Annotated in this window: 105 protein-coding genes, 1 tRNA gene and 2 pseudogenes (1 of these 108 running past the window's edge); 61 read left to right on the forward strand and 47 right to left on the reverse strand. The window is 70.5% G+C overall.

The window, feature by feature from the left end:
* Nucleotides 1–78: 78 nt before the first annotated feature.
* On the forward strand, nucleotides 79–882 hold the full coding sequence (locus IE258_RS04195; RefSeq protein WP_189739003.1) for a nuclease-related domain-containing protein: 804 nt from the start codon (nucleotides 79–81) through the stop codon (nucleotides 880–882).
* A gap of 70 nt (nucleotides 883–952) precedes the next feature.
* On the opposite strand, the gene ligD is transcribed toward IE258_RS04195, so the two are convergent.
* On the reverse strand, nucleotides 953–1834 hold the full coding sequence (ligD, locus tag IE258_RS04200) for a non-homologous end-joining DNA ligase (protein WP_189739006.1): 882 nt from the start codon (nucleotides 1832–1834) through the stop codon (nucleotides 953–955).
* A gap of 55 nt (nucleotides 1835–1889) precedes the next feature.
* Here ligD and ku point away from each other — a divergent pair, with 55 nt between their 5' ends.
* Nucleotides 1890–2969 (forward strand): non-homologous end joining protein Ku, encoded by a 1080-nt coding sequence (ku, locus tag IE258_RS04205; protein WP_189739009.1) that lies wholly within the window; start codon nucleotides 1890–1892, stop codon nucleotides 2967–2969.
* A 55-nt stretch (nucleotides 2970–3024) separates the two neighbouring features.
* Here ku and IE258_RS04210 read toward each other — a convergent pair whose 3' ends face one another.
* From IE258_RS04210 to IE258_RS04260, 11 genes are all read right to left on the reverse strand, one after another.
* On the reverse strand, nucleotides 3025–3645 hold the full coding sequence (locus IE258_RS04210; RefSeq protein WP_189739012.1) for a hypothetical protein: 621 nt from the start codon (nucleotides 3643–3645) through the stop codon (nucleotides 3025–3027).
* 203 nt (nucleotides 3646–3848) lie between these two features.
* Entirely contained in the window at nucleotides 3849–4595 is a 747-nt protein-coding gene (locus IE258_RS04215; protein ID WP_189739015.1) for a DUF4142 domain-containing protein, read from the reverse strand.
* A 154-nt stretch (nucleotides 4596–4749) separates the two neighbouring features.
* On the reverse strand, nucleotides 4750–5184 hold the full coding sequence (locus IE258_RS04220) for a PPOX class F420-dependent oxidoreductase (protein WP_189739018.1): 435 nt from the start codon (nucleotides 5182–5184) through the stop codon (nucleotides 4750–4752).
* 133 nt (nucleotides 5185–5317) lie between these two features.
* Entirely contained in the window at nucleotides 5318–6241 is a 924-nt protein-coding gene (locus IE258_RS04225; RefSeq protein WP_189739020.1) for a DUF3152 domain-containing protein, read from the reverse strand.
* 231 nt (nucleotides 6242–6472) lie between these two features.
* Nucleotides 6473–6808: a TcmI family type II polyketide cyclase gene (locus IE258_RS04230; RefSeq protein WP_011030169.1), complete on the reverse strand. Its 336-nt coding sequence runs from the start codon at nucleotides 6806–6808 to the stop codon at nucleotides 6473–6475.
* A gap of 56 nt (nucleotides 6809–6864) precedes the next feature.
* Nucleotides 6865–7344: an SRPBCC family protein gene (locus IE258_RS04235; protein ID WP_159328473.1), complete on the reverse strand. Its 480-nt coding sequence runs from the start codon at nucleotides 7342–7344 to the stop codon at nucleotides 6865–6867.
* 2 nt (nucleotides 7345–7346) lie between these two features.
* Nucleotides 7347–7619, reverse strand: a complete 273-nt coding sequence (locus IE258_RS04240) for an acyl carrier protein (RefSeq protein ID WP_159328472.1) — start codon at nucleotides 7617–7619, stop codon at nucleotides 7347–7349.
* A gap of 69 nt (nucleotides 7620–7688) precedes the next feature.
* A complete protein-coding gene (locus IE258_RS04245) occupies nucleotides 7689–8963 on the reverse strand; it encodes a ketosynthase chain-length factor (protein ID WP_189739023.1) in 1275 nt (424 codons plus the stop codon).
* The gene (locus IE258_RS04250) at nucleotides 8960–10231 is read right to left on the reverse strand and encodes a beta-ketoacyl-[acyl-carrier-protein] synthase family protein (protein WP_189739026.1); all 1272 of its coding nucleotides are present in this window, start codon (nucleotides 10229–10231) and stop codon (nucleotides 8960–8962) included. Before IE258_RS04250 ends, IE258_RS04245 begins: the two co-directional genes overlap by 4 nt.
* The gene (locus tag IE258_RS04255) at nucleotides 10228–10698 is read right to left on the reverse strand and encodes a cupin domain-containing protein (RefSeq protein WP_087807239.1); all 471 of its coding nucleotides are present in this window, start codon (nucleotides 10696–10698) and stop codon (nucleotides 10228–10230) included. The genes IE258_RS04250 and IE258_RS04255 overlap by 4 nt, the downstream gene beginning before the upstream one ends.
* A gap of 125 nt (nucleotides 10699–10823) precedes the next feature.
* Nucleotides 10824–12017 (reverse strand): SchA/CurD-like domain-containing protein, encoded by a 1194-nt coding sequence (locus tag IE258_RS04260; RefSeq protein ID WP_189739029.1) that lies wholly within the window; start codon nucleotides 12015–12017, stop codon nucleotides 10824–10826.
* 328 nt (nucleotides 12018–12345) lie between these two features.
* On the opposite strand from IE258_RS04260, the gene IE258_RS04265 reads away from it, so the two are divergent.
* Together IE258_RS04265 and IE258_RS04270 are read left to right on the forward strand one after the other, a co-directional pair.
* Entirely contained in the window at nucleotides 12346–14241 is a 1896-nt protein-coding gene (locus tag IE258_RS04265) for an FAD-dependent oxidoreductase (RefSeq protein ID WP_189739032.1), read from the forward strand.
* 100 nt (nucleotides 14242–14341) lie between these two features.
* Entirely contained in the window at nucleotides 14342–15181 is an 840-nt protein-coding gene (locus tag IE258_RS04270) for a patatin-like phospholipase family protein (RefSeq protein ID WP_189739035.1), read from the forward strand.
* A gap of 8 nt (nucleotides 15182–15189) precedes the next feature.
* On the opposite strand, the gene IE258_RS04275 is transcribed toward IE258_RS04270, so the two are convergent.
* Nucleotides 15190–15681 (reverse strand): Lrp/AsnC family transcriptional regulator, encoded by a 492-nt coding sequence (locus tag IE258_RS04275; RefSeq protein ID WP_189739038.1) that lies wholly within the window; start codon nucleotides 15679–15681, stop codon nucleotides 15190–15192.
* Between the two features lie 134 nt (nucleotides 15682–15815).
* Between IE258_RS04275 and IE258_RS04280 the strand changes: the two genes are divergently transcribed.
* Nucleotides 15816–16496: a nitroreductase family protein gene (locus tag IE258_RS04280; protein WP_189739041.1), complete on the forward strand. Its 681-nt coding sequence runs from the start codon at nucleotides 15816–15818 to the stop codon at nucleotides 16494–16496.
* Between the two features lie 167 nt (nucleotides 16497–16663).
* Here IE258_RS04280 and IE258_RS04285 read toward each other — a convergent pair whose 3' ends face one another.
* A complete protein-coding gene (locus IE258_RS04285; RefSeq protein ID WP_229891921.1) occupies nucleotides 16664–16990 on the reverse strand; it encodes a YybH family protein in 327 nt (108 codons plus the stop codon).
* A gap of 108 nt (nucleotides 16991–17098) precedes the next feature.
* Here IE258_RS04285 and IE258_RS41980 point away from each other — a divergent pair, with 108 nt between their 5' ends.
* Both IE258_RS41980 and IE258_RS04295 read left to right on the forward strand, forming a co-directional pair.
* Nucleotides 17099–17365, forward strand: a complete 267-nt coding sequence (locus tag IE258_RS41980; protein WP_373309715.1) for a winged helix-turn-helix transcriptional regulator — start codon at nucleotides 17099–17101, stop codon at nucleotides 17363–17365.
* A gap of 685 nt (nucleotides 17366–18050) precedes the next feature.
* Nucleotides 18051–18863 (forward strand): hypothetical protein, encoded by an 813-nt coding sequence (locus tag IE258_RS04295; RefSeq protein ID WP_189739044.1) that lies wholly within the window; start codon nucleotides 18051–18053, stop codon nucleotides 18861–18863.
* On the opposite strand, the gene IE258_RS04300 is transcribed toward IE258_RS04295, so the two are convergent.
* The 3 genes from IE258_RS04300 to IE258_RS04310 all read right to left on the reverse strand — a co-directional run bounded on the left by IE258_RS04300 (nucleotide 18829) and on the right by IE258_RS04310 (nucleotide 23581).
* Complete coding sequence (locus IE258_RS04300) at nucleotides 18829–21015, reverse strand: DNA methyltransferase (protein WP_189739047.1); 2187 nt, start codon at nucleotides 21013–21015, stop codon at nucleotides 18829–18831. The genes IE258_RS04295 and IE258_RS04300 overlap by 35 nt on opposite strands.
* A 253-nt stretch (nucleotides 21016–21268) precedes the next feature.
* Entirely contained in the window at nucleotides 21269–22246 is a 978-nt protein-coding gene (locus IE258_RS04305) for a HEPN domain-containing protein (protein WP_189739050.1), read from the reverse strand.
* A gap of 60 nt (nucleotides 22247–22306) precedes the next feature.
* Complete coding sequence (locus IE258_RS04310; protein WP_189739053.1) at nucleotides 22307–23581, reverse strand: DUF262 domain-containing protein; 1275 nt, start codon at nucleotides 23579–23581, stop codon at nucleotides 22307–22309.
* A 1128-nt stretch (nucleotides 23582–24709) separates the two neighbouring features.
* On the opposite strand from IE258_RS04310, the pseudogene IE258_RS41870 reads away from it, so the two are divergent.
* The 4 genes and pseudogenes from IE258_RS41870 to IE258_RS41990 all read left to right on the forward strand — a co-directional run.
* Nucleotides 24710–24790 (forward strand): annotated as a pseudogene (locus tag IE258_RS41870) (excisionase); the annotation flags it as partial.
* Nucleotides 24787–26160: pseudogene (locus IE258_RS04315) on the forward strand (tyrosine-type recombinase/integrase). The pseudogenes IE258_RS41870 and IE258_RS04315, both read left to right, overlap by 4 nt.
* Nucleotides 26161–26442: 282 nt before the next feature.
* Complete coding sequence (locus IE258_RS41985) at nucleotides 26443–26997, forward strand: nuclease-related domain-containing protein (RefSeq protein WP_373309716.1); 555 nt, start codon at nucleotides 26443–26445, stop codon at nucleotides 26995–26997.
* Nucleotides 26918–27208: a hypothetical protein gene (locus tag IE258_RS41990; protein WP_373309717.1), complete on the forward strand. Its 291-nt coding sequence runs from the start codon at nucleotides 26918–26920 to the stop codon at nucleotides 27206–27208. Before IE258_RS41985 ends, IE258_RS41990 begins: the two co-directional genes overlap by 80 nt.
* A 225-nt stretch (nucleotides 27209–27433) precedes the next feature.
* Here the strand turns inward: IE258_RS41990 and IE258_RS04325 are convergent.
* Nucleotides 27434–27508, reverse strand: a tRNA-Arg gene (locus IE258_RS04325).
* Nucleotides 27509–27688: 180 nt separating this feature from the next.
* Between IE258_RS04325 and IE258_RS04330 the strand changes: the two genes are divergently transcribed.
* The 26 genes from IE258_RS04330 to IE258_RS04455 all read left to right on the forward strand — a co-directional run bounded on the left by IE258_RS04330 (nucleotide 27689) and on the right by IE258_RS04455 (nucleotide 56070).
* Nucleotides 27689–28174, forward strand: a complete 486-nt coding sequence (locus tag IE258_RS04330; RefSeq protein ID WP_189739055.1) for a response regulator — start codon at nucleotides 27689–27691, stop codon at nucleotides 28172–28174.
* 180 nt (nucleotides 28175–28354) lie between these two features.
* Nucleotides 28355–29458 (forward strand): ArgS-related anticodon-binding protein NrtL, encoded by a 1104-nt coding sequence (gene nrtL, locus IE258_RS04335; protein ID WP_189739057.1) that lies wholly within the window; start codon nucleotides 28355–28357, stop codon nucleotides 29456–29458.
* 18 nt (nucleotides 29459–29476) lie between these two features.
* On the forward strand, nucleotides 29477–30868 hold the full coding sequence (gene lysA / locus IE258_RS04340) for a diaminopimelate decarboxylase (protein WP_189739059.1): 1392 nt from the start codon (nucleotides 29477–29479) through the stop codon (nucleotides 30866–30868).
* 195 nt (nucleotides 30869–31063) lie between these two features.
* Nucleotides 31064–32356 carry a homoserine dehydrogenase gene (locus IE258_RS04345; RefSeq protein ID WP_031043233.1) on the forward strand — a complete coding sequence of 431 codons (1293 nt, stop codon included), beginning with the start codon at nucleotides 31064–31066 and terminating at the stop codon, nucleotides 32354–32356.
* 6 nt (nucleotides 32357–32362) lie between these two features.
* On the forward strand, nucleotides 32363–33421 hold the full coding sequence (gene thrC, locus IE258_RS04350; RefSeq protein WP_159328455.1) for a threonine synthase: 1059 nt from the start codon (nucleotides 32363–32365) through the stop codon (nucleotides 33419–33421).
* A 343-nt stretch (nucleotides 33422–33764) separates the two neighbouring features.
* Nucleotides 33765–34694 (forward strand): homoserine kinase, encoded by a 930-nt coding sequence (gene thrB, locus IE258_RS04355; protein ID WP_087807228.1) that lies wholly within the window; start codon nucleotides 33765–33767, stop codon nucleotides 34692–34694.
* 429 nt (nucleotides 34695–35123) lie between these two features.
* The gene (gene rho, locus IE258_RS04360) at nucleotides 35124–37232 is read left to right on the forward strand and encodes a transcription termination factor Rho (RefSeq protein WP_189739062.1); all 2109 of its coding nucleotides are present in this window, start codon (nucleotides 35124–35126) and stop codon (nucleotides 37230–37232) included.
* 231 nt (nucleotides 37233–37463) lie between these two features.
* A complete protein-coding gene (locus IE258_RS04365; RefSeq protein ID WP_189739065.1) occupies nucleotides 37464–39254 on the forward strand; it encodes a trypsin-like serine protease in 1791 nt (596 codons plus the stop codon).
* Between the two features lie 345 nt (nucleotides 39255–39599).
* Nucleotides 39600–40748: an LCP family protein gene (locus IE258_RS04370; RefSeq protein WP_189739068.1), complete on the forward strand. Its 1149-nt coding sequence runs from the start codon at nucleotides 39600–39602 to the stop codon at nucleotides 40746–40748.
* A 124-nt stretch (nucleotides 40749–40872) separates the two neighbouring features.
* Nucleotides 40873–41097 (forward strand): 50S ribosomal protein L31, encoded by a 225-nt coding sequence (gene rpmE, locus IE258_RS04375; protein ID WP_030672379.1) that lies wholly within the window; start codon nucleotides 40873–40875, stop codon nucleotides 41095–41097.
* A gap of 109 nt (nucleotides 41098–41206) precedes the next feature.
* Complete coding sequence (gene prfA, locus IE258_RS04380) at nucleotides 41207–42283, forward strand: peptide chain release factor 1 (RefSeq protein ID WP_189739071.1); 1077 nt, start codon at nucleotides 41207–41209, stop codon at nucleotides 42281–42283.
* Between the two features lie 51 nt (nucleotides 42284–42334).
* Nucleotides 42335–43180 (forward strand): peptide chain release factor N(5)-glutamine methyltransferase, encoded by an 846-nt coding sequence (prmC, locus tag IE258_RS04385; RefSeq protein WP_159328450.1) that lies wholly within the window; start codon nucleotides 42335–42337, stop codon nucleotides 43178–43180.
* Between the two features lie 50 nt (nucleotides 43181–43230).
* On the forward strand, nucleotides 43231–43878 hold the full coding sequence (locus tag IE258_RS04390; RefSeq protein ID WP_159328449.1) for an L-threonylcarbamoyladenylate synthase: 648 nt from the start codon (nucleotides 43231–43233) through the stop codon (nucleotides 43876–43878).
* Nucleotides 43875–44555, forward strand: coding sequence for an arsenate reductase/protein-tyrosine-phosphatase family protein (locus IE258_RS04395; RefSeq protein WP_189739074.1), 681 nt, complete (start codon nucleotides 43875–43877; stop codon nucleotides 44553–44555). Before IE258_RS04390 ends, IE258_RS04395 begins: the two co-directional genes overlap by 4 nt.
* Nucleotides 44556–44621: 66 nt before the next feature.
* Nucleotides 44622–45878, forward strand: coding sequence for a serine hydroxymethyltransferase (glyA, locus tag IE258_RS04400; protein ID WP_159328448.1), 1257 nt, complete (start codon nucleotides 44622–44624; stop codon nucleotides 45876–45878).
* A 153-nt stretch (nucleotides 45879–46031) separates the two neighbouring features.
* Nucleotides 46032–47336, forward strand: coding sequence for an MraY family glycosyltransferase (locus IE258_RS04405; protein ID WP_189739077.1), 1305 nt, complete (start codon nucleotides 46032–46034; stop codon nucleotides 47334–47336).
* A 272-nt stretch (nucleotides 47337–47608) separates the two neighbouring features.
* Nucleotides 47609–48043 (forward strand): Cg1360 family ATP-synthase-associated protein, encoded by a 435-nt coding sequence (locus IE258_RS04410; protein WP_030187255.1) that lies wholly within the window; start codon nucleotides 47609–47611, stop codon nucleotides 48041–48043.
* Nucleotides 48044–48253: 210 nt separating this feature from the next.
* Nucleotides 48254–49093 (forward strand): F0F1 ATP synthase subunit A, encoded by an 840-nt coding sequence (gene atpB, locus IE258_RS04415; RefSeq protein WP_059301460.1) that lies wholly within the window; start codon nucleotides 48254–48256, stop codon nucleotides 49091–49093.
* 72 nt (nucleotides 49094–49165) lie between these two features.
* Nucleotides 49166–49390, forward strand: a complete 225-nt coding sequence (gene atpE, locus IE258_RS04420) for an ATP synthase F0 subunit C (RefSeq protein WP_007387656.1) — start codon at nucleotides 49166–49168, stop codon at nucleotides 49388–49390.
* 42 nt (nucleotides 49391–49432) lie between these two features.
* Nucleotides 49433–49993 carry a F0F1 ATP synthase subunit B gene (locus IE258_RS04425; RefSeq protein ID WP_174256484.1) on the forward strand — a complete coding sequence of 187 codons (561 nt, stop codon included), beginning with the start codon at nucleotides 49433–49435 and terminating at the stop codon, nucleotides 49991–49993.
* Between the two features lie 5 nt (nucleotides 49994–49998).
* A complete protein-coding gene (locus tag IE258_RS04430) occupies nucleotides 49999–50814 on the forward strand; it encodes a F0F1 ATP synthase subunit delta (RefSeq protein ID WP_189739314.1) in 816 nt (271 codons plus the stop codon).
* Nucleotides 50815–51007: 193 nt separating this feature from the next.
* Nucleotides 51008–52597 (forward strand): F0F1 ATP synthase subunit alpha, encoded by a 1590-nt coding sequence (gene atpA, locus IE258_RS04435; RefSeq protein ID WP_159328445.1) that lies wholly within the window; start codon nucleotides 51008–51010, stop codon nucleotides 52595–52597.
* Nucleotides 52598–52618: 21 nt separating this feature from the next.
* Nucleotides 52619–53536, forward strand: coding sequence for a F0F1 ATP synthase subunit gamma (locus tag IE258_RS04440; protein ID WP_189739078.1), 918 nt, complete (start codon nucleotides 52619–52621; stop codon nucleotides 53534–53536).
* On the forward strand, nucleotides 53536–54972 hold the full coding sequence (gene atpD / locus IE258_RS04445; protein ID WP_159328443.1) for a F0F1 ATP synthase subunit beta: 1437 nt from the start codon (nucleotides 53536–53538) through the stop codon (nucleotides 54970–54972). Before IE258_RS04440 ends, atpD begins: the two co-directional genes overlap by 1 nt.
* A 131-nt stretch (nucleotides 54973–55103) precedes the next feature.
* Nucleotides 55104–55478 carry a F0F1 ATP synthase subunit epsilon gene (locus tag IE258_RS04450; protein ID WP_159328442.1) on the forward strand — a complete coding sequence of 125 codons (375 nt, stop codon included), beginning with the start codon at nucleotides 55104–55106 and terminating at the stop codon, nucleotides 55476–55478.
* Between the two features lie 142 nt (nucleotides 55479–55620).
* Nucleotides 55621–56070, forward strand: a complete 450-nt coding sequence (locus tag IE258_RS04455) for a DUF2550 domain-containing protein (protein ID WP_087807213.1) — start codon at nucleotides 55621–55623, stop codon at nucleotides 56068–56070.
* An 18-nt stretch (nucleotides 56071–56088) separates the two neighbouring features.
* Here IE258_RS04455 and IE258_RS04460 read toward each other — a convergent pair whose 3' ends face one another.
* The 3 genes from IE258_RS04460 to IE258_RS04470 all read right to left on the reverse strand — a co-directional run bounded on the left by IE258_RS04460 (nucleotide 56089) and on the right by IE258_RS04470 (nucleotide 59900).
* Nucleotides 56089–57918, reverse strand: a complete 1830-nt coding sequence (locus IE258_RS04460; RefSeq protein ID WP_161377855.1) for a glycoside hydrolase family 18 chitinase — start codon at nucleotides 57916–57918, stop codon at nucleotides 56089–56091.
* Nucleotides 57919–58065: 147 nt separating this feature from the next.
* Nucleotides 58066–58707 (reverse strand): response regulator, encoded by a 642-nt coding sequence (locus IE258_RS04465; RefSeq protein ID WP_109033452.1) that lies wholly within the window; start codon nucleotides 58705–58707, stop codon nucleotides 58066–58068.
* Entirely contained in the window at nucleotides 58704–59900 is a 1197-nt protein-coding gene (locus IE258_RS04470) for a sensor histidine kinase (RefSeq protein WP_189739082.1), read from the reverse strand. Before IE258_RS04470 ends, IE258_RS04465 begins: the two co-directional genes overlap by 4 nt.
* Before the next feature lie 152 nt (nucleotides 59901–60052).
* Between IE258_RS04470 and IE258_RS04475 the strand changes: the two genes are divergently transcribed.
* The gene (locus tag IE258_RS04475) at nucleotides 60053–60634 is read left to right on the forward strand and encodes a hypothetical protein (RefSeq protein ID WP_189739085.1); all 582 of its coding nucleotides are present in this window, start codon (nucleotides 60053–60055) and stop codon (nucleotides 60632–60634) included.
* A gap of 45 nt (nucleotides 60635–60679) precedes the next feature.
* Here the strand turns inward: IE258_RS04475 and IE258_RS04480 are convergent, their stop codons facing one another.
* From IE258_RS04480 to IE258_RS04490, 3 genes are read right to left on the reverse strand one after another with little or no spacing between them, the layout of a single operon-like run.
* Nucleotides 60680–61252, reverse strand: coding sequence for a cob(I)yrinic acid a,c-diamide adenosyltransferase (locus IE258_RS04480; protein ID WP_109033455.1), 573 nt, complete (start codon nucleotides 61250–61252; stop codon nucleotides 60680–60682).
* A gap of 13 nt (nucleotides 61253–61265) precedes the next feature.
* Nucleotides 61266–62015, reverse strand: coding sequence for an ABC transporter permease (locus IE258_RS04485; protein ID WP_159328433.1), 750 nt, complete (start codon nucleotides 62013–62015; stop codon nucleotides 61266–61268).
* A 17-nt stretch (nucleotides 62016–62032) separates the two neighbouring features.
* Complete coding sequence (locus IE258_RS04490) at nucleotides 62033–62815, reverse strand: ABC transporter ATP-binding protein (RefSeq protein ID WP_189739088.1); 783 nt, start codon at nucleotides 62813–62815, stop codon at nucleotides 62033–62035.
* 80 nt (nucleotides 62816–62895) lie between these two features.
* Between IE258_RS04490 and IE258_RS04495 the strand changes: the two genes are divergently transcribed.
* From IE258_RS04495 to IE258_RS04510, 4 genes are all read left to right on the forward strand, one after another.
* A complete protein-coding gene (locus tag IE258_RS04495; RefSeq protein ID WP_189739091.1) occupies nucleotides 62896–63537 on the forward strand; it encodes a TetR/AcrR family transcriptional regulator in 642 nt (213 codons plus the stop codon).
* Between the two features lie 136 nt (nucleotides 63538–63673).
* The gene (locus IE258_RS04500; protein WP_189739094.1) at nucleotides 63674–64522 is read left to right on the forward strand and encodes a 3-hydroxyacyl-CoA dehydrogenase family protein; all 849 of its coding nucleotides are present in this window, start codon (nucleotides 63674–63676) and stop codon (nucleotides 64520–64522) included.
* 191 nt (nucleotides 64523–64713) lie between these two features.
* Nucleotides 64714–65037 carry an STAS domain-containing protein gene (locus IE258_RS04505; protein WP_003973611.1) on the forward strand — a complete coding sequence of 108 codons (324 nt, stop codon included), beginning with the start codon at nucleotides 64714–64716 and terminating at the stop codon, nucleotides 65035–65037.
* A gap of 235 nt (nucleotides 65038–65272) precedes the next feature.
* Complete coding sequence (locus IE258_RS04510) at nucleotides 65273–67885, forward strand: ATP-binding protein (RefSeq protein ID WP_189739097.1); 2613 nt, start codon at nucleotides 65273–65275, stop codon at nucleotides 67883–67885.
* A 99-nt stretch (nucleotides 67886–67984) separates the two neighbouring features.
* On the opposite strand, the gene nucS is transcribed toward IE258_RS04510, so the two are convergent.
* A complete protein-coding gene (nucS, locus tag IE258_RS04515; RefSeq protein WP_052840652.1) occupies nucleotides 67985–68656 on the reverse strand; it encodes an endonuclease NucS in 672 nt (223 codons plus the stop codon).
* Between the two features lie 280 nt (nucleotides 68657–68936).
* Between nucS and IE258_RS04520 the strand changes: the two genes are divergently transcribed.
* Nucleotides 68937–69329, forward strand: a complete 393-nt coding sequence (locus tag IE258_RS04520; protein WP_003973607.1) for an SCO5389 family protein — start codon at nucleotides 68937–68939, stop codon at nucleotides 69327–69329.
* Nucleotides 69330–69412: 83 nt separating this feature from the next.
* Here the strand turns inward: IE258_RS04520 and IE258_RS04525 are convergent, their stop codons facing one another.
* A complete protein-coding gene (locus tag IE258_RS04525; protein WP_189739100.1) occupies nucleotides 69413–70441 on the reverse strand; it encodes an LLM class flavin-dependent oxidoreductase in 1029 nt (342 codons plus the stop codon).
* A gap of 255 nt (nucleotides 70442–70696) precedes the next feature.
* Between IE258_RS04525 and IE258_RS04530 the strand changes: the two genes are divergently transcribed.
* The gene (locus IE258_RS04530; protein ID WP_159328426.1) at nucleotides 70697–71029 is read left to right on the forward strand and encodes an Rv1322 family protein; all 333 of its coding nucleotides are present in this window, start codon (nucleotides 70697–70699) and stop codon (nucleotides 71027–71029) included.
* Between the two features lie 17 nt (nucleotides 71030–71046).
* Here IE258_RS04530 and IE258_RS04535 read toward each other — a convergent pair whose 3' ends face one another.
* The 7 genes from IE258_RS04535 to mce form a co-directional block, all read right to left on the reverse strand.
* On the reverse strand, nucleotides 71047–71916 hold the full coding sequence (locus IE258_RS04535; protein WP_189739102.1) for an ABC transporter permease: 870 nt from the start codon (nucleotides 71914–71916) through the stop codon (nucleotides 71047–71049).
* Nucleotides 71913–73172, reverse strand: a complete 1260-nt coding sequence (locus tag IE258_RS04540) for an ABC transporter ATP-binding protein (protein WP_189739107.1) — start codon at nucleotides 73170–73172, stop codon at nucleotides 71913–71915. Before IE258_RS04540 ends, IE258_RS04535 begins: the two co-directional genes overlap by 4 nt.
* Nucleotides 73173–73306: 134 nt before the next feature.
* Nucleotides 73307–74077 carry an ABC transporter permease gene (locus IE258_RS04545; protein WP_189739110.1) on the reverse strand — a complete coding sequence of 257 codons (771 nt, stop codon included), beginning with the start codon at nucleotides 74075–74077 and terminating at the stop codon, nucleotides 73307–73309.
* A gap of 2 nt (nucleotides 74078–74079) precedes the next feature.
* Nucleotides 74080–75075 carry an ABC transporter ATP-binding protein gene (locus IE258_RS04550; protein WP_189739113.1) on the reverse strand — a complete coding sequence of 332 codons (996 nt, stop codon included), beginning with the start codon at nucleotides 75073–75075 and terminating at the stop codon, nucleotides 74080–74082.
* 110 nt (nucleotides 75076–75185) lie between these two features.
* On the reverse strand, nucleotides 75186–76118 hold the full coding sequence (locus IE258_RS04555) for a coiled-coil domain-containing protein (RefSeq protein ID WP_189739115.1): 933 nt from the start codon (nucleotides 76116–76118) through the stop codon (nucleotides 75186–75188).
* Nucleotides 76119–76325: 207 nt separating this feature from the next.
* Nucleotides 76326–80306, reverse strand: coding sequence for a polarized growth protein Scy (gene scy, locus IE258_RS04560; RefSeq protein ID WP_189739118.1), 3981 nt, complete (start codon nucleotides 80304–80306; stop codon nucleotides 76326–76328).
* 233 nt (nucleotides 80307–80539) lie between these two features.
* Nucleotides 80540–80980 carry a methylmalonyl-CoA epimerase gene (gene mce, locus IE258_RS04565; RefSeq protein WP_059301486.1) on the reverse strand — a complete coding sequence of 147 codons (441 nt, stop codon included), beginning with the start codon at nucleotides 80978–80980 and terminating at the stop codon, nucleotides 80540–80542.
* Between the two features lie 149 nt (nucleotides 80981–81129).
* Here mce and IE258_RS04570 point away from each other — a divergent pair, with 149 nt between their 5' ends.
* The 3 genes from IE258_RS04570 to IE258_RS04580 all read left to right on the forward strand — a co-directional run bounded on the left by IE258_RS04570 (nucleotide 81130) and on the right by IE258_RS04580 (nucleotide 85010).
* Nucleotides 81130–82362, forward strand: coding sequence for an acetyl-CoA C-acetyltransferase (locus IE258_RS04570; RefSeq protein WP_189739121.1), 1233 nt, complete (start codon nucleotides 81130–81132; stop codon nucleotides 82360–82362).
* A 37-nt stretch (nucleotides 82363–82399) separates the two neighbouring features.
* Nucleotides 82400–83356, forward strand: a complete 957-nt coding sequence (gene meaB / locus IE258_RS04575; RefSeq protein WP_159328420.1) for a methylmalonyl Co-A mutase-associated GTPase MeaB — start codon at nucleotides 82400–82402, stop codon at nucleotides 83354–83356.
* Between the two features lie 358 nt (nucleotides 83357–83714).
* Complete coding sequence (locus IE258_RS04580) at nucleotides 83715–85010, forward strand: MFS transporter (RefSeq protein ID WP_189739124.1); 1296 nt, start codon at nucleotides 83715–83717, stop codon at nucleotides 85008–85010.
* Here IE258_RS04580 and IE258_RS04585 read toward each other — a convergent pair.
* Complete coding sequence (locus IE258_RS04585; RefSeq protein WP_189739127.1) at nucleotides 84944–85705, reverse strand: PepSY domain-containing protein; 762 nt, start codon at nucleotides 85703–85705, stop codon at nucleotides 84944–84946. The genes IE258_RS04580 and IE258_RS04585 overlap by 67 nt on opposite strands.
* Before the next feature lie 124 nt (nucleotides 85706–85829).
* On the opposite strand from IE258_RS04585, the gene IE258_RS04590 reads away from it, so the two are divergent.
* Nucleotides 85830–86552, forward strand: a complete 723-nt coding sequence (locus tag IE258_RS04590) for a response regulator transcription factor (protein WP_373309709.1) — start codon at nucleotides 85830–85832, stop codon at nucleotides 86550–86552.
* A complete protein-coding gene (locus tag IE258_RS04595; protein WP_189739133.1) occupies nucleotides 86549–87997 on the forward strand; it encodes an ATP-binding protein in 1449 nt (482 codons plus the stop codon). Before IE258_RS04590 ends, IE258_RS04595 begins: the two co-directional genes overlap by 4 nt.
* An 8-nt stretch (nucleotides 87998–88005) precedes the next feature.
* Here the strand turns inward: IE258_RS04595 and IE258_RS04600 are convergent, their stop codons facing one another.
* The 4 genes from IE258_RS04600 to IE258_RS04615 form a co-directional block, all read right to left on the reverse strand.
* The gene (locus IE258_RS04600; protein ID WP_087807185.1) at nucleotides 88006–88482 is read right to left on the reverse strand and encodes a MarR family winged helix-turn-helix transcriptional regulator; all 477 of its coding nucleotides are present in this window, start codon (nucleotides 88480–88482) and stop codon (nucleotides 88006–88008) included.
* A gap of 101 nt (nucleotides 88483–88583) precedes the next feature.
* Nucleotides 88584–89360: an AIM24 family protein gene (locus tag IE258_RS04605; protein ID WP_189739136.1), complete on the reverse strand. Its 777-nt coding sequence runs from the start codon at nucleotides 89358–89360 to the stop codon at nucleotides 88584–88586.
* Nucleotides 89357–90007 (reverse strand): AIM24 family protein, encoded by a 651-nt coding sequence (locus IE258_RS04610; protein ID WP_059301495.1) that lies wholly within the window; start codon nucleotides 90005–90007, stop codon nucleotides 89357–89359. The genes IE258_RS04605 and IE258_RS04610 overlap by 4 nt, the downstream gene beginning before the upstream one ends.
* A 2-nt stretch (nucleotides 90008–90009) precedes the next feature.
* Nucleotides 90010–90642, reverse strand: coding sequence for an AIM24 family protein (locus tag IE258_RS04615; protein ID WP_189739317.1), 633 nt, complete (start codon nucleotides 90640–90642; stop codon nucleotides 90010–90012).
* A 183-nt stretch (nucleotides 90643–90825) separates the two neighbouring features.
* Here IE258_RS04615 and IE258_RS04620 point away from each other — a divergent pair, with 183 nt between their 5' ends.
* The 5 genes from IE258_RS04620 (at nucleotide 90826) to icmA (ending at nucleotide 94272) form a co-directional block, all read left to right on the forward strand.
* On the forward strand, nucleotides 90826–91170 hold the full coding sequence (locus IE258_RS04620; protein ID WP_003973588.1) for a DUF3817 domain-containing protein: 345 nt from the start codon (nucleotides 90826–90828) through the stop codon (nucleotides 91168–91170).
* Nucleotides 91167–91460, forward strand: a complete 294-nt coding sequence (locus tag IE258_RS04625; RefSeq protein ID WP_189739141.1) for an MTH1187 family thiamine-binding protein — start codon at nucleotides 91167–91169, stop codon at nucleotides 91458–91460. The genes IE258_RS04620 and IE258_RS04625 overlap by 4 nt, the downstream gene beginning before the upstream one ends.
* Before the next feature lie 89 nt (nucleotides 91461–91549).
* A complete protein-coding gene (locus tag IE258_RS04630; protein WP_087807181.1) occupies nucleotides 91550–92059 on the forward strand; it encodes a MarR family winged helix-turn-helix transcriptional regulator in 510 nt (169 codons plus the stop codon).
* Between the two features lie 77 nt (nucleotides 92060–92136).
* Nucleotides 92137–92478, forward strand: coding sequence for a DUF3817 domain-containing protein (locus IE258_RS04635; protein WP_161381253.1), 342 nt, complete (start codon nucleotides 92137–92139; stop codon nucleotides 92476–92478).
* Between the two features lie 93 nt (nucleotides 92479–92571).
* Entirely contained in the window at nucleotides 92572–94272 is a 1701-nt protein-coding gene (gene icmA, locus IE258_RS04640) for a coenzyme B12-dependent isobutyryl-CoA mutase large subunit (protein ID WP_159328412.1), read from the forward strand.
* A 140-nt stretch (nucleotides 94273–94412) separates the two neighbouring features.
* Here the strand turns inward: icmA and IE258_RS04645 are convergent, their stop codons facing one another.
* Complete coding sequence (locus IE258_RS04645; protein WP_189739144.1) at nucleotides 94413–95048, reverse strand: TetR/AcrR family transcriptional regulator; 636 nt, start codon at nucleotides 95046–95048, stop codon at nucleotides 94413–94415.
* 269 nt (nucleotides 95049–95317) lie between these two features.
* Between IE258_RS04645 and IE258_RS04650 the strand changes: the two genes are divergently transcribed.
* The 4 genes from IE258_RS04650 to IE258_RS04665 all read left to right on the forward strand — a co-directional run bounded on the left by IE258_RS04650 (nucleotide 95318) and on the right by IE258_RS04665 (nucleotide 99749).
* Nucleotides 95318–96295 carry a tetratricopeptide repeat protein gene (locus tag IE258_RS04650; RefSeq protein ID WP_189739147.1) on the forward strand — a complete coding sequence of 326 codons (978 nt, stop codon included), beginning with the start codon at nucleotides 95318–95320 and terminating at the stop codon, nucleotides 96293–96295.
* A gap of 651 nt (nucleotides 96296–96946) precedes the next feature.
* On the forward strand, nucleotides 96947–97579 hold the full coding sequence (locus IE258_RS04655; RefSeq protein WP_161381249.1) for a DUF6230 family protein: 633 nt from the start codon (nucleotides 96947–96949) through the stop codon (nucleotides 97577–97579).
* Nucleotides 97580–97696: 117 nt separating this feature from the next.
* Nucleotides 97697–98347, forward strand: a complete 651-nt coding sequence (locus tag IE258_RS04660; protein ID WP_189739150.1) for a DUF6114 domain-containing protein — start codon at nucleotides 97697–97699, stop codon at nucleotides 98345–98347.
* Nucleotides 98337–99749, forward strand: coding sequence for a prolipoprotein diacylglyceryl transferase (locus IE258_RS04665; protein WP_189739153.1), 1413 nt, complete (start codon nucleotides 98337–98339; stop codon nucleotides 99747–99749). The genes IE258_RS04660 and IE258_RS04665 overlap by 11 nt, the downstream gene beginning before the upstream one ends.
* 76 nt (nucleotides 99750–99825) lie before the next feature.
* On the opposite strand, the gene pyk is transcribed toward IE258_RS04665, so the two are convergent.
* The 3 genes from pyk to pta all read right to left on the reverse strand — a co-directional run bounded on the left by pyk (nucleotide 99826) and on the right by pta (nucleotide 104644).
* Complete coding sequence (gene pyk / locus IE258_RS04670) at nucleotides 99826–101256, reverse strand: pyruvate kinase (protein ID WP_159328407.1); 1431 nt, start codon at nucleotides 101254–101256, stop codon at nucleotides 99826–99828.
* Between the two features lie 74 nt (nucleotides 101257–101330).
* Nucleotides 101331–102554, reverse strand: coding sequence for an acetate kinase (locus tag IE258_RS04675; protein ID WP_189739156.1), 1224 nt, complete (start codon nucleotides 102552–102554; stop codon nucleotides 101331–101333).
* A complete protein-coding gene (pta, locus tag IE258_RS04680) occupies nucleotides 102551–104644 on the reverse strand; it encodes a phosphate acetyltransferase (protein WP_189739159.1) in 2094 nt (697 codons plus the stop codon). The genes IE258_RS04675 and pta overlap by 4 nt, the downstream gene beginning before the upstream one ends.
* A 211-nt stretch (nucleotides 104645–104855) precedes the next feature.
* Between pta and IE258_RS04685 the strand changes: the two genes are divergently transcribed.
* Complete coding sequence (locus IE258_RS04685) at nucleotides 104856–105881, forward strand: ATP-dependent 6-phosphofructokinase (RefSeq protein WP_189739162.1); 1026 nt, start codon at nucleotides 104856–104858, stop codon at nucleotides 105879–105881.
* A gap of 28 nt (nucleotides 105882–105909) precedes the next feature.
* On the opposite strand, the gene IE258_RS04690 is transcribed toward IE258_RS04685, so the two are convergent.
* The 5 genes from IE258_RS04690 to IE258_RS04710 all read right to left on the reverse strand — a co-directional run bounded on the left by IE258_RS04690 (nucleotide 105910) and on the right by IE258_RS04710 (nucleotide 110904).
* On the reverse strand, nucleotides 105910–106623 hold the full coding sequence (locus IE258_RS04690) for a helix-turn-helix domain-containing protein (RefSeq protein ID WP_189739165.1): 714 nt from the start codon (nucleotides 106621–106623) through the stop codon (nucleotides 105910–105912).
* Between the two features lie 130 nt (nucleotides 106624–106753).
* Nucleotides 106754–107647, reverse strand: coding sequence for a carbohydrate ABC transporter permease (locus tag IE258_RS04695; RefSeq protein WP_189739168.1), 894 nt, complete (start codon nucleotides 107645–107647; stop codon nucleotides 106754–106756).
* A 1-nt stretch (nucleotide 107648) separates the two neighbouring features.
* A complete protein-coding gene (locus IE258_RS04700; protein WP_189739171.1) occupies nucleotides 107649–108590 on the reverse strand; it encodes a carbohydrate ABC transporter permease in 942 nt (313 codons plus the stop codon).
* On the reverse strand, nucleotides 108587–109963 hold the full coding sequence (locus IE258_RS04705) for an extracellular solute-binding protein (RefSeq protein WP_189739174.1): 1377 nt from the start codon (nucleotides 109961–109963) through the stop codon (nucleotides 108587–108589). The genes IE258_RS04700 and IE258_RS04705 overlap by 4 nt, the downstream gene beginning before the upstream one ends.
* Before the next feature lie 68 nt (nucleotides 109964–110031).
* A complete protein-coding gene (locus IE258_RS04710) occupies nucleotides 110032–110904 on the reverse strand; it encodes a 5'-methylthioadenosine/S-adenosylhomocysteine nucleosidase family protein (RefSeq protein WP_373309711.1) in 873 nt (290 codons plus the stop codon).
* 33 nt (nucleotides 110905–110937) lie between these two features.
* On the opposite strand from IE258_RS04710, the gene IE258_RS04715 reads away from it, so the two are divergent.
* Nucleotides 110938–111477: a hypothetical protein gene (locus tag IE258_RS04715; protein WP_159328399.1), complete on the forward strand. Its 540-nt coding sequence runs from the start codon at nucleotides 110938–110940 to the stop codon at nucleotides 111475–111477.
* Between the two features lie 208 nt (nucleotides 111478–111685).
* Nucleotides 111686–112964, forward strand: partial view of a tetratricopeptide repeat protein gene (locus tag IE258_RS04720; protein WP_189739320.1) — the 5' portion only. It continues 1007 nt past the right edge of the window; the window shows 1279 of its 2286 coding nt (coding positions 1–1279); the start codon lies at nucleotides 111686–111688; its stop codon lies off the right edge, out of view.

Genomic DNA, 112964 nt, shown 5'->3' on the forward strand with positions numbered 1-112964 from the left:
CCCAACTCCTCCCCAAGGTAACCGGGTTCTTGCCCCGGCAGCACCCTGCCTGGTCCCATGGACGGGGGTGGTGATGGCATGGACGGACTGCGCGTCGTGCCGACCCGGCGCCACGGCCGGGAGCGGCTCTACGTCTGCCTTCCGGACGGCGGGAACGTCGCCTGGTACGACCGCGAGGCGGCCCGCGTCAACCTGCTGAGCGACGACCGCAGGGACGAGGTCCTCCAGGCCCTCGGCCCGTTCGTCACCGGCCCGGTCACGGTCGGCCCACCCCCGGTGCCGACCCCCGCCGAGCTGGCCCGGCTCAGCCTCCACCCGGACGACGACCTCGCCCCCAACCGGCCCGGCGAGGCCCTCCTCGTCGCCCTGGAGCGCGAGCCCGCACCGGCGCACCGGCTGCGCGCCGACCCGCGCCGCCGGGCGCTGGCCGCCGAGCAGACGACGGGGGCCGCCCTCGACCGGCTCGACGGGGCCGGCTGGCACACCCTGCACTCCCTCCCGCTGCCCGGCGGCGACCGCGTCCACCACCTGCTGATCGGGCCCGGCGGCCTCTTCGCCCTGCACGTGCTGCCCGCCCGCCGACAGCGGGTGCGGGTCGGCGACCCGCTGGTGGCCCTGGGCCGCCGCACGCCGCTGCCCCTGCTGCGCCGGGTCCGCGCGGACGCCGACCGGGCCTCCTACGCCCTGACCGCGGAGGTCCGCCCGGTGCTCGTCCTCGTGGAGCCGGCGCACGTGTCCGTCACCGCCCCGCCCCGCTCGGTGCGCGTCCTCACGGACCGGGAGCTGCCCGACCTGGCCGGCACGGGCGGGGTGCTGAAACCGGCGGACGTGGAGGCCCTGCACGCCATGGCCCGGGACCGGGCCACCTGGAAGCGCGTCTGAGGACGGCGGCGGACCGGCGGCGGACCGCGGCGGGACACCGCGGCCGCGGGCCGTCCGGGGGCGTCGCCGCTCAGGGCAGTGCCGCCGCCCGGCGCCGCTCGAACAGGGGTGCCAGCAGGTCGCCGTAGTCCTGCACCCGGGGCCCGACGTCCGGCGCCAGGAAGACGAACTGCTCCGCCCGCCCGCACCCGGCGACCTCGTCCCACGTCACCGGCGTGGAGACCGCGGGCACGTCACGGGCGCGCACGGTGTACGGGGCGGCCGTGGTCTTGCGCGCGGCGTTCTGGCTCCAGTCCACGAACACCTTCCCCGGCCGCAGGCTGCGCGTCATCCGGTGCACCACCAGCTTCGGCAGCGCCTGCTCCGCCTCCACCGCGAGCGACTTCGCGTAGTCCGACACCCGCTCCGAGGGCGACCCCCGCACCCCCGCCAGCAGGTGCAGCCCCTTGGCCCCGGAGGTCTTGGCGTACGCCTCGATCCCGTCCGCCGCCAGTCGCTCCCGCAGCCACAGCGCGACCTCGCAGCACTGCACCACGGTCGCGGGCGGCCCGGGGTCCAGGTCGAACACCAGCCGGTCGGCCTCGCCGGGGTCGTCCGCGGTCCACTGGTGGGTGTGGAACTCGGTCACCAGGTTCGCCGCCCACATCAGGCTCGCCAGGTCCTGCACCAGCACCATCCGCGCCGGGCCCTCCGAACGGGGAACCTCGGCCGTGGTGACCCAGTCGGGGGTACCCGGCGGCACGTTCTTGGTGAAGAACACCTGACCGTCCGGGCCGTCCGGATACCGCAGGAACGAGACCGCGCGGTCCCGCAGGTGCGGCAGCAGGACCTCGGCGGTCGTCGCGTAGTAGTGCAGCAGCTCGCCCTTGGTGAAGCCGGTCGCGGGATACAGCACCTTGTCCAGGTTGCTGAGGGCCACCCGCCGCCCCTCCACTTCCGTCATCGGCGCCATACCATGAGAATCTCATAAAACAGTCACAAAACGCCCGAAAGGAACGGTGCTGCACGTGCGATCCATCTGGAACGGCGCCATCTCCTTCGGTCTGGTCAGCATTCCGATCAAGCTGGTGAACGCGACCGAGAGCCACTCGGTCTCCTTCCGCCAGATCCACACGGAGGACGGCGGCCGGATCCGCTACCGCAAGGTGTGCGAGCTGGAGGACCGCGAGGTCACCCAGGCCGAGATCGGCAAGGCCTACGAGGACGCCGACGGCTCGATGATCCCGATCACCGACGAGGACCTGTCCCAGCTGCCGATCCCGACGGCCCGCACGATCGAGATCGTGGCCTTCGTGCCGGAGGACCGCATCGATCCGCTCCAGATGGGCTCGGCCTACTACCTCGCGGCGAGCGGTGCCCCGGCCGCCAAGCCGTACACGCTGCTGCGCGAGGCCCTCAAGCGCAGCAACCGGGTCGCGATCGCCAAGTTCGCGCTGCGCGGCCGGGAGCGCCTCGGCATGCTCCGGGTCGTCGGCGACGCCATCGCGATGCACGGCCTGCTGTGGCCGGACGAGGTCCGCGCCCCCGAGGGCGTCGCCCCGGAGGCCGGCGTCACCGTGCGGGACCAGGAACTGGACCTCGCGGACGCCCTCATGGACACCCTCGGCGAGATCGACCTGGACGACCTGCACGACGAGTACCGGGAGGCCGTCGAGGAGGTCGTCGCCGCCAAGGCCGCCGGCGAGCGGCCCCCTGAGGCCCGTGAGGAGGCGGCGCCCGGGAAGGTCCTGGACCTGATGGCCGCGCTGGAGAGCAGCGTGCGCGCGGCGCGGGAGTCCCGGGACGGCGAGGAGGCCGGGGCGGCCGAGGAGGCGGAGGTCAGATCCCTGCCGCAGCGCAAGACCTCGTCCCGGCGCGCCCCCAAGGAGACCGGCGGCAAGAAGTCGACGTCGACGGCCGCGAAGAAGACGGCGGCGAAGAAGGCGGAGCCGAGGAAGTCGACGGCGAAGTCCGCGGGGTCCGCGAAGAAGACGGCGGCCAGGAGCACCGCCAAGAAGACCGCCGCCAAGAGCACCGGCAGGGGCGGCGACAAGACCGCGGCCAAGAGCACCGCCAAGAAGACGGCGTCCCGCAGGCGCAGCGCCTGACGGGCGCGAGCCGCTCACTGCGGTCGGCGGGTGCCCTCCGGGAGCGCGCGGCCGTTCAGTCGAACGTCCAGGCAGACGTGGACGCCCGGGGTATCGCGGACGGCGCGGGCTCGAACACGGCGGGGCTCGCGGCGCCGGAATCCGTCGGCGCGAGGGAGCCCGTGGGGGGCTTCGCACCGGAGTCCGCGGTGGGCAGGGCGGGGCTCTCCTCCAGTGGCCGGCCGATGGTCTCGGCCGGTTCGCCGCCCGGGCCGGCCGGACCGGTGGACAGCTGCGACCACGCGGTCAGGGCGAGCGCGACCGCGGCCGCCGTGCCGGCCACCCGGCCGACGCGCCGCAGCCGGGCCCGGCCGTCCAGCTCGCGCCAGGGCGTCCCGGCCCATGTCTCCTCCCGGCGCCACGCCTCACCGACGGTGCCGCGAGCGCGGTCGAAGTGACCGGGGCGTTTGGGGTGACCGGAGTGGTCGGGGTGACCGGGATGGTCGGGGTGCTCGACGGAGGGCTCCTGCGGCCGCCAGCCGGGGACGCGGTCCCGCGCGGAGGGCTCCCTGGGGGCGGATGCTCGGATGGCGCGCTCGTCGTCCTCCAGGAACTGCCGCCAGACGTACTCGGGCACGGCCGGCGTCCCGTCCGGCTCGCCCGGTGTGCCGCCGCTGCCCGGTCCGGAAGCGGTCATGGTCCCGCTCTTCCTGTCGTCGGCCCCGGAACGGACGCGGGCGGGAGCAAGGGGTGGGCCCGCCCACCACCGGGTCCGGCGCCGGATGGTCTTGGCCCGGCGGACTCCGTCGGCCGCCATCCCCTAAGAACGTGTCCGACCGGCGGCCCGTTCCCCCCGCCGCCGGTCGTGACGCGGTCGTGATCGTGCCCCTGCCCGGGCGCTCAGGGGGCCGCCGGGGACGGAGTGGGCGTCGGGGAGGCGGTGTTCACGTTCAGGTCGGGGCGCGGCTTGAGCACCAGCACCCGCTCGCCCGGCTGCGGCGGGGGCGGGGTGACCTTCTCCCTCGGCAGCTTCGCCGGGCCGGTCTGCTTGAAGGTGACGTCGTCGTACTCCACCAGCCCGGTCTTCTCCAGCACCGTGATGTGGTCCAGGACGGTGTCGTTGGCCAGGTCCGCCAGCTGCCGCACGAGGGTGTTCTTGGTGGAGGCCCGGATCTTGGCGATGGCCGGGAAGATCTGACCGTGGGTCACCCGCATGATGTTGACCGCCGACGAGTCGAACTCCTTGCCGCTCTTGGCGTCCACGGTGGCCACGAAGCCCTCCTGCTGGGGGGAGGCCCGGTTGGGCAGCGTGATGCCCAGCTCGGGGGAGATCTCGCGGCACATCGCGTCGAGGCCGGCGTGCCCGACGACCAGGTGCTCGCCGGCCGTCTTCATCGCCTTCGTCGTACCGCGCTCCATCACGATCTCGCCCAGCGGGTACTCCCACAGTCCGGCGGCGCGGACCTTCACCACGAAGTCGCGGTCGGCCTCGGTGAGCGGACCGAACTTCGTACTCGCCACCACCCGGTTCTGGTTGCCGTCGGCCTTGTCCAGACCGAGCACGGCCGGGAAGGCCAGCGCGGTGAGGGTCAGGGTCATCGCACCGAACAGGACGACGACTCCGATCCTGCTGCGGGACAGGCGCATGGTGCCTCCAGGGGCGACGCGGGGCACGCGCACGCTTGCTCGCGCGCGTACTCGTACGGGTACGCCTGGAGATACGGGAACGGCGGGCGGATCCTTCACCGCTTCGGCACAGAACTTGGCGAGTGCGCCGGGTCCCGCTCCCGCGCGCTCCGCCTCAGCCGATGTCGGCGCCGTACACCCGCTCGACCGTGATGGTGAGCAGCACCCGGCGGTCGGACACCATCGTCGAGCGGTACTCGTCCCAGTCCGGGTGCTCCCCGGCCGCCGCGCGGTAGTACTCGACCAGCGCCTCCACCTCGGGTCCGTGCGGGTCGGTGCCCGGCCCGGTGAGGGTGGCGACGCCCTCGGCGGTGGCCCAGGACCTGCCGTCCGGGGCGGTCACCTCCAGCGTGGCCCGCGGGTCCCGGCGCAGGTTCGCCGTCTTGGCGAGGCCCTCGCGGGTGGAGACGCGGATGACGCCCGCGTCGGGGTCGTATGCGGGCATGACGGGCGAGAGCTGCGGGCGGCCGTCCGACTTGATCGTCGCCAGGACGCCGAGCCGGCTCTCGGCCAGCAGGGCGCGCGGGTCGAAGCGCGGTGTGGTGGTCATGGTCCGATCCTCACCCGCCGCCCCCGGGCCTGTCCCGCGAACCGTCCGCCGAACGCGCCGAACGCGCCGCACCGGGCGCGCTGGGGGCACCGCAGCACCGGGCGTGCTCGGGGCACCGCCGCGCCCGGCGTGCTCAGGGCACCGAGGGGCCGCCCAGGTAGGCGCCGTCCTCGTCGTAGGGCCAGGCGTTGGCCACGCATCCCTTGAGGCCCTTGATCTGCTGCATCATCGCCGGAGCGGGCCGGCCGGCACCGGGGCACGTCTCGTGGCCGTGGCCGATGCGGTGCCCCACCTCGTGGTTGACGATCAGCGCCCGGTACTCGTGGAGCGGGCCGTCGAACTCGGGGGAGCCCAGCACCCAGCGCTTGAGGTTCACCACGACGTCCGTGCCGACGCTGCAGTTGACCTCGCCCCGGGTGAGCAGGCCCGCCGCGCCGCAGATCTCGTCGACGGTGCCGGGCGTGGCGATCTTCACCACGAAGTCGTACGAGCCGCTGCTGACCAGCCGGAAGGAATTGGTTCCGTCCCGGGTCCAGCCGCGGTCGTCGGCGAGCACGTCGGCTATCTCGGCGGCGGCGGCGCTCGGCCGGACGTCGATGCCCTCCTCGACCAGCACCTTGTAGCGCCGCACGCGGCTGCCTGTGCCCACGGTCGTGCCGTCGGCCTGGGCGGTGACGAAGGTGCCGGGCCCGGTCGCCGGAATGGCGATGGTGCTGGGGGAGGGCGAGGCGGAGGGCGACGCCGAGGGAGACGGGGACGACTTCGGGGACGGCGACGCCGAGGGGGAGGGAGAAGGAGCGGGCGTACGGGTCGAGGCGTCCAGGGCGTCCGCGACGTCGGCCGCCTGGTCGTCCGTCACCGGCGGCCGGGTGTCCCGCCAGTACGCGACGGCGGCACCCGCGGTGAGCACGACGGCTCCGAGGGCGGCGAGGGCGAGGACCGCGCGGGCCGGTCCGCGGCGTGCGCGTCCACGTCTGCGGCTGCGGGAACGGGATCTGCCCCCGCCACCGTTCGGCCCGGTTCTCCGGCTGGCCCGGCGGGCGGTGGATCGGCCCACGGCGTGCGTCCTCTCTGCTGGTCGGCGGGGCGCGCACAGCGGACTTCGGTGTGCTGATGTGCCCCCAAGATCCAAGCGGACGCACGTGCGAAAACAGCACGGTTTCCGAAGTGTCCCTTCTCACGCGGACATTCATGGCGTGAGCGCAACCGTTCGATGCCCCGCAACGTCTTCGTCGGGGTCACCCGGTTTCGAACCGGGTGACCCCGACGCGTGCGGGGAGGGGTGCCGTCAGCCGGCGGGAGTCCGCTCCCAGCGGTAGAAGCAGCGTGCCATCGCGTCCTTCGGACCACGCCAGGTCGCCGGGTCGTACGCCGAGACGTACGGTTCGAGCCGCTCGCTGACCTGGCGGAACTCCGGGTGCCCGGTCAGCCTGCCGATGGTGGGCGCCGGGTCCTCGTCGCTCTCGATGAGGTGCAGGTACACGCCGTCACCGAACTCGAAGAGGCTGCGCCGGTTGACGCCCACCAGGTGCGGCAGTTCGCCGCTGTCGGACTCCGCGAACACCTTCGCGATGTCCGGTGCCGCGCCGGGTGCCATCCGGGCGACGATCAGTGTGTGGTGCATGGGGTGCTGCCCTTCACGGGTGTCGATCGGTGTCGGTCGCAGTCGGTGCGCCGGCGTCAGTCGGCGAGCGCCGAGGCGGTCCGCCGCTCGCTCGCCGCCTGCTCGATCCGGTCCCGGATCAGCGCCATCTGCGTACGGGAGTTGCGGTTGATGTTGTCCGTCATCCACGCGTCGTCCACGGGCGCGTCCGGCTTCATCGCGAAGTCCTGCGTCCAGCGCATCACGACGCCCTCGGCGGTCTCCGCGTACTCCCAGACGATGTTCATGTACTGGAAGGGGCCGGTCTCCACCCGCTGGGCGCGGACCGTGCGGGTGACGGGGTCCGCGACCCGCTCGGAGACCCAGCTCCAGACCTTGCCGTCGGCGTCCGGGTGCATGGTGAGCCGGAACGTGACGCGGTCCTCGTCGCGGTCGAGCACCTCGACCGAGGCGTACTCGCTGAACAGCCGGGGCCAGTTCTCGATGTCGTTGGTCATGTTCCAGACCAGCTCCATCGGAGCGGCGATGGTGATCTCGTTGTCGGTGTGCCCTGCCATGTTCACACTCCCGTCTTGAGGGCGCCGTTGACCAGCGCGAGGAAGTCCGCCGGCGTCTTGCAGCGCTCGGCCTGCTCGGGCAGACCGAGTCCGTACCGCTTCTCCAGCTCGGCCACGATGCCGAGCAGGCCGAGGGAGTCCAGGCCGAAGGTGTCGAAACCGTCGGCGGCCTGCTGCTCGAGGGTGACCGGGTCGACGTGCACGCCGGCGGTGCGCTTCATCAGCGCCGACAGCTCCTCGACGGTCACCTGGTAGTCCAGCTGCTGGTCGGTCATGGGTGTCCTCCTTGACTCGGGTTGGCCGGCCACGGGCACCGCCCGTGGCCGTTGGTCGTCGTTCGGTCGTCAGTGGCCATCGGGCGGTACCGCACCCCGGCGCAGGACGAGCGCCGAGTTCGACCCCATGAGCCCGCGGGCGAGGACCAGGGCCGTACGCGGCTCGGCGGGGCGGGCCCGCCCGGTCACCAGGTCCAGGTCGTGGCACACGTCGAAGACGTGCGGGGTCGGCGGGAGCAGTCCGTGCTCCATCGCGAGCACCGCCGTCGCCACGTCAAGGACCGGAGCCGCGCAGTACGCCCGTCCGGTCCCGGTCTTGGGCGCGGTGACCGGCACCCGCGCGGCGTGCGGGCCCAGCGCGTCGGCCAGCGCCAGCGCCTCGGCCCGGTCGGCCTCCGGGACCCCGAGGGCGTCCGCGAAGACCACGTCGACCTCCTCGGGCCGGCAGCCCGCCTCGGCCAGGGCGCCCTGGATCGCGCGGGCCAGGCCCTCCCGGGACTCGGCCCAGCGGCCGGGCCCGGTGAAGGTCGCCGCGTGCCCGGCCACCGTCGCCCGCACGTCCGCCCCGCGCTCCCGGGCCGCCGCCTCCTCCTCGACGACGAGTACGGCACCGCCCTCGGCCGGTGCGAACCCGCAGGCCGCTTCGGTGAACGGGCGGTAGGCGCGGTCGGGTTCGGTGGCCCGGCTCAGCTCGGGGTAGCCCAGCTGGCAGACGATCGAGTACGGGGCCAGCGGTGCCTCCGTCGCGCCGCAGACCACCGTGTCGGTGCCGTTGCGCACCGCCAGTGCCGCGTGCGCCAGGGCGTCCAGACCGCCGGCCTCGTCGGCGGCCACGACCCCGCAGGGGCCCTTGAAGTCGTTGCGTATGGAGACCTGGCCGGTGCTGGCCGCGTAGAACCAGGCGATCGACTGGTAGGGGCCGACGTGGCGCGAGCCCTGGCCCCACAGGTTCTGCAGCTCCCGCTGCCCGAACTCGCCACCGCCCGAACCCGCCGCGGTCACCACGCCGACCGAGAACGGCGAGTCGACGTCGGCCCGGCCGAACCGGGCGTCGGCCAGCGCGTGCTGGGTGGCGGCCAGCGCGAAGTGGGTGAACCGGTCGGTCTGGACGAGGAAGCGGTCCTCGACCGTCTCGGCCGCGTCGAAGCCCTGCACCTCGCCCGCGACCCGCAGCGGCAGGTCCGCGCAGCCCTCCCGGGTGACGGGTCCGAGGCTGCTGGTGCCGTCGGCGGCAGCCTTCCAGTGCGCCTCGACACCGGTGCCGTGCGGCGACACCACGCCGAGTCCGGTGACGACCGCCCGCCGGCTCCCACCGCCGGTGCCGGTCCGTTGTGGTCCGCTCATCGCAGCCCTCCTTCACTGCCGCTCAGTACGACCGCGGACTGGAAGCCGCCGAAGCCGCTGCCCACCGACAGCACGTGCCGCAGCGTCCGCTCCCGTGCCTCGCGCGGCACGTAGTCCAGGTCGCACTCGGGGTCGGGGGTCGTGTAGTTGGCCGTGGGCGGCACCACCTGGTGGGCCATCGCCAGGACGCACGCGGCCAGTTCGATCGAGCCGATCGCGCCGAGCGAGTGGCCCACCATGGACTTGATGGAGCTCATGGGCGTCTCGTAGGCGTGCGCGCCCAGCGAGCGCTTGACGGCCGCGGTCTCGTGCCGGTCGTTCTGCTGGGTGCCCGAGCCGTGCGCGTTGACGTAGTCGATCGCGGAGCCGTCGAGGTGCGCCATGTCCAGCGCCGTGTCGATGGCCCGCGCCATCTCCAGGCCCTCCTTGGTGAGCCCGGTCATGTGGTAGGCGTTGCCGAAGGTGGCGTAGCCGGAGATCTCGCAGTACACGTCCGCGCCCCGGGCCCGCGCGTGCTCCAGGTCCTCCAGGACCAGCACCGCGGCGCCCTCGCCCATCACGAAGCCGTTGCGGTCCGCGTCGAAGGGCCGGGAGGCGTGCTCCGGGTCGTCGTTGTTCGGCGAGGTCGCCTTGATGGCGTCGAAGCAGGCCATGGTGATCGGCGATATCGGCGAGTCGGCCGCGCCCGCCAGGCACACGTCGACGCGGCCCTCGGCGACGGCATGGTAGGCGTACCCGACGGCGTCGAGGCCGGACGTGCACCCGGTGGAGACGGTCTGCACCGGCCCGTGCACCCCGAACTCCTCGGCGACCGCTGAGGAGAGGGTGGCGGGGGTGAACGCGCGCTCCAGGTGCGGCTCGGCCCGCCGGTCGTCGACGTCCCAGCGCGAGCCGCGCTCGCTGACCAGGACGTAGTCGTGTTCGAGCCGGGTGGTGCCGCCGACCGCGGTGCCGAGGGTGGCACCGGCCCGCCAGGGGTCCTCGCGGTTCATGTCGAGGTTGGCGTCCCGGACCGCCTCGGAGGCGGCCACCAGCGCGAACTGCACGTACCTGTCGCAGCGCTGGGCGGTGGCGAGGCCGAGCCCGTGGTCGGACGGCTCGAAGTCGCACTCGGCGGCGATCTGCGAACGCAGCCCGGCCGGGTCGAACAGGGAGATGCGGCGCGTCGCCGTACGGCCTTCGGACAGCAGCCCCCAGAACTGGGGCACGCCGATCCCGCCCGGGGCGACGACGCCTATGCCCGTGACGGCGACCCGGCGCCGGTTCACGACACCACCTCCGCCGCGGGGGCGGGCCGCTCGTGCCCGGCGTGGCCCGCGTGCGTCCCGTCGCAGGGCAGGGCGTTGCCCTCCGCGTCCTCCGTGTCGACGTGCCCCAGCTCCGGGCGCGGGGCGAGCGGGCCCAGGTGGAACACGAGCCGCGCCTCGACGTCGCCCGCGTTGCGGAAGCGGTGGCGCATGTCCTGCGGGATCAGCAGCCCCTGGCCGGTGGCGAGCGAGTGCGGCACCCCGTCCAGGTCCACTTCGAGGGCGCCCTCCGTGACGTACACGAACTCCTCGGAGTACGGGTGGTAGTGCTCGGCGATGCGGTCGCCGGGCTGCACGATGGCCACGCCCATGAAGCCGCTGGTCGACCCGGCGGTGGTGGGCGTGAGAAGGGCGCGGAGGTCCCCGCCGCGACGGCGGTTCGGCGCGATGTCGCCGAGGGAGACGATGCGTACCTGCTGGTCTGTCATGTCGTTCACTCCGGGGTGACGGGAGGAAGTGGGGGAGGGAAAGCCGGGAGGAGCCGGGGAGGGGGCCGCGCGAACCGGCGGGCACGCCGTCGGGCCCGGTCGGCCGCGCGGTCGGGGAGGGTGGTTCAGGAACCGGCCGAACGCCGGTCGGTCAGCGGCGTCATACGGACCCGGGTCAGCAGCCGGGACAGCGTGGCCGCCTCGGCCGGCGGCCCGTCGACGCCGACCGCGGCGGTGTCCAGCAGCCGCTCGGCGGCCGCGGCGCCCTCGGACCCTTGCAGGCCCAGGACGGCGGCGGGCGCGGCCGCGGGGTCGCCGTCCACGTCGACGAGCCGTACGACGAGGTCGTCGCGGTGGAAGACGGTGGCCGCGAGCACCGGGCTGTCCGGGTCCTGCGCGGCGCGGGCGTCCTGGTGGGCCAGCAGCCGGGCCAGTTCCCCGCCGGCACCGGCGCGCACCGGGTAGAGCAGCGCGAGCCGCTCGGTGCGCGCGCCGGCCCGGCCGGGGGTGGTCGCGTGGTGGACGGCCGGCATGGCGGCCCGGGTGAAGAAGCGCCGGGCGGACTGCGGGTCGGCGAGGTCCCGGTCCTGCTCCAGATACGGGTTCAGCGCCTCCTCCACGGCCCGCACCCCGGGCTGCCGGGCCACGTGGCGCAGCGCGGTCTGCAGGTCGCCGCGCACCTCCACGGCCCGCACGATCCGGTTGCCCGACATGAAGAGCGAGGTGCGCAGCAGCCGCGTGGAGCCGTCCACATGGGCGTCGGGCGACACGTACTCGGACAGCAGCCGGGCCGTCTCGGCCTCGGTGCCGGGCCGTACGGTGAAGGTCAGGGCGTGGCGTACGACGTTGCCCCCGATCCGGGGCGCGGAGCGCGGCTCACCGGGCGCGGGCCGGGCGCCGTCGGTCTCCCGCAGGACGCTGTAGCGCAGCGAGTGGGTGTCGCGGACGCACGTCGCCAGCGGTTCGACGGTGTCCAGGTGCTCGTCGCTGTTGACCCAGGCCAGGAAGGGCGCGGCGCTCTCCCACTCACTGGTCAGCAGCCACTGGGTCGGGTTCTCCAGGGACTGGCACAGCTGGTCGCTGACGTGTCCCGGGACGGCGGCGACCCGGTCGCGGATGCGCTCGTAGGCGTCCAGGAACTCCTGCTGCATTCCGTCGTGGACGTCCAGCATCAGGACGACCCGCACACGGGATCCGTCGAACGCGGATATCGACACGCCGCCCGCGTCCGTCGCCACGGCACTGGTGCGTATGGCGTCCGTCGCGTTCCTGGCATCCGTGGTCGGGGCATCCGTCGCTGCGACGGGAGAGACCGTCATCCGGCCCACCTCTTCTCGGGGTCTTCCTCGTGGACTGGGGCGAACGTCGGCGGCGCCCACCGGGCAGGCGGGGCGCGACGGCCGCGTAAGCACGATCGTGAGCCGTGCCCGCGGGGTCCGCGAACCAGGAGGGTTAAGCGGGTGAAGCCTGCGCCGCGGCGGGCCTCGGCGAGCCGTACGGGGCATGCATGAAGGCCCCGGCGCACACCTGTCGCGGGGCGCGCACGTCACCCACGTCCCCTCACCCACGTCTCTCTTCCACGTCCCTCACCCACGTCCCTCATCCACGTATGTCACTCACGTCTGTCGCAACGGAGGACGAGCAACCATGAACGAAAGAGCCGACCGGTCCGGCGGCGCCACCCAAGGGGGCGACCGGACCCACCGCGTACCGGTCCTCGTCGTCGGCGGGTCCCTGGTGGGCCTGTCGATGTCGGTGTTCCTGGGACGGCTGGGCGTCCGGCACACCCTGGTCGAACGCCACGCCGGCACCTCCATCCACCCCCGGGGACGCGGCAACAACGTCCGCACGATGGAGATCTTCCGGGTGGCCGGCACCGAGCCCGACATCCGCCGGGCCGCGGCCACCCTGGCCGACAACCACGGCATCCTCCAGACGCCGACCCTGGTCGGTGACGCGGGGGAGTGGCTGTTCAAGCAGATCGACCCGGGCAACGGACTGGCCCGCTTCAGCCCCAGCTCGTGGTGCCTGTGCAGCCAGAACGACCTGGAACCCGAACTCCTCACCCACGCCGTCAACCTCGGCGGCGACCTGCGCTTCGGCACCGAACTGCTCTCCTTCGAGACCGACACCGAGGGCGTCACGGCCATCGTGAAGAGCCGGGAGACCGGAGAGCACACCACCATCCGGGCGGACTACCTGGTCGCCGCCGACGGTCCCCGCAGCCCCGTCCGCGAGCAGCTCGGCATCGGCCAGAGCGGACCCGGCGACCTCTTCCACAACGTCAGCGTCACCTTCCGCTCCCGTCGCCTCGCCGACGTCGTGGGCGACCGCCGCTTCATCGTCTGCTACCTGACGGAGGAGAACGCCGACGGCGCCCTGCTGCCCGTCGACAACCGGGAGAACTGGGTCTTTCACGCCCCCTGGCACCCCGAACAGGGCGAAACCGTCGAGGACTTCACCGACGAGCGCTGCGCCGCCCACATCCGCCGCGCGATCGGCGACCCCGACCTGGACGTCGAGATCACCGGCAGGGCCCCCTGGCACGCCGCCCAGCGCGTCGCCCGCAGCTACCGCTCCGGCCGCGTCCTGCTGGCCGGCGACTCGGCCCACGAGATGTCCCCCACCGGCGCCTTCGGCTCCAACACCGGCATCCAGGACGCCCACAACCTCGCCTGGAAGCTGGCCGCGGTCCTCGAGGGCTGGGCGGGCGAGGGGCTCCTGGACACCTACGACATGGAACGGCGCCCGGTCGCGGAGGCCACCAGCGCCCGCGCCGCCCACCGCTCGGTCGAACACAGCCACCCGGGCTTCGCACCGCCGCCGGTCATGGGGGGCGGGGGGCCTGGCGGCGGGCCTGTTGGTTCCAGTGGTCCGGGTCGCGCGGCGGCGGGCGGGCCCGGGGGGCTTGGTGGCCCCGGTGGTGCGTCCGGTGCTGCGTCCGGCGGTGTCCGGGGCCCGGGTGGTCCCGGTGGCCCGGGAGGCGCGCCCGGCGGTCCCGGCGGAGCACCCGGTGCCGGCGGTCCCGGCGGAGCGCCCGGCCGCGGCCCCGGCGGCGGTCCGCAGCGCGGGATCCTCAACGTCGCCCTCGGCTACCGCTACCCCCGGGGCGCGGTGGTCGGCGCCGACCCGGCGACCCCGGTGGTCCCGGAGGGCCTCGACCTCACCGGCGCCCCCGGCAGCCGGGCTCCCCACCTCTGGGTCCGCCGGGGCGAGGAGCGCCTGTCCACCCTGGACCTGTACGAGGACTCCCTGGTCCTGCTCAGCGACGCGGCCCAGCCCACCGGCTGGCACGAGGCGGCCGCCGAGGTGGCCGCGGAGATGCGCGTCCCGCTGAAGCCGTATCGCGTGGGCGGCACCCCCGGCGCCGACCTGGTCCCGGACGACGAGGAGACCGACTGGGCGCGGGCCCACGGAGTGACCCGGGGCGGCGCGGTCCTGGTCCGCCCCGACGGCTTCGTGGCCTGGCGCTCCCCGGGGCCCGCCCCCGACCCGGCGTCGATGCTGCGCCAGGTGGTGGGTTCGGTGCTGGCCCGCACCTGAGGCGGGCGACCACCCCAAACGTGGACCACTCCCCGGTTACCTGCTAGCGTCTGGCGCGGCAGTAAACGGGGAGTGCTCCCCAGTACGGGAAGGGGTGGGCGTGGCGGATACGGCGCTGGTGCTGGGCGGGGGCGGCCTGACCGCGTACGGATGGCAGATCGGCGTCCTCGCGGGCCTGGCCGACGCCGGGGTGGACCTCGCGGACGCCGACGTCCTGGCGGGCACGTCGGCGGGTTCGCTGCTGGCACTTGACCTGGCCGGGGGATCGGCCCCGGCCGACCTCTACAAGGAGCTGCTCAACGGGGAACGCGCCATGCTGGACGTGGACTTCACGTTCGGCATGACGGTCAGGTATCTGTGGGCCGCGCTCGCCTCCCGGGACCCGGAGACGGTGGTGAAGCGCCTCGGGCGGCTCGCGCTCTCCGTACGCGACGTGCCGCAGACCGCGGTCCTCGACGCCATCGGCGCCCAACTCCCCGTACGGGACTGGCCCGACAGGACCGTCCGGATGTTCGCCGTCGACGCGCTCACCGGCCAACCGACCGCCTTCGACGCCGACAGCGGCACCGACCTGCTGCACGCCATGTCGGCCACCTGCGCACTGCCGCCCCTCTTCCCGCCGATCGGCATCGGTTCCGGCCGCTGGATGGACGGCGGCGTCCGCTCCACGACCAACGCCGACCTGGTCGACGATTGCGCGCGCGTCGTCGTACTGGCCCCGATCCCCAAGGGGGCGGGCGCGAGCCCGAGCGCACGGAGTCAGGCCGAGACCCTCGCCTCGCGCGGGGCCCGGGTCGCCCTGCTGACCCCCGACCGGGCGGCCCGCCGCGCCTTCGGCCGCAACGCCCTGGACGCCTCCCGCATCCCCGGGGCGGCGCGCGAGGGCCGGCGCCAGGGCTTGGCCCACGCGGAACGCATCGGGGAGATCTGGCAGGGCTGAGCGCCGAGTCAGCCCCGGCGCTCCGACAGGCCGGACACCTCGTCGACCAGAGGCTGGACGCGAAACGGCACGACCGCACTCAGCGCGATGACCGTCGTACTGCGCCGCACTCCCGGCACCTCCAGCACCTGGTCGATCACCTGTTGCACGTGCTGGTTGCTCGTGCCCGCGATACGGCACCAGATGTCACCGGGACCGGTCACGACGTGCGCCTCCAGGATCTGCGGCACCGCTCGCATCCGTGCCGCGATGGCCTCGCGGGCCGACTGGTCCACCTCGAACGTCGTGAACGCCTGGACGACGTGCCCGAGGGCGGCGACGTCCACGTCCGGCCCGTACCCGGTCACCACGCCGGAGCCGGTCAACCGGTCGAGCCGCGCCTGCAACGTACCGCGGGCGACCCCGAGTTGCCGGGCGACCTCCAACAACCCCACCCGCGGACGTTCCCGGAGCAGCCGCAGCATCCGCCCGTCGAGCCGGTCGAGCCCCTGTCGTGCCACCGTACCTGCCGATCTGCCACCTGAGAGGCACCCAGAAGCCGCTGCTACTGCCAAATAAGCAACCCAAAGAAGTGTCCGTTGCTCATTGGACACCCCGCGCCCCACCCTAAGTGCTCCCGTCCAGGAGGAGACCCGTGAGGCAGCACACGCACCCGTTCGTCCCCTACCGCCCCGACCGGTACGACGAGGCCGAAACGATCCGGCGGGGGCGGGACTTCGTGTCGTTCGTCGACCGCAGGCGCAGTGTGCGGTTCTTCAGCGACGAGCCGGTCCCGCGCGAATGCGTCGACCTCGCCGTCGCCGCGGCGAACACCGCGCCCTCCGGCGCCCACTTCCAGCCGTGGAAGTTCGCCGTGATCGGCGACGCCGAGACCAAGCACCGCATCCGGGTCGCCGCCGAGGAGGAGGAACGGGTCAACTACGAGGGCGGACGCATCCCGCCCGAGTGGCGCGCCGCGCTCGCCCGTCTCGAAACGGATTCCGACAAGGGCTTCCTCGACGTCGTGCCGTGGATCGTGGTCTGCTTCGCCGAGAAGAGCACCGCGATGCCGGACGGTTCGCTGCGCAAGAACTACTACGTGAACGAGAGCGTGGGCATCGCATGCGGCCTCTTCATCACCGCCCTGCACGCGATGGGCCTGAGCACCCTCACCCACACCCCCAACCCGATGGCCTTCCTCACCCGGATCTGCGAACGCCCCGGCAACGAACGCCCCTACATCCTCTTCCCCGTCGGCTACGCGGCCCCCGACTGCGAGGTCCCGGACCTGACCCGCAAGCCCCTGGCAGAAGCGCTCACCGAGCCCCCGCACTGACGGATCCCGGACGGCCCCCTGGCCAACTGCCGCGTCGGCCGCGCGCGCAGCGGCCGGGTGGCCTTCCTCCTCGCCCTGGAACTGGCCTTCGACCGCCCCCTTGCCCTCGGCGAGACTCGGGCATCGTGGGCCTGGTCTGGGAACGGGACTGACGTCTTGAGCGCCGGTCAGCGCCGCGCGACATCGGTGGCGGTGCCTTCGACGTGCACGGCCTCCCCTTCCCGGCCGACCCCGTCGATGAGCCAGTCGACGATCAGCAGCGCCAGACCCCCACTGCGGTACGCATGCCGCGGACGAACAGAAATGGGCACGCCGAGCCCCTGCAGGCGGCCGTTCGCGACGTGCAACTCGGGTCCGGCCACCGGGGCCCCCGGTTGGAGGACCAGCACGGCCGCGTCCTCGTAGACCTGAGCCAACGCGGCGGCGTCACCGCTGTTGAACCGCTCGGCGAACACCACGGGCACGTCTTCGGGCCGATGGGCCAGCTCTCGCATGATCGACAGACATCCTTCCGGACCGGGACAATCGAACCGCCCCCACGCCAGGAGGCGATCTCGTGGTGACGTGGGCGCGCGGATCGTCGGGGAGCCCTGGACAAGCTGCTGTCCGACCGCCTGGCCCAACTCACCAGAACCGAAGTCGTCGAGCGCCACCGCCGCCCCGGCCGGCCCCCACGCGTCCACTACACCCTCACCCCGAACGGCCACCGCCTCGGCCCCGTCCCCCAGGCCCTGTGGGACTGGGGAACGCAGACCCCACTCCCGGACAACGAGACTCCACCCAGCCGAACCCCCGCGCTGTTCCCTGACCAGCAGGCTGGAACAACTCGCCCTGCTCGACAGCGTCGTCTCCGTCCTGCGCCCGCATGACCCCGACTACGGGGGCGACCGGTACCAGCCGGACTGCACACCGCGCGGTTCGACCGGCTGCCCTCGCCAGACTGGGCGGAGCGGTCAGATCTTGATCACGGTCGTGCGGCGTCGGCGAGGAGGGCAGCAGCGTGGCGGGCAATCGGCTCGGTGATCGGTTCGAAGACAACATCCACGGATGCAGAACATCACAAGATCGTCTGCGTGCCCAGGTCGTTGATGAGCCTTGTCCAGAGCTTCTGAAAGGGCGTCTGGCCTGCGAAGAGGCTCGCCAAGTTCATTACGTCGTCACTATGTGACCACTGACATGGGCCTGCATCGAGAGACATCCGCCTGCACATGCAAGAAGACCCCGCACTCAGCGTCTCCGCTGGCTACGGGGTCTTGACACACTTACACAGTGTGCCCCCGGCAGGATTCGAACCTGCGCACACGGCTCCGGAGGCCGTTCGTGCTCCGCCTGTTTCTACAGATCAGAGCGTTGTCGAAGCTGTAGCCTGCTCGGCCTGTCCACAAATAGGCCACGGCTGGGTGCGTCTCGTGCTAGTCATTCTGCATGACGTGTACACCAGTTGGCGGGCACCGCCCGACTGACCTTCCAGCAGCCGCCTTCCTCGCCTTGACGCAGTCACTGTTCGACCACGAGGGCCAACCTGTTCCCTTCGTTCTCCGAGGGAAGGGCGAGGTGCAAGATGATCCGTTTGATACGCATGTCGCCGACATCCTGGAACGTGCCCTTCCGCCGGAGTTGCGCGTGCTCCGTGCCGGCAAGCCGCTTGTTAGCCCTGACATCGTGCTCGCACGCCCAGAGGAATATCGGCTGCTAGCGAGCGGCGGAGCGGACTTCGACACTCGATCGATCGTTGCCATCGAAGTGAAGAAGGTTTCCCCAGACAAGAAAACGGGACTACCGGCCCGCGGTTCCGGCATGGACTACAACAGTACGCCCCCCTGTGAAACCGTCCGTCTGTACTCGCCCAGCAACGAGGAGATTCTGGTTCCTTCTTTCTATTTTTTTGCCCTCCTTGGTCAAACAGGAAGAAGTGGGGAAGTTTACGTTGAGAGCATGGCGCTGGTCGCGGGGTCTGCACTTAGCAAAGACACCGATCTATACGACCGGATCACCGGTAGGCGAAAAAAGGCTATTGGTCTCGGGACCTACGGGGACGGTGCGGACAGACAACGCCCGATGCTCGTTTTCGCGAATCCATTGGGATGGCCCTGGATGCAAAGGCAGGCCACGCTGATAAGCGAGCGAGATGATCTTGACGAAGAGTTTCCAGACCTTGCTTACGTTCGTTCGATGACGCGATCGTGGAAATCCTCCGAAGGTATGGAGGATAAGGAAGAGCGATTCCACTGTTATCGAGTTGCGGCTCTCGATTCGTCAGTTGAAGAACCCGCTCGGGATCCTTTCCCGACTCCCAGAAAGCGCACCGAGCAGACCGCACAACGAGGCAGGTTCAAGATAGATTTGTCTGACGACTCGATTTTTTAGCCTCGATATCAAGTTCCGCTGCGGCCTTGACGACTTCTCTTTCAGCATCCAAAGAGAGTTCTTCGAGGCTGCTGGCGGAGCCCGGTCGAGTGTGCAGCGCCAAGACGGACCCACGAATCACTGACTCTACGTCTGCGTAGCCGACAGTGATACCTGCCTCCTGGCACTCACGCAGGGCAGCGATAGCTCGGGCGCTCACTGCGCCAGCCGTTGTGGGCAAGGACTCTGGAATCTGATCGGCCAGCCGACACACGACGATCGAGTCGAGATTCGACGGGTTAGCAGCACTCGACTTGGTAGTGCTCGTGCTCATCTCAGCCTTAACTGGCTGTACTGCCGTGATTACGAGGCCAGCGGCCTCCAGTGCCCTGACCAATTCGATCCACCCAGCAATTCGTGCTTGGTGGAATGTGAAGGCGAGGAGGCCGCTCGGTTTGAGAATGCGGGCGCATTCTTTCCAGACGGCGGCAATCGCACGCCCGAAGTCACCAGGGTCGGCGGACTGTACTTCTTCCGGATTACGTGTCGTCCCAACAGCAGTCGGGTACTCCTCGAACGGTCGCACTTGGCGGAGCCAGGCATGGAAGAAGTCGGCAAGTTCGCTGTAGTGGACGTTATCCATGAATGGTGGATCGGTGATGACCAGTTCCACCGATTCTTCTGCCAAATCGAAGGATGCTGACGATCCAAACCGCACGTATGCGCTGGACCGTTGTTGCTCAAGATCTTCTGCATTTCCGAGCCTCAGCGACAAGGGCATGGAAAGGCCAAAGACTCGTTCCGGCTTTCCATCGACTGGAACCAAGTCGTGTGGTTTTTGCTTGTACTCCCAAGCTCTAAGGATTCGCGATTGGTACAGCGTTGAGAAGGCACCGGAAGACTGGGGTGTTCCCCAAGGGTGTGCCTCCAAGGGCGTTCGCTCCGGTTTGAGTACATGATTCGAGAACATGTGGCGCACAGCGCCCGTTCCCTCACCCTTAAAAGAGCAGAACAGGTTATTGAACTCTAGTACACCCGAAAAGAGCGCAGCCAGTGCTTCGCGTTCCGGACTTGGATCTAGATCTCGGATTGCCGATCCGAGCAGGCCCATGCTGTACAGTTGACGGGCATTGAAGAATTGCTTCCACTCGCGATAGTTCCAGCGAATCGCCTGGCGAGTATTGTAGCCGTCATCTAGCGCGCCAGCTGGCAGGACGAGATTCGATCCTTGCTCTGCGAGGAGCTTCTCAGTCCTTTCGTACAAAGCGATGTCGAACTCATCGATTGGTTCGTAGCGGCGTGAACCGTCGTCCGCAAGTACCTGCTTTGCGTACATGCGCATTTTCGGCGGTTGATCGCCGAGTGAGTCGAGCACTTTCGATACATGTCCCTGATGGCACGTCATCGTCGCGCGATTGACAGGCCCCGTCAGGCTTGATACCTGCCCGCAGGTTCCACACTCGATCTGCTGATCAGTGAGGACATTGACGATCTCAACTGCGTGACACCTAGGGCAAGTTGCCTTACTGTTCGGATACTTCTTCGGATAGGCGTGTTGCGCGAAGACATACCTGCTGAACAGCTCGACAGGAGGCGAACTCGTCGGGCATTGCGGACAGTGCGCCAAAGCGACCCAGAAATAGTAAAGGACCGTACGCCCGTGCTTATCGCGATGTACTTCGTCGATGTCACGACGGACTCTAGCCTCGACTTGCTTATAGGCACTTTCCAAGTGAGCCAGGTCCCACGAAGCCAATGCTTGCCGCTGCACTAGGGTGGCCACGGGATTGATATCCCGGCCAATCACCTTGGCGCCGAGCTTGGCAGCCTCGGCTAGCGTTGTCCCTGAGCCGGCAAAGGGGTCGCATACAACAAGGCCGTCGAGACGGAGGGCGTTGCTGTAACACCTGATAGCGTTTGGCTCGTCTTCAGCGACAGCAGCGGCGAGAATTCCCCTGAAGACTGAGCCGAGCCGCTGCGCCCACCACTTGTGCGTATGCGTTGCCGGGCGGTGTACTTCCTTACGCCAAGACTCGCGCTCAGCTGCAGCGGATACCAGCCCTGCGGGGAAAGCTGCCTCCAACGCAGTTACACGAGGCACAGCGGTCCTTGAGATCTGTGCTGGCCCCTCGTGGTTCGCGCCGAACATGCTCTCTTGCTCGAAGATCGTCACTTGCTCCTCCAGGATCGATCCAAGTATCTCCTGTCGCAGTGTGTGGTGGGAACCACCCGCGGCACGGGACTACAAGGACGACAGACCGGAGCGCGGCCTGCTGAGGTGCTCTGCCAGGCCACGCTCCTTTCCTGGGTCAACCGTTCGGTTGGGGCGGAGATTGAGGAGTCGTCAAGGGAGGCCGGCACTGGCCAGCTACTACCGCTGCCCAGCGAGTGATCGTTGCGACACGTCGCCTCCAGGGAGAAGATCGCTATTGAAGTGCTCTGAAATCATCGTCGTACAGTATCTCCGCAACTTCGAGTGAGATGGTTGAGATTCTGCCGCCAAACTTAACCGGAGGGTCAACCGTTAGACCCACTACCTTTTCTTTGTCGCGCATGGACTCTATGAGAATCGAATCAGCCGAGACCGATTCATCCTGCAGAGAAGTGATTCGCGCTGCGCGAAGACGCTGCGTTTTCTTTTCAATCCCGAACAAGACCTCACCTACCGATAGCTCTGCAGAGCTTAGCTTTACGAGGTGGGCCTGCGCCTTATCGAAATAGTTCGTAACGTATCCCACATCTGAGGACTCGATGGTGGCGAAAGTCGTTTTCCGCAACTCGTCGAAAAGGGAGGTAACCAGCCGCTTTAAAGCCTCAGCAACTCCCGACAAAACGTCAGGCTCTAGCAGATCGGTGTAATCACCGTGCGAGATCTCGTTTCGTCGATTGACAAGATCTAGCAGCAGGCCATCCAGGTCGCTGTAGATCCCGTTAAGGACACCGTCGTCGAATGTATCGTGATTGAGTGCTTTAGTGATGGCGTCCAGCGATACGTTTACACGCCCGAACATTTCGGACAGGATAGGGAACTTCAGGTTGTTGTCATGATAACTTAGCGCGGTTCCGCTTATCTTGAAACCTGCTCCGCCATCCAAGCATGACGCCAAGCATCTGACCATGTTGTCTGTGTCGTCGCGACTCAAGCGTCCGCCACTGTCACGATTCAAGAGCTTACGCGCCTGCTCGTCATGCGCTTTGCGAATAGCTTCGGGCACATGGCCGTAATCTCTATAGAGGATGTTCGTGATACTTGCGAACTTCTTGATAGTGTCGTCGACGAACTGCTCTAGTGCGCCGTACATGTTAATGATGACGCCGGAATAGATGAGCCGTCGCCATTCCGCGCTGCGTGCGTCAGGCAGCTTTTCGGGCATCGTGCGCAAGTTCTGGTCAAACTGGAGCACGGACAAAACTTCATCGAACCGAGCCACGGCGGATCTCAGAACCAGGTGCATAACTGCACCTCAAATCAAGTGGGCGTCGAGGAAGCCTAGATAGAGCCTATTTCGCTCTTCCAGGTCCCTAGAGTTCACTTTCCGTCCGTCAATCCTGTCTCCGTTCTCCTTGTAAAATCTAGGAAGGTCCGCTGCAATCGCACTGCTCTTCTCCACCAATGCCTCTGCGGCGGAAAGTCGCTGACTGAACGCGAGCATCAATGGCTCGTATGCCACGACCGCCGGCTCTTCGATCCACTGCCAAGAACCCCGCCGGAAGCGGTACAGCCAAAATGCCTTCTCGCCCAACACCTGTTCAACTAGATCAGCAGTCTGGATGAAAAGTTCACGTAGTTCCTCGATGAGTTCTTCGCTGTAACGGTTGGCGGCGCTCAAGTATGAGTCGAGGTAGCCCCGGAGATTCCGGCGTGGCCCGACCCCGCCTGCCAGCCGCTGACGATAAGCGAAGAAGCGCAAGACCAATTCTACGTCGTACATAGATCGGTAAAAGGGGTGTGCGGAAAGAGAGTCTTCCTCTCCCTCGGCCGCTCCTTCGGGGGCCGTGATCCCCCACAGGCGGCGAAAACTTGGCGTGTCCGCCAGATCCAAGCAAAGCCGGTTCATGCGACCTGGAAGGAGAGCATTGCGGGACTCTTGGGGCGTCAGGTCGACGCCTCCGCTGTTGATGCGTTCGAAGACTAGTTGCTTTAGGAGATCTGCTTCCTCGGGTGTTTTCCCGGTTTCATGAAGCAACACTACGGCACTGAGGTACCGTCGACCGATGATGCGTCGAGTTACGTCATCGATCGAAGAGAAAGATTTTCCGTTTAGGTCTGGGAAGTATTCAAGATCCTGAAGCTCGTACGTGTCCTTAAAAAATTCGGAAATCGCCGTGAGTCGTTGAAGGCCATCCATGACCTCGAACCGGCTCAGCTCGGCTTCGTAGAGGAAGATTGGCGGAATGGGGACATTGAGCATAATTGACTCAATGAGTCGAGACCTTTTCGAAACGTCCCACCGGTGGCGCCGCTGGAAGTCCGGATTCAAATTCCATTCATCGCTGCTTACGAGGTCGGGAATCTGGGCAACTTGATAGCGCGCTTGTTCGGTAACGATTCTGAAGTCGGTCTGCCCGCGACGAACGATATTTTCCCTCTCAGGGAAACTTTGAAGCACGGATGTCGGCGGGGCGGTGAAGTCGATCTTTTCGCCGGGCAGGAGGTCAAGCCCCGCGTTGTCGCCGGCGGCTTCAGCTCCCTCAGTTGAAGCCCAGTCATTCAAGTCCAGTTGCCGGGACGAAGACATGCCCTTAGTTTCCCCTCGGTCGTTCGTCTGCTCGTAGCGGGTTTGGCGTCTGTGGCCAGCGATCAATTTCGTTGACAGTCACCCCCCGGCACGATGCCCGGTTAGCGCACAGCAGCTGTCGGCAACCAGCCTGGGACCGACTCGAGTTGTGACCGTTCGTTGCAGCCTGCAGCGAACCTGAGGGTAACCGTCAGAGGTTATCGGCGGAAGAGCTGCATTCACCGTCGCCCGCGGCTGTTCGTCCGGGTTGCCATCAACCGCTGACGTTAGGGCTGTGGGGCTCAGTGTGCTCATGCCACAATCGGATGAGGCTCTCAGTCTGGTGCCCAGTGATGATTCCTGCCTGAGCTGCGAGCTTCGCCGCCTCATTGACGGGGGCACGCTTCATGCTCAGCATGGCTTCTGCCAACTGGTCGTCGATCCTCGGCGTCCCGTGATGGCCGTACTCAAGGTCTCCGGGCAAGATCCGCGCTTCGCTGCCGTCGATGTAGTCGGAGCTCCCCCGGGTGATCCGAATGAGGACTCGCTTCGTTCCGAAGCTAACGACCGTACCGTGGGCCCTGTGGTAGCGGCCCCCCGCGGAGTCAAATGAGGCTCTAACCGTGACGGGATCCCCTGGAGCGAGGGTCTTGCCATTTCGATCGTGCACGCTGCCGAGTCCTTCCTAGTTGCCCTGGAGTCACGCTATCCGCCTAGTGGTTGCTGCACTGCTGCAACCCATCACTCACCCCGGCTCCCATCCCGTCCGCCGTCGACCCACACTCCGTGGAGCGGGCGTGGTCCATGGCGTCCAGGTGGAGCGCGCCACTGTACGAACGACCTGGACGCCATGAGCCGCGTCTGCTCGGCTTTGCCTGGGTCGACGGTGGACGGGATGGGAGCTCCCCGCGCACGCCCCCACGGACTCGCAGTCGGCGACGGTGCCCCCTCCATCCCGGTGCCGGCCGATCCCCCGCCGGAGGCATGGTTCTGACCGTGGCCGCGGTATGCGGTGATCGACTTATGGCCTCCGGTCGTATCCACATGTGGGCGCGCGTCGGCGCAGCGCGGGCGGAGCGGGCCGGAGGCAGGAGCGGCGCCCGCAGCGGAGCCGGGAAGCGCGCCCGGCGGAGCGGAGCGCAGCCGGGGCTTGAGCTCCCGAATGGGGAATTGCGAGTGTGGCGGAGCGACTTCCGGACTTGGCTGCGGCAGTTGGAGACGGCAGCGTGAAGTCGCTCGACGTAAAGGTCTGGAGTGTCCGTAAGCGGGACACAAAGACGCCATCCTACGGAGTGCGCTGGTCAGTGGCTGGCAACGTGTTCTCGGAGTCTTTCCGTACGAAGGCCCTCGCAGACCACTACCGAACCAAGCTCATGCGTGCGATGCGTGATGGTGAGGAGTTCGACACGAGGACTGGTCTCCCAGCGTCGATGGAAGAGACGAAATCGGCGGTGTCTTGGTACGACTTCGCGCTTCGGTACCTCGCGATTAAGTGGCCGCATGATGCACCCAACACGCGCGACGGCATTAACGAATCGCTCACGAGCGTGACCATGCAGCTACTCGGTGAGCGTCCCAGTCGGCCCTCTGACGAGACGATCCGCAAGGCACTCCGCAACTGGGCTTTCGTGCTGCCCGGGCCGAACGACCGCGAAGTCCCGGATGACGTGCGAAACGTTCTTCATTGGGTGTCCAAAGCATCTCGGCCGCTCGCTGATCTCGCCGAACCTGCCACGGCTCGCACCGTGCTCGACTCCCTGAAACTCAAGCTCGACGGAACAGCCGCTGCGGCGGAAACCGTACGGCGTAAACGCCGGCCCCTCGTCAACGCTGCGAACTAGGCAGTCGACCTGGGGGAGCTACGGGAGAACCCGATCACGGCCGTTCGCTGGCAGAAGCCCAAGGTGTCCAACCAGGTTGATCCGCGGGTAGTCGCCAATCCGGAGCAAGCTCGGAACCTCCTGGCGGCGGTCTCCTATGTCGGCGGGTACCGGCGTGCACGTGGCCGGCGACTCGTGGGTCTGTTCGCCGCCATGTACTTCGGTGGTCTCAGACCAGCGGAAGCGGTGGGCCTCGTCGAGACTGACCTGATCCTCCCCGAACGCGGCTGGGGCTCCGCGCTGCTTCACCGAACCCGTCCGTCCGTCGGCAAGCAGTGGACCGATTCGGGGGAGACCCATGACGACCGCGGGTTGAAGAACCGACCGACCGAAGACGTCCGGCCGGTTCCCATTCCGCCGCACCTCGTCGCCGTGCTCCGCGAGCACCTGGCCACCTTCGGGACGGCGGACGACGGGCGGCTGTTCTTCAGTGAGAAGGGCGCGGTCGTCCCTTCCTCGACCTACTACCGCGTGTGGCAGGAGGCACGGCTGATTGGGCTTCCGCCGGCAATCGCGGCCTCGCCGCTCGCGAGTCGACCGTACGACCTTCGGCACTCGGCGCTGTCGACGTGGCTCAACGCTGGTGTCGACCCGACCGAAGTCGCCGAGCGCGCCGGCAACAGTGTCGAGATCCTGCTGACTCGCTATGCGAAGTGCCTCGCCGGACGGCAGGACGTTGCCAACCGCCGCATCGAGGACTTGCTCCGCGAGTACGAGTGAGACATCCCGTACCCAAACTGAGGCTCCAGGCATGCCGCCTGGAGCCTCAGTCGTTCCATGCCTTACCGGGGGCGGTGCTTCATCCGGAATGAGCGAGCTCGGCCGCGCTGCTTGCCCCGTGGTCTTGTGGCCCTCTCTCGCTTGCTGCTGGCATGTCGGCAACGTCAATGCGAGAGCACAGGGGGCCGTATGGAGCTGCGCGTTACGCGCTGGAAGCGGTACGGGCGTGATCGCTTGTATGCCAACCTGTCCGACGGCACTGCGGCCGGTTGGGCAGATGTCATGACGGGGGACATCACGGTTTTGCGCGCGGAGTATCACGACGACGTGATCGCCGCGCTCATACAGCACTTACAGCAGCTCACGGAGCCGGTTTCGCCAGACAGGGCGCCCGGGGTTGCAGAGCGTCTGAGGCTGCCGCCTCTGACGCCGGCGGATGATCTGGCCGTGAACCCTCCCGGGGCCTCCTTGCGTGATCTGCTCGATGAATCCGGACCGAGACTGTTGGAGCGAGCGATCGCGCGGGTTCTTCGGCGACCCACTGAATGGGACGCCTGGCGGAAGGGGTTGGAGGGGGAGCGGCGAGTGGGAGCCGAGCTGAACCGCTTGGGGCGCCACGGTTGGCGTGTCCTGCACTCCATCCCCTTGGCCACCAAAGTGGACATCGATCACTTACTGATCGGGCCTGGTGGGGTGTTCAGCATCAACACGAAGCACGCACCACCACAAGAAGGCCGTGTGGGTCGGGGACGATTCCGTGAAAGTCGATCACGGCAAACCGGCTCCCTACGCACGCAAGAGCCGGGCGGAGGCCAACCGGGTAGTCCGGGTGCTTGAGCGCTACTGCGACTTCCCGGTACCGGTGGAGCCGGTGCTCGTCTTCGTCGGTGTCTCTGAGCTGAAGGTGGTTGCCACACAGCTCACCGTCCGGGTCTATGAGGAGCGCCAGGTAGCGGCACTCGCTCCACTCTCAGGCGTGCTCACGGCTGACCAGGTGGAGCAGGTGTATGGAGTCGCTCGTCATAGTCAGGCTTGGGCTCGGGCCTGAGCCGGCGGCCCCGTGGCGTGACCATCCCAACGGGGTGGGCCGACTGGAGTTGGTGAGACATCGCCTTTTCCCGGACCTCACCTGCGGCGATGCTCCAAGATCCCGTCCACGCCTCGTCCACAGACCCCGACACACGCCCGCTCCGAGCGGCATACGCCTGCACATACGCGAAGACCCCGGCCTCAGCGTTTCCGCTGGTGACGGGGTCTTTGGGCACCTAATCCGTGGTGCCCCCGGCAGGATTCGAACCTGCGCACACGGCTCCGGAGGCCGTTGCTCTATCCCCTGAGCTACGGGGGCGTGTCCGACGCGGTCGGTGTTGCTCGCGGCGACGGGTAGAACACTACCAGCTCGCCCGGGGTGGTCATGAACGGGTTTTGGCGGGTCGGGGAGGCGGCCTGGGCGGGGCGTTGTCCCTCGCAGGGGGTGGAAGTGGGGAAAACCCGGACGCGGTGGCCGGGGGCGACCTACTCTCGAGTTGTGCCTAGGGCGTCCGGCCGGATTCTTGTTGTGGACGACAACAAGGTCATCCGGCAGCTGATCAGGGTCAACCTCGAGCTGGAGGGCTTCGAGGTCGTGACCGCGGGCGATGGTGTCGAGTGTCTGGAAGTCGTCCATCAGGTGCGGCCCGACGCCGTGACGCTGGACGTGGTCATGCCTCGGCTGGACGGGCTCAGGACCGCTGCCCGGCTGCGTGCCGATCCGCGGACCCGGGACCTGCCGATCGCCATCGTCAGTGCCTGTACGCAGTACGAGGTCGACGCCGGGTTCGCCGCGGGAGCCGATGCCTTTCTGTCCAAGCCCTTCGAGCCCGCCGAGCTGATCGGTCTCGTACGGCAGTTGGTCGAGCGGAAGATCAGTGGGGTCGGCGGCGTCAAGGGTCTCAAGGGGGCGTCCGGGGCCGGCGCCTCGCTGCCGCGGGTTCGTGGGCTCGCCGGGGAGAGTGAGGCGTCCGCCCAGGCGTGATCGAAGGTTGGCGGAGGTCCTTGGGGCGTCCGGGTGGTGTTTTCGGATGCGTCCGGGGAGCGCTCGGGCTGTAGTCGGGCCCCCCTCGGCTTTCTCTCGCATCCTCGGCTGTCGTCCAAATCTCGGGACTGCCGCAAATCGGTTCGCTTACCCACCCCCTTCCTCCCATACGCTTGTCCCGTGACACCCGTAGAGCTCTCCCGCACCGTGCTGCACGCGGTGCGTCGCGCCGTCGACGCGGGGGAGCTGAGCGTGGCCGTCCCGACGCGTGCCGTGGTCGCGCCGCCGGGGCCCGGAGGGTGCGGGGACTACGCCACCGGCATCGCCCTCCAGCTGGCCCGCCCGGCCGGGCAGCCGCCCCTGAAGGTCGCCGAGGTGCTGCGGCCCCACCTCCTCGGGGCCGAGGGGATCACCGACGTCGTCCTCACCGGGCCGGGGTTCCTCAACATCAGCCTCGACCGGGCCGTCTCCCGCGTCGGGCTCGTCGGCGAGATCCTGCGCCGAGGAGAGCGGTACGGGTACGCCGACGGGCCCGACGGGCGCGTCGTCCAGCTCCACTGCCCCCACGACCTGCGTGCCGTCGTCGTCGCCGACGCAGCCGCACGGCTGCTTCGCTCCCAGGGCGCCCTCGTCCGCGTGACCGCCGAGGGGTTCGAGGACGCCTGGACCTCCGTCCTCGGGGTCGCCGTCGACGCCGTCGGGCGCGCTCCCGCCGAGCTGCCCGTCAACGTCCGGCCCGTCCCCGCCCCCGAGTCCGCCGACCCGATGTCCCTCGGGCGCGACGCCGGACGCTGGGCCCTGCTCCACCCCGCGGCCCACGACCGGCCCCGGGCCGGCGACCAGCACCTCGTCCAGCGGGAGAGCAACCCCCTCTTCCGCGTGCGGTACGCCCACGCCCGCGCCCGTGCCGCCACGCGCAACGCCGCCGACCTCGGGTTCACCGCCGAACCCGGCCCCGTCACCGGTAGCGACACCGGTACTCCGACCGGCACCGCGACCGTCACCGCCCCCCTCGCAGACGTAGCGCCGGAACTCCTCGCCGCCCTCGCCGACCACCCCCGCGTCCTCGCCGCCGCCGCGGACCACCGCGCCCCCGACCGGCTCGCCCGGCATCTCGTCACCGTCGCCGACGCCGCGCTGCCGTTCCTGCCCACCGTGCTGCCACGCGGCGGGGAGAAACCCTCGGCCGCCCACCGTGCCCGGCTGGCGCTCGCCGAAGCCGTCGGGGCGGTGCTGGCCGGCGGCCTGGACCTCCTCGGCATCGACGCACCCGACCACCTCTGAGAGAGCGCAGAAGACGCCATGAGCCGTTCCGCACACCCCGCCGGGCCCCGGCACGCCGATGTCCTTCCTGAAGGGCACTACACCGCCCCCGCGGACGATCTGAACGCCCTCGACCCCAAGGTCTGGGCGCACACCGTCGCTCGGGACGCGGACGGTGTCGTCACCGTCGGCGGACTCCCCGTCACCCAGCTCGCCGAGGAGTACGGCACCCCCGCCTACGTCCTCGACGAGGCCGACTTCCGGGACCGGGCGCGGGCCTGGCGCACCGCCTTCGGGGCCGACGCCGACGTCTTCTACGCCGGGAAGGCATTCCTGTCCCGCGCCGTCGTGCGGTGGCTGGACGAGGAGGGGCTCAACCTCGACGTGTGCTCCGGTGGGGAGCTGGCCACCGCGCTCGCCGCCGGGATGAGCGCCGAGCGGATCGCCTTCCACGGGAACAACAAGTCGCCGGAGGAGATCGAGCGCGCCGTCCGTGCCGGGGTGGGGCGGATCGTCCTCGACTCCTTCCAGGAGATCGTGCGGGTCGCGCACATCGCCCAGACCCTCGGCAAGCGGCAGCGGGTGCAGATCCGGATCACCGTCGGGGTCGAGGCGCACACGCACGAGTTCATCGCCACCGCGCACGAGGACCAGAAGTTCGGCATTCCGCTGGCCGGCGGGCAGGCCGCCGAGGCCGTGCGCCGGGCGCTGCAGCTCGACGGGCTCGAGGTCATCGGGATCCACTCCCACATCGGGTCGCAGATCTTCGACATGTCCGGGTTCGAGGTCGCCGCGCACCGGGTGGTGGGGCTGCTCAAGGACATCCGGGACGAGCACGGGGTCGAGCTGCCCGAGATCGACCTCGGGGGCGGCCTCGGTATCGCGTACACCAGTGACGACGACCCCCGCGAGCCGCACGAGATCGCCAAGGCGCTGACCGAGATCGTGACGCGGGAGTGCGAGGGCGCGCGGCTCGCCACTCCCCGCATCTCCGTCGAGCCCGGGCGCGCCATCGTCGGGCCCACCGCCTTCACGCTGTACGAGGTCGGCACCGTCAAGCCGCTCGACGGGCTGCGGACGTACGTCTCCGTGGACGGGGGGATGTCGGACAACATCCGTACCGCGCTGTACGACGCCGAGTACAGCGTCGCCCTCGTCTCCCGCGCCTCGGACGCCGAGCCGATGCTCGTGCGCGTCGTCGGCAAGCACTGCGAGAGCGGGGACATCGTGGTGAAGGACGCGTTCCTGCCGGGGGACCTGGCCCCCGGTGACCTGATCGCCGTACCGGCGACGGGGGCGTACTGCCGCTCGATGGCCAGCAACTACAACCACGCGCTGCGGCCGCCCGTCGTCTCCGTGCGGGACGGCGAGGCGCGGGTCATCGTGCGGCGGGAGACCGAGGAGGATCTGCTGCGTCTCGATGTCGGGTGATGCCCCCGCCCCCGCCCCCGGGCAGCTCGGGCGGAGGAGAAGACCCCGCCCCAGGAGTCGGTCGGCGAAGATCTTCCGGCTTGCGGGCCCTCCGAAAATGAAATAAACGTCTCACGATCCGGACGAAAGGCAGAAAATCCCGTCCGGTGCGTGAGACTGGTCCAACCGTAGACGGTATGAAGGAAACGAGGTCGGATGATGCGTACGCGTCCGCTGAAGGTGGCGCTGCTGGGCTGTGGAGTGGTCGGCTCAGAGGTGGCGCGCATCATGACGACGCACGCCGCCGACCTCGCCGCCCGGATCGGGGCGCCGGTGGAGCTCGCGGGTGTCGCCGTACGGCGGCCCGACAAGGTGCGCGAGGGCATCGACCCGGCCCTCGTCACCACCGACGCCACCGCCCTCGTCAAGCGCGGGGACATCGACGTGGTCGTCGAGGTGATCGGCGGGATCGAGCCCGCCCGTACGCTCATCACCACCGCCTTCGCGCACGGCGCCTCCGTGGTCTCCGCCAACAAGGCGCTCATCGCCCAGGACGGCGCCGCCCTGCACGCCGCCGCCGACGAGCACGGCAAGGACCTCTACTACGAGGCCGCCGTCGCCGGTGCCATCCCGCTGATCCGGCCGCTGCGCGAGTCCCTCGCCGGCGACAAGGTCAACCGGGTGCTCGGCATCGTCAACGGGACGACCAACTTCATCCTCGATGCCATGGACTCGACCGGCGCCGGTTATCAGGAGGCGCTCGACGAGGCCACCGCCCTCGGGTACGCCGAGGCCGACCCGACCGCCGACGTCGAGGGCTTCGACGCCGCCGCCAAGGCCGCCATCCTCGCCGGGATCGCCTTCCACACCCGCGTGCGCCTCGACGACGTCTACCGCGAGGGCATGACCGAGGTCACCGCCGCCGACTTCGCCTCCGCCAAGGAGATGGGCTGCACCATCAAGCTGCTCGCCATCTGCGAGCGGGCGGCGGACGGGGGGTCGGTCACCGCGCGCGTGCATCCCGCGATGATCCCGCTCAGCCATCCGCTGGCCAACGTGCGCGAGGCGTACAACGCCGTGTTCGTGGAGTCCGAGGCCGCCGGTCAGCTCATGTTCTACGGGCCCGGGGCCGGCGGTTCGCCGACCGCGTCCGCCGTCCTCGGCGACCTGGTGGCCGTGTGCCGCAACCGGATCGGCGGAGCGACCGGACCCGGTGAGTCCGCCTACGCGGCGCTGCCCGTCTCCCCGATGGGCGACGTCGTCACGCGCTACCACATCAGCCTCGACGTGGCCGACAAACCGGGCGTGCTCGCCCAGGTCGCGACCGTGTTCGCGGAGCACGGTGTCTCCATCGACACCGTGCGGCAGTCCGGCAAGGACGGCGAGGCATCCCTCGTCGTCGTCACCCACCGCGCGTCCGACGCCGCCCTCGGCGGTACGGTCGAGGCGCTGCGCAAGCTCGACACCGTGCGGGGTGTCGCCAGCATCATGCGGGTTGAAGGAGAGTAACCAGCAATGACTCACCAGTGGCGCGGAATCATCGAGGAGTACCGGGACCGGCTGCCCGTCTCCGACAGCACGCCCGTCGTGACGCTCCGCGAGGGCGGCACCCCGCTCGTGCCCGCGCAGGTGCTCTCCGAGCGCACGGGCTGCGAGGTCCACCTCAAGGTCGAGGGGGCCAACCCGACCGGGTCCTTCAAGGACCGCGGCATGACGATGGCCATCAGCAAGGCCAAGGAGGAGGGCGCGCAGGCCGTCATCTGCGCGTCCACCGGCAACACGTCCGCGAGTGCCGCCGCGTACGGCGTGCGCGCGGGCATGGTCTCCGCCGTGCTCGTGCCGCAGGGCAAGATCGCGCTGGGCAAGATGGGCCAGGCCCTCGTGCACGGCGCGAAGATCCTCCAGGTCGACGGCAACTTCGACGACTGCCTCACGCTGGCCCGTGCGCTCAGCGACAACTACCCCGTGGCGCTGGTCAATTCGGTCAACCCGGTGCGTATCGAGGGGCAGAAGACGGCCGCCTTCGAGATCGTGGACATGCTCGGCGACGCGCCCGACATACACGTCCTCCCGGTGGGCAACGCGGGCAACATCACCGCGTACTGGAAGGGGTACAAGGAGTACGCCGCCGACGGCGTCAGCACCCGCAAGCCCCGCATGTGGGGGTTCCAGGCATCCGGCTCCGCCCCGATCGTGCGCGGCGAGGTCGTCAAGGACCCCTCGACCATCGCCACCGCCATCCGGATCGGCAACCCCGCCTCGTGGGACTTCGCGCTCGCTGCGCGGGACGAGTCGGGCGGCGCCATCGACGAGGTGACGGACCGTGAGATCCTGCGTGCCTACCGGCTGTTGGCCTCCCAGGAGGGCGTCTTCGTGGAGCCCGCCTCCGCCGCCTCCGTGGCCGGTCTGCTGAAGGCCGCAGAGCAGGGCAAGGTCGACCCGGGGCAGCGCATCGTGTGCACCGTCACCGGCAACGGGCTGAAGGACCCGGACTGGGCCGTCGCCGGCGCCCCGCAGCCGGTCACCGTCCCGGTCGACGCGGCGACCGCGGCCGAGCGGCTCGGCCTGGTCTGACCGCCGCACCCGCGCCGCGCACCCGTGGAAGGCGCCCGGCGTAAGAGGGCGTAAGCGACGTCCAGCCGGGAATGTCACTTACGGGGGGTGCACAGGGGGCTTACGACACGCATCGTGCGCCTCCTGTGCGCCCTATGTCGCCACAGAACCTTCCTTCGATAGGCTGTACCTAACCCGCCTGCCGCATATGCCGCGGTGCCGCGCTGTCTCCGCGGTCGCGCCCAGGGCCGGGTACGTCATCGTCCTCGTCATCGAACGTCATTCGACAGTCACGGCAGTCACCAGAGTCACTACGGTCACGGCAGTTTCGACAGTCACGCAGCTCAAGGAGAGTCGTCTAGCGATGGCCGGTCCAGCGTTCCGCGCCGCCGCCGTCAGGGTGCGCGTCCCCGCCACCAGCGCCAATCTCGGTCCGGGCTTCGACGCCCTGGGCCTCGCGCTGGGTCTCTACGACGACGTGGTCGTCCGGGTGGCCGACTCCGGGCTGCACATCGACATCGCGGGTGAGGGCAGCGAGACCCTCCCGCGCGACGAGAAGCACCTCCTCGTCCGCTCCCTGCGCACCGCCTTCGACCTGCTCGGCGGACAGCCGCGCGGCCTGGAGATCGTCTGCGCCAACCGCATCCCGCACGGCCGCGGCCTCGGCTCCTCCTCCGCCGCCATCTGCGCCGGCATCGTCGCCGCGCGCGCGGTGACCATAGGCGGCGAGGCCCGCCTCGACGACGCCGCGCTGCTCGACCTCGCCACCGAGATCGAGGGCCACCCCGACAACGTGGCGGCCTGTCTGCTGGGCGGTTTCACCCTGTCCTGGATGGAGTCCGGCGCCGCCCGGGCGATCAGGATGGAGCCCTCCGATTCCATCGTTCCGGTGGTTTTCGTGCCCGGGAAGCCGGTACTGACCCAGACCGCGCGCGGACTGCTCCCGCGCAGCGTCCCGCACGTCGACGCCGCCGCCAACGCCGGCCGCGCCGCGCTGCTCGTCGAGGCCCTCACCCGGCGCCCCGAGCTGCTGCTGCCGGCCACCGAGGACCGCCTGCACCAGGAGTACCGCGCGCCGGCCATGCCGGAGAGCGCGGCACTGGTGGAACGGCTGCGCGGCGACGGCATCCCCGCGGTGATCTCGGGTGCCGGACCCACGGTGATGGCACTGGCCGACGCCGACACGGCCGACAAGGTCGAGGCGCTGGCCGGAACGGACTGGGCGGCCAACCGGCTCGGCCTGGACCAGCAGGGCGCGAGCGTCCTGCCCCTGGCGACCGCCAGTGACACCTGACGCGGACGGTTGCCGGATTTCGAGAGGGGGAATGTTTGTTGGATCCGGTAGTGTTAACCTCAAGTCTGCACCCGACCCCACCATGGCGAGGTGCCTCGTGTCCCCGTCCGGGACAGACATTCTTCCGGGAGCCCCCCAAGCCGCATTGTGCAGTGAGTGTCGTACGTGATCAGTACGGCCGACACGGGCATTGAGCGGCCCACCGGTGGGGGTTACCCCCTCTGGGGGAGTTTCGGAACCGGTGCGACCACGCCGCATGACACAGACACCGGGTGCCACGGCTAGGGGAAGCGCCATCACCAGATATCTCTTCCGCCGTTCAGGCGGACCACCGCCCCGGCACGGTTCGCACAGCAAGGACCGAAGCCGGACAGCACAACCGGTCGCCGAGCCAGACAGGCCGACGTCCGCTCCAGGGAAGGACCCTTCGTGAGCGACACCACCGATCTGATGGGCGCACGTGTCGAGGAGACCGCTGCCGCGCCCGCCACGGACGCCTCCGCGCCTGCCACCGGTGCCGGCTCCCGGCGGCGCCGCGGTACCGGCCTCGAGGGCATGGTGCTGGCCGAGCTGCAGCAGGTCGCATCCGGCCTCGGCATCAGGGGCACCGCGCGTATGCGCAAGAGCCAGCTGATCGAGGTCATCAAGGAGGCGCAGGCCGCGGGGGGAGCCCCCGCCAAGGCCGCGTCCGCCGCCGCGGACACCGCCGGCGAGACCAAGCCGAAGCGCCGCAGCACCTCCCGGACCCGTACGGGCGACGAGGCTCCCGCCGAGAAGGCGGAGAAGGCCGAGAAGACGGAGAAGGCCGGCAAGGCCGACAAGAAGGCGGACAAGGCGGCCGCCGACCAGGCCGCCCAGCAGCAGATCGAGATCCCCGGTCAGCCGTCCCCCAAGGTCAACGCCTCGGCCGAGCAGGCCGCTCCCGCCGACGACGCCCCCTCCGAGCGCCGTCGTCGCCGGGCCACCGCCGACGCGGGCAGCCCGTCCGCCGGCACCGAGGCGGTGGCGGTCGAGACCCGCGCCGAGCCGAAGGCCGACGCGTCGGCCGCCCAGCAGCAGACGCAGGGCCACCAGCAGGGCCAGGGCGACGCCCGTTCCGACGGCGAGGGCGGCGAGGGCCGCCGTCGCGACCGCCGTGACCGTGGCGACCGCGGTGACCGTGGCGACCGCGGTGACCGGGGCGGCCGCGACCGGCGCAACAAGGGCGACGACCAGCAGAACCAGGGCGGCGGTCGTCAGGACCGCCAGCAGCAGGGCGGCGGACGCCAGGACCGCCAGCAGCACGACGACGGTTACGACGACGACGCGGGCGGCCGTCGCGGCCGTCGGGGCCGTTACCGGGACCGCCGGGGCCGTCGCGGGCGCGACGAGATCCAGGAGCCGCAGATCAACGAGGACGACGTCCTCATCCCGGTCGCCGGCATCCTCGACATCCTCGACAACTACGCGTTCATCCGGACCTCCGGCTACCTGCCCGGCCCGAACGACGTGTACGTCTCCCTCGCCCAGGTCCGCAAGAACGGCCTGCGCAAGGGCGACCACCTCACCGGTGCCGTGCGCCAGCCCAAGGAGGGCGAGCGCCGTGAGAAGTTCAACGCGCTGGTCCGGCTCGACTCCGTCAACGGCATGGCCCCCGAACACGGCCGCGGCCGCCCGGAGTTCAACAAGCTCACCCCGTTGTACCCGCAGGACCGCCTCCGCCTGGAGACGGACCCGGGCGTCCTCACCACCCGCATCATCGACCTGGTCGCGCCGATCGGTAAGGGCCAGCGCGGTCTGATCGTGGCCCCGCCGAAGACCGGCAAGACCATGATCATGCAGGCGATCGCCAACGCGATCACGCACAACAACCCCGAGTGCCACCTGATGGTCGTCCTGGTCGACGAGCGTCCGGAAGAGGTCACCGACATGCAGCGGTCGGTGAAGGGCGAGGTCATCTCCTCGACCTTCGACCGCCCGGCCGAGGACCACACCACGGTCGCCGAGCTGGCCATCGAGCGCGCCAAGCGCCTGGTGGAGCTGGGTCACGACGTCGTCGTGCTGCTCGACTCGATCACGCGTCTGGGCCGTGCGTACAACCTGGCCGCCCCGGCCTCCGGCCGCATCCTGTCCGGTGGTGTCGACTCGACCGCCCTGTACCCGCCGAAGCGCTTCTTCGGTGCGGCCCGCAACATCGAGGACGGCGGCTCGCTGACCATCCTCGCCACCGCACTGGTGGACACCGGGTCCCGCATGGACGAGGTCATCTTCGAGGAGTTCAAGGGCACCGGCAACGCCGAGCTCAAGCTCGACCGGAAGCTCGCCGACAAGCGCATCTTCCCCGCGGTGGACGTCGACGCGTCCGGCACCCGCAAGGAGGAGATCCTGCTCGGCAGCGACGAGCTGGCCATCACCTGGAAGCTGCGCCGGGTGCTGCACGCCCTCGACCAGCAGCAGGCGATCGAACTGCTCCTCGACAAGATGAAGCAGACCAAGTCGAACGCCGAGTTCCTGATGCAGATCCAGAAGACGACCCCGACCCCCGGCAACGGCGACTGAGCCACCGCCGGCCGGTTCGCGGTCCGGAACCAGAAGTCCCGCTTCGTCACGCAGGTGACGGGGCGGGACTTCTGGCGTTCCGGGCTTGTAGGATCAGCGCACCGCAGTGGGGGGGAACGTATTTTCGGATACGCCCACGGGGCGATCGGTGATCCGTGCTGTCCGCACGCACGGACCCGGGCCCGCCGGGCGCTTCTCTCCTGCCTGCGTCTACAGCGACAGGAGACCTGAGTGACCTCTACCCCTCGAAGAGCCCGCCTGGCTCTTCCCGCGGCCACCGCCGCACTCGCCCTGTCGGGCGCGGTCCTCGCGGCCGTCCCCGCCCAGGCGTCCGGCGGGACCCCCGTCCCGCCCCGGCCGGCCGTCACCGAACGGCCCGCCACCGCGTCCCACGCCGAGCTGGCGCAGCGCGCCCAGGAGTCCGGGGCCGCCCTCAAGAACGGGACCGCGACCGCTCCCGGCGCGCAGCCGGAGGCCGGCCCGAGCGCCGGCGCCCCGTCCGGCCGGGTCGACCCGAAGATCATCGGTGGCAAGGACGCGTCGATCTCCGAGGCGCCGTGGATGGTGCAGCTGCACTACTACGACGACAAGGGCAACAACGACCCCGCCGACGACGAGGGCTACTTCTGCGGCGGCACCCTGGTCGCCCCGGCGAAGGTCCTCACCGCCGCGCACTGCGTGTACGGCCTGGACTGGACGGAAAACGGCACCATCGTCGCCGGCACCGCCCAGCTGCCCGACGAAACGGGCCTGCACGGCGGCCGGGTGGCCGGCGTATGGCGCCAGTGGGTCAACCCCACGTACCGGCCGAGCACCACCTCGGGCGGCGACCTGGCGGTGCTCACGCTGACCGAGGCGCTGCCGTACAAGACGCTGCGGCCGACGACGAGCGGCGACACCGCCTCCTACGCCAACGGGACCCCGGCGACGGTCTACGGCTGGGGTCGCACCAGCTCCACCAGCCAGGACATCTCGCCGACGCTGAAGAAGGCGACCGTGCCGATGCGCCCGGACGCCTCCTGCACCTCGTACTGGGGCTCCGACTTCGTGCCCGGCCAGATGGCCTGCGCCGGCGACGCGGCCTCCGGCCAGGACGCCGGTACGGTCTCCCCGTGCAACGGCGACTCCGGCGGCCCGCTCGTGGTCAACGGCCGGATCGCCGGCGTCGTGTCCTGGGGTGTCGAGGACTGCGTCGCCTCGGGCGCCTACGCCGTCTACGCCAAGGTCAGCTCCTATGTCGGCGAGGTCAACTCCCGCGTCGACGACACCGACCTGAACTTCGACGGCCTCGCGGACCTCTTCGCCCGCACTCCCGGCGGCGAGGCGTACGAGTACTACTCCCTCGGCGACAGCTGGCCGTACCTGGGCAACCGCCTCTGGCTCGGCGACTGGGGCGGGGTGAGCCTGGTGCGCCAGGGCGACCTGGACCGCGACTTCTGGCAGGACTACGTGTACCGCGCCTCGGACGGCGTGCTGTACACCCTCGCCTTCGACGGGGTCGACGCCTACGAGTCGATCCGTGTCGGCGGCGGCTGGAACGCGATGAAGGACCTCCGCGTCCCGGGCGACCTCTCCGGCGACGCCCTGCCCGACCTGGTCGCCAAGGACAAGGACGGCGTCCTGTGGCTCTACCCCGGCAAGGGCGACGGCACGTTCGGCAGCCGCGTCCGGATCGGCGGCGGCTGGGCCGCGTACACGATCACCGGCAAGGGCGACTACAACCGCGACGGCAGGCCCGACCTGCTGGCGCGCGACGGCTCCGGCGTCCTGTGGCTGTACCCGGGAACCGGGAAGGCCGCACCGGCCCTCGGCAGCCGGGTCAGGGTCGGCGGCGGCTGGAACGCCTACAGCGCCTTCGCCACCGCCGGTGACACCACCGGTGACGGCAGGCCCGACCTGCTGGCCCGCGACAGCTCCGGTGTGATGTGGCTGTACAAGGGCACCGGGAAGTCCGGCACGGCGACGTTCAAGACCCGGGTGCGGGTCGGCGGCGGCTGGAACGCGTTCAACCTCCTCGGCTGAGCGAACGATCCCCTCGGGGCCGCCTCCACCTCGGGGGCGGCCCCTTCGCCGTTCACCGGGCCCCGGTTTGCGACCTTCACCACACGGGAGGCCCCGGCCGGAGTTCCGGTGGGACGGGGCCGATGCTCGTGGAGGCCCAGGTCAGCGCCGCGGACCCGGCTACTACGAACACGCTCCGTCACCGTTTTTGCACCGGTTCGCCACAGTCCGTTGTGCAACCCTGTCCCGAGTTCCGCCGTCTGAGCTACGGAGGGACCATGGTGAGGTACCGGCGCCGACCGCCGGAGCCGACCGACCCGACCCTGAGCGCAGGGGGTAACCGACCGGACGAACACCGAGGAGCCCATGTCCGCCGAGAGCACGCCGGATCCCGCGATACCCGGCCACGGCCAGTCCCGCACCCCCGGCCCCGGCCGCCGGGGCAGGGGCCGCCGCCGCAAGCCCACGGCCAAGCGGCGCAAGGCCCTGCTCGTCGCGGCCTGGAGCGCCGCGGGCATCGTCGTCCTGGGCGGCACCGGAGCCGGAGTCCTGTACTTCAAGCTCAACGGCAACCTCACGAGCGTCGACATCGACCAGGCACTCGGCGCCGACCGGCCCGAGAAGGCCGACAACGGCTCGGAGAACATCCTGGTCCTCGGCTCCGACACCCGCTCCGGCGGCAACAAGAAGCTCGGCGGCGGCACCGACGACGGCACCGCCCGCTCGGACACGGCGATGATCGTGCACGTGTACAAGGGCCACAAGAAGGCCAGCGTGGTCTCCATCCCGCGCGACACCCTCATCGACCGCCCCGACTGCACCGACACCGACGGCGGTCAGCACCCCGCCGCCGACGACGTCATGTTCAACTCCGCCTACTCCACCGGCGGCGCCGCCTGCGCCGTGAAGACCGTGGAGTCGATCAGCGGCCTGCGCATGGACCACTACCTGGAGGTCGACTTCAGCGGCTTCCAGAACCTCATCGACGACCTCGGCGGCGTCCGGGTCACCACCACCGAGGACATCAAGGACCTCGACAGCCACCTCGACCTCACCGCCGGCACCCACCGGCTCGACGGCGAGCAGGCCCTCGGCCTGGTCCGCACCCGGCACGGCGTCGGCGACGGCTCCGACCTCGGCCGCATCCAGCTCCAGCAGGCATTCGTCAAGGCCCTGGTCCACCAGGTCAAGGACATCGGCCTGCTCGGCAACCCCAAGAAGCTGTACGACATCGCCGACACCGCCACCAAGACCGTCACCACGGACTCCGACCTGGGCTCGGTGAACTCCCTGATGTCCTTCGCGAGCGGTCTGAAGGGCATCGGCCCGGACAAGATGCACATGGTCACCACGCCGGTGGTCTACGACCCCGCGGACCCGAACCGGGTGCTCCTGGAGAAGACCAAGGCCGACCAGGTCTGGACGGCCCTGAAGAACGACCGCCCGATCCCGGAGTCGGCCACGCAGGGCACGGCCACGGGCGAGGCCAAGGGCGTCGTCAACGCCGGGGAATAGATCCCGCCGCCCCCCGGTTTTGGGGGATGGCGCCAGTCCTGGCAGACTGGTACGTCGGCTCCGGTTCACGCTCCCGCACCCCGCGGCGGCGACCCGGCGCCCTCCCGGAACAGTAGGAGACACCTTGAAGCGCGACATCCACCCCGAGTACGTCGAGACGCAGGTCAGCTGCACCTGTGGCGCGTCGTTCACCACCCGCAGCACCATCCAGTCCGGCACCATCCGGGCCGAGGTCTGCTCCGAGTGCCACCCGTTCTACACGGGCAAGCAGAAGATCCTCGACACCGGTGGCCGCGTGGCCCGCTTCGAGGCCCGCTTCGGCAAGGCTGCCGCCGGCTCCAAGAAGTAGCGAGCCCCCAACCGCCGGTCCACGGCCGCATCCCCTCCCCGGGGAGCGCCGGGACCGGCGTTTTTGGTCGCCCGCCTTCCCCTTCCCAAGCAGTAAGCAGGAGCCCAAGATGTTCGAGGCCGTCGAGGAACTCGTCGCCGAGCACGCCGACCTGGAGAAGAAGCTCGCCGACCCGTCGGTCCACGCCGACCAGGCGAACGCGCGCAAGCTGAACAAGCGGTACGCCGAGCTGACCCCGATCGTCGCCACGTTCCGCTCCTGGAAGCAGACCGGCGACGACATCGAGACCGCGCGCGAGTTCGCGGCCGACGACCCCGACTTCGCCGCCGAGGTCAAGGAGCTGGACAAGCAGCGCGACGAGCTCACCGAGAAGCTGCGCCTGCTCCTCGTCCCGCGCGACCCCAGCGACGACAAGGACGTCATCCTCGAGATCAAGGCGGGCGCGGGCGGCGACGAGTCCGCCCTGTTCGCCGGCGACCTGCTGCGCATGTACCTGCGCTACGCCGAGCGGATCGGCTGGAAGACCGAGATCATCGACTCCACCGAGTCCGAGCTGGGCGGCTACAAGGACGTCCAGGTCGCCGTGAAGACCAAGGGCGGCCCGGGCGCCACCGAGCCCGGCCAGGGCGTCTGGGCGCGGCTGAAGTACGAGGGCGGCGTGCACCGCGTGCAGCGCGTCCCCGCGACCGAGTCCCAGGGCCGGATCCACACCTCCGCGGCGGGTGTCCTCGTGACCCCCGAGGCCGAGGAGATCGACGTCGAGATCAACCAGAACGACCTCCGCATCGACGTCTACCGCTCCTCCGGACCCGGCGGCCAGTCCGTCAACACCACCGACTCCGCCGTGCGCATCACGCACATCCCGACCGGAGTCGTCGCCTCCTGCCAGAACGAGAAGAGCCAGCTGCAGAACAAGGAGCAGGCGATGCGTATCCTGCGCTCCAGGCTGCTCGCGGCGGCGCAGGAGGAGGCGGAGAAGGAGGCCGCGGACGCCCGGCGCAGCCAGGTCCGCACCGTCGACCGCTCCGAGAAGATCCGCACGTACAACTTCCCGGAGAACCGTATCTCGGACCACCGCGTCGGCTTCAAGGCGTACAACCTGGACCAGGTCCTGGACGGCGACCTCGACTCGGTGATCCAGGCATGCGTCGACGCGGACTCGGCGGCCAAGCTCGCCGCCGCGTAGACACCGCCGCACCACCCGCACCGGACAACAGCTCAGCCCCGGAGGACCAGCGTGAACCTGCTGCTCATGGAGGTGGCCCAGGCCACCCAGCGGCTGGCCGACGCCGGCGTGCCCTCGCCGCGCACCGACGCGGAGGAGCTCGCCGCGCATCTCCACGGCGTCAAGCGGAGCGAGCTGCACACCGTGCCGGACGCGGACTTCGACGCCCGGTACTGGGAGGTCGTCGCCCGCCGGGAGGCGCGCGAGCCGCTGCAGCACATCACCGGCCGCGCCTACTTCCGCTACCTGGAGCTCCAGGTCGGCCCAGGCGTCTTCGTGCCCCGCCCCGAGACCGAGTCGGTCGTCGGCTGGGCCATAGACGCGGTGCGCGCCATGGACGTCGTCGAGCCCTGCATCGTCGACCTGTGCACCGGCTCGGGCGCCATCGCGCTCGCGCTCGCCCAGGAGGTGCCGCGCTCGCGCGTGCACGCCGTGGAGCTGTCCGAGGACGCCCTCACGTGGACGCGCAAGAACATGGAGGGGTCCAGGGTCGACCTGCGCCAGGGAGACGCCCTGACCGCCTTCCCGGACCTCGACGGCCAGGTCGACCTGGTGGTGTCCAACCCGCCGTACATCCCGCTCACCGAGTGGGAGTACGTCGCCCCCGAGGCCCGCGACCACGATCCCGAACTGGCCCTGTTCTCCGGCGAGGACGGACTGGACCTGATCCGCGGCCTGGAACGCACCGCGCACCGCCTGCTGCGCCCCGGCGGCGTGGTCGTCGTCGAGCACGCCGACACCCAGGGCGGCCAGGTGCCGTGGATCTTCACCGAGGAGCGGGGCTGGGCCGACGCGGCCGACCACCCCGACCTCAACAACCGGCCCAGGTTCGCGACCGCCCGCAAGGCGATGCCGTGAACGTCCCGACCACTCCCACCCCGCAGTACGTGTACGAGGAGGCCCGCTAAATGGCACGGCGATACGACACCAACGACGCGACCGACCGAGTGACCGGTCTGCGCGAGGCCGCGTCCGCCGTCCGCCGAGGCGAGCTGGTGGTGCTGCCGACGGACACCGTGTACGGCATCGGCGCCGACGCCTTCGCGCCGGAGGCCGTCGGCGATCTGCTGGAGGCCAAGGGGCGCGGCCGCAACATGCCCTCCCCGGTGCTCATCGGCTCGCCGAACACCCTGCACGGCCTGGTCACCGACTTCTCCGAGCTGGCCTGGGAGCTGGTGGACGCCTTCTGGCCGGGCGCGCTGACGCTGGTTGCCAAGCACCAGCCGTCGCTGCAGTGGGACCTCGGCGAGACCCGCGGCACGGTCGCAGTCCGGATGCCGCTGCACCCGGTCGCCATCGAGCTGCTCACCGAGGTCGGTCCGATGGCCGTCTCCTCCGCCAACCTGACCGGCCACCCGGCCCCCGAGGACTGCGACGCGGCCCAGCAGATGCTCGGCGACTCCGTCTCCGTCTACCTCGACGGCGGCCCCACCCCCGGCATCGTCCCGTCGTCCATCGTCGACGTCACCCGCGAGGTGCCCGTGCTGCTGCGCGCGGGCTCGCTGTCGGCGGAGGAGCTGCGCAAGGTGGTACCCGACCTCGAGGTGGCGAATTGACGGCCCCTGAGACGGGGCGTGGCATAGGCAACGGGGAACGCGCCGCGGAGATCACGACCACGTTCGTCGGACTTCCGCGCGACAGCTTCCGCATCCTCCACGTCAGCACCGGAAACGTCTGCCGCTCGCCCATCACCGAGCGGCTGACCCGGCACGCGGTACAGGAGCGGCTGGGCGTGCTGGGCGGCGGCCTGATCGTGGAGAGCGCCGGCACCTGGGGCCACGAGGGCGCCCCCATGGAGGCGAACGCCGAGACGGTCCTCACCGACTTCGGCGCCGATCCCGCCGGCTTCACCGGCCGCGAACTGCTCGACGAGCACGTGATCCGCGCCGACCTGGTCCTCACCGCGACCCGGGACCACCGGGCCCAGGTCATCTCCATGGGCCACTCGGCGGGCCTGCGCACCTTCACCCTGAAGGAGTTCACCCGCCTGGTGAACGCCATCGACCCGGCGACGCTCCCGCCCCTGGAGGACGGCGTCGTCACCCGCGCCCGCGCCCTGGTGCGCGCGGCCGCCGCGCTGCGCGGGTGGCTCCTGGCGCCCACGGTGGAGGCGGACGAGGTGTACGACCCGTACGGCGCGCCCCTGACGTTCTTCCGCTCGATCGGCGACGAGATACACCAGGCGCTGGATCCCGTGGTGACGGCGCTGACGGGGGTTTCCGCGCGGGCGTGAGGCGGGGTGGGGCTCGCGGGCCTACATTGGTCGTACGTCACCGTCGACGCATGCCCGGAGCGCACCATGTCGGTCACCCACGACATCATCGAGGCCGATGACAGCTCGCTCGGCGTCCTGCTGCGCCAGGATCCCGAGCTGGCCGACATCCTGTTCGCCGAGGGCCGCCGGCAGGCGACGACCCTCCAGCTGATCGCCGCCGAGAACTTCACGTCCCCCGCCGTGCTGGCCGCCCTCGGCTCCCCGCTGGCCAACAAGTACGCCGAGGGCTACCCGGGCGCCCGCCACCACGGCGGCTGCGAGATCGTCGACGTCGCCGAGCGGCTCGCCGCGCAGCGGGCGCAGGCCCTGTTCGGCGCCGAGCACGCCAACGTGCAGCCGCACTCCGGCTCCTCCGCCGTGCTGGCCGCATACGCCGCCCTGCTGCGCCCCGGCGACACCGTCCTCGCCCTGGGCCTGCCGTACGGCGGCCACCTCACCCACGGCTCGCCCGGCAACTTCTCCGGCCGCTGGTTCGACTTCGTCGGCTACGGCGTGGACGCGGAGACCGGGCTGATCGACTACGACCAGGTGCGCACCCTGGCCCGCACGCACCGTCCCAAGGCGATCGTGTGCGGCTCCATCGCATACCCCCGCCACCTCGACCACGCCGCCTTCCGGGCCATCGCCGACGAGGTGGGCGCCTACCTCATCGCGGACGCGGCGCACCCGATCGGGCTGGTCGCCGGGGGAGCGGCGCCCAGCCCGGTGCCGTACGCCGACATCGTGTGCGCCACCACGCACAAGGTGCTGCGCGGCCCCCGCGGCGGCATGATCCTGTGCGGAAGCGAACTGGCCGAGCGGGTCGACCGGGCCGTCTTCCCGTTCACCCAGGGCGGGGCCCAGATGCACACCATCGCCGCCAAGGCCGTCGCCTTCGGGGAGGCGGCGACCCCCGCCTTCGCCGCCTACGCCCATCAGGTGGTCGCCAACGCCCGGACCCTCGCGGCCCACCTGGCGGCCGAGGGCCTGGTCGTCACCACCGGCGGTACGGACACCCATCTGCTCACCGTCGACCCCGCCCCGCTCGGCGTCGACGGCAAGGCCGCACGGGGGCGGCTGGCGGCGGCCGGGATCGTCCTGGACTGCTGCCCGCTGCCGCACGGCGACGCCCGTGGGCTGCGCCTGGGCACCGCGGCCATGACCACGCAGGGCATGGGGGAGCGGGAGATGCGGGCGGTGGCCACCCTGCTCGCCGGGGTGCTCAGGGGCGACACGGAGCCCACCGCGGCGCGGGGCGACGTACGGGACCTGGTGACGGAGTTTCCGCCGTATCCGGACTGAGATCTTCGCGGTCTCCGGGCCGGGGCGGGGTAGGCGGACACGGGTGCACAGCCGCACGTGCAACCATCGTCGCTACCCGGAAGTCCTCATCCATATGCCTGGATGGCTAGGCTGTGAGGCCGGGAATGGCCAGCGAGACCTGTGGGGAAGCCCGTGCGTGAATACCTGCTGACGCTCTGCGTCACGGCCGCGGTGACGTATCTGCTCACCGGGCCGGTACGCAAGTTCGCGATCGTGGCGGGTGCGATGCCCGAGATCCGGGCCCGCGACGTGCACCGGGAACCCACTCCGCGGCTCGGCGGGATCGCCATGTTCTTCGGGCTGTGCGCGGGTCTGCTGGTCGCCGACCACCTGACCAATCTCCACCAGGTCTTCGAGCAGTCCAACGAACCGCGGGCGCTGCTCTCCGGCGCCGCCCTGATCTGGCTGATCGGTGTGCTGGACGACAAGTTCGAGATCGACGCCCTGATCAAGCTGGGCAGCCAGATGATCGCCGCCGGCGTGATGGTGGTGCAGGGACTGACGATCCTGTGGCTGCCCATCCCGACCGTGGGCACGGTCGCGCTGACCCAGTGGCAGGGCACGCTGCTGACGGTGGCGCTGGTGGTCGTGACCATCAACGCGGTCAACTTCGTGGACGGCCTGGACGGTCTCGCGGCCGGCGTCGTGTGCATCGCGGCGGCGGCGTTCTTCATGTACGCCTACCGGATCTGGTACTCGTACGGCATCGAAGCCGCGGCGCCCGCCTCGCTGTTCGCGGCCATCCTGATGGGCATGTGCCTGGGCTTCCTGCCGCACAACATCCATCCCGCGCGCATCTTCATGGGCGACTCGGGCTCGATGCTGATCGGCCTGGTGCTGGCGGCGAGCGCGATCTCCATCACGGGCCAGGTGGACCCGGACAGCCTCTTCGGCGGCTCCGAGCGCAACACCGTGCACCAGATGGTGCCGGTCTACATCCCGCTGCTGATGCCGCTGACCATCATCGCCATCCCGGCCGCCGACCTGATCCTGGCGATCGTGCGCCGTACCTGGCGCGGCCAGTCGCCGTTCGCCGCGGACCGGGGGCACCTGCACCACCGGCTGCTGGAGATCGGGCACTCGCACAGCCGCGCGGTGCTGATCATGTACTTCTTCTCGGCACTGATCGCGTTCGGCGCGCTCGCCTACTCGGTGAACGCGGCGTCGATGTGGATCGTGCTGGGCGTCGTCTTCCTCAGTGCGATCGGCCTGGTCCTGCTCCTGCTGCCGCGCTTCACCCCGCGCGCCCCCCGCTGGGCCGAGGCCTTCGTGCCGCCGCGCTACCGGCGCCGCCGGGCGGCCAGCGCGACCGCGGCCGAGGGGGAGGCCCCGGCGGTCGCGGACGAGGACGAGGACGGGGAGCGGGTGCGCGTCGCCGTGGGTGTCTCGGGCGTCAACGGGGCGACCGCCGTCGGACCTCGTTCGCGGGCGCGGTGAGAAAGGTGCGAGGGGATAAACCGCCCCATTACCAGACAAGTGGATGCAGTAATTGCACAAACGCGCACTGTCACTCTCACGTGTGACAGCAAGCACACCCACAGGTAAAGACCTCATCAAATAGTTTGTGATACGGTTCACGAGTATTCCCGGGGTAGAGCCCAAGGACCGTAGTGCGACGGTCTCTTGAACGTGCGGACACCGTCCGACCCGGGGCTACGCTCGTCCATGACGACACCTGCCCCCTGTGTGTTGAAAGCGGAGTTGCCGCCATGCCGTCCAATGACGTCCGGATCCTGCTTCAGGCTGCCGTGCCCACGGCTGCCGTCGGCGCTGTAGCCGCCGTCGTCAGCGCCGTGGTCGCCGGCGGCAAGGGCGCGGTCGGAGCCGTCGTCGCGACCGTGGTTGCGATGCTCTTCATGGGGATCGGCCTCTACGTCCTGCAGCGCACCGCCAAATCGCTTCCGCACCTTTTCCAGGCGATGGGCCTGATGCTCTACGCGGCACAGATCCTGCTGCTGTTCGTCTTCCTCGCGGCGTTCAAGAACACGACGCTGTTCAACCCCCGGTCCTTCGCGATCACTTTGGTCGCCGTCACGCTCGCGTGGATCGCCGCGCAGACGCGGGCGCACATGAAGGCCAAGATCCTCTACGTCGAACCCGAGCCGAAGGGCGAAAAGCCCGAAAAGACGGGCCACTCGTCGTGAGGGGTAGGGCCGGGATAAAGAGGCATGTGAAGTCCTGCTATCGTCCGGTGCCAACTGCGGCATCGCGGGCGCGGGCATCTCGGCTGACGCCTGCTGAATCGCGAGGCGAGATGCCCCACAGCCGCCCCCACATCCGTAACACCAGTCCCGTGCCGAACAGCGGTTACGCGCCGCGCCGACACAACGAGGTTGCCGTACCCATGCGCCACGATGAAGGAGCCCGCGGTGAGTGCTGACCCGACGCAGGTGCTCGCCTTCGAGACCGACTGCCACCTGTTCGACGGGTGTGGCTTCCCGGCTCCCGGCCTGCACTCGTTCCTCTTCGAGCCGCTCTGGGGCAACGCAGACGGCAACGGCATGTACTTCAACAAGCCGATGCTGCTGGCCCTGCTCGGCTCGATCATCATCGTGGGCTTCTTCTGGGCCGCCTTCAACAAGCCGAAGGTTGTCCCGGGCAAGCTCCAGATGGTCGCCGAGGCCGGCTACGACTTCATCCGCCGCGGCGTGGTCTACGAGACGATCGGCAAGAAGGAAGGCGAGAAGTACGTCCCGCTCGTCGTGACGCTCTTCTTCTTCATCTGGATGATGAACCTCTGGTCGATCATCCCGGTCGCCCAGTTCCCGGTGACGTCGATCATCGCCTACCCGGCGGGCATGGCCCTGATCGTCTACGTCCTGTGGGTCTCGCTGACCTTCAAGCGCCACGGCTTCGTGGGCTTCTTCAAGAACGTCACGGGCTACGACAAGTCGCTCGGCGCGGTGCTGCCGCTGGCCATGACGATCGAGTTCTTCTCGAACCTGATCGTCCGCCCCTTCACCCACGCCGTCCGGCTCTTCGCGAACATGTTCGCGGGCCACACGCTGCTGCTCCTCTTCACGATCGCCAGCTGGTACATGCTGAACGGCATCGGCATCGCCTACGCGGGCGTCTCGTTCGTGATGACGATCATCATGACGGCCTTCGAGCTCTTCATCCAGGCCGTGCAGGCTTATGTGTTCGTGCTGCTGACCTGCACCTACATCCAGGGCGCGCTCGCCGAGCACCACTGAGTCGTCCGGCACCACACCCCAGCCGTCCGGTGGCCAACCCCCACCGGTCCGTAAAGAAAAGGAAGAACCGGCATGTCCCAGACCCTTGCTGCCGTTGATGGTTCGCTCAGCTCCGTCGGGTACGGCCTGGCCGCCATTGGCCCCGGCGTCGGCGTCGGCATCATCTTCGGTAACGGCACCCAGGCCCTCGCCCGTCAGCCCGAGGCGGCCGGCCTGATCCGCGCCAACCAGATCCTCGGCTTCGCCTTCTGTGAGGCGCTCGCCCTCATCGGTCTCGTCATGCCGTTCGTCTACTAAGACGAGCACTGACGACCGACCCTTTCGACGAAAGGCACTGATGTGAACTCCGCCCTGGTTTTCCTGGCGGCTGAGGGCGAGAAGGAGAATCCCCTCATTCCGCCGTGGCCGGAAGTTGTCATCGGCCTCATCGCTTTCGTCATCGTCTTCGGCTTCCTCGCCAAGAAGCTCCTCCCGAACATCAACAAGGTTCTGGAAGAGCGTCGCGAGGCCATCGAGGGCGGTATCGAGAAGGCCGAGGCCGCGCAGACCGAGGCCCAGAGCGTCCTTGAGCAGTACAAGGCCCAGCTCGCCGAGGCCCGGCACGAGGCCGCGCGACTGCGTCAGGAGGCGCAGGAGCAGGGCGCCACGCTCATCGCCGAGATGCGCGCGGAAGGCCAGCGGCAGCGTGAGGAGATCATCGCCGCCGGTCACGCCCAGATCCAGGCCGACCGCAAGGCCGCCGCGTCCGCGCTGCGCCAGGACGTCGGCAAGCTGGCCACCGAGCTGGCCGGCAAGCTGGTCGGCGAGTCCCTCGAGGACCACGCCCGCCAGAGCCGTGTGATCGACCGCTTCCTGGACGAGCTGGACGACAAGGCGACGACGGCAGAGGCAACCCGATGAGTGGGATGCACGGAGCGAGCCGCGAGGCCCTGGCCGCCGCGCGTGAGCGTCTCGACGCGCTGACGGACTCCACGTCCGTCGACGCCGGCTCGCTCGCCGACGAGCTGGCCGCCGTCACCGCGCTGCTCCACCGTGAGGTGTCGCTGCGTCGGGTCCTCACCGACCCGGCGCAGTCGGGCGAGGCCAAGGCCGAGCTCGCCCAGCGCCTCTTCGGCACCCAGGTCAGCGGCCAGGCCGTCGACCTGGTGGCCGGCATGGTGCGCTCCCGCTGGTCGCAGTCCCGCGACCTGGTGGACGCGCTGGAGGAGCTGGCGAACACCGCCGACCTCACCGCCGCCCAGAAGCGGAGCCGGCTCGACAACGTGGAGGACGAGCTGTTCCGGTTCGGCCGGATCGTCTCCTCCAACACCGAGCTGCGCGCCGCGCTCACCAACCGGTCGGCCACCACCGCGGCCAAGGGCGAGCTGCTGCGCGACCTGCTCGGCGGCCGGGCGGAGCAGACCACCGAGCGTCTGGTGACGCGCCTTGTCACCGCGCCGCGGGGACGTAGCCTGGAGTCGGGACTCGAGTCCCTGTCCAAGCTCGCCGCCGACCGGCGGGACCGGATGGTCGCCGTGGTCACCTCGGCGGTGCCGCTGAGCGACACGCAGAAGCAGCGCCTCGGCGCGGCCCTCGCGAAGGTCTACGGCCGTCCGATGCACCTCAACCTCGACGTGGACCCCGAGGTTCTCGGCGGAATCCGGGTGCAGGTCGGTGACGAGGTCATCAACGGCTCCATCGCGGACCGTCTGGAGGACGCCGGCCGCCGGCTGGCGAGCTGACGCCCCCGCGACGGCGGTCGCGACAACAGCACAGCACGCAGCAGCACAGCAGTAACAGAGCAGTAGCAGTACGTACTTACGACGGCCCTGGTTGGGCCGTGCAGAGGATTCACCTCTCATTGGGGGGAGTCCCGACTCGTGGAATACCCCCCAAGTGAAACTTCGGGCCCAACAAGGAGAGCAGGGAACTCAGATGGCGGAGCTCACGATCCGGCCGGAGGAGATCCGGGACGCACTGGAGAACTTCGTCCAGTCGTACAAGCCGGACGCGGCCTCGCGCGAGGAGGTCGGTACGGTCACCCTTGCCGGCGACGGCATCGCGAAGGTCGAGGGCCTGCCCTCGGCCATGGCCAACGAACTGCTGAAGTTCGAGGACGGCACCCTCGGCCTCGCCCTCAACCTCGAGGAGCGCGAGATCGGTGCCATCGTCCTCGGTGAGTTCAGCGGCATCGAGGAGGGGCAGCCGGTCTCGCGTACCGGTGAGGTCCTCTCCGTGGCCGTCGGCGAGGGCTACCTCGGCCGCGTCGTCGACCCCCTCGGCAACCCGATCGACGGCCTCGGCGAGATCGAGACCACCGGTCGCCGCGCCCTCGAACTGCAGGCCCCCACGGTCATGCAGCGCAAGTCGGTGCACGAGCCGATGGAGACGGGCTACAAGGCCGTCGACGCCATGACCCCGATCGGCCGCGGCCAGCGCCAGCTGATCATCGGCGACCGCCAGACCGGCAAGACCGCCCTGGCCGTCGACACGATCATCAACCAGCGCGACAACTGGCGCACCGGCGACCCGAACAAGCAGGTCCGCTGCATCTACGTCGCCATCGGCCAGAAGGGCTCCACCATCGCGTCCGTGCGCGGCGCGCTGGAGGAGAACGGCGCGCTGGAGTACACGACCATCGTGGCCGCCCCGGCGTCCGACCCGGCCGGCTTCAAGTACCTGGCGCCGTACACCGGCTCGGCCATCGGCCAGCAGTGGATGTACGAGGGCAAGCATGTCCTGATCATCTTCGACGACCTGTCGAAGCAGGCCGACGCCTACCGCGCCGTGTCGCTGCTGCTGCGCCGCCCGCCGGGCCGCGAGGCCTACCCGGGTGACGTCTTCTACCTGCACTCCCGTCTGCTGGAGCGCTGCGCGAAGCTCTCCGACGCCGAGGGCGCCGGCTCGATGACCGGTCTGCCGATCGTCGAGACCAAGGCCAACGACGTGTCGGCGTTCATCCCGACCAACGTCATCTCCATCACCGACGGCCAGTGCTTCCTGGAGTCCGACCTGTTCAACGCCGGGCAGCGTCCGGCCCTGAACGTCGGTATCTCGGTCTCCCGCGTCGGTGGCTCCGCCCAGCACAAGGCCATGAAGCAGGTCTCCGGCCGACTGCGCGTGGACCTCGCCCAGTTCCGCGAGCTGGAGGCGTTCGCCGCCTTCGGTTCCGACCTGGACGCCGCGTCGAAGTCGCAGCTGGAGCGCGGTCAGCGCATGGTCGAGCTGCTGAAGCAGGACCAGTACCAGCCGATGGCCACCGAGGACCAGGTCGTCTCCGTCTGGGCCGGCACCACCGGCAAGATGGACGAGGTGCCGGTCGGCGACATCCGCCGCTTCGAGAAGGAGCTCCTTGAGTACCTGCACCGCCAGGAGCAGGGCCTCATGACCTCCATCCGCGAGGGCGGCAAGATGTCGGACGACACCCTGCAGGCCGTCGCCGAGGCGATCACGTCGTTCAAGAAGCAGTTCGAGACCTCGGACGGCAAGCTGCTCGGCGAGGACGCCCCGTCCGCCGCCAAGTGACGTAAGGAAGGGACCTGACTCATGGGAGCCCAGCTCCGGGTCTACAAGCGTCGCATCCGATCCGTCACCGCGACCAAGAAGATCACCAAGGCGATGGAGATGATCGCCGCCTCGCGCGTCGTCAAGGCGCAGCGCAAGGTGGCGGCCTCCACGCCGTACGCGCGGGAGCTCACCCGCGCGGTCACGGCGGTCGGTACCGGGTCGAACACGAAGCACCCGCTCACCACGGAGGCGGACAGCCCGAGCCGTGCCGCGGTCCTGCTCCTCACGAGCGACCGCGGTCTGGCCGGCGCCTTCAACTCCAACGCCATCAAGGCGGCGGAGCAGCTGACCGAGCGCCTCGAGCGTGACGGCCGCCAGGTCGACACGTACATCGTCGGCCGACGCGGTCTGGCCCACTACAACTTCCGCGAGCGCAAGGTCGTGGAGTCGTTCGCGGGCTTCACCGACGAGCCGGCGTACGCGGACGCCAAGAAGGTCGCGGCGCCGCTGATCGAGGCCATCGAGAAGGACACGGCCGAGGGCGGCGTGGACGAGCTCCACATCGTCTACACCGAGTTCGTCTCGATGATGACGCAGACGGCGGTCGACTCGCGGCTGCTGCCGCTGAGCCTCGAAGAGGTCGCGCAGGAGTCGACGACGAAGGACGAGATCCTTCCGCTGTACGACTTCGAGCCGTCGGCGGAGGACGTCCTCGACGCCCTGCTGCCGCGCTACGTCGAAAGCCGCATCTACAACGCGCTGCTGCAGTCGGCTGCCTCCAAGCACGCCGCCACCCGGCGCGCGATGAAGTCGGCCACCGACAACGCGGGCGAGCTGATCAACACGCTCTCCCGTCTTGCCAACGCGGCCCGCCAGGCCGAAATCACCCAGGAAATCAGCGAGATCGTCGGTGGCGCCAGTGCCCTGGCCGACGCGAACGCGGGGAGTGACAACTAATGACCACCACTGTTGAGACCGCGACGGCCACGGGCCGCGTCGCCCGGGTCATCGGCCCGGTCGTCGACGTGGAGTTCCCCGTCGACGCGATGCCGGACATCTACAACGCGCTGCACGTAGAGGTCGCCGACCCGGCCAAGGAGGGTGAGCTCAAGACGCTGACCCTCGAGGTCGCCCAGCACCTCGGTGACGGCCTGGTCCGCACCATCTCCATGCAGCCCACCGACGGCCTGGTCCGCCAGGCTTCGGTGACCGACACGGGCGCGGCCATCTCCGTCCCCGTCGGCGACTTCACCAAGGGCAAGGTGTTCAACACCCTCGGCGAGGTCCTGAACGTCGACGAGCAGTACACCGGTGAGCGCTGGCCGATCCACCGCAAGGCCCCGAACTTCGACGAGCTCGAGTCGAAGACCGAGATGTTCGAGACCGGCGTCAAGGTCATCGACCTGCTGACCCCGTACGTCAAGGGCGGCAAGATCGGTCTGTTCGGCGGCGCCGGCGTCGGCAAGACGGTGCTCATCCAGGAGATGATCTACCGCGTCGCCAACAACCACGACGGTGTCTCCGTGTTCGCCGGTGTCGGCGAGCGCACCCGTGAGGGCAACGACCTCATCGACGAGATGAGCGAGTCCGGCGTCATCGACAAGACCGCGCTTGTCTTCGGTCAGATGGACGAGCCGCCGGGCACCCGTCTGCGCGTCGCGCTGGCCGGCCTGACCATGGCCGAGTACTTCCGTGACGTCCAGAAGCAGGACGTGCTGTTCTTCATCGACAACATCTTCCGCTTCACCCAGGCGGGCTCCGAGGTGTCGACCCTGCTCGGCCGCATGCCCTCCGCGGTGGGCTACCAGCCGAACCTGGCCGACGAGATGGGTCTCCTCCAGGAGCGCATCACCTCGACCCGTGGTCACTCGATCACCTCGATGCAGGCGATCTACGTCCCCGCGGACGACCTGACCGACCCGGCCCCGGCCACCACCTTCGCCCACCTCGACGCGACGACGGTGCTCTCCCGTCCGATCTCGGAGAAGGGCATCTACCCGGCCGTGGACCCGCTGGACTCGACGTCCCGCATCCTCGACCCGCGGTACATCGCGGCGGACCACTACCAGGCCGCGATGCGCGTGAAGAACATCCTGCAGAAGTACAAGGACCTGCAGGACATCATCGCGATCCTCGGTATCGACGAGCTGGGCGAAGAGGACAAGCTCGTCGTCCACCGTGCCCGTCGCGTGGAGCGCTTCCTGTCCCAGAACACCCACGTCGCCAAGCAGTTCACCGGCGTCGACGGGTCGGACGTCCCGCTGGACGAGTCGATCGCGGCCTTCAACGCGATCTGCGACGGCGAGTACGACCACTTCCCGGAGCAGGCGTTCTTCATGTGCGGTGGCATCGAGGACCTGAAGAACAACGCCAAGGAGCTGGGCGTCTCCTGAGCCCCGGCTCGCGGTGAGCCGCACGGTTCACCACCCGGAGGGGGCGGGCGCGTCCCGTCCCCTCCGGCACGCCCCTTAGACTTGTAACCAACACCCGGCTCTCCCGCCGGGTGGTGACCCGAGGAGCCACCTTGGCTGCTGAGCTGCACGTCGCGCTGGTCGCGGCCGACCGAGAGGTCTGGTCCGGCGAGGCCACCCTGGTCGTCGCGCGCACCACGTCCGGCGACATCGGCGTCATGCCCGGTCACCAGCCGCTGCTCGGTGTGCTGGAGTCGGGCCCGGTGACCATTCGTACGAGTGACGGCGGGACGGTCGTCGCCGCGGTGCACGGCGGTTTCATCTCGTTCGCCGACAACAAGCTGTCGCTGCTGGCCGAGGTCGCCGAGCTGTCGGACGAGATCGACGTCCACCGTGCCGAGCGGAAGCTCGAGCAGGCGAAGGCGGAGGGCGACGCCCACGCCGAGCGCCGCGCGGACGTCCGACTGCGCGCGGCGGCGGGACGCTGATCCACAGCACAGTGCGATAGCGTCGTGCCATGACGTCACTCAGCCGCGGCTGGGACCGGAGCCATCCGGACCCGGCCGCGGCTGAGGCAGATCCGGGTGTTTTTTCCGTTCCGTTACCTAGGAGACGAGGAGGTCGGTGTCGATGGCCCTCGCTCTGACTGTGTGCGGAATCGTCGTGGCCGTGGTGGTGATCGGCCTCTTCGTCTTCGGTCTGCGCCGCCGGCTGATCCAGCGCTCGGGCGGCACCTTCGACTGCTCCCTGCGCTGGGACGCCCCCAAGGAGGGCGACACCACCGACGGCAAGGGCTGGGCCTACGGGGTGGCCCGGTACAACGGCGACCGGGTCGAGTGGTACCGCGTCTTCTCGTACTCCCCCCGCCCGCGCCGCGTCCTCGAGCGCTCCGCGATCGAGGTGGCCGGCCGCCGGGTGCCGGACGGGGAGGAGGAGCTTGCGTTGCTCTCCGACGCCGTGGTCCTGGCCTGTCTGCACCGGGGCACACGGCTCGAACTGGCGATGAGCGAAGACGCGCTGACCGGATTCCTCGCGTGGCTGGAAGCAGCCCCGCCCGGTCAGCGCGTCAATGTCGCTTAACTCTTCTTACGGCTGTTTTTACTTCAGGCCGCTGTCGATGGCGCTCACCAGTTCGCCGTTCGTGGTGTCGCCGCTGAACTCCCAGAAGAAGGCGCCGCCGAGGCCCTGCTGCTCCGCCCAGTCCATCTTGGACTTGATGGTGGCCGGGGTGTCGTAGGACCACCAGTTGGAGCCGCAGTGGGCGTACGCGGTGCCGGCGACGGTGCCGGTGGCCGGGCAGCTGTTCTTGAGGACCTTGTAGTCCTCGATGCCCGCCTCGTAGGTGCCGGTCGCCGGGCCGGTGGCGGTGCCGCCGGGCGCGGACTGCGTGACGCCGGTCCAGCCGCGGCCGTAGAAGCCGATGCCGATCAGCAGCTTGTCGGCCGGGACGCCCTTGGACTTGAACTTCGCCATCGCGTCGGCGGTGTTGAAGCCCTGCTGCGGGATGCCGTCGTACGCGGTCAGCGGCGAGTGCGGAGCGGTCGGGCCGTTCTTCGCCCAGGCGCCGAAGAAGTCGTACGTCATCACGTTGTACCAGTCGATGTACTTCGATGCCTCGCCGTAGTCGGCGGCGTCGATCTTGCCGCCGTCCGAGCCGTCGGCGGTGACGGCCGCGGTGATCAGGTAGTCCTGGCCGAACTCGGCGCGCATGGCCTTCATCATGGTGCTGAAGGCGTTCGGGGCGCTGGTCTCGTCACAGCTGAGACCGCAGGCGTTCGGGTACTCCCAGTCCAGGTCGATGCCGTCGAAGACGTCGGCCCAGCGCGGGTCCTCGACCAGGTCGTGGCAGGACTTCGCGAACGCGGCCGGGTTCTTCACGGCGTCGGGGAAGCCGCCGGACCAGGTCCAGCCGCCGAAGGAGTAGAGGATCTTGATGTTCGGGTACTTGGCCTTCAGCTTGCGCAGCTGGTTGAAGTTGCCGCGCAGCGGCTGGTCCCAGGTGTCGGCGACGCCGTCGACGGACTGGTCGGCGGTGTACGCCTTGTCGTAGTCGGCGTAGGAGTCGCCGATGGTGCACTTGCCGCCCTGGACGTTGCCGAAGGCGTAGTTGATGTGCGTGATCTTGTCGGCGGAGCCGGAGGTGACCAGGTTCTTCACGTGGTAGTTGCGCCCGTAGACGCCCCAGTTGGTGAAGTAGCCCATCTTGACCTCGGCGCCGGTGCCGGGGTTGCCGCCGTCCCCGCCGCCGGTCGTGGTGACCTTCACGGCGCCGCTGGCCGGACCGGTCTGGTCGGCGGTGTCACGGGCCTTGACGCTGTACGAGTACGCGGTGCCCTTGGTGAGGCCGTTGTCCGTGTAGGTGGTGCCGGTGACGGTGGCGACCTTCGCGCCGTCCCGCAGGACGTCGTAGTTCTTGACGCCCTTGTCGTCGGTCGCCGCCGACCAGGACAGCTTCACCGAGGTGTCGGTGATGTTGGAGGCGGTGGGTGTGCCGGGCGCGGAGGGGGCCTCGTCGCCGGGGACGGAGGTGCCGTCGCAGCTGCCGCCGTTGAGCTTGCAGTTGGACGGGGAGCCGGGCCCGCTGCCGTTGAAGCCGAAGGAGACCGAGGCGCCGGGGGCGAGCGTCCCGTTCCAGCCGACGTTCTTGGCGGTCCAGTGGTCCGCGGAGTTGGTGACGGTGGCGTCCCAGGCGGAGGTGACCTTGGTGCCGGAGGGGAAGTCCCACTCGACGGTCCAGGAGCTGAGGGAGGTGGTGCCGGTGTTCTTCACCGTCCACTTGCCGCCGAAGCCCGTGCCCCAGTCCGAGGTCTTCTCGAAGGTGGCCGTCGCGCTCGCGGCGGCCTGGGCCGGGCTCGCGAGGCCGACCAGACCGGCGAGGGGAAGCGCCAGGGTCGCTGCGAGTGCCGCGGCTTTGTGTCTGAAGCGCATGTGCGCCTCCTTATATGGGGATGTTGTCGAGGGCATGACTGAGCCTCATGCCCGCAGTGCGGCGAGAATAGAAAGGTCTGGACCACAGGTCAATAGGTCTGGACCAATGTGGCGGCCAGTGGTTGAACCTGTGATTTTCAGGGAACGCTAGATCCCCAACTCCTGTGCCAGCACCGCCGCTTGCACCCGGCTGCGCAGCCCCAGCTTGCCCAGCAGTCGGCTGACGTGCGTCTTGACCGTGGCCTCCGCCATGTCGAGACGCTCCGCGACCGCCGCGTTGGACAGCCCCTCGCCGAGACACGAGAGCACCTCGCGCTCACGCCGGGTCAGCTCCCGCAGCACCGCCGGGTCCGCGGTCGGCTCGCGCACCGGCTTCGCGGCGAACTCGGCGATCAGCCGCCGGGTGACGGCCGGGGCCACGATCCCCTCGCCGCCCGCCACCGTGCGCACGGCCGCGAGCAGGTCCTTGGCGTCGGTGTTCTTCAGCAGGAACCCGGCGGCCCCCGCCCGCAGCGCCCCGAAGACGTACTCGTCCAGGTCGAAGGTGGTCAGCACCAGGACGTCGGCGAGCTGCTCCCCGACCACGATCCGGGTCGCCGACACCCCGTCCAGGCGCGGCATCTGCACGTCCATCAGCACCAGGTCGGGACGCAGCTCCCGGGCCAGCGCCACCGCCTGCTCGCCGTCGGCTGCCTCGCCCACCACCTCGATGTCCGGTGCGCTGCCCAGGATCAGCACCAGCCCCGCGCGGACGGCGGACTGGTCCTCGGCGACGAGGACGCGGATCATGCGAGGTCTCCTTCGGTCAGGGGCAGCGTGGCGCGCACGGCCCAGATCTTGCCGCCCGCCGGGCCGGGGTCCGCCACCGCCCCGGCCTCGAACGTGCCGTGCAGCAGCGCGACCCGCTCCCGCATCCCGACGAGACCGGCGCCGGAACCGGGGACGCGCGGGGTGTCCCGCTCGCCGTACGGGCTGGTCACCTCGACCCGCAGGGCGCCCTCGTGCCGGTCGAGCCGCACCCGGACGGTGCCCTGCGAGGCATGCTTGAGCGCGTTGGTGAGCGACTCCTGCACGATCCGGTACGCGGCCAGCTCGACCGGCGCGGGCAGGGCCTCGCCGGGGGCCGCGTCCAGGGCGACGTCGAGGCCGTTGGCGCGGGCGCCCTCGACCAGCGCGCCGAGCCCGTCGAGGGTGGGCGCGGCGGCCGGCTCGGTGTCCCCGCCCTGGTCCCGCAGGATGCCGATGAGCCGTCGCATCTCGGCCAGTCCCGCCACGCTGTTCTCCCGGATCACGCCGAGCGCCTGCCGGGTGGTCGCCGCGTCGTCCAGGGAGAGCGCGGCCGTGGAGTGGATGGCGATCGCGGAGAGGTGGTTGGCGACCATGTCGTGCAGCTCGCGGGCCATCCGGGAGCGCTCCGCCGTCACCGCCTGGACCCGGTCCATCTCGGCGAGCAGCGCGGTCTGCTCGGCCCGCAGCAGGGCGGCGTCGGCGGCCTCGCGGTGGTTGCGGACGATGAGCCCGGTGGAGGCGGGCGCGAAGGACACGATGCCGACGGCGACGCCGATGAGCAGTGTCTCGGGCACCCGCCACACGGCGAACGGCACCAGCGTCGAGGCGACGGTGAGCAGCCCGGTGATCCACGGGATGCGGCGGGCCGAAGCGGGCGGACCGTACAGCACGGCGGCGTACATCAGGTCGGTGTACATGATCACCGTGACCAGGCTGCCCTGGGTGAGCGTGTCCGCGGTCAGCGCGAAGGTGCCGATCAGCAGACCGGTGCGCGGCGCGGCCCGGCGCAGCAGCTCGCAGCCCGCCATGACGACGAGCGGGACCAGCAGCGGCCAGCGGCCGTCGAACAGCACGATCGGCTCGTCGGCCGGCCGTACGCCGAGGCCGATGCCCCACAGCAGCAGCCCGCCCAGCAGACCGGCCGACGCGGCGTACACGTCGAAGCGGCGCGGGCGGGGGAGTCGTGCGGCCATGCCACCATCCAACACGGCCCGCGCCCCGCCCGCCTGATCCCCGGGAAGGGTCCCGCACTGCATCTTTCGATGTACCGGAGGTTCGTCACCGCCGACGACGAAGTGGGTGGATTCCGACGGGAGCCTGGAAGGGTGAACGAAGGGAGTACGTCGTGGTCGTCGCGTTGATCATCGCCTGCGAGGTCGGCTTCTGGGTGCTGCTGGCCCTCGGCCTGGGCGCCCGCTACCTGCTGAAGTGGCGGCGCACCAGCGTGGTCCTGCTGCTGTGCGAGCCGGTGCTGGAACTGGTGCTGTTCGCCGTGACGGCGTGGGACCTGAGGAACGGCGCCGAGCCCGGCTGGGAGCACGGTCTGGCCGCGCTGTACATCGGCTACACCGTCGCCTACGGCCACTACACGATCCGCTGGCTCGACGGCCACGCCGCCCACCGCCTGGCCGGCGGCCCGCCACCGGTCAAGCCCCCTCGCTACGGCATGCCCCGGGCGCGGCACGAGGGCGGGCTGTGGCTGCGCACGCTGCTGGGCGCCGCCGTCGCCTGCGCGCTGCTCCAGGGCGCCGTCTGGTACGTCGGCGACGAGGGCGACGTCTCGTCGCTGCGTTCCTTCCAGTGGACGGCCCTGCGCGTCGTCGGCATCCACGGCCTGATCGCCCTGACGTACCTGATCTGGCCGAAGAGGGGCCCGGCGGGCAGCGCCCCAAGGGGGCGCGGGGAACTGCGCGACCAGCCACGATGACGCGGCAGACGGAGGACGGCCGTAGCGGCGCCACCAGCGGAGTGCCTAGCGTTCCCCGCCCGGCACCCACAGCACGTCGCCGACCTCCTTGTTGGCCACCCGGGCCAGGATGAACAGGAGGTCGGACAGCCGGTTCAGGTAGGTCGCGGTGAGCGGGTTCATCGTCTCGCCGTGGGCCTCCAGCGCCGCCCAGGTGGAGCGCTCGGCCCGCCGGACCACCGTGCACGCCTGGTGCAGCAGGGCCGCGCCGGCGGTGCCGCCGGGGAGGATGAAGGAGCGGAGCTTCTCCACCTCGGCCAGGTAGCGGTCGCAGTCCGCCTCCAGCTTGTCGACGTAGAACTGCTCGACCCTGAGCGGCGGGTACTCCGGGTTCTCCACCACCGGCGTCGACAGGTCCGCGCCCACGTCGAACAGGTCGTTCTGGACGCGGACGAGGACCTTGACGACCTCCTCGGACAGGCCGCCCAGGGCGATGGCGGTGCCGATCACCGCATTCGCCTCGTTGGCGTCGGCGTACGCGGAGATCCTGAGGTCGGTCTTGGGGACCCGGCTCATGTCGCCGAGGGCGGTGGTGCCCTTGTCGCCGGTCCGGGTGTAGATGCGCGTCAGGTTGACCATGGGGCCAGCGTAGTTACGCTCCGGCGGTCCGGAACACGCGTGTGCCCACCGTCACGGCCAGTGCGGTGAAGCCCAGGGCGACGAGGACGCCGTACAGCATGTGCGCCGTCGCGTAGGAGCCGACGTAGGCGTCCCGCACCGCGTCCACCAGATAGCGGAACGGCATCAGGTGCGAGAGCACGTCCAGCCAAGCCGGGCCCAGGGTCATCGGGAGCATCAGGCCGGACAGCAGCATCGACGGCATGGTCAGCGCGTTGATGGTGGGCCCGAACTCCTGCGGGGTATGGACCTTCATCGCCAGCGCGTACGACAGCGAGGCCAGCGAGACCGTGAGCAGCGCGACGAAGGCGAAGCCGATCAGCACGCCGGGCAGCGGCGCGCGCAGGCCCATCACCAGGGCCGCGAGCACCAGCAGCACTGCCTGGAAGGCGAAGACGGTGGCGTCCCGCAGGACCCGCCCGAGCAGCAGCGCCAGGCGGCTGACGGGCGTGACGCGCATCCGCTCGACCACTCCCTGGCTGTTCTCGATGATGATCGAAAACCCGGCGAAGGAGGCGCCGAACAGGCCCAGTTGCAGCAGCAGGCCGGGGACCAGCACCTGCCAGGAGCTGCCCTGGCCGCCGAGCGGCAGGTCGGTCAGCAGCGGACCGAAGAAGAGCAGGTACAGCAGCGGCATCAGCACGCCGAACAGCAGCGCGAAGCGGGAGCGCAGGGACTGGCGCAGATAGCGGCCGTAGATCAGGCCGGTGTCGTGGAGCAGCATCGGGAATCCTCGAAGGGTCAGACGGCGACGGGGGCGGCGTCGGCCGGAGCCGCGCTGCGGCCGGTGACGGCCAGGAAGGTGTCCTGGAGGGAGGCGTCGGGCGAGCCGCCGTACTCCCGCTTCAGGGCGGCGGGAGTCCCCTCGGCGACCACCGTGCCGCCGTCCACGACGACCAGGCGGTCGGAGAGGGCGTCGGCCTCGTCCAGGTAGTGGGTGGTGAGGAAGACCGTGGTGCCGTACTCGGCGCGCAGCCGGCGGACCAGGTCCCACAGGTCGGCGCGGCTGCCCGGGTCCAGACCGGTCGTCGGCTCGTCCAGGAAGAGCACCTTCGGGCGGTGCGTGAGCGCCATCGCGATGTCCAGCCGGCGCCGCTGCCCGCCGGAGAGCGCGCCGCACTTGCGGTCGAGCAGCCCGGTCAGGTCCAGGTCGCGGGCCAGCTCGTCGGCGCGCTCGGCGGCCCGCGCCTTCGTCAGCCGGTACAGGCGGCCCTGGGTGACCAGCTCCTCCCGGACCGTGACCTGCGGGTCCACCCCGCCCGACTGCGCCACGTACCCGCACGCCGCGCGCACCCCGGCCGGGTCGGTCGCCAGGTCGTGCCCGGCGACGGTGGCCGCGCCGCCGGTGGGGGCGAGCAGGGTCGTGAGCATCCGCAGGGTGGTGGTCTTGCCCGCGCCGTTGGGGCCCAGGAAGCCCAGGATCTCGCCCTCGCGGACGGTGAGGTCGATGCCGCGCACCGCCTCGACCGGGCCGCGCTTCGTGGCGAAGGTGCGGGCCAGCTGGGCCGTACTGATGATTGCCATGCGCTCCAGAAAAACAGAGTCATTGTAATTTTGCAACGGCCCCAAGTTTTCATCAGCCCCAACGAAGCTAGGATGAGGGCATGGCCGAGGGACTCAGGGAACGGAAGAAGCGGCAGACCCGGCAGTACATCTCGGATGTCGCCACGGGGCTGTTCCTGGAGCGCGGTTTCGAGGGCGTGACGGTGGCGGAGGTCGCGGACGCCGCGAACGTCTCCGTCAACACCGTCTACAACTACTTTCCGGCCAAGGAGGACCTGTTCCTCGACCGCTCCAAGGGGGTCGTCGACCGGCTGTCGCGCTGGGTGCGCGGACGGGGCGACGGGGAGTCGGCCGCTCGGGCCGTGCTGCGGGAACTGCGCGAGGAGGTCGAGTCGGTTTCGCCCCGGATCGGCCTCATGGACGGATACGCGCGCTTCATGGGAGTCATCCACTCCTCACCCGCGCTGCGCTCCCGGCTCTGGGCGATCGGCCAGGAGGTGCAGGACAACCTCGAGCGCACCCTGCGCGAGGAGACCGGCGCCCCGGACGACGACCCCGTCCCCTCGCTGATGGCCGGTCAGATCAGCTGGCTGCACGGCACGGTGATGGCCGCCATCGGCCGCCGCCTGATGGCCGGCGGGAAACCCGCCGAGGTGTCCCGCGAGATCCTCGTGCTGCTGGACGAGATGGAGGAGCTGCTGAGCGAGAAGGTGCTCAACTACGCCGTACGAGGCGCGCAGTGACACCCGGACGGCACCCCTCGGTGTGACGTCCGTCATTTGAGACGTGACGCGCGTTACTAACCGGTCACACAGCGCCTCACGCCCGCTAATCTCCGGCCGAGAGACGAGAATCAGCGCGTATCAGGGGAGTCGCACAGTGGCACGGAAGCTCGCCGTCATCGGAGCCGGTCTCATGGGGTCCGGCATCGCCCAGGTCTCCGCGCAGGCGGGCTGGGACGTCGTCCTGCGCGACGTCACCGACGAGGCGCTGCGGCGCGGCACGGACGGCATCAGGGCCTCCTACGACAAGTTCGTCGCCAAGGGCCGGCTCACCGCCGACGACGCCGAGGCCGCCCTCGGGCGCATCACCGCGACCACCGACCTGGACGCCGTTGCCGATGCCGACGTCGTCGTCGAGGCCGTCTTCGAGAAGCTGGAAGTCAAGCACGAGATCTTCCGTACCCTGGACAAGCTGGTGAAGGACGGGGCGATCCTCGCGTCCAACACCTCCGCCATCCCGATCACCAAGATCGCGGCCGTGACGGAGCGCCCCGAGCGGGTCGTCGGCACCCACTTCTTCTCGCCGGTCCCGATGATGCAGCTGTGCGAGCTGGTGCGGGGCTACAAGACCAGCGACGAAACGCTCGCCACCGCACGCGAGTTCGCCGAGTCCACCGGCAAGACCTGCATCGTCGTCAACCGCGACGTCGCCGGGTTCGTGACCACCCGCCTCATCTCCGCCCTCGTCGTCGAGGCCGCGAAGCTGTACGAGTCGGGCGTCGCCACCGCCGAGGACATCGACCTCGCCTGCAAACTGGGCTTCGGCCACGCCATGGGACCGCTGGCCACCGCCGACCTGACGGGCGTCGACATCCTGCTGCACGCCACGGGCAACATCTACACGGAGTCCCAGGACGAGAAGTTCGCCCCGCCGGAGCTGATGCGCCGGATGGTGGACGCCGGTGACATCGGCCGCAAGAGCGGGCAGGGCTTCTACAAGCACTGAGGTCGCACCAGCCCCGGCAAACATCACACGCCGGGGTGAAATTCGGTATCGGTTCGCTTACAGACGGCAACCTCCGGTCGTTTCGGCCAGTCAGAGGGTGCAGTGCCTGATATCGCCGAGAGACCACAACGCGCGCAACGCAACGCCAAGACGAAGAAGACGACGAAGAAGACGCACGCCGGGGAGCGCATATGCACATCAGGGGCGACCACGTCGAGCTGGTCGTCGGGGGCCGCCTCGACGTCCGCAGCGCGGCGGACGCCCGTACGGTCCTGCACTCGGCCGTCGACGACGGAGTCGGCGACCTGGTGCTCGACCTGTCAGAGCTGGACTCCTGGGACGCCACCGGACTCGGCGTGATCATGGGAGCCCACCGGCGGGCCGGCCGCTGCGGGCGACGGCTGGTGCTGCGCGGTGTGCCGCCGCAGATGCAGCGCCTGCTGGTGGCCACCCGGCTGCACCGGATCCTCGCCATCGAGGGCGGCATCGGTGTGGAGACCCTGCCTCGTGTGTAAGTGAAGGTTCACACCTCCGACACACGCAATCCTCACGAGACCGTGACCTCTCGGGCCGTCCGGCACCCCGGACTGTCGGAGATACTGGGCGAAGGTTTAGGGTCTGGCTGCCCGCTGCCTTTGCAAACCCGCCGGCGGGCCCGGACCAGAAGCGACAGCGCGGTGTGCGGCACAAGGCCGGGAGGGTGGTCCCTGCCGGGGCCCTGCACACGACGCTTTTGGGGGGCTTGAACCAATGGACCCGAACAACCGGGGCCCTGAGGAGTACGGCCAGGACGGCGACCACCAGGCGCCGCGCCCGCGCCCGCACAGGGACCCCATCACCTCCGACTTCGGACAGCACGCGCCCGCGCTCGCCCGCACGGTGCAGCTGGTGTCCGGCGACTTCCTGCTCACCGTCAACCCCGTCGACGGCAGCGAGATCGAGGTCTGCCCGCCCACGGAGCGGCCGGCCCGTCCCGAGAAGCTCACCGCGGCCGAACGCGCCGAGGCGGAGCGCACCGCGCGGCCGCCCGTCCCGCCGGGACCGGTCCGCACCGTCCTCGGCCTGCTGGCCCGCGAGGACGAACGCGAACGCCTGGTGCGACTGCTCGCCCGCGGCCGCTCCGTCCGCCTCACCGGCCCCGCGGGCTCCGGCCGCACCAGCCTCCTCGACCTCGTCGCCGAGGACTGCGCGGGCCTCGCACCCGACGGCGTGGTCCGGCTCAACGGCCACCACCGTACCGCCGACGACCTGCTCCACGACCTCTTCTACGCCGTCCACCGCGCGCCCCTGCACCGCCCGGACCGGGCGGAACTCCTCGGACACCTGCGCGAGGTGGGCGCGGTCGTCGTCCTGGACGACGTCGAGTTCGGCGGCACCGCCCTCGACGAACTCCTCGACGCCACCCCCGAGTGCGCCTTCCTCCTCGGCGCGACCCCGGAGGTGGCCGCACCCTCCGCCGACTCGGCCGTGGAGGAGGTCTTCCTCGCCGGTCTGGACCGCGCGGACGGCGTGGAGCTGCTGGAGCGCGCCGCCGGGCGTTCCCTCACCGAGGAGGAGGCCAACTGGGCCGGAGACCTCTGGTTCGAGTCCGAGGGCCTGCCGCTGCGCTTCGTCCAGGCCGGTGCCCTGCTGCGCCGCCGGGACCGCGAGCGGGCCGGTGCCGACGCCGTCGACGAGTTCGGCGTCTTCGCCGACGCCCGCCCCGCCGACGACACCCCCTACGACGCCGGCGAGGCCGACGACGTACCCCTGCCGTCCCTCGGTGAGGCCGCCGCGCCCGCGCCGCTGCTCGCCTCCCGGCTGAGCGCCTCCGCCCGCGCCACCCTGGAGTTCGCCGTCGCGCTCGGCGGCGAGGTGCCGCACCAGGCGCACCTGCCCGCTCTGGTCGGCGACACCCACGCGGACGCCGCCCTCGGCGAGCTGACCGACTGCGGGCTGGTCTCCCCGGTCGGCTCCCGCTACCGGCTGGCCGCCGGGGTGCTCACCCAGCTGGAGAGCGCCGGGTACGCCGACGCCGTGCCCGAGCGGGCGCAGGCCGCCGCCCAGCACTACGCCTGGTGGGCCGGGCACCCCTCGGTCACCCCGGAGCGGGTCTGCGCCGAGGCCGACGCCGTCCTGGCCGCGCTCGCCGTGCTGGTGCCGGTGACGACCCCGCCCGCGGACGACGCGGAGAGCCCCGCCGTCCAGCTGGCCCGCACCGCCGCGCCCGCCTTCGCCGCCGGACTGCACTGGAGCGCCTGGCAACGGGCGCTGCGCTCGGGCACCGAGGCATCCCGGCTCGCCGGTGACGTCGCCGAACAGGCCTACTTCCACCACGAGCTGGGCGTCCTCGCGCTGTGCGAGGACCAGCTGGACCGGGCCCGCGCCGAGCTGGAGGCGTCCATCGGGCTGCGCGGCGCGCTCTCCGACAAGCGCGGCGCCGTGGCGGGCCGGCGCGCCCTCGCGCTGGTCGCCGACCGCACCGGGGACACGCCGGGCCTGGGCAGCGGCGCGGGCGCGTTCGGCGTGGCGGCCCCCGCGGCCGGACTCGGTGCCGTCGGCGCCGGGCTCGGTCCGACGGTGGGGGAGGAGGTGCCCGACGCCCGCAACGAGGAGTCGGCGTCGCCGTCCGCGGGCGTTCCCGCGCCCTTCCCGCCGCTCCAGCCGCGTCCGCAGTCCCCCACCCTGGTCACCCGTCGCGAGCCCGAGGAGGAGCCGTCCCGTACGGTCGTCGGCGGCATCAAGGGCTTCGCGCGGCGCAACCTGGTGGCCGCCGGGGCGGGCGCGCTGCTCGTCGCCGTGCTCGGCACGGTGGTCACCCTGGGGGCCACGTCCGAGAACGACCCCGGGGACCCCTCCAACGAGGTCGGCGTCAACCCGTCGGCCAGCCAGGGCATCGACGACGGCAGCCTGGGCGCGGACCGGCCCTCCGACGACGGCAAGGACCAGCAGACGCCCGGCGGCCCGTCCGGCTCCACCACCCCCGGCCCGTCGGACGCGCCGACGGCCACGGAGTCGGGGGAGCCTTCGCAGGGGCCGAGCAGTACGGGTGGCACCGACCCCGGTGACGACGAGAGCCCCGACGACCCCGGCTCGCCGGACGAGCCGAGCAAGTCGCCGAGTTCGCCGACGACGAAGCCGACGACGCCGAAGCCGACGGACACCGAGCCGACGGATCCAGGCAGCCCCACCGAGTCCAACGGCACGTCACCGACGCCCACGGAGAGCGAGACCACCTCGCCGTCCTCCCCGGAGACGTCCGACACCGTCAGCGGCGCAGGCACGCCTCCGGCCACCGTCTCGCAGAGCAGCACCGAGGGCACCGACACCGGAGCGGGAAGCCAGGACGGCTCCGACGACCCGGCGACCGGTCAGATCATCTGACCCCGCCGGGGCTGACCCCACCGGGGAAGGCAACAGCACAGGAGGGCCGGGTCCGTCGCACGGACCCGGCCCTCCTCATGTCGTCGTGGCCGACGCGTCCTAGAACAGCCGCAGCTTGTCGTCCTCGATGCCGCGCAGGGCGTCGTAGTCCAGCACCTGGCAGCCGATGCCGCGGTCCGTGGCCAGCACGCGGGCCTGCGGCTTGATCTCCTGGGCGGCGAAGACGCCGCGCACCGGGGCGAGATGCGGATCGCGGTTCAACAGCTCCAGGTAGCGCGTGAGTTGCTCCACGCCGTCGATCTCGCCGCGCCGCTTGATCTCGACCGCGACGGTGCCGCCCTGGGCGTCCCGGCACAGGATGTCGACCGGGCCGATGGCGGTCATGTACTCGCGGCGGATGAGGGTGTAGCCCTCGCCCAGGGTGTCGATGCGGTCGGCGAGCAGCTCCTGGAGGTGTGCTTCCACGCCGTCCTTGATCAGGCCCGGATCGACGCCCAGTTCGTGCGAGGAGTCGTGGAGGATCTCCTCCATCGTGATGATGAGTTTCTCGCCCGCCTTGTTGACGACCGTCCAGACGCCCTCCTCCTCGCCCGTGCCCTCCTTCAGGGTGCAGGGCGGCGACATCCAGTTGAGGGGCTTGTAGGCCCGGTCGTCGGCGTGGATCGAGACGCTGCCGTCCGCCTTGACCAGGATCAGCCGGGGGGCCGAGGGCAGGTGGGCGGTGAGCCGTCCGGCGTAGTCGACGGAGCAGCGGGCAATGACGAGACGCATGGTCGGCAACGCTACTCGACGGGCCCGGCCCGACGCGATTCGCCCGTACCCGGGCGCCCGAGCGCACTGTCCCACTTCTCCCATTGGCCCCGTCTTGCCCACTGGCCGATTGTGGGCCTACGGGATGGTGTCCATCTCGGCATTCTCCTGGTGCCGTCACGATCGGTTGCTTACGGTATTGAACGGGAGGTCGCGAACTGTGTACGCAGCGTGTTCGGAATCGCGCACTCCCTTAACTGTCCGGCAACCCCTGCTGGTCGGGGGTGCGAGAGGAGAACCCATGTCGCTCGACGTCTCACCGGCCCTACTCGAACAGGCCGAGCGAGGCGAGGTCGACGAAGCAGACTTCGTCGACTGCGTCCGGACCTCCCTGCCCTACGCATGGGAGATGGTCAGCTCCCTGGTGGCACAGCTGAAGGTCGACGGCGGAGCCTTCGCCGACAACCAGACGCCCCCGCCGGACGAGCAGGCGCGCGGTCAGCTCCTGCGTGCGCTCGCGAGTGACGCCATACGCGGTGCACTGCAGCGGCACTTCGGCGTGCGGCTGGCCTTCCAGAACTGCCACCGGGTGGCGGTGTTCCCGTTGGACTCCTCCGTCGACGAGACGCTGACCAAGTTCACCTCGGTGCGCAGCCAGTTGCTGAACCAGTCGCCGGAACTGCGCGACTGCTGAGGCACCCCAGAGCGCCCGCTTGCCGCTCCGTACGTGGGAGGTGCAGTTCTTGTACCGGAGCGGCAAGCTCCCCGCCCGCCTGCTCAGCGGAGCTGGGGGAGCACCTCGGCCCCGAGCCGCCGCACGTTCTCCTCGGTCGCCGCCAGGTCTCCCGAGCCCTCGACGAGCAGGGCGAAGCGGGAGATGCCGGTCCGCTCGCCGGTCGCCGCGAGCCGGTCCGCGCACAGCCGGGGCGTGCCCACCGGGTGCAGCCCGCAGAGCAGTTCGGTGTAGGCGTGCGGGTCGCGCATCTGCCGGGCCCGGCCGTCCACCGTGACATGGGCGCCCAGGCCCTGCCGCAGCCAGCCCGGCATCGCCTTGAGCAGGGTCTCCGCCGCGTCCGAGCGCCGGTCCGCGATCTGGCAGACGCCGGCCGAGACGTGTCCGGCGCCGTGGATCTCCGCGGCCGGACGCCCGGCCGCACGCGCGTGGCGCCGCCACAGGGCGACCATCTCCGCCTTCTCCTCGTCGCCGACGTGCATCCCGAGGAGCATCGGCAGCCCCCGCTCGGCCGCCAGGCGCACGCTCGACGGCGAGGTGCAGGCCACGACGACCTCCGGGCCCGGCTCTTCCGACAGGGACTCAGACGGGCGCGGCACGACGGGCACCTCGCGGAAGCGGAAGCGGTCCCCCGAGGCGCCGACGGCCGGCTCGCGCAGCCAGCGCAGCAGCAGGTCGAGCGAGTCCGGAAACCCCTTCTCGTACGCCTCGAGACCCGCGCCGAACACCTCCAGGTCCACCCAGGGGCCGCCCCGGCCCACGCCCAGCGAGAAGCGGCCGCCGCTGGTGACGTGCAGCAGCGCGGCCTGCTCGCCGAGCGCCACGGGGTGGACGGTGGGCAGCACACTGACCGCGGTGCCGACCCGGATGCGCCGGGTGCGGCCCAGCAGCAGCGCGGCCAGGGTCACGGCCGACGGACACGTGCCGTACGGCACGAAGTGGTGTTCGGCCAGCCAGACGGCGTCGAGCCCGGCCTCCTCGGCGACCTCGGCCGAGCGGACCGCGCGGTGCAGCGCCTCCCCCTGGCCCTGGCCCGGGAACTGGGCCCCCAACACGAAACTTCCTACGCGCATTGCCTTTTCCTGCTTCCTCGGCCCCGACGTGGAGCTCCCCCACACGGCATAACCGCCTGACACGTGCCGAGGACACGGCCGGACGAAGGAATTTGCGGATTGTCTGCAGAATCGGCCGTTGTGGGACGGTGCGCGGGCCCGGACGGACAACACCGGTCGGGGGAGTTGCGGTGTTTGGCGCCGTACGCGTACCCGTGTCCGCGCCGCGTAGGCTGGATGCCGCCCTGCTTCCTGTATAGCTCCGTGAGGTGTCCCGTGTCCCCGCGTCGCAACCGACCCAAGGGAGCCGGTTCCTCCGGCCGGAGCGCCGAGGAGGACGGCTCCGGCCGCTACGGCGGCTGGCAGTCCTCGGAGAGCTGGCAGGGCGAGGAGTGGAGCGTACGGCACGTGGCGGGGGCGAGCGCGCAGGGCAAGTCGTACCGCTGCCCGGGATGCGACCAGCTCATTCCGGACGGTGTCCCGCACGTGGTGGCCTGGCCCGCGCACTCGGGCGTCGACGACCGCAGGCACTGGCACAAGGCGTGCTGGAACGCGAAGGACCGCCGCACCACGCGGGTGCAGCGGTCCCGTAACGCGCCGAGGTTCTGAGGGCCCCTCCGGCCGCCCTACACGTCCCGCTTCTCCAGCAGGGCGAAGGCGGCGGCGAACGCGGCCGCGGTCACACCGAGCACGATCCACAACGGGTCCCAGCCCGAGGGCCCGGACTCGGAGAGCGAGTTGGCGTAGAAGATGCTCATCTGGTTCGGGATCGAGTACTCGAAGAGCGCCTGCTGCACGTCCTTGAGCGACTCCGAGAACATGAACAGCGCGATCACCAGCGGGGCGAGCAGGACGCCGATCATGATGGTGATGGCGCCCGCGGAGTGCCGGATGATCGAGCCCATGGCCAGGGAGAGCAGCCCGAGCAGCGCGACGTAGAGCGAGACGCCGACGGTGCCCTTCAGCCACTCCGCGCCGGTCGGGTTCTCGGCGCCGTTGCCCTCCAGCATGGACACGTGGGCCAGCCCGACCAGCGTCGCGGAGACCAGGGTCACCACGAAGGCCACCAGGAAGAACACGATGCCCTTGGCCGCCAGCACCCGGCCGCGGCTGGGGCAGGCGGTCATCGTCGTGCGGATCATCCCCGTGCCGTACTCCGAGGCGGTGGTCAGCACGCCGAGCGTGATCACGCACATGCTGCCGAGCAGCAGACCGAAGAAGCCGAGGCTCAGCGCGCTCTCACCGGCCAGGTCGGAGTCCGAACTCGCCACCACCGCGCCGGTCAGCAGCCCGATGCCGAGCACCAGCAGGACGAACACGCCCAGCGTCCACATCGTCGAGCGCACCGACTTGATCTTCGTCCACTCGGAGGCCAGCGCGTGTACGAGGGTCGTGCGCACCACCGGGATCGGCGACGTGTACGTCGGGAACGGCGAACCGGGCGCCGCGTGCCAGTCGGGCGCGGCCTGCTGCGTCGGGGGCTGGGGCGTGCTCATCGGGCGTCCTCGGGCTTGGTCGGGTCGGTGACGGGCGCGGGGGCGGCCGCGGGCGGCGCCGGGGCCGCGGCGGGGGCCTGGGGCACCGGCGGGGCCTGGGGTGCCTGCTGCGCCGCGTACGGGTTGGCCGGCTGACCGCCCGGCACGGCACCGGGCGCCACCGGGGCGCCGTACGGGCCCGCCGGGGCCTGGCCGGGCGCGCCCTGCGGCGCGGCGAAGGGCTGTCCGCCCTGCTGGGGCGGCGGCGGGGCGTACCAGTCGGGCTGACCCTGTCCCGGCACCGGCATCGGCGGCTGCGCGCCGGGCGGCAGGGGCTGCTGGAGCCCCGCCTTCTGGTCGGCGGTCGACCGGTAGTCCACGGCGCCCTGCGTCATGCGCATGTACGCCTCCTCCAGCGACGCCTGGTGCGGCGACAGCTCCCACAGCCGTACGTCGGCGTCGTGCGCGATGTCGCTGATCCGGGGGAGGGCGAGGCCGGTCACCCGCAGCGCGCCGTCCTGCTCGGGCAGCACGTGGCCGCCCGCCTCGGTCAGCGCCGAGGTCAGCTTCTCGCGCAGCTGGGGCTCGGTGTCCGGCGTCCGCACGCGCGCGAAGTCGGCGGAGTTGGCCGAGATGAAGTCCGTCACGCTCATGTCGGCCATCAGCTGGCCGCGCCCGATGACGATCAGGTGGTCGGCGGTCAGCGCCATCTCGCTCATCAGGTGCGAGGAGACGAAGACGGTGCGGCCCTCCGCCGCGAGCGCCTTCATCAGGTTGCGCACCCAGTGGATGCCCTCCGGGTCGAGGCCGTTGACCGGCTCGTCGAAGAGCAGCACCTGGGGGTCGCCGAGGAGCGCGGCGGCGATGCCCAGCCGCTGGCCCATGCCGAGGGAGAAGCCCTTGGAGCGCCGCTTGGCCACGTCCTGGAGGCCGACCACGCCGAGCACCTCGTCCACCCGGCGGGCCGGGATGCCGGACAGCTGGGCGAGGCTCAGCAGGTGGTTGCGGGCGGCCCGGCCCCCGTGCACCGCCTTGGCGTCCAGCAGCGCCCCGACGTGGCGCGCGGCGTTCGGCAGCCTGCGGTACGGGTGGCCGCCGATCGTCACGTGTCCCGCGGTGGGGTTGTCCAGGCCCAGGATCATCCGCATCGTCGTCGACTTGCCGGAGCCGTTGGGCCCCAGGAAGCCGGTGACGGCGCCGGGCCGCACCTGGAAGGAGAGGTTGTACACAGCGGTCTTGTCGCCGTATCGCTTGGTCAGGCCGACAGCCTCGATCATGCTCCGCACCCATCGGAAGGTTCAGGGACAGCAGGGCACACGCCCCCGTAAGGGTTAGGAGGATATCCAGGCGCTGACGGTTCCGTTCAAGCGCGGGCAAAATCCGACGCCGTACGGAGGCCGGACGGAGGGGGTCAGGCGTCCCGCCGCTTCAGCACCGCGTACCCGCCCACGAGTGCCGCGATCACCCACAGTGCCATGATCCCGAGGCCGCCCCACGGCCCGTACGGCACGTCGTCGTCGATCGGCGTGACCACCTGCATGATCTTGCTACCGGCCTGGTCGGGCAGGAACCGGCCGACCTTCTCCGTCGCCGGGACGTTGCCCAGGATGTTGGAGATCAGGAAGAAGAACGGCATCAGGATGCCCAGCGACAGCATCGGGGAGCGCAGCATCGCGGCCACGCCCATCGAGAACATCGCGATCAGGGTCATGTAGAGGCCGCCGCCGAACACCGCGCGGAGCACGCCGGGGTCGCCGATCGACGCCTTGAGGTCGCCGAGCATCGCCTGGCCGAGGAAGAACGTGGCGAAACTGGTGACCATGCCCACGATCAGGGCCAGGGCGGTGGCCACCGCGATCTTGCTGAACAGGAAGGTGCCGCGCTTCGGCACGGCGGCCAGCGAGGTGCGGATCATCCCGGAGCTGTACTCGTTGCCCACGACGAGCACCCCGAACACGATCATCGCCAGCTGGCCGAGGCTGGTGCCGGCGAAGCTGATGAAGGTCGGGTCGAAGGAGAGCTGGTCGCGCCGGCTCATGTCGCCGAACTCGTTCTTCGACAGGGCCGAGATCAGCATGCCGAGGGCGATGGTGACGACCACGGCGAGGCCCAGCGTCCACACCGTGGACGCGACCGACCGGATCTTGGTCCACTCGGACCGGACGACCTGTGTCGCCGCCATGCTCAACCCCTCTTCCAGTCGCTGCCCCACGGCTGCTGCGGAGGCTGCCCCGGTGGCTGTTGCTGCTGCTGCGGCACCGCGCCGGGCGGCTGCCCGTCGTGCGCGTGGTACTCCACGGACTCCGCGGTCAGCTGCATGAACGCCTCCTCCAGCGAGGCGCGCTGCGGGCTCAGCTCGTGCAGTACGATCTGCTGCCGCGCCGCCAGCTCGCCGACCGCCTCCGACTTGTCGCCGTCCACCTCCAGCACCCCGTCGGCCGCCTCGACGACCGGGACACCGGCGCCGTGCAGCGCGTCGAGCAGCTGCTCGCGCTGCGGGGTGCGGATCCGGACGTAGCTGCGCGAGTTCTCCGCGATGAACTCGGCCATCGAGGTGTCCGCGAGGAGCCTGCCCTGGCCGATGACCACCAGGTGGTCGGCGGTCAGCGCCATCTCGCTCATCAGGTGGGAGGAGACGAAGACCGTACGGCCCTGGGAGGCCAGGGTCTTCATCAGGTTGCGGATCCAGTGGATGCCCTCGGGGTCCAGGCCGTTGACCGGCTCGTCGAACATCAGGATCCGCGGGTCGCCGAGCAGCGCGCCCGCGATGCCGAGCCGCTGCCCCATGCCGAGGGAGAAGCCCTTGGTCTTCTTCCTGGCGACCGCCGAGAGCCCGACCGTGTCCAGGACCTCGCGTACCCGGCTCGCCGGGATGCCGTTGCTCTGCGCGAGGCACAGCAGGTGGTTGTAGGCGCTGCGCCCGCCGTGCCACGCCTTGGCCTCGAGCAGCGCACCGATGTACGTCAGCGGGTCCTTGAGCTGGTCGTAGTGCTTGCCGTCGATCCGCACGTCCCCGGCGGTCGGCCGGTCCAGGCCCAGCACCATCCGCATGGTCGTCGACTTGCCCGCGCCGTTGGGGCCGAGGAAGCCCGTGATGATGCCGGGTCTGACGGTGAAGGAGAGATTGTTGACCGCCACCTTCTCGCCGTACCGCTTGGTCAGCCCCTCGAGCTCGATCATGGCGCCCACGCTAGAACGGGACGAGGCCCGCTGCCACCCCAGTGACAGAAGGCCTCGCCCTTCCTCGTACGTATTCAGCAGGCGTTCGCCCCCGCGTGGGCCGAACCGCCTCAGCGGGACTGCTGGGCAGGCACCCCGCGGGAGACCGGCTCGTCCTCGACCGCCGGAGCGGCGGCCACCGCGGCACCCGTGAGGGACGCCAGCATCTCGCGCACGTTGGTCAGCTGCGCGTTGATGGAGTCGCGGCGGTTGGTGAGGGCGGCCAGCTCGCGCTCCGACTCCGAACGGATGCGGTCGGCCTTGGCGTTGGCGTCGGCCACGATGTCCTCGGACTGGCGCTGCGCCGTCTCCACGGTCTGGCGGGCCCGGCGCTCGGCGTCCGTGCGCAGCTTCTCCGCCTCCAGGCGCAGCTGCTCCGCGCGGTGCTCGATCTCCGCGAGCCGCTTCTCGGCCTTGGCCTGACGGGAGGCCAGGTCCCGCTCGGACTGCTCGCGGCGCTTGGCGAGGTTCGTCTCGAAGTCGGCGGCGGCCTGCGCGGCCTTGGCGCGGGTCTCCTCGAAGAGCGCGTCGGCCTCGTCGCGCTTGGACTGCGCGTCCTTCTGCGCCTCGGAGCGCAGCTGGGAGGCGTCGCCCTTGGCCTTCTCGACAATCCGGACGCCCTCGTCCTCGGCCTTGGCCTTGCGCTCGGCGGCGTACGACTCCGCGTCGTTGCGCACCTGCTGGGCCGAGGACTCGGCCAGCTCACGGTGCTGCTCGGCCGCGCGACGGGCCTCCTCGCGCAGGTCCTTCGCCTCTTCCTCGGCGAGCCGCAGGATCTTCTCGACCCGGGCGCCGAGACCGGCGTACGACGGCTCGGCGTCGTTGACCTGGGCCTGGGCGTTCTGGGTCTCGAGGTGGAGCTCCTCGATGCGCTTTTCCAGAGCGGTGATGCGGGCGAGAGCGCTGTCACGGTCGGAGACGAGCTTGGAGATGCGTTCGTCCACCTGAGCGCGGTCGTACCCACGCCGCACAAGCTCGAAGCCGTAGGGGGAAGTGTCGCTCATGGGGTTCCTGTCGAAAGAGACCGGGTGAGGTGATAGAGGGAATCCTAGGCGCCAATGCGGTGTGTCATCGAGCGGATGCACGTTTGATACGGAGAATGACACCTCTTTTGAGTGGCTGACCCTCGGATGGCTTGCCAAAGCCTCGGGCAGGGGTCCCGTCGGGACTCGGCCAAAGATCTCCAGCAGACACCCAAACCACCCCGAATGCTAGCTGTCTGACGACTTGCCACCCGAACGTGGGGCGCCCACCGTCGCTCCGGCCTTCACCCCGTTGTCCTTCGCGCCCCCGGGCGCCTCGAACGACTCCAGCGCCTCCAGGACGTCCTGCACCCGGGAGATCTCCGCGTTGATGTCCTCGCGGCGCCGGACCAGCACCTCCAGCTCGCGCTTGCCCTCGTCGACCGTGGCCCGGGCCTCGCGGACCGCCTCGGCCTTCAGCTCCTCGGCCTCGCGGACCAGGGTGGCCTTCTTCTGCTCGGCCTCCTTGAGCAGCCCCTCGGCCTTCTTGACGGCGGCGATGCGCACCTTGCCGGCCTCGGAGTTGGCCTCCGACACCAGCTCCTTCGCCTTCGCCTCCGCCTTGGCGAGCTGCTCCTCGGCGGCCTTGATGAGCGCGTCGCAGCGGTCGCCGGCCGACTTCATCGTCTCGGCGGCCTCGCGGCGGGCCCGCTCGTGCAGCTCCTCGATCTCGGAGGTGAGCCGCTCGCGCAGCTCCTCCGCGCGCTCCCTTATGGCGGTCGCGTCCCGGCGGGCGCCGACCAGCAGCTCGTCCGCGTCCGTACGGGCCTTCTCCACCCGGGTGTTGCCCTCGACCGTCGCCTCCTGGACGATCCGGTCGGCCTCCGCACGGGCCGCGCCGACCATCGTGTCGGCCTGCGACTCGGCGTCCGCGGTGGTCTTCTGGGCCTGCTGCTGCGCCTCGGTGAGCAGCTTGTCGGCCTCGGCGGTGGTCTCCGTGATGAGCGTGTCGACCTGCTCGGCGGCCTCCGAACGCCGCTTGTTGGCGTCCTTGCGGGCCTCGTCGAGGGTGCGCTCGGCCTCCTCGCGGGCCGCCGTGGTGACCCGCTCGGCCTCCGCCGCCGCCTCGCGCCGGACCCGGTCCGCCTCGGTGCGCAGCCGCTCGGCGTGCTGCTGCGCGGAGCCGACCGTGTCGGCGGCCTCGGCCCGCAGCCGCTCCGCCTCCCCGGTGGCGTCCGACATCAGCTGCTCGGCCCGGGCGCCCGCCTCGGCCCGTACCCGCTCGGCCTCGGCGATCGTCTCGGTGCGCAGCCGCTCCGCCTCGGTGGCCGCCTCGGTCCTGACCCGCTCGGACTCGCTCGCCGCCTCGGCGGTGACGCGCTCCGCCTCCGCGAGCGTCTCCGTGCGGAGCCGGTCGGTGTCGGCCGCCGTCTCGATGGTGAGCCGCTCCGCCTCGGAACGCGCCTCGGTGATCAGGGCGTCCGCCTGCGTCGCCGCGTCGGACCGGATGCGGTTGGCGTCCTCGCGGGCGTCCGCCCGGGTGCGCGACGCGGACTGCTCGGCCTCGGCGATGGCGTCGGATGCCTCCGTGCGCACCCGCTGGGCGTGCTCGGAGACGTCCGCGCGGATCCGGTCGGCCTCCGTGATGGCCTCGGACACGGTCCGCTCGGCCAGCGTCTTGGCGGCCTCGGTCTCCTCCTGCGCCTCGCGCCTGAGCCGTCCGGCGTCCTCGCTCGCCCGCTCCCGCTCGGCGTAGGCGTCGGCGCGGACCCGGTCCGCCTCCTCCTGCGCCTCGGTCCGGGTGCGCTCCGCGGCGTGCTCGGCGGCGCTGCGCAGCCCGGTGATCTCCTCCTGGGCCTGTTCGTGCAGCCCGGCGACCGACTCCCGTACCTGCGCCGCGTGCTGCTCGGCGGCCGACACCATCTCGGTGGCGCGCCGGTCGGCCTCCTCGACCAGCCGGACCGCCTCGGCCTGCGCCTCCTCCACACGGTTGCGCGCCGAGGCCAGCAGCTCCTCGCTCTGCTCGCGGGCCCGCTCGCGCTCCTGGTCCGCCTCCTGCCGGGCCGAGCCGAGCAGTTCCTCCGCCTCGCGGCGGCGCCGGGCGGCCTCCTCCTGGGCGGCGGCCAGCGCCTCCGACGCCTCGGCGGCGATGCGCTCGGCGGCACTCTGCGCCTCCGCCCGCACCCGGTCGGCGCTCTCCTGCGCCTCCGACTTCAGCCGCTCCGCCTCGCTCGCGGCCTCCGAGCGCAGCCGTACCGCGACGGACTCGCCCTCCGCGCGGGAGGCGGACGCGTCCGCGGCGGCCTCGGTGCGCAGCCGCTCGGCCTCCGTCTCCGCCTGCTGCTGGAGCGTACGAATCCGCTCCGCGGCCTCCGCGCGCAGCCGCTCGCTCTCCTCGGCCGCCTCGCGGCGGATCCGCTCGCCCTCCTCGCGGGCCTCGCCCAGCGCCTCCTCGGCGGCGGTGCGGCGCTCCTCGGCCTCGGTGTGCAGCCGCGTCAGCTCCTCGGCGGCCTCCGCCTTGCGGGCCTCGACGGCGCGCTCGGTCTCCTCGCGCAGCTCACGGGCCGCCCGCTCGGCCTCCGCCTGGAGCTCCTCCACCCGCTCGGCGGCCTCGGCGCGGTGCCGCTCGGCCTCCGCGCGGGTGCGCTCCAGGGTCTCCTCGGCCTGCCGGCGCAGGGTCGTCGCCCGCTCGATCGCCTCGGTGCGGACCTTCTCGCTGTCCGCCGTCGCGGTCTGCCGCAGCTCGTCCGCGTCCGCCTTGGCCTTGGACAGCAGCTCCTCGGCGGTCTTCGCCGCCTCCTCGATCTGCGCCACGGCCTCCTTGCGGGCCTCGGCGCGGATCTTCTCGCCCTCGGCGACCGCGTCCGCCCGCAGCTGCTCGGCCTCGCCGCGCAGCCGGCGCGCCTCCTCCTGCAGCTCGACCGTCTTGGCGCGGTACTCCTTGGTGTCGTCCTTCGCCGCGCCCTTGAGCTCCTCGGCGATGTCGTGCGCCTCGGCACGCAGTCGGTCCGCCTCGGTCTCGGCCTCGGTGCGGATCCGCTCGGCCTCCTCGGTGGCGGCCTTCGTGGTCCGCTTGGCGTCCTCCGACGCCTTGTTCAGCACGTCCTCGGCCGTCTTGGCCGCCTTGGACAGCTGGGTGGCCGACTCCTCGGCGGTGATCGTGCGGGCCTTCTCGGCGGCCTCGGCGACGATCCGCTCGGCCTCGGCGCGGGCGTCCGCGACCACCTGCTCGGCCTCGGACCGGGTGCTCTCCGCGTCCTTGGTGGCCTCGCCGACCAGCCGGGCGACCTGCTCCTTGGCGGTACGGGTGCGCTGCTCGTTGGTCGCCTCGGCGCTCGACAGCGCCTTGGCCGCGGCCTCCTCGGCCTCGGCGACCACCTTCTCCGCCTCGGCCTGCGCCTTGCGCAGCGCCTCCTCGGCCTCGGACATGCGCTGCTCGGCGGCCCGGCTCAGCTCCTGGACCTCGCGCCGGGTGGACTCCGACTCGGTGGCGGTGGAGCTGCGCAGCTGCTCGGCGTGGTCGGTGGCCTCCTGGGCCTGCGTGGAGGCGGCGTTCAGCAGCCGCTCGGCGTCGGTGCGGGCCCGGCGCAGGATCTGCTCGGCCTCGGTGCGGGCGCTCTCCGCGTCGCTCCGCAGCCGCTGACGGGCCTCGGCGGTCAGCCGCTCCGCCTCCGCGCGGGCCGCGCTCATGGCCTGCTCGGCCTCCGCGCGGGACTCGTCGAGCAGGCGCCTGGCCTGCTGCTCGGTGCGGGCGCGCAGCTGCTCGGCCCAGGCCACGTTCTCGTTGACGTGCGACTCGACGGTCTGCCGGCGCTCGGCCAGCTCCTGGTCCAGCTGCTGGCGGCGGGTCACCGCCTCCTGGTGCAGCTCGGCCTGGAGCCGGGCGGCCTGCTCGGCGTGCTCCTGGAGGATCCGCTGGGTCTGCGCCCGGGCCTGGCTCAGCTCCCGCTCCGCGTCGGCGCGCAGCTGGTCGGCCTGCGTCTGCGCGTTGCGCAGCAACTGCTCGGCCTGGTACCCGATGTCGCCGCCGTCGAAGGCGGGCCGGGACATGATGGTGCGCCGCGCCTCGTGCAGCTTGGCGCGCAGCACCTCGACCTGGTAGCCGAGGTCCTCGGCGTGCTGGATCGCCTTTTCCCGCTCGGTCTTCAGCCGCTTCATCTCGGCCTCGAACCGAGAGAGGTGGTCGACGTCAGCCGCCGGCTCTCGCTCCTGGCTCTCGTAGCCCCGCACTGCGCGGTCCCATCCGTCCCCTGGTCGCAAATCTTCCCGAACGAGCTCCGTCCGTCCGACGGACGGGGCCCCCGGGGAATGGTGTCAGATCAACGGCGGAGCATGTGCTGCTGCCCCGTCGCCCGCCCCCCGAAACACGACCCCGGCGGTCCCGGCGCCGGAGACGACAGGACCGGGTCACCCTGGACTGAGCGGCGACCGCACCCAACCCTACCGGCCCCTATGTACGAGGGTCAGTGCTCAGGTGACTCAACGGCCGCCGATGTGACCAGTTCTGTCAGTACGCCATGGCAGTCCTTGGGGTGCAGGAAGGTGATCCGCGACCCCATGGAACCGCGCCGGGGCTCGTCGTACAGAACGCGTACGCCCTTGCCCCGGATGTCCGCGGCGTCCGCGTCCACGTCCGCCGTGCCGAAGGCGATGTGGTGGACGCCCTCGCCGTTCTTCGCGAGCCACTTGCCGACCGCGGAGTCCTCGCGGGTGGGCTCCAGGAGCTGGAGGTACGAGGCGCCCCCGTCCGACGTATCGTTGATCTTGAGCATGGCCTCGCGCACGCCCTGCTCCTCGTTGACCTCGGTGTGGAACACCTCGAAGCCGTAGGTGGCACGGTAGAACTCGACGGTCGCGTCGAGGTCGTGGCAGGCGATTCCGATGTGGTCGATTCGCGTCAGCATGGTTTCAGTGCAGCGCTCCGGAGGTGGTTACGCAACGTGCGCGCGATCACACCGACAGCCCGGTGACGGGCGGGATACCGCTCAGTACATTCGAGTAAACCCTCGTTCACTCCTCGGCCTGTGCGGGCCGGAAAAGGGGACCGCAGCTCATGTCTTCTGGAACCACTGAAACCTCTGGAATCTCTGGAACGAACGGCACCACCTCCGTCGTCGTCGCGGGTGCCCGCACCCCGATGGGGCGGCTGCTCGGCTCCCTGAAGTCCTTCTCCGGGGCCGACCTCGGCGGCTTCGCCATCAAGGCCGCCCTCGACCGCGCCGGAATCGGCGGCGACCAGGTCCAGTACGTGATCATGGGGCAGGTGCTCCAGGCCGGTGCCGGGCAGATCCCCGCCCGCCAGGCCGCCGTCAAGGCCGGCATCCCCATGAGCGTCCCGGCGCTCACGATCAACAAGGTCTGCCTCTCCGGCCTCGACGCCATCGCACTCGCCGACCAGCTCATTCGCGCGGGTGAATTCGACGTGATCGTCGCCGGCGGCCAGGAGTCCATGACCAACGCCCCGCACCTGCTCCCCAAGTCCCGCGAGGGCTACAAGTACGGCGCGGTCCAGATGATCGACGCCATGGCGTACGACGGCCTGACCGACTCCTTCGAGGACATCGCCATGGGCGAGTCCACGGAGAAGCACAACACCCGGCTCGGCATCGAGCGCGCCGCCCAGGACGAGATCGCCGCCCTGTCCCACCAGCGTGCCGCCGCCGCCCAGAAGAACGGCGTCTTCGACGCGGAGATCACCCCGGTCGAGATCCCGCAGCGCAAGGGCGACCCGGTGCTGTTCAGCAAGGACGAGGGCATCCGCGGCGACACCACCGCCGAGTCGCTCGGCAAGCTGCGTCCGGCCTTCGCCAAGGACGGCACCATCACCGCCGGCTCCTCCTCGCAGATCTCCGACGGCGCGGCTGCCGTGGTCGTGATGAGCCGGGCCAAGGCCGAGGAACTGGGCCTGGAGTGGATCGCGGAGATCGGCGCGCACGGCAATGTCGCGGGCCCGGACAACTCTTTGCAGTCGCAGCCGTCGAACGCCATCCGGCACGCCCTCAAGAAGGAGGGCCTGGAGGTCGGCGACCTCGACCTCATCGAGATCAACGAGGCGTTCGCGGCCGTCGCCGTGCAGTCAATGAAGGACCTCGGCGTATCCACCGAAAAGGTGAACGTCAACGGTGGTGCCATCGCGCTCGGTCACCCGATCGGCATGTCCGGCGCGCGGCTGGTGCTGCACCTGGCGCTGGAACTGAAGCGGCGCGGCGGCGGCGTCGGCGCGGCCGCGCTGTGCGGCGGCGGCGGTCAGGGCGACGCTCTGATCGTGCGGGTGCCCGGGGCCTGACCCCCCGAGTTACGACTTCTCACTGAACGGAGCTGTGATGCAGGACGTCTCCTCACTGGTGGCCCAGGCCCGAGAAGGCCGGCCGCGGGCCGTGGCCCGGCTGATCTCCCTGGTGGAGGGGGCGTCCCCGCAGCTCAGGGAGGTCATGGAGGCGCTCGCGCCGCTCACCGGCAACGCGTACGTCGTCGGCCTGACCGGCTCCCCGGGGGTCGGCAAGTCGACCTCCACCTCGGCGCTGGTGACGGCGTACCGCAAGCAGGGCAAGCGGGTCGGCGTGCTCGCCGTCGACCCGTCCTCCCCCTTCTCCGGCGGCGCCCTGCTCGGCGACCGCGTCCGGATGTCCGAGCACGCCTCCGACCCGGGCGTCTACATCCGCTCGATGGCCACCCGCGGCCACCTCGGCGGGCTCGCCTGGGCCGCGCCGCAGGCGATCCGCGTGCTGGACGCGGCCGGTTGCGACGTGGTCCTGGTGGAGACGGTGGGCGTCGGCCAGTCGGAGGTCGAGATCGCCTCCCAGGCCGACACCTCCGTCGTCCTGCTCGCCCCCGGCATGGGCGACGGCATCCAGGCGGCCAAGGCCGGAATCCTGGAGATCGGCGACGTCTACGTGGTCAACAAGGCCGACCGGGACGGCGCGGACGCGACCGCCCGCGAGCTGAACCACATGCTGGGCCTCGGCGAGGCGCGCGCCGCCGGCGACTGGCGGCCGCCCATCGTCAAGACGGTCGCCGCGCGCGGCGAGGGCGTCGACGAGGTGGTCGAGGCGCTGGAGAAGCACCGGGCGTGGATGGAGGAACGGGACGTCCTCGCCGAGCGGCGCCGGGTCCGGGCCGCCCGCGAGGTGGAGACGATCGCCGTCACGACGCTGCGGGAACGTATCGGTGACCTGCACGGGGACCGGCGGCTGGGCGCGCTGGCGGAACGGATCGTCGCCGGGGAACTGGATCCGTACCGGGCGGCGGACGAGTTGGTGGCGGGGCTGACGCGGGGCTGACGCGGGGGCTGACGCGAGGGCTGAGCGGTGCGGGGCGGTCTTCCGGCGTGGGGTTTCTTCGCCCCCGCCGCCCCTTCCCTTCCCGACCCTGGGGGCTGCCGCCCCCAGACCCCCGCTTTCGGCCTGGACGGCCTCGTCCTCAAACGCCGGACGGGCTGGAGGGGGCTCAACGGTCTCGTCCTCAAGCGTCGGACGGGCTGGAGGGGGCTCAACGGTCTCGTCCTCGAGCGTCGGACGGGCTAAAGTGACCCGCGTGTTCCTCCTCTTGGCCTAGGGCCCGCCCCGCGCGCGACCGCCGTATCCGGCCGTCGCGCGCATCGGTGTCCCCTGGTTGCCTTCCTGCTGAGGAACCCTTCGCGTGTCCACGCCTCTTTCGCGGCCCTCCTACGCCGCCGTGCTCCGTGTCCCCCATGCCCGCCGCACGTTCTCGGCCGCCCTCGTCGGGCGGCTGTCGTACGGCACGGTCTCCCTCGCCCTGATGCTCTCCCTGACCCGGTCCACCGGGTCGTACGCCGTGGCCGGGCTGGTCATGGCGCTCTTCGGCGCCACGAGCGTCTTCCTGTCCCCCTACCGTGCTTCCCTCGTCGACCGGCACGGTCCGCGCCGGGCACTGCTGCCCATGGCCCTGCTCTACGCCGCCCTGCTCTGCGTGCTGGCGGCGGCCTGCCGGCGTCCGGGTACCTCCGAGGCGGTCCTCGCGGTGACCGCCGGGCTCGCGGGCGCCTGCACGCCCCCGCTCGGCCCCACGATGCGCGCGGTGTGGGCCGAACTGCTCCCCGACCGGCTGCTGTTGCAGCGGGCCTACAGCGTGGACGGCGTTGCCGAGGAACTGCTCTTCGTCTCCGGTCCGCTCCTGGTCGGCGGCATCGTCGCCGTCGCCTCGCCGGTGGTCGGCGTCGTGCTCAGCGCGGTGCTCGTGGCGGTCGGCACCCTCGCCTTCGTCACCTCACCGGCGACCGCGGCGCTGCGCCCGGCGGGGCGGGCAAAGAGCGACGGCCCCGCACCCGGGCGAGGCGGCCCGGGGCAGGGCCGGGCGCTGCTGCAGCCCGTCGTCGTCGCGGCGGCCGTCGGCGTCTCGGTGAGCGCAGTCGACCTCCTCGTCGTGGCCTTCGCTGGGGAGCACGGCCTCGGGGACGGCACGGTCGCCTGGGTGCTCGCGGCGCTCTCCGTCGGCAGCGCGGTCGGCGGTCTCGTCAACGGCGCCGTCGCCTGGAGTTCGCCCACCCGGGCTCGGCTCCCGTTCTTCGCGGCCGGTGTCGGCCTCTGCCTCGCCGCCGCGGGCCTCGCGCCCGGACTCGGCACGCTGGTCCTGGCCGTCATGTGCGCGGGCCTGTTCGTGGCCCCGGCGCTGACCACGGCGTACCTGATCGCCGACGAGAGCGTGGCGCCCGGTTTCCGGGTCCGGGCGGGCGCCTGGTGCAACACCGCAGTGAACGCGGGGATGTCGGTCGGCGCCGCCGTCGTGGGGCTGCTGGTGGAGCGCCTTCCGCTGCCGGTGTGCTTCGCGGTGTCCGGCGCGGTCGCGGCGGTGGCGGCACTGGTGCCGTGGCACCGCCGCGGGTCGGCCCGACGAGCCGGAAAGGGCGCTCAGTCGTCGTCGGAGTCGTCCGAGCTGCCGGAGCCGTCGTCGTCGGCGTCGTCGTCCGAGTCGTGAGAGCCGTGCGCCTCGTCCGAGCGGTCGGCCGTTACCTTTCCGGTCTTCGGGTCGACCCGCCAGTCCTGCTCACCCTTGCCGGAGGCGTGCGTCTCGACCTCCCAGGCGGGCTTGCCGTCGCCGTGGTCGCCGTCGTCGTCCAGCTCGACGGAGGTGACGGTGCCGTGTCCGGCCGCCGCCTTCGCCGCCTCGGCGGTGTCCACCGAGGTGCCCTTCAGGGCCGCGCGCACCTCGGCGGTGTCGTCCTCGTCGTCGTCCCGCTCGGAGGCGAGGACCTTGCCGGTGGCCGGGTCGATCCGGACGCTGTGCCAGGTGCCGTCGCCGGAGAGGACGTCGACCTCCCAGGCCGCACGCTCCCGGCGGTCGTCGTCGTCGTCGTCGCCGTCGTCGTCCTCGTCGTCCAGCTCGGCGGAGACGGCCGTGCCCGGGGTGTCCGCCAGCGCGGCGGCGACGGCGTCGGCAGCCGTGACCTTCGCGGCGGCGGCGCCGGAGTCGTCGCGCCGGTCGTCGTCACGGTCGTCGGCCTCGTCCCGTACGCCGGCGTCGTCCGACACGGTGACGGCCGACGCGTCCGCGCCGTCCGCGCAGGACGTCGCACCCCGGTCGTCGTCCCCCGTCGTCGCCAGGGCCGTCGCCGTACCGCCTCCGATCAGTGCGGCGGCGGTGACGGCGGCGATCACGATGTTGCGCTTCATGCTGTTTCCTCCGAGTCGTCCAGAGTCCCGTCGTTTTCGACGTGTTCACTGTCCCGGACCGACGCTGAGGCCAACCTGAAGCCACCTGAAGGGATCTTCAGCTCGCCTTTGCCACTCTTTACGCATGCGCCCACCCGTCGCCCACCACCACCCTGCCCGAGGCGCTTCGCGCCGCCCCCCTCGATTCTTGATCGTGGAGGACGAGAGGCGCCTCGCCGTGTCGCTCGCCAAGGGCCTCACCGCGGAGGGATACGCCGTGGACGTCGTCCACGACGGCCTCGAAGGGCTGCACCGGGCGGGTGAGGGCGTGTACGACCTCGTCATCCTCGACATCATGCTGCCCGGCCTCAACGGCTACCGGGTCTGCGCCGCCCTGCGCGCCGCCGGGCACGACGTGCCGATCCTGATGCTCACCGCCAAGGACGGCGAGTACGACGAGGCCGAGGGCCTGGACACCGGCGCGGACGACTACCTCACCAAGCCCTTCTCGTACGTGGTCCTCGTCGCCCGGGTGAAGGCCCTGCTGCGGCGGCGGGGGCAGGGGGCCGGAGCCTCGCCCGTGCACGTCCACGGCGACCTCAGGGTCGACACCGGCGCCCGCCGGGTGTTCCTCGGCGAGGACGAGGTCACCCTCACGGCCAAGGAGTTCGCCGTCCTGGAGCAGCTCGTGGTGCGGGCCGGACAGGTGGTGTCCAAGGCGGAGATCCTGGAGCACGTCTGGGACTTCGCCTACGACGGCGACCCGAACATCGTCGAGGTGTACGTCAGCGCGCTGCGGCGCAAGCTGCGTGCCGGGCTCATCCGGACCGTGCGCGGCGCCGGCTACCGGCTGGAGACCGGGCGGTGAGCCGCCTCTTCGGCTCGGTGCGGGCCCGCGCCACGCTCGCCGCCACCCTCGTGGTCGCCGTCGCCCTCGTCGCGGCCGGCACCGCCGTCCTGCTGTCCCTGCGCTCCAACCTGCTCGGCGAGGCGGGCACCCAGGCCGAGCGCTCGGCGCGCGAGGTGGCGACGGTGCTCGCCGTCGGGACCCCGTACGCGGACCTGTCGCTGGACGTGGACGACCGGCCGGTGCAGGTCGTCGACGACGACGGCGTGCTGGTCGCCGCCAGCGAGGACCTGGAGCGGATCAGCGGCACCGGCGTCGACGCGGTGAAGCCGCAGCCCGCCGCCTCCCCGGGTGGGGAGCACGACGACGACGCCGACGACGACGATGACGACTCCGGCGAGTCCCTCGAACCCGGCGAGATCGGCGGACGGATCACCGTCAGCGACGGCTCGGCGACCATCGACGGGGACACGGAGGACTACCGTTTCGCCGCCGTCCCGGTGAAGACCGACGACCGGGGCACGCTCACCGTCTACGCCGGTGCCCCGCTCTCCGCCGAACACGGCGCCGTGAACACCGCGCTGACCGTGATGCTGATCGGCTTCCCACTGCTGCTCGCGGTCGTGGCGTGGGTGACCTGGCTGGTCACCCGGCGCGCGCTGCGCCCGGTGGAGGGCATCCGGCGCGAGATGGCCGCGATCACCGCCAGCGAGGACCTGGCCCGCCGTGTCCCCGTGCCGGACACCCACGACGAGGTGGCCAGGCTCGCCACCACCACCAACGAGACGCTGGCCGCCCTGGAGTCCTCGGTGGAGCGGCAGCGGGGCTTCGTCGCGGACGCCTCGCACGAGCTGCGCAGCCCGATCGCGTCGCTGCGCACCCAGCTGGAGGTGGCCGCCGCCCACCCGGAACTGCTGGACCTGGACGGCGCCGTGGCGGACACCGTACGGCTCCAGCGGCTCGCCGCCGACCTGTTGCTGCTGGCCAGGCTGGACGCGGGGGAGCGGCCCGCCGAGGCCCGGGTCGACCTCGCGGCGCTCGCGCGGGAGGCGGCCGAGGGCCGGGCCGGGGTGAGTGTGCGGGGCGCCGAGGGTCCGGTGAGCGTGGCCGGATCGCGGGGGCAGCTGGGGCGGGTCCTGGCCAATCTGCTCGACAACGCGCAGCGGCACGCCAGGTCGGCGGTGGAGGTGACCGTACGGCGGGACGGGGACGCGGTGGTGGCCGCCGTGGCCGACGACGGCGACGGCGTGCCGGCGGCCGACCGGGAGCGGATCTTCGAGCGCTTCGTACGGCTCGACGCCGCCCGCAGCCGCGACGACGGCGGGGCCGGTCTCGGACTGGCGATCGCCCGCGACGTGGCCGTACGGCACGGCGGCACGCTCACGGTGCACGACGCACCGGCAGGCGGCGCCCTGTTCGAGCTCCGCCTGCCGGGTGACCGGGCCGGAACGGCCCGGGACATGTGATCAGGGACTCAGGGTCGTCCCCGCTGCCCGCGCAGGTGTTCCGCGATGGGCTTGAGCGCCTTGTCCAGCTCCGTCAGGTCTTCCGGGGCCAGCAGGTCGATGAAGTGCCTGCGGACGGATGCCACGTGGTGCGGCGCGACCTTCCGCATCGTCTCCATGCCGTGCTCGGTGAGGACGGCGAAGAGCCCGCGCCGGTCGGACTCGCAGTTCTCCCGCCGGACCAGGTTCGCGTTCTCCATGCGGGTGATCTGGTGGGAGAGGCGGCTCTTGGACTGCATCGTGGCCGTGGCCAGGTCGCTCATCCGCATTCTGTCGCCCTCCGACTCGGAGAGGTTCACCAGGATCTCGTAGTCGTTCATTGTCAGGCCGAACGGCTGCAGGTCCTTCTCGAGCTGGTGCGTCAACAGCCTGTTGACCTCCAGGTGGGTGCGCCAAGCACACTGCTCCGTATCGGTCAGCCAGCGGGTGGCCGTCTCGGTCTCCATGAATGAAGTCTACCTAAAAGGTTGAAAGGCGAACTAGTGAGGGGTTTTCCGTGACGGTGACGGTGCGCACGCGTTCGATGTCACACTCCGCAGATTACCGCTCACAGCCCGAAGCGGCGCTGGAGGTCTCCCAGCTGTCCGGGAAGCCCCGGTGCCCCGGACCGGCCTGTCGGCGCTCCGGAAGCCCCGCCTCCGGGCACCCCCGCCTGCTGCGGAGGAGTCCCCACGGCCTGCTCCGCCATCAGCGCCTCGCTCGACTGCAGCAGCACCGTCCCGGCCCCCACGAACTCGAACTGGTGCTCCTCCCCGGAGGCCCCGCCGAGCCCCGTCATCGCACGTAGACCGCCCAGTAGGCCGGTCATGTACCCATGGTCGTAGTGGTGGCACGGGGACGGGCAGTCGGCCCAGCCGACCAGGGCCTGCGGGTCGACCCGGATCGGCGGTTCCACGAACACCACCGGACCGTTGGACGCGGCCACGAACTTTCCGGTTCCGATCAGCGTCAGGAAGCCCGGCACGATCGACTGCTTGAGCGCGAGGCTTGGCTGAAAAGCGAGCAGGTTGCCCGAGCGAATGGTCAGGTTGCCTTCTTCGAGGTCGTACGAATTCACGTCGAAGGCCCGGTCGGCGAGGAGCATCTTGCCCGATCCCTCCGCCACGACCCAGTCGCTCGCGTGCAGTGGCGAATGGAACGACGTACGCACCAGCCGGTCCAGCCGGCCGTGCCCGATCCCGTTGAAATCGATCGTCCCGTAGTAGGCGATCATCTTCCCCTTCTGCAGGAACCACTGGCTCCCCTTCAGCTCCACGCAGAAGGTGTACGCGTTGACGTTGTCGTCGGCCGGCAGTGTCGCCGGGTCGTGGTGGACGGTGCTCACAGTTTCTCCTCCGACGCCTGGACGAACACCGTGCCGCTGCCGCTCAGCTCCAGCTGGAACGCCTCGCCGGAGCCGCGTCCCACCATGTCCCGCCAGCCCAGGGCCGTGGACAGCTTGTTGCGCACGTCCCCGTGGTGGGCGACGTAGGCCTGCGGGTCGACGCGCACCGGGCGCTGCGGGGTGATGGGCACCTCGAAGACGCCGCCGTGGGCCATCACCGCCACCGAGCCGTGGCCCTTGAGGGACGTGGTGAACAGTCCCTGCCCGCTCACCTGGCCCCGCACCATGCCCATGACGCCGCCCTGCGAGCCGAGGAACACCGTGCTCTGCTCCAGGGTGCCCTCGAAGGCGAGCAGGCGGTCCGCCTCCACGTACAGGGTGTCGCCCGACAGGTTGATCACCTGGACGTGGTGGCCGCCGTGCCCGAAGAACACGGTGCCGCTGCCCTCCACGGTCATCAGCGGCGTGTCCTCGTTCGCCACCCGGCGTCCGATCATCGACATGACCCCGCCCTGGCCGCCGCGCAGATTCGGGGTGAAGGACACCTCGCCGCGGTAGGCGAGCATGGCGCCGCGCTGGCTGAACAGCCGCTGCCCGGGTGCGACGGTCGCCTGGACCATCTTCGAATTGATCTCCTGGAAGGCCATGGTCAGACATCCCCCGCGATCGTGTTCCGCTCGCTCGGCTGCACGTACACCAGTCCGTCGCCCTCGAAGCGGATCTGGAAGGCCTCGCCGCCGCCCTCCCCGAACAGCGTGCGGAAGGTCACACCCGACTGGAAGGACTGCCGCAGGTTCCCCTGGTGCGCCACGTACGCGCCCGGGTCGACGGTCAGCGGGTACTGGGCGCTGACCCGCAGCACCACCGCCGGACCGTCGGACATGATCGCCGCCTGCCCGTGCCCCTCGATCGTCGTGGTGAACAGCCCGTTGCCCTGGGAGGCGCCGCGCGTGCCCGTGAAGCTGGTGCCGGTGCGCAGCCCGGCGTCGGCCGCCAGGAAGTTGCTCGACTCGACGTACAGCTTGTCGCCCTGGAGCCCCACCAGGGTGATCTCCGAGGCCCGGTCCGCGAACCAGCAGGTCCCCTGCCCTCTCACCTCCATCACCGTCATCTGCTCGCCGGTGATCCGCCGGGTCACCATGCCCCGGAGGCCCTCACCGCCGCCGCTCAGCTTCTTGAAGGCCATCTCCCCGTCGTACGCGACCATCGAGCCGTTCTTCGCCTTCACGGCGTCTTGGGTCATGTCGACGGCGAGGACCTTGCTGCCTTGAAGTCGGAACATCGCCACGCTGCGAAAGTAGCCCCGCCACGGGTGGACGGAACAGGGCCCACGGGTGGAGACCGACCCTGAGTCCATCCCTTGGGGCATTGTTTGCCACAATGGGCGAACGATTGTGCTTCCGTTCACAAGGCGGAGCGCACGCCGCCCGCGCCGTCAGCGACTCCCTCCCACCGAAGGTGACCCGTGGACCTCAAGACCGCCACCGCCCTCCGCCGCCTCCGCCTGGTCTCGGCCCCCGAGGCGATCTCGTTCCTCCTCCTGCTCGTCTGCTCCGTCCTGAAGCGGACCACCGACTTCAACGCGGTGCCGGCGATGGGCATGATCCACGGTGTCCTCTTCGTGCTGTACGTGATCTTCTGGGCCGACGCCTGGAACCGCGCCAAGTGGCCGCTGAAGACCGCCGCCCTCTACTTCGTCCTCTCGGTCCTGCCGACCGGCGGCTTCTTCGCCGAGCGCAAGCTCAAGCGTGAGGCCGAGAGCGCGGTCATCGCCTCCCGCGCCCGCCAGGAAGGGATCGTCAACGCATGATCGTCGCCTTCTCCGTGACGCCGCTCGGTGTCGGCGAGGACGTGGGGGAGTACGTCGCCGACGCCGTCCGGGTGGTCCGCGAGTCCGGGCTGCCCAACCGCACCGACGCGATGTTCACCTCGATCGAGGGCGAATGGGACGAGGTCATGGACGTCGTCCGGCGCGCCGTGGCCGCCGTCGAGGCACGCGCACCCCGGGTCTCCCTGGTCCTCAAGGCGGACATCCGCCCCGGCGTGACGGACGGCCTCACGTCGAAGGTCGAGACGGTGGAGCGCCACCTCGCCGAATGAGCGCCCGGCGAGCGCCGATGCGCGGTCGGTGGTATCGAAGGGCGAGACGGGGCTGACCGGCATATGACCGGCCGGTAAGGTCTCTTGCCGTGCCGAAGCCCCTCAGTCTCTCCTTCGATCCCATCGCCCGAGCCGACGAACTCTGGGCACAGCGCTGGGGCGGTGTGCCCTCCATGGCGGCGATCACCTCGATCATGCGGGCCCAGCAGATCCTGCTGGGCGAGGTCGACGCCGTGGTCAAGCCGTACGGGCTGACGTTCGCGCGGTACGAGGCGCTGGTGCTGCTCACCTTCTCCAAGTCGGGCGAACTGCCGATGTCCAAGATCGGCGAGCGCCTGATGGTGCACCCCACCTCGGTGACGAACACCGTCGACCGGCTGGTGCGCTCCGGTCTGGTGGCCAAGCGCCCCAACCCCAACGACGGCCGCGGCACGCTGGCCACCATCACCGACAAGGGCCGCGAGGTCGTCGAGGCGGCCACCCGCGACCTGATGGCGATGGACTTCGGCCTGGGCGCGTACGACGCCGAGGAGTGCGGGGAGATCTTCGCGATGCTCCGGCCGCTGCGGGTCGCCGCGGGGGACTTCGAGGAGGACTGAGCAGCGGGCCCGGCGGGCCCGGCGAGTCGCCCGACCCGGTCGAAGATCGCGCGAAACGGGCGGTTACGCTCGGAGCCATGAAAAAGAGCGTGCTGACCCGCTACCGGGTCATGGCGTACGTCACCGGTGTGCTGCTGATCGCGCTGTGCCTCGGCATGATCGCGAAGTACGTGCTGGACCTGGGCGGCGCCGCGGACTTCACCCAGGTCGTCAGCATCGCCCACGGCTGGCTGTACGTGATCTACCTGGTCTTCGCCTTCGACCTGGGCTCCAAGGCCAAGTGGCCGGTGAAGAAGCAGCTCTGGGTGCTGCTCGCGGGGACCGTTCCGACGGCCGCCTTCTTCGTGGAGCGCAGGGTCACCCAGGAGCTGGACGCGAAGGTCGCCGGCGCCGAGGCGCCCGCCGCCGCGAAGGTGTAACCGGGCCCTCACCGGCCGTCCCACCGCCGTACGGACACCCGTACGGCGGTACCCCATCGACATTTACTTGGACGTCCTAGTAAATTTGAAGGTATGGACGCTCATGCCATAGAAGAGGGCCGCCTTCGCTGGCAGGCCCGGTACGACGCGGCGCGCAAGCGCGACGCGGACTTCACCACGCTCTCCGGTGATCCCGTGGAGCCGGTGTACGGGCCCCGCCCCGGGGACGAGTACGAGGGCTTCGAGCGGATCGGCTGGCCGGGCGAGTACCCCTTCACCCGCGGCCTGTATCCGACCGGGTACCGGGGGCGTACGTGGACCATCCGGCAGTTCGCCGGGTTCGGCAACGCCGAGCAGACCAACGAGCGCTACAAGATGATCCTCCGGAACGGGGGAGGCGGGCTCTCGGTCGCCTTCGACATGCCGACCCTGATGGGCCGCGACTCCGACGACCCGCGCTCGCTCGGCGAGGTCGGGCACTGCGGGGTGGCCATCGACTCGGCCGCCGACATGGAGGTTCTCTTCAAGGACATCCCCCTCGGTGACGTCACGACCTCCATGACGATCAGCGGGCCCGCCGTGCCCGTGTTCTGCATGTACCTGGTCGCCGCCGAACGGCAGGGCGTCGACGCGTCCGTGCTCAACGGCACGCTGCAGACCGACATCTTCAAGGAGTACATCGCGCAGAAGGAGTGGCTCTTCCAGCCCGAGCCGCACCTGCGCCTGATCGGCGACCTGATGGAGTACTGCGCGGCCGGCATCCCCGCCTACAAGCCGCTCTCCGTCTCCGGGTACCACATCCGCGAGGCCGGGGCGACGGCCGCGCAGGAGCTGGCGTACACCCTGGCGGACGGCTTCGGGTACGTGGAGCTGGGGCTCAGCCGCGGTCTGGACGTGGACGTCTTCGCGCCCGGCCTCTCCTTCTTCTTCGACGCGCACGTCGACTTCTTCGAGGAGATCGCCAAGTTCCGCGCGGCGCGCAGGATCTGGGCGCGGTGGATGCGCGACGTGTACGGGGCCAAGAGCGAGAAGGCGCAGTGGCTGCGCTTCCACACGCAGACCGCCGGTGTCTCGCTGACCGCGCAGCAGCCGTACAACAACGTGGTCCGTACGGCCGTGGAGGCGCTCGCCGCGGTGCTCGGCGGCACCAACTCGCTGCACACCAACGCGCTCGACGAGACCCTCGCGCTGCCCAGCGAGCAGGCCGCGGAGATCGCCCTGCGCACCCAGCAGGTGCTGATGGAGGAGACCGGCGTCGCCAACGTCGCCGACCCGCTGGGCGGTTCCTGGTTCATCGAGCAGCTGACCGACCGCATCGAGGCGGACGCGGAGAAGATCTTCGAGCAGATCAAGGAGCGGGGGCTGCGGGCCCACCCCGACGGGCAGCACCCCGTCGGGCCGATCACCTCCGGACTGCTGCGCGGCATCGAGGACGGCTGGTTCACCGGGGAGATCGCCGAGTCGGCCTTCCGGTACCAGCAGTCCTTGGAGAAGGACGACAAGAAGGTCGTCGGCGTCAACGTCCACACCGGCTCCGTCACCGGCGACCTGGAGATCCTGCGGGTCAGTCACGAGGTCGAGCGCGAGCAGGTGCGGGTGCTGGGCGAGCGCAGGGTCGCCCGCGACGATGCGGCGGTGCGGGGTGCGCTGGACGCGATGCTGGCGGCGGCGCGCTCCGGGGGCAACATGATCGAGCCGATGCTGGACGCGGTGCGGGCGGAGGCGACGCTCGGGGAGATCTGCGGGGTGCTGCGGGACGAGTGGGGGGTGTACACGGAGCCGGCGGGGTTCTAGGCGCCGCGTGTTCCGGCGGGCGTCACCAGGGGGCTCCGCCCCCTGGACCCCCGGGCCTGTGCCCACCCACCACCCGACTCGGTCGGTCAAGAGGTCACCCGTCACCCGCCAGCGGGCTCGGTCGGCCGAGAGGTCACCCGTCAGCCGTCGCTCGGCTCGGGCGGTTGCGTGGTCAGGCCCCACAGGAGTACCTGCGTCAGGCCGCGTACCCACTCCTCGTTCGCGGCCTCCGCGCTGACCAGTGTGCGGTGCACCACCGATCCCGCGACCATGTCGAAGATCAGGTCGGCGGTGCGCGCCGCCTCCGCCGCGTCCGGCTCCGGCGGCAGCTCGCCCCGCGCCTGGGCCCGGGCCCTGCCCTCCAGCACCAGGCGCTTCTGCCGTTCGACGATCGAGGTGCGGATGCGCTCGCGCAGCGCGTCGTCCCGCGTGGACTCCGCGACCACCGCCATCAGACCGCTCCTGGCCTCCGGACGGGCCAGGATCGCCGCGAACTGGAGCACCACGCCCTCGATGTCGGCGGCGAGGGAGCCGCGGTCGGGCAGTTCCAGCTCGTCGAAGAGCTCCGCCACCGCGTCCACGACCAGCTCGTTCTTGCCCGCCCAGCGGCGGTAGAGCGTCGTCTTGGCAACCCCGGCCCGGGTGGCGACGTCTCCCAGGGTGAGCTTCGACCAGCCGAGGTCGACCAGGGCGGCCCGCGTCGCGGCCAGGATCGCGGTGTCCGCCGCGGCACTGCGCGGGCGTCCGGCACGGCCGGCGGGGGTGCTGCTCTGCATCCCCCGACCTTAACCGGCGGGTAACACGCGGCCCGTCGTGAGACAGATCACCGGGGCGGGGTGTCGCGACGCGCCCTGCTGGTATTACGCTACGACGCGTAGCGAAAGCGCGGGTCCACCCGCGCCCCAGCGACGACCACGGGCGTGGGGTGGGGACCCGGCGCCGAGCAGCACACACATCGGGCATGACACACACCGAACAGCACACATCCGGGCGGGCTTTCGACCCGGTTTTCACACGCGCGCGCCGTACGGGGGAGGATAGACCCATGCAGCCACGGAACATGTCCATGAGCGGGGTCGTCGACCTCGCCGCGGTGAAGCAGGCCCAGGAGGCCAAGGCCAAGGCCGAGCAGGCGCGCGCCGACGCGGCCCGGAACGGCGGGACGGGTGCCGTCTCCCCGGCCGACCTCGTGATCGACGTCGACGAGGCCGGTTTCGAGAGCGAGGTCCTGCAGCGGTCCACCGAGGTCCCGGTCGTCATCGACTTCTGGGCCGAGTGGTGTGAGCCCTGCAAGCAGTTGAGCCCGGTCCTGGAGCGGCTCGCCGTCGAGTACAACGGGCGCTTCCTCCTCGCCAAGATCGACGTCGACGCCAACCAGATGCTGATGCAGCAGTTCGGCGTCCAGGGCATTCCCGCCGTGTTCGCGGTCGTCGCCGGGCAGGCGCTGCCCCTCTTCCAAGGTGCCGCGGGTGAGGCGCAGATCCGCCAGACCCTGGACCAGCTGGTGCAGGTCGGCGAGGAGCGTTTCGGCCTGACCGGTCTCGTCGTCGACCCCGAGGCGGAGCCGGGCGCCGAGCGGCCCGCCGCCCCCGAGCGCCCCGCCGGGCCGCACGACGCGGCCCTCGACGCCGCCGTGCAGGCGATGGACGCGGGCGACCTGGGCGGTGCCGTCCAGGCGTACAAGAACGTGCTGGCCGAGGAGCCGGGCAACACCGAGGCCAAACTGGGCCTGGCCCAGGCCGAGTTGCTCCAGCGGGTGCAGGACGCCGACCCGCAGAAGGTCCGTCAGGAGGCGGCCGACAAGCCGGGCGACGCCCGGGCGCAGATCGCCGCCGCCGACCTGGACCTGGTGGGCGGCCACGTGGAGGACGCCTTCGGGCGCCTCATCGACACGGTGCGCGTCACGGCGGGCGACGACCGGGACGCCGTACGGCTGCGGTTGCTGGAGCTGTTCGAGGTGGTCGGCGCCGAGGACCCGCGGGTGGCCGCGGCGCGCCGGGCGCTCGCCCGCGCCCTGTTCTAGGCGGCGTCCGGCCGGCGCTCCGGATCGGCGCTCTAAACGCCGTCGGCGTGTTGCGTATGTGAAGGAGCTGTCGAAGAGGCGTCACTGCGGCCGCGCTTTACCAAAACTTGGTAATCGCGGCCGCTGTTACTGCCAGTAAGTCAGCGCCGCCGATCTGTCGGACTCTGTCCATCGATCAATAGTTTTGTTCCGCCCTCATGGCACACCCAGCGTCGCCGTTCGGGGCCGGTGCGTCGTCCCGCGGTCACACGCCCGCTACTAGCCAGTAACGAACCCCCTTGTGTCGACGGCGAGAATGCACCACGATCGGCGACGCTCGGTCCATTCCCGTACCCCGACAGCCGGTCGGGTGGCGGGGGTTCCTGGGTCCCCACCGAGCAGGGTCGGCGGCAGTGATGCCGGCCCTTGGGCAGGGGGGTCTTCGCTCATCCGGCGAAGCCTGTCCAGCAGGGTTGTGCGTGATGCGTGTCAGGCGCGACCAGTGGTTGTCGCTCGGGGGTGATCGCCGGTTGTTCGGGCGCGTTGTACGTGCCGCCGAGGACGGGCGCTCTCCTTCCCGAGGACGTAGCACTTCTCCCATCCCTGCCGGGCCGAGTCGCCGACTGGCGACGGGGCCGAGGCCAGGAGATGTACGTCCGAGAAGGAGGAAATATGGAGTCCCAGGTGCGTGGCGGGACCAGATGGAAGCGGTTCGCCGTGGTGATGGTGCCCAGCGTCGCCGCCACGGCTGCGATAGGCGTCGCGCTCGCGCAGGGCGCTCTCGCCGCGTCGTTCAGCGTGTCGGGTCAGTCGTTCAAGGTGACGGCGGACCGGCTCGACGGCACGGGCTTTATGCAGTACGGCGCGATCGACCAGGGCTACACGCTGAAGGGCGAGAAGACGGCTCACCCCGTCGCGGTCTCGGCGTTCAAGTCCGCGCAGATCAAGAACATGTGCCAGTCCGTGGTCACCCCGGACATCCCGCTGATCGGTTCGGTCAGCCTCATGCTGAAGGCCGGCGGTGGCGACACCCCGGTCAAGGCGGAGAACCTGTACATCGACGTCGAGGACCTCGAGGCCGATGCCACGTTCCGCGGCATCGACATCGGTGTGGCCGCCAAGGACGCCAACAAGGGTCCCGGCATCAAGAAGGGCGACACCACGAACCCGTACGGGTTCTCGCAGCAGGCCGACTCGGCCACGCTGACCGGCGTGAAGCAGACGGCGTGGGCGACCACCGCCGGAACCTTCAAGCTCAGCGGTCTGAAGATGTCGCTGTCCAAGGGTGTCAAGGAGTGCTACTAAGCACTCGCTGACGGGCGGGGGAGCCGGTGGCGCCCCCGCCCGTCCACTCTCCGGCCGCGCCTTCACACGCGGCCCACATCTCCACCACAGCAAAGCCGTACCAGGGAGCTGTTTTCCATGAGCGCCGAGACTCCTGCCGCAGCCGGCCAGTTCACCCGCCGGAGGCTGCAGTTCCGTGCCTGGCGAGGCGCGCGGCCGTTCTGGGCCGGCCTGTTCGTCGCGCTCGGCGGACTCCCCATCGCCTACTTCCCGTACGCGAACCTCCAGATCGGTCACCTGACGCTGGCGATGTCCACCACCGCGGGCGCCGGGTCCCTGATCATCGGCGTGCTGCTGGTCGTCCTGGGCGTCAGCCTGTGGTTCCAGAAGCACGTCCGGGTCTTCGCGGGCGTCGCGGCGATCCTGCTGGCGCTGGTGTCCATCCCCGTGTCCAACCTCGGCGGTTTCCTCATCGGCTTCCTGTTCGCGCTGGTCGGCGGGGCCATGGCCGTGTCGTGGGTGCCGGGCGAGCCGCCGCGGACCGAGCCGCCGCTGGAGGGCAAGGGCACGGACGGCGCGCCCGAGGGCGTGGTCCCCGCTGCCCCGGCCGACGACACCGCGTTCCCCGGCTTCCCGGAGTCCGGAACGCAGGCGGGCCCGGCCGTGCCCGGGCCGCGGGGCGGGATGGACGACGGGGAGCCCTCCCAGGGCTTCATGGCACCGGGGGCGCACGATCTGTCAGGAACGAGCCCGGCCAACGGGGCGAACGGGAGGCACAGTGCCGGCTGACGAGGTGACCCGCGGGACTGACGTGGAGTCGTCCCGTGTGAGAACCGGGCCGCGCCACGCGGCACCCAAGAAGCCGTTGTTCACCAGGTTCCACATGCCGGCCGGCAAGGCGATAGCCATCGCGGCGATGCCCACGGCCGTGCTCATGGGGATGGGGTTCACGCCGACGCTCGCCCTCGCCGACGGCAACGACGCGGCGCCGCCCTCCAACAGCCTGACGGCCGACGAGTACAAGGACTGCGTGGCGGCCCTCGAGGACGCCGAGAAGGACCCGTCCGAGTCGCCCACCCCCTCGCCCTCGGCGAGCGACGGTGCCGAGGACGGCAAGGACGACGCGAAGGAGCCCGACCCCTCGGCCTCCACCGGGGACACCGGCGAGGACGCGGGCAAGGACGACGGCTCGGACCAGGGCGACTCCTCTTCGTCGGATTCAGGTTCCGACGACAAGGGCGCCAAGGACGAGCAGGACGCCCCCGCCCCGAGCCCCTCCGCGTCGCAGAGCCAGGGTGCGTCCGGTCAGAGCGCCACGGAGCCCTCCCCGTCCGAGTCGGACGAGTCGGAGGACAAGGGCGGTCTGCTGGACGGCCTCGGCGACGCCATCGAGGGCATCTTCACCGGCGGCAAGAAGGCCGAGGAGAGCCCGAGCCCCACGCCGACCCCGTCGGCCTCCGAGAGCGCGGGAGACGCGTCCGACGCGCTCAAGGACACCACCGACGCGGTCACCGGCACCGCGAAGGACACCGTCGAGGGCGCGACCGACACGGCGTCGAAGGCGGCCGAGGACACCAAGGACACGGTGGACAAGGCGGCCGAGGCGGCCAAGGAGGCGGCGGAGAAGGCCAAGGAGGACGCGGCGAAGGCCACGGAGGACGCCACCGCCACGCCCAGCCCCAGCGCCTCCGAGAGCGCCTCCGGCACCGACGTCGACGACTGCCCGGCCGCCACCGACGAGGAGGGCGGCGTCGACAACAAACTGCCGCTGCCCGACGACCCGTGGTATCTCAACGCCAGCTCGCTGCTGCTGAAGGGCGCCTCCTACAAGGGCGTCGTCGAGGTCAGGACGGCCAACGGCACCACCAAGAAGGTGCTGAAGTACGTCATCTCCAACGGCACCGACATCGGCGACCTGCACCAGACGGTGAAGGACGAGCAGGCCGGCAAGACCTACCACGTGCAGGCGGCCGAGGGCTCCACGTCCACGATCCGCGACGGTGAGACGGTGATGTACACCGAGAGCATCTCCGGCAACCTGCTGGGGCTGATCCCGATCACCTTCGACCCGGAGCACCCGCCGCCGCTGGACATCCCGCTGATCTACTTCACCAAGGTGACGGTGGTCCAGGCCGGCCAGTTCGGCGGCACGCTCCACATCCCCGGGCTGCACCAGTACACGACCGACTGAGCACGACCGCACCACGCACCGAGGGCGCCCCCTGCGACAGGGGGCGCCCTCGGTACGTACGACGGGAAGGGGGCGGTCAGCCGCGCCGCGTCTCGCCCAGGTGGTGCACGCGGACCATGTTGGTGGTGCCGGGCACGCCGGGGGGCGAACCGGCGGTGATCACGACGATGTCGCCGTCGTTGAACCGGCCGAGGCGGACCGTCTCCTGATCCACCAGGTCGACCATCTCGTCGGTGCTGTTCACGAACGGCACCACGTGCGGCTCCACGCCCCAGCTGAGCGCCAGCTGGTTGCGGGTGGACTCGTCGGTGGTGAAGGCCAGGATGGGCTGGCAGGCGCGGTAGCGGGAGAGCCGGCGGGCGGTGTCACCGGACTGGGTGAAGGCCACCAGGCCCTTGCCGCCGAGGAAGTCGGCGATCTCGGCGGCGGCCCGGGCCACCGAACCGCCCTGCGTGCGCGGCTTCTTGCCCGGCACCAGCGGCTGGAGGCCCTTGGAGAGCAGCTCCTGCTCGGCGGCGGTGACGATCTTCGACATCGTCTTGACCGTCTCGATCGGGTACGCGCCCACCGACGACTCCGCCGACAGCATGACCGCGTCCGCGCCGTCCAGGATCGCGTTGGCCACGTCGGAGGCCTCGGCGCGGGTCGGACGGGAGTTGGTGATCATCGACTCCATCATCTGGGTCGCCACGATCACCGGCTTGGCGTTGCGCCGGCACAGCTCGATCAGGCGCTTCTGCACCATGGGGACCTTCTCGAGCGGGTACTCGACGGCCAGGTCGCCACGGGCGACCATGACGGCGTCGAAGGCCGCGACGACGCCCTCCATGTTCTCCACCGCCTGCGGCTTCTCCACCTTGGCGATCACCGGGACCCGGCGGCCCTCCTCGTCCATGACGCGGTGCACGTCGGCGACGTCCTTGGCGTCCCGGACGAAGGAGAGGGCGACCAGGTCGCAGCCCATGCGCAGCGCGAAGCGGAGGTCCTCGACGTCCTTCTCGCTCAGCGCGGGGACGTTGACCGCGGCCCCCGGCAGGTTGATGCCCTTGTGGTCGGAGATGACGCCGCCCTCGATGACGATCGTCTTCACCCGGGGGCCCTCGACCTCGGTGACCTTCAGCTCGACGTTGCCGTCGTTGATGAGCACCTGGTCGCCCTTGGTGACGTCACCGGGCAGGCCCTTGTACGTCGTGCCGCAGATCGTCCGGTCGCCCGGGACGTCCTCGGTGGTGATGGTGAACTCGTCACCCCGCACCAGCTCGACGGGACCCTCCGCGAAGGTCTCCAGGCGGATCTTCGGGCCCTGCAGGTCGGCGAGGACACCGATGGCCCGGCCCGTCTCCTTGGCGGCGGCCCGGACCCGGTCGTAACGACCCTGGTGCTCGGCGTGAGTGCCGTGGCTGAAGTTGAAGCGGGCCACGTTCATGCCGGCTTCGATCAGCGTGACGAGCTGCTCGTGGGAGTCGACCGCGGGGCCGAGAGTACAGACGATTTTCGAACGGCGCATGGGTGCCATCCTATCGGTTTGTTTCGGCGCGGAATATTCCGGCTGGCGGAAAATACAAAAGGGCGGGATGCCGCTCAGGTGAGATTCGGATTCCCCGATTCATTTACCAGCGCGTAGGTCTGTGTCGCGATCTCCATTTCCTCGTCCGTCGGTACCACCGCCACCGCCACCCGCGCCTCCGCGGGCGAGATCAGCCGGGCCTCCTCGCCGCGTACGGCGTTCAGCTCGCCGTCCACCGCAAGGCCCAGTCCTTCCAGGCCCGCCACGGCCGCCTCCCGGACCGGCGCCGCGTTCTCCCCGACCCCGGCCGTGAACGCCACCGCGTCCACCCGTCCGAGAACGGCGTAATAGGCCCCGATGTACTTCTTCAACCGGTGGATGTAGATGTCGAAGGCCAGCCCCGCCTGCTCGTCGCCCTCGTCCACCCGGCGGCGGATCTCCCGCATGTCGTTGTCACCGCACAGACCGAACAGACCGCTCCTCTTGTTGAGAAGAGTGTCGATCTCGTCGGCGGACATTCCGCCAACACGCATCAAATGGAAGATGACGGCCGGGTCCATGTCTCCCGAGCGCGTACCCATCACGAGCCCCTCCAAAGGCGTCAGCCCCATGGAGGTGTCCACGCACCGCCCGCCCCGCACCGCCGACGCGGACGCCCCGTTGCCCAGGTGCAGCACGATCACGTTCACGTCCTCGGGCGCCCGGCCGAGCAGCCGCGCGGTCTCCCGGGAGACGTACGCGTGCGAGGTGCCGTGGAAGCCGTAGCGGCGGATGCGGTACCGGTCGGCGATCTTCGGATCGATCGCGTAGCGCGCCGCGGACTCGGGCATCGTCGTGTGGAACGCGGTGTCGAAGACCGCCACCTGCGGCAGGTCGGGACGGAGCGCCTGCGCGGTGCGGATGCCGGTGAGGTTGGCCGGGTTGTGCAGCGGAGCGACCGGGATCAGCCGCTCGATCTCGGTCAGCACGTTCTCGTCGATGAGAGTGGGCTCGCTGAAGAACTCGCCGCCGTGCACCACCCGGTGCCCGATCGCGGCCAGCTCCGGGGAGTCCAGGCCCAGACCGTCCCGGCCCAGCTCGGCGGCGACCGCCTTCAGGGCGGCCTCGTGGTCGGCGATCGGGCCCTCCTGCTCCCGGGTGTCGCCGGCGGCCACGTGGGTGTGCTTCAGCCGGGACGTCCGCTCGCCGATGCGCTCGACCAGCCCGGCCGCCAGCCGCGCTCCGTCGCGCATGTCGATCAGCTGGTACTTCACCGACGAGGAGCCGGAGTTGAGGACGAGGACACGCGTGGAACTCACTGGGCGGACGCCTTCTCGGTCGGGGACTGCTGGGCCTGGATCGCCGTGATGGCGACGGTGTTGACGATGTCCTGCACGAGCGCGCCCCGGGACAGGTCGTTGACCGGCTTGCGCAGGCCCTGGAGCACCGGGCCGACCGCGATGGCACCGGCCGAGCGCTGCACCGCCTTGTACGTGTTGTTGCCGGTGTTCAGGTCGGGGAAGATCAGCACGCTGGCCTGCCCGGCGACCGCGGAGCCGGGCAGCTTGGTCGCGGCGACCGACGGCTCGACCGCCGCGTCGTACTGGATCGGCCCCTCGATGCTCAGGTCGGGGCGGCGCGAGCGGACCAGCTCGGTGGCCTCGCGCACCTTGTCGACGTCCGCGCCGGAACCGGACGTGCCGGTCGAGTACGACAGCATCGCGATCCGCGGCTCCACCCCGAACTGCGCCGCCGTCGACGCCGACTGGGCGGCGATGTCGGCGAGCTGCTCCGCGTCCGGGTCCGGATTGACCGCGCAGTCGCCGTACACCAGCACCTTGTCGGCCAGGCACATGAAGAAGACGGAGGAGACGATGGCGGCGTCCGGCTTGGTCTTGATGATCTCGAAGGCCGGGCGGATGGTCGCCGCCGTCGAGTGCACCGACCCCGACACCATGCCGTCGGCGAACCCTTCCTGCACCATCAGCGTGCCGAAGTAGTTCACGTCGGAGACCACGTCGTACGCCAGCTCCACGGTCACGCCCTTGTGGGCGCGCAGCGCGGCGTACTTCTCGGCGAAGGAGTCGCGCAGCTCGCTGGCGGCCGGGTCGATCAGCTCGGCACCGGCCAGGTCGATGCCGAGGTCGGCGGCCTTCTTGCGGATCTGCTCGGCCGGTCCGAGCAGGGTCAGCTCGCACACGCCCCGGCGCAGCAGCACCTCCGCCGCGTGCAGCACCCGCTCCTCGGTGCCCTCCGGCAGGACGACCCGGCGCAGGTCGGAGCGGGCCTGCTCCAGAAGCTTGTGCTCGAACATCATCGGCGTGACGCGGTCGCTGCTGGGGGCGGAGACCCGCCGGTTCAGCTCGGCGGTGTCGACGTACCGCTCGAAGAGGCCGAGGGCGGTCTCCGCCTTGCGCGGGGTGGCCGCGCCCAGCTTGCCCTCCAGGGAGAAGAGCCGCTCGGCGGTGGGAAAGCTGTTGCCCGTCACCGAGAGCACCGGCGTGCCGGGGGCCAGCCGGGCGGCGAGGGTGAGGATGCCCTCGCCCGGCACCTCGTTCAGGGTCAGCAGCACGCCGGCTATCGGCGGGGTGCCGGCGCTGTGCGCGGCCAGCGTGCCGATCACCAGGTCGGCACGGTCGCCGGGCGTGATCACCAGGCAGCCCGGGGTCAGCGCGGCCAGCAGGTTGGGCAGCATCGCCCCGCCGAAGACGAAGTCCAGCGCGTCGCGGGCGAGCCCGGAGTCGTCACCGAGGACCACCTCGGCACCCAGGGCGTGCGCGATCTGGGAGACCGTCGGCGCGGACAGGGCGGGCTCGTCCGGCACCACCCAGCACGGCACCGGCAGCCGGTGCCCGAGCCGCTCGGCGATCTCGTCCCGGTCCTCGCGCGCCACCCGGTTGGCCACCATGGCCAGCACGTCGCAGCCCAGGCCGTCGTAGGCGCGGAAGGCGTTGTGGGTCTCCGCCAGCACCGAGTCGGCGCTCTGCCTGCGGCCGCCCACGACGGGGAGCACCGAGGCGCCGAACTCGTTGGCGAGCCGCGCGTTCAGCGACAGCTCGTCCGGGAACTGGGTGTCGGCGTAGTCGGTGCCGAGGACCAGCACGACGTCGTAGTCCCGCGCGACCAGGTGGAACCGGTCGACCAGCGCGGACACCAGCTCGTCCACGCCCTGCTCGGCCTGGAGGAGGGAGGCCTCCTGGTAGTCCATGCCGTAGACCGTCGCCGGGTCCTGTGAGAGCCGGTAGCGGGCGCGCAGCAGCTCGAAGAGCCGGTCGGGCCCGTCGTGCACCAGGGGACGGAAGACACCGACCCGGTCGACCTGCCGGGTCAGGAGCTCCATCACCCCCAGCTCGACGACCTGGCGGCCGTCGCCGCGGTCGGTACCGGTCACGTACACGCTGCGCGTCACGCGTGCTCTCCGTTTCGTCTGGGTGAGCGTTTCGTCGGGCTGATTCGTCGGGCTGGGTCGTCGGGCTGAGGGGATGGGCGGAATCCTCTTGACAGTACCTCCGGCGATGGTTATGGCGCCCGTCAGCGGCCGTCAGCGCCCGCCGCCGTCCGGGGCGTGAAAGAATTGGATCGGCTCACCGGTGTCAACAGCGAGCAGGAGACACAGCACGATGCGTATCGGAGTTCTCACCGCAGGCGGCGACTGCCCCGGCCTGAACGCAGTGATCCGGTCGGTCGTGCACCGAGCGGTCGACAACTACGGCGACGAGGTCATCGGCTTCGAGGACGGCTACGCCGGGCTCCTTGACGGCCGTTACCGCACCCTCGACCTCAACGCGGTCAGCGGCATCCTGGCCCGCGGCGGCACCATCCTCGGCTCCTCCCGCCTGGAGCGCGACCGGCTCCGCGAGGCCTGCGAGAACGCGGGCGACATGATCCAGAACTTCGGCATCGACGCCCTGATCCCGATCGGCGGCGAGGGCACGCTCACCGCCGCCCGGATGCTGTCCGACGCGGGCCTGCCGGTCGTCGGCGTGCCGAAGACCATCGACAACGACATCTCCTCCACCGACCGCACCTTCGGCTTCGACACCGCAGTCGGCGTCGCGACCGAGGCGATGGACCGCCTCAAGACCACCGCGGAGTCCCACCAGCGCGTGATGGTCGTCGAGGTCATGGGCCGGCACGCCGGCTGGATCGCCCTGGAGTCCGGCATGGCCGCCGGCGCCCACGGCATCTGCCTGCCCGAGCGCCCCTTCCACCCCGCCGACCTGGTCAAGATGGTCGAGGAGCGCTTCGCCCGCGGCAAGAAGTTCGCCGTCGTCTGCGTCGCCGAGGGCGCCCACCCCGCCGAGGGCTCCATGGACTACGGCAAGGGCGCCATCGACAAGTTCGGCCACGAGCGCTTCCAGGGCATCGGCACCGCGCTCGCCTTCGAGCTGGAGCGCAGGCTCGGCAAGGAGGCCAAGCCGGTCATCCTCGGCCACGTCCAGCGCGGCGGCGTGCCCACCGCGTACGACAGGGTGCTCGCCACCCGCTTCGGCTGGCACGCGGTGGAGGCCGCACACCGGGGCGACTTCGGCCGGATGACGGCGCTGCGCGGCACGGACGTGGTGATGGTGCCGCTGGCGGAGGCGGTCACCGAGCTGAAGACGGTCCCCAAGGACCGGATGGACGAGGCGGAGTCGGTCTTCTAGACCCTGGATCTCCAGACCTCGGACACGCTTACGGGTGCTTCTCCACCGCCGTCCAGAAGTGCTCCACTATCCGGTCGAGGAAGTCCCGGCCCCCGGCGCTGGAATCGGCCGCGCCGCCGCCCCAGGTCAGGGTGGCGGTCATCCGCCCCTGGTAGTCCTGGTGCAGCACCTGGAGGACGTTCTCCAGCACGCGCCGGTCCAGCGGCGCCAGCTTGGCGATCGGGCGCACACAGCCCTGCCAGCGGGTGGTTACCGCACTCGTCAGCAGGTCGGCGAGCTTCTCCTCGCGCCCCGTGACGGTCACGAAGTCGGGCAGCGTGAGGCCGAGCACGTCGGCGAGCTGGGCCGACTGACGGTCGGTGCCGCGCCAGTCGTCCGCCTCCTCCATCCGCAGGTAGGCCGGGAGCCCCAGCCCGACCGCACGGGCCACGTCCTCGGGTGCCAGACCCCGGGCGACGCGGTGCTCGCGCAGGGACTGCGGCCGCCCGATCAGCTCACCCGGCGAGCACCACAGCACCCCGGCGAGCGCGGTCAGCTCCGGGCCCTCGGGAGCGGCGGCCCCCCGCTCCCAGGCGATGACGAGGTCGGGGGTGACGTACGGCAGCCCGTACGAGACCCGTATGCCGTGGGCGACGTGCTCGGGCCCCATGTTGAGGGCGGCACGCAGCCGACGGGCGGCGAGGGCGTTGAACGGGGGGCCCGACTGGCTCGGGCCGGGTGAGGGTCGGCGCACGCGCCACACCGTAGGGGTCCGCGGCGATGCTGACTACGGGCTGTTCGGCCAGCGATACGGATTGTAGGAACGTACGGGGGGCGCGCGGACCAGGCTGCGCCCCCGTCCCCTACCCCCGTTGCCTATCTCCCCCCGGCCCTCACCCCTTCACCGCACCGCCCAGCGCGAAGCCGCCGCCCAGCCGCCGGGAGATCAGCACGTACAGCAGCACGACCGGCGTCGAGTAGACGATCGAGAACGCCGCCAGCTGCCCGTACGCCACCATGCCCCGGTTGCCGAAGAAGTCGTTGATGCTGACCGAGGCGGGCATCTGGTCCGGGGAGAGCAGCAGCATGAAGGGGACGAAGAAGTTGCCCCACATCATCACGAACGAGAACACCGTCACCACCGCCACCCCCGGCCCCATCAGCGGCAGCACGATCCGCAGCAGCGACTGGAAGGACGACGCCCCGTCCGTCCACGCCGCCTCCTCCAGCTCCTTTGGCACCCCGTCCATGAAGTTCTTCATCAGCCAGATCGCGAAGGGCAGCTGCGAGGCGGCGAAGAAGAAGATCGTCCCCTGCATGGTGTCGATCATGTTGACCCGTACGAACAGGGCGTAGACCGGCACCATGATCGCCGTGATGGGCAGGCTGGTCGCGAACAGGATGGTGAGCAGGAACGGCCGGTTCAGCCGCGACCGGAAGCGGGAGAGCGGATACGCGGCGAGCGCCGCGCACACCACCGTCAGCAGCGTCGCCCCGCCGCACAGGATCAGGCTGTTGAGCAGCGGGGTGAAGGTGATCTCCGAGGTGAGGATCGCGTCGAAGTTGTCCAGCGTCACCCCGTCGGGAACCTTGACCCGCAGGCTCGCGTGCGGGTCGAGGGCGGACAGCACCACCCAGGCAAGCGGCAGCACGAAGGCCGCGGCCACCACCAGCAGCCCGGTGTCGGCGGCGGCCCGGCGCCGGTTGCGCCGGGCGGCGGGGGCCGCCGTACGGCGGGCGGCCCTGGGCGTTCGAGAGGCCGGGCGAGGCGCGAGGGTGTCCGTCATCTCAGACCTCCGTCCGCAGCAGGCGCAGGTACACGACCGAGAACAGCGAGCCGATCAGCAACAGCAGCAGCGCCACCGCCGTGCCGTATCCGATCAGGCTGTTCTGGAAGGCCTGCTCGTACATGAACAGCGGCAGCGTCTGGCTCTTGCCGCTCGGCCCGCCCCTCGTCATCACCCAGATCAGCCCGAAGACCGACAGCGTCTGGAGCGTGTTGAGCATGAGGTTGGTGCCGATGGAGCGCCGGATCATCGGCAGCGTGATGTGCCACATCCGGCGCCAGCCGCTCGCGCCGTCGACCTCGGCGGCCTCGGTGACCTCCTTGGGGATCTCGTTCAGCGCGGCCGAGTACACCAGCATCGAGAACGCCGTGCCGCGCCACACGTTGGCGAAGGACACCGCCAGGATCGGCAGCGTGAACAGCCAGTTCTGGGAGGGCAGGTGCAGCCAGTCCAGGATGGCGTTGAGGGTGCCCTCGCGCCGGAAGAAGGCGTAGAGCAGGAAGCCCGCCACCACCTCCGGCAGCACCCAGGCCGTGACAACGATGCCACCGGTGAGCGTGCGGACCGGCTTCGACGCCCGCTGCATCAGCGAGGCCAGTGCGAGCCCCAGCGTGTTCTGCCCGATCAGCGAGGACAGCACGGTGAACACCAGGGTCAGCCATACGGCGTTGAGGAACGCCTCGTCCTTGAAGGCGCGGGTGAAGTTGTCGAAGCCGACGAAGGACTCCTGGGCCTGCCCGGTGAGCTGGAGGTCGGTGAAGGCGATGACCACGCAGTAGACGATCGGGCCGGCGAGGAAGAGCACCAGCAGGACGACGGCGGGGGAGACGGGCAGGGCACGGAAGAGGGAGCGCCGGACGGTGCCGGACCGGGTGCCGGAGGGCGGAGACGCGGGCGCCTTCCGCACCTCCGGCCCGGCGTGCCCCGGCGCGGTGGCCGTCACTTGCTCACCACCTGGTTGTCGGTGGCCTCCTTGAGCGCCTCGTCGTAGCCGCGCGCAGCCTCCTCGACCGACTTGTCGCCGGTCGTCACGCCCTCCATGGCCTCCTGGATGGCGACGGACACCTTCGGGTACGCCGGGTAGGCGGGCCGGTAGTGGGTGTCGGCGACGAGGTCGGTGAAGAACTTGATGCCGGGCTGGGCGTCGACGTAGGCGGGATCGTTGGCGACGTCCTCGCGGACGGAGATGCCGGAGTTGGCGATGTACCACTTCTGGGCGTTGGCCTTGGTCTGCATCGTCTTGATGAACTCGAAGGCGAGGTCGGGGTTGCCGGCCTTGTCCGGGATGGACCAGGTCCACCCGCCGGACATGCTCACCCTGCCGGGAGCCTGCCCGTTCTGCGTCGGCATGGCGGCGAGCCCCAGCTCCTTCGACCACTCGGGCCACTCGTGCCCGCTGCCCTCCAGCCAGTCCTGCGGCAGCCAGGAGCCGTCGAGCGCGATCCCGAGCTTGCCCTGCGGCAGCAGCTCGCCGCGGATCTTGGTGGAGAAGTTGGGGTCGAGCGCGTCGGAGACCTCCGGGCCGAGCTTCTCCTTGTACACGGTCTCGACGAAGGAGAGGGAGTCCTCGAACCCCTGCCCCGCCGTGATCCACTTCTTGCTGCCCTTGTCGTACAGCGGGTCGGCGTTCCCGTCCCCCGTGCCGTACAGCAGCATCTCGAAGCCCTGCATGGTGGCCATCTCGCCGGCGGGCTTGCCGGTGTAGACGTTGAGCGGGGTGACGCCGGGGACCTTCTCCTTGATGGTGCGGGCGGCGTCGAGCACCTCGTCCCAGGTCTTCGGCTGCCAGTCGGCGGGCAGCCCCGCCTTGGCGAACACGTCCTTGCTGAACCACAGTCCCCGGGTGTCGGTGCCGTCCGGAACGCCGTACGTCTTCCCGTCCTCGCCCTTGGCCGCCGCCTTGGCGGTGTCGATGAACTGATCCCAGTCCTTCCACTTGTCCAGGTACTCGTCGATCGGCTTCAGGTACCCGCTGGTGATGTCGGAGTTGATGAGAAACGTGTCCTCGTAGACCAGGTCGGGGGCGGTCTTGGGGGAGCGGAGCATCTGCTGGAGCTTGGTGTAGTACTCCGAGTCGGGTGCCTTGATCGGCACCAGCTCGACCTTCTTCCCCGGGTTGGCCTTCTCGAACTGCTTCTTGATGTCGCCGAGGTAGGTGTCCATCACCTTGATGGAGTTGTCCGTCGACTGCTTGAAGGAGACCTTCACCGTGTCCGGATCGCTGCCGGAGCCGCTTGAGCAGGCGGCGAGCGAGATGGAGGCGAGCGCGGTGAGGGTGAACAGGGCGGTGAACCGGACGGTGGAACGCACGGGCATGACCTCCTACGGGCACACGACACTGTGGCCTGGACGGCTGCTCGGCGAACGTAAGAGGAATGGTCTAGTCAGGTCAATGAGTGTGCGCCGGATTGACCCCGGAGGAGGTGATCGGCCTTGCCGGTGACGGGGCCGTGGAAGGTGCCGCCCCGGAAGTCGATGTGGTCTCCGCCGTACGTCGCTCCTTGGGGCTCCTCCTCGGAGTCGGAGGAACCCTCCCGGGGCCGGTGCTTGTGCAGCACCGCCACCGTCACCGCCGCGGCGTGCTCGGCGGCGCGCTGCTGTGAACCCGAGGCGTCGGCCTGGTGCTTTCCGGCGTCGGCGCGGTCGCTGATGCCCCGAATGACCAGGGCGTTCAGCCGGCCGCTCAGGTGGGCCGCCTGGAGGGCGCCGGAGCCCTCCGTCTCGATCGCGCCCGCGTCGTTGTAGCTCCGGCGGAGGAACCGGGCGAGCTCCGATTCGGCGTCCGCCAACACCACGTCCCCCGTGGCGATCGGCAGGAAGTGCGCCCGTACGCCGGGCATGTCCCGCACCGCGGAACGGGCCGCCTGCTCCAGAGCGTGCGAGCCCGGCAGGGCCTTGGGCCGGACGAGGAAGCCCTCCGGGGTCTGCTTGCCGCCGTGGATCTCGTACACCTGCGTGCCCACGACGACGTCGCCGATCTCGATGTCGTCCTTCAGGCTGCCCGCGACCCCGACGAACAGCACCGCCTCGGGGCGCAGCCAGTCGATGAGCTGGGTGGTGAGGACGCCGGCCCGCTCGGCGCCCATGCCCAGCTCGGCGAGGGTGACGTGCCAGGAAGTCGACGTCAGTCGGCCCACTTCGACCCGGGTGCCGTCCCGGTGCACCCGCTCCTTCCGCTCCACCACGTGCGCGCGGATCGCGGCGTATTCGAGCGGGAGTGCGGTCAGCACCAGAACGGTGGGCTGGATGTCCGGCATAGTCATAAGTTACCGCTGGGAGAAGGGGATCGAGTGCCGGAACAGGACGTCACGGTGGGGCAGTTGCTGCTCGCCGAGTACGAGAGCGTGAAGAGCGAGCAGAGGGCGAGGATCGGGTTCCGGGACAACCTCCTCTACGTGACGCTCGCCGTCGTGGCCGCCGTCATCGCCGCCACGGCCCAGGCGGAGCAGCCCTCGATGCTGCTCGCGCTGCCGCCGGTGTGCCTCGTCCTCGGGTGGACCTACCTCGTCAACGACGAGAAGATCTCCGCGATCGGGCTCTACGTCCGGGACGATCTGGGGCCCAAGCTGGCCGAACTCGCGGCGCACAGCAGCGGGTTCGCGACCTTCGGGTGGGAGGCGTACCACCGGAGCGACACCCGGCGCCGGTCCCGCAAGACGATCCAGACCGTGATCGACCTGACGGCGTTCTGCGCGGTACCGCTGGCGGCGCTGGTCGTTTTCTGGGTGAACGGGGACGCCACCCGACTGCTCGTCGCGCTCTCGGTGCTGGAGGCGCTCGCCGTGGCGGGGCTCGCCGCACAGGTCGTGTGGTACGCGAAGGCGGCGTGATCGTCCCTCTCGCACGGGAGGAACGGCGCGAATGGAAACGGCACTGCTGACGGCACTGGCCGAGGGCGCGGGCGGGGACGGTGGACGCCGGGCGGTGGAGGCGCTGGCGCGGGCGGTGGGGCTCGACGGCGGCGCGCCTGTCCGGGACATCGCGAAGGCGGCCGCGGAACCGGCGCGGCGGGATGCCGTGCGGAAGTGGGGCGAGACGGTGGCCGAGCTGCTCGCCGCCGAGCCGTCCGGCGTCGCCGGTGCCGTCGCACGGGCCATGGAGCGGTCCGCGCCGGGCAGCGGGGCGTCCCGGTACGGCGGCGATCACGCCGACTTCCGGGGTGGGGTCTTCCTGCGCGAGGTGATCGGCGTACAGGTCCTGATCCAGGAGGGCGCGGCCGCCGGTCCGGAGGCGATGGCGGGCCTGCCGCCGAGGCCCGGCGGGTTCACCGGCCGGGAGCGCGAGACAGAGGACCTGTTGCGCGCGCTGGACCCGGACGGGGCGCGGTCCGCCGCGGCGCCGGTCGCCTCCGTGTCCGGTCTCGGCGGCATCGGCAAGACCGCGCTAGCCGTCGAGGCCGCGTACCTCTCCCGCGAACGGGGCTGGTTCCCCGGCGGGGTCCTCTTCATCGACCTGCACGGCTACGACCGGGAACCCGTGACCGCGGACCGAAGTCTGCGAACCCTGCTGCACGCCCTCGGCACCCCGCCGGAACACGTGCCCACGACGACGGACGAGCGGGCCGCGCTCTACCGCTCGACGCTGGCCGTCCGGGCCCGTGAGCGCGGCGGGGTGCTGGTCCTGGCCGACAACGCCTCGTCGGCCGACCAGGTACGGTCCCTCGTGCCGGGTGACTCCCGGCACCGCGTCCTGGTCACGTCCCGCGACCGCCTGCCACAACTCGGTGCACGGCTCCTGCCCCTGGACGAACTCGGAACGAGCGAGGCGTACGAACTCCTCGACCGCGCCCTGCGGATCGCCGATCCGCACGACGGCCGGGTGGGCGACGACCCTGGCACGAGCGACCGACTCGCGAGCCTCTGCGGGCACCTTCCGCTGGCCCTGCAGATCGCGGCCGCCCTGCTGGCGGCCGATCCGGGCAAGCCGGTGAGCGAACTCGTGGCCGAACTGGCCGAGGCCCACGACCGCCTGGACCACCTCGACGACGGCGAACGCAGCGTCCGCGCCGCCTTCGAGCTGTCCTACCGTCGGCTGTCGCCCGAGCAGGCCCGGCTGCTGCGCCTGCTCGCCCTCGCGCCTGGACCCGAGGTGAGCGACGAGGTCGTCGCCGCGCTGGTCGGCGCCGGCCGTCCTTTGGTGCGTGACCAGCACGCCCTGGCCCGGGCGCACCTCGTGGAGCGGGGGCACACGCGTGGGTGGTGGCGACTGCACGACCTGGTGCGGGTGTTCGGGGCGGGAGTGGTGGCCCGAGCAGAGGGTGACGCCGCGCGGGCGCGTGTGCTGCGGCACTACCTGGAGCGGGCCGGCGCGGCGGACG

Origin of the sequence: Streptomyces tendae, assembly GCF_014650435.1 — a bacterium.
Taxonomy (GTDB): Bacteria; Actinomycetota; Actinomycetes; order Streptomycetales; family Streptomycetaceae; genus Streptomyces; species Streptomyces tendae.

What these genes read in the sequence shown, in the direction of transcription:
- IE258_RS04210 (WP_189739012.1), bottom strand. Translation starts at nt 3,645, where the DNA reads ATGACCGCTTCCGGACCGGGCAGCGGCGGCACACCGGGCGAGCCGGAC.
- ligD (WP_189739006.1), bottom strand. Translation starts at nt 1,834, where the DNA reads ATGGCGCCGATGACGGAAGTGGAGGGGCGGCGGGTGGCCCTCAGCAAC.
- icmA (WP_159328412.1), top strand. Translation starts at nt 92,572, where the DNA reads ATGGACGCTCATGCCATAGAAGAGGGCCGCCTTCGCTGGCAGGCCCGG.
- IE258_RS04370 (WP_189739068.1), top strand. Translation starts at nt 39,600, where the DNA reads ATGTCCGCCGAGAGCACGCCGGATCCCGCGATACCCGGCCACGGCCAG.
- IE258_RS04410 (WP_030187255.1), top strand. Translation starts at nt 47,609, where the DNA reads ATGCCGTCCAATGACGTCCGGATCCTGCTTCAGGCTGCCGTGCCCACG.
- IE258_RS04465 (WP_109033452.1), bottom strand. Translation starts at nt 58,707, where the DNA reads ATGATCCGCGTCCTCGTCGCCGAGGACCAGTCCGCCGTCCGCGCGGGG.
- IE258_RS04195 (WP_189739003.1), top strand. Translation starts at nt 79, where the DNA reads ATGGACGGACTGCGCGTCGTGCCGACCCGGCGCCACGGCCGGGAGCGG.
- IE258_RS04390 (WP_159328449.1), top strand. Translation starts at nt 43,231, where the DNA reads ATGGCACGGCGATACGACACCAACGACGCGACCGACCGAGTGACCGGT.
- IE258_RS04550 (WP_189739113.1), bottom strand. Translation starts at nt 75,075, where the DNA reads ATGATCGAGCTCGAGGGGCTGACCAAGCGGTACGGCGAGAAGGTGGCG.
- IE258_RS04345 (WP_031043233.1), top strand. Translation starts at nt 31,064, where the DNA reads ATGATGCGTACGCGTCCGCTGAAGGTGGCGCTGCTGGGCTGTGGAGTG.
- IE258_RS04520 (WP_003973607.1), top strand. Translation starts at nt 68,937, where the DNA reads ATGTCGCTCGACGTCTCACCGGCCCTACTCGAACAGGCCGAGCGAGGC.
- IE258_RS04485 (WP_159328433.1), bottom strand. Translation starts at nt 62,015, where the DNA reads ATGCTGCTCCACGACACCGGCCTGATCTACGGCCGCTATCTGCGCCAG.
- IE258_RS04615 (WP_189739317.1), bottom strand. Translation starts at nt 90,642, where the DNA reads ATGTTCCGACTTCAAGGCAGCAAGGTCCTCGCCGTCGACATGACCCAA.
- IE258_RS04510 (WP_189739097.1), top strand. Translation starts at nt 65,273, where the DNA reads ATGGACCCGAACAACCGGGGCCCTGAGGAGTACGGCCAGGACGGCGAC.
- IE258_RS04230 (WP_011030169.1), bottom strand. Translation starts at nt 6,808, where the DNA reads ATGCACCACACACTGATCGTCGCCCGGATGGCACCCGGCGCGGCACCG.
- atpE (WP_007387656.1), top strand. Translation starts at nt 49,166, where the DNA reads ATGTCCCAGACCCTTGCTGCCGTTGATGGTTCGCTCAGCTCCGTCGGG.
- IE258_RS04570 (WP_189739121.1), top strand. Translation starts at nt 81,130, where the DNA reads ATGTCTTCTGGAACCACTGAAACCTCTGGAATCTCTGGAACGAACGGC.
- IE258_RS04455 (WP_087807213.1), top strand. Translation starts at nt 55,621, where the DNA reads ATGGCCCTCGCTCTGACTGTGTGCGGAATCGTCGTGGCCGTGGTGGTG.
- atpB (WP_059301460.1), top strand. Translation starts at nt 48,254, where the DNA reads ATGAAGGAGCCCGCGGTGAGTGCTGACCCGACGCAGGTGCTCGCCTTC.
- IE258_RS04650 (WP_189739147.1), top strand. Translation starts at nt 95,318, where the DNA reads ATGCAGCCACGGAACATGTCCATGAGCGGGGTCGTCGACCTCGCCGCG.
- IE258_RS04260 (WP_189739029.1), bottom strand. Translation starts at nt 12,017, where the DNA reads ATGACGGTCTCTCCCGTCGCAGCGACGGATGCCCCGACCACGGATGCC.
- IE258_RS04660 (WP_189739150.1), top strand. Translation starts at nt 97,697, where the DNA reads ATGAGCGCCGAGACTCCTGCCGCAGCCGGCCAGTTCACCCGCCGGAGG.
- IE258_RS04220 (WP_189739018.1), bottom strand. Translation starts at nt 5,184, where the DNA reads ATGACCACCACACCGCGCTTCGACCCGCGCGCCCTGCTGGCCGAGAGC.
- IE258_RS04645 (WP_189739144.1), bottom strand. Translation starts at nt 95,048, where the DNA reads ATGCAGAGCAGCACCCCCGCCGGCCGTGCCGGACGCCCGCGCAGTGCC.
- IE258_RS04440 (WP_189739078.1), top strand. Translation starts at nt 52,619, where the DNA reads ATGGGAGCCCAGCTCCGGGTCTACAAGCGTCGCATCCGATCCGTCACC.
- IE258_RS04215 (WP_189739015.1), bottom strand. Translation starts at nt 4,595, where the DNA reads ATGCGCCTGTCCCGCAGCAGGATCGGAGTCGTCGTCCTGTTCGGTGCG.
- IE258_RS04635 (WP_161381253.1), top strand. Translation starts at nt 92,137, where the DNA reads ATGAAAAAGAGCGTGCTGACCCGCTACCGGGTCATGGCGTACGTCACC.
- IE258_RS04600 (WP_087807185.1), bottom strand. Translation starts at nt 88,482, where the DNA reads ATGGAGACCGAGACGGCCACCCGCTGGCTGACCGATACGGAGCAGTGT.
- IE258_RS04505 (WP_003973611.1), top strand. Translation starts at nt 64,714, where the DNA reads ATGCACATCAGGGGCGACCACGTCGAGCTGGTCGTCGGGGGCCGCCTC.
- IE258_RS04545 (WP_189739110.1), bottom strand. Translation starts at nt 74,077, where the DNA reads ATGGCGGCGACACAGGTCGTCCGGTCCGAGTGGACCAAGATCCGGTCG.
- IE258_RS04470 (WP_189739082.1), bottom strand. Translation starts at nt 59,900, where the DNA reads ATGGCCGCACGACTCCCCCGCCCGCGCCGCTTCGACGTGTACGCCGCG.
- IE258_RS04310 (WP_189739053.1), bottom strand. Translation starts at nt 23,581, where the DNA reads ATGTCTTCGTCCCGGCAACTGGACTTGAATGACTGGGCTTCAACTGAG.
- atpA (WP_159328445.1), top strand. Translation starts at nt 51,008, where the DNA reads ATGGCGGAGCTCACGATCCGGCCGGAGGAGATCCGGGACGCACTGGAG.
- IE258_RS04460 (WP_161377855.1), bottom strand. Translation starts at nt 57,918, where the DNA reads ATGCGCTTCAGACACAAAGCCGCGGCACTCGCAGCGACCCTGGCGCTT.
- IE258_RS04590 (WP_373309709.1), top strand. Translation starts at nt 85,830, where the DNA reads ATGCGCCCACCCGTCGCCCACCACCACCCTGCCCGAGGCGCTTCGCGC.
- lysA (WP_189739059.1), top strand. Translation starts at nt 29,477, where the DNA reads ATGAGCCGTTCCGCACACCCCGCCGGGCCCCGGCACGCCGATGTCCTT.
- IE258_RS04245 (WP_189739023.1), bottom strand. Translation starts at nt 8,963, where the DNA reads ATGAGCGGACCACAACGGACCGGCACCGGCGGTGGGAGCCGGCGGGCG.
- glyA (WP_159328448.1), top strand. Translation starts at nt 44,622, where the DNA reads ATGTCGGTCACCCACGACATCATCGAGGCCGATGACAGCTCGCTCGGC.
- IE258_RS04285 (WP_229891921.1), bottom strand. Translation starts at nt 16,990, where the DNA reads ATGCGAGAGCTGGCCCATCGGCCCGAAGACGTGCCCGTGGTGTTCGCC.
- atpD (WP_159328443.1), top strand. Translation starts at nt 53,536, where the DNA reads ATGACCACCACTGTTGAGACCGCGACGGCCACGGGCCGCGTCGCCCGG.
- meaB (WP_159328420.1), top strand. Translation starts at nt 82,400, where the DNA reads ATGCAGGACGTCTCCTCACTGGTGGCCCAGGCCCGAGAAGGCCGGCCG.
- IE258_RS04235 (WP_159328473.1), bottom strand. Translation starts at nt 7,344, where the DNA reads ATGGCAGGGCACACCGACAACGAGATCACCATCGCCGCTCCGATGGAG.
- IE258_RS04710 (WP_373309711.1), bottom strand. Translation starts at nt 110,904, where the DNA reads ATGCCGGACATCCAGCCCACCGTTCTGGTGCTGACCGCACTCCCGCTC.
- IE258_RS04430 (WP_189739314.1), top strand. Translation starts at nt 49,999, where the DNA reads ATGCACGGAGCGAGCCGCGAGGCCCTGGCCGCCGCGCGTGAGCGTCTC.
- prfA (WP_189739071.1), top strand. Translation starts at nt 41,207, where the DNA reads ATGTTCGAGGCCGTCGAGGAACTCGTCGCCGAGCACGCCGACCTGGAG.
- nucS (WP_052840652.1), bottom strand. Translation starts at nt 68,656, where the DNA reads ATGCGTCTCGTCATTGCCCGCTGCTCCGTCGACTACGCCGGACGGCTC.
- IE258_RS04625 (WP_189739141.1), top strand. Translation starts at nt 91,167, where the DNA reads ATGATCGTCGCCTTCTCCGTGACGCCGCTCGGTGTCGGCGAGGACGTG.
- IE258_RS04685 (WP_189739162.1), top strand. Translation starts at nt 104,856, where the DNA reads ATGCGTATCGGAGTTCTCACCGCAGGCGGCGACTGCCCCGGCCTGAAC.
- IE258_RS04585 (WP_189739127.1), bottom strand. Translation starts at nt 85,705, where the DNA reads ATGAAGCGCAACATCGTGATCGCCGCCGTCACCGCCGCCGCACTGATC.
- IE258_RS04555 (WP_189739115.1), bottom strand. Translation starts at nt 76,118, where the DNA reads ATGAGCGACACTTCCCCCTACGGCTTCGAGCTTGTGCGGCGTGGGTAC.
- IE258_RS04705 (WP_189739174.1), bottom strand. Translation starts at nt 109,963, where the DNA reads ATGCCCGTGCGTTCCACCGTCCGGTTCACCGCCCTGTTCACCCTCACC.
- IE258_RS04255 (WP_087807239.1), bottom strand. Translation starts at nt 10,698, where the DNA reads ATGACAGACCAGCAGGTACGCATCGTCTCCCTCGGCGACATCGCGCCG.
- IE258_RS04480 (WP_109033455.1), bottom strand. Translation starts at nt 61,252, where the DNA reads ATGGTCAACCTGACGCGCATCTACACCCGGACCGGCGACAAGGGCACC.
- IE258_RS04610 (WP_059301495.1), bottom strand. Translation starts at nt 90,007, where the DNA reads ATGGCCTTCCAGGAGATCAATTCGAAGATGGTCCAGGCGACCGTCGCA.
- thrC (WP_159328455.1), top strand. Translation starts at nt 32,363, where the DNA reads ATGACTCACCAGTGGCGCGGAATCATCGAGGAGTACCGGGACCGGCTG.
- IE258_RS04240 (WP_159328472.1), bottom strand. Translation starts at nt 7,619, where the DNA reads ATGACCGACCAGCAGCTGGACTACCAGGTGACCGTCGAGGAGCTGTCG.
- IE258_RS41985 (WP_373309716.1), top strand. Translation starts at nt 26,443, where the DNA reads ATGACGGGGGACATCACGGTTTTGCGCGCGGAGTATCACGACGACGTG.
- IE258_RS04695 (WP_189739168.1), bottom strand. Translation starts at nt 107,647, where the DNA reads ATGACGGACACCCTCGCGCCTCGCCCGGCCTCTCGAACGCCCAGGGCC.
- thrB (WP_087807228.1), top strand. Translation starts at nt 33,765, where the DNA reads ATGGCCGGTCCAGCGTTCCGCGCCGCCGCCGTCAGGGTGCGCGTCCCC.
- pyk (WP_159328407.1), bottom strand. Translation starts at nt 101,256, where the DNA reads ATGCGCCGTTCGAAAATCGTCTGTACTCTCGGCCCCGCGGTCGACTCC.
- IE258_RS04490 (WP_189739088.1), bottom strand. Translation starts at nt 62,815, where the DNA reads ATGGCAATCATCAGTACGGCCCAGCTGGCCCGCACCTTCGCCACGAAG.
- IE258_RS04525 (WP_189739100.1), bottom strand. Translation starts at nt 70,441, where the DNA reads ATGCGCGTAGGAAGTTTCGTGTTGGGGGCCCAGTTCCCGGGCCAGGGC.
- IE258_RS04495 (WP_189739091.1), top strand. Translation starts at nt 62,896, where the DNA reads ATGGCCGAGGGACTCAGGGAACGGAAGAAGCGGCAGACCCGGCAGTAC.
- mce (WP_059301486.1), bottom strand. Translation starts at nt 80,980, where the DNA reads ATGCTGACGCGAATCGACCACATCGGAATCGCCTGCCACGACCTCGAC.
- IE258_RS04540 (WP_189739107.1), bottom strand. Translation starts at nt 73,172, where the DNA reads ATGATCGAGGCTGTCGGCCTGACCAAGCGATACGGCGACAAGACCGCT.
- IE258_RS04535 (WP_189739102.1), bottom strand. Translation starts at nt 71,916, where the DNA reads ATGAGCACGCCCCAGCCCCCGACGCAGCAGGCCGCGCCCGACTGGCAC.
- IE258_RS04265 (WP_189739032.1), top strand. Translation starts at nt 12,346, where the DNA reads ATGAACGAAAGAGCCGACCGGTCCGGCGGCGCCACCCAAGGGGGCGAC.
- IE258_RS04655 (WP_161381249.1), top strand. Translation starts at nt 96,947, where the DNA reads ATGGAGTCCCAGGTGCGTGGCGGGACCAGATGGAAGCGGTTCGCCGTG.